This is a genomic window from Brevibacillus schisleri (genome assembly GCF_055685845.1).
Genome location: NZ_JBVNDM010000001.1, coordinates 6,030,172 through 6,145,514, shown reverse-complemented (window position 1 = coordinate 6,145,514; position 115,343 = coordinate 6,030,172). Strand labels below are relative to the sequence as shown.

117 protein-coding genes, 1 pseudogene and 1 riboswitch (1 of these 119 running past the window's edge) are annotated in these 115,343 nt (G+C 44.9%); of the genes and pseudogenes, 106 read left to right on the top strand and 12 right to left on the bottom strand.

The genetic code is table 11. From position 1 onward, the window contains the following. Positions 1–5 precede the first annotated feature (5 nt). From atpG to ACUUHJ_RS29010, 30 genes are all read left to right on the top strand, one after another. Complete coding sequence (gene atpG, locus ACUUHJ_RS29155) at positions 6–869, top strand: ATP synthase F1 subunit gamma (protein WP_173610471.1); 864 nt, start codon at positions 6–8, stop codon at positions 867–869. Between the two features lie 48 nt (positions 870–917). Continuing rightward, positions 918–2,327 carry a F0F1 ATP synthase subunit beta gene (gene atpD, locus ACUUHJ_RS29150; protein WP_289674931.1) on the top strand — a complete coding sequence of 470 codons (1,410 nt, stop codon included), beginning with the start codon at positions 918–920 and terminating at the stop codon, positions 2,325–2,327. Positions 2,328–2,354: 27 nt separating this feature from the next. After that, positions 2,355–2,753, top strand: coding sequence for a F0F1 ATP synthase subunit epsilon (locus ACUUHJ_RS29145; RefSeq protein ID WP_016740192.1), 399 nt, complete (start codon positions 2,355–2,357; stop codon positions 2,751–2,753). A 221-nt stretch (positions 2,754–2,974) separates the two neighbouring features. Continuing rightward, complete coding sequence (locus tag ACUUHJ_RS29140; RefSeq protein WP_472300743.1) at positions 2,975–3,715, top strand: DUF6042 family protein; 741 nt, start codon at positions 2,975–2,977, stop codon at positions 3,713–3,715. A 484-nt stretch (positions 3,716–4,199) separates the two neighbouring features. After that, the gene (locus ACUUHJ_RS29135; protein ID WP_015893615.1) at positions 4,200–4,571 is read left to right on the top strand and encodes an NADH-quinone oxidoreductase subunit A; all 372 of its coding nucleotides are present in this window, start codon (positions 4,200–4,202) and stop codon (positions 4,569–4,571) included. Next, positions 4,562–5,080: a NuoB/complex I 20 kDa subunit family protein gene (locus tag ACUUHJ_RS29130; RefSeq protein ID WP_007725455.1), complete on the top strand. Its 519-nt coding sequence runs from the start codon at positions 4,562–4,564 to the stop codon at positions 5,078–5,080. Before ACUUHJ_RS29135 ends, ACUUHJ_RS29130 begins: the two co-directional genes overlap by 10 nt. Then, on the top strand, positions 5,077–6,357 hold the full coding sequence (locus tag ACUUHJ_RS29125; RefSeq protein WP_472300742.1) for an NADH-quinone oxidoreductase subunit C: 1,281 nt from the start codon (positions 5,077–5,079) through the stop codon (positions 6,355–6,357). Before ACUUHJ_RS29130 ends, ACUUHJ_RS29125 begins: the two co-directional genes overlap by 4 nt. A gap of 3 nt (positions 6,358–6,360) precedes the next feature. Further along, positions 6,361–7,509 carry an NADH-quinone oxidoreductase subunit D gene (locus ACUUHJ_RS29120; protein WP_016740195.1) on the top strand — a complete coding sequence of 383 codons (1,149 nt, stop codon included), beginning with the start codon at positions 6,361–6,363 and terminating at the stop codon, positions 7,507–7,509. Then, the gene (nuoH, locus tag ACUUHJ_RS29115) at positions 7,506–8,516 is read left to right on the top strand and encodes an NADH-quinone oxidoreductase subunit NuoH (RefSeq protein ID WP_289674928.1); all 1,011 of its coding nucleotides are present in this window, start codon (positions 7,506–7,508) and stop codon (positions 8,514–8,516) included. The genes ACUUHJ_RS29120 and nuoH overlap by 4 nt, the downstream gene beginning before the upstream one ends. Positions 8,517–8,651: 135 nt before the next feature. Continuing rightward, positions 8,652–9,065: an NADH-quinone oxidoreductase subunit NuoI gene (nuoI, locus tag ACUUHJ_RS29110; RefSeq protein WP_007722093.1), complete on the top strand. Its 414-nt coding sequence runs from the start codon at positions 8,652–8,654 to the stop codon at positions 9,063–9,065. A gap of 1 nt (position 9,066) precedes the next feature. Beyond that, positions 9,067–9,576 (top strand): NADH-quinone oxidoreductase subunit J, encoded by a 510-nt coding sequence (locus tag ACUUHJ_RS29105; protein ID WP_289674926.1) that lies wholly within the window; start codon positions 9,067–9,069, stop codon positions 9,574–9,576. Then, positions 9,573–9,884, top strand: coding sequence for an NADH-quinone oxidoreductase subunit NuoK (gene nuoK / locus ACUUHJ_RS29100; protein WP_007722089.1), 312 nt, complete (start codon positions 9,573–9,575; stop codon positions 9,882–9,884). Before ACUUHJ_RS29105 ends, nuoK begins: the two co-directional genes overlap by 4 nt. Positions 9,885–9,911: 27 nt before the next feature. Continuing rightward, positions 9,912–11,825, top strand: a complete 1,914-nt coding sequence (nuoL, locus tag ACUUHJ_RS29095; RefSeq protein WP_472300741.1) for an NADH-quinone oxidoreductase subunit L — start codon at positions 9,912–9,914, stop codon at positions 11,823–11,825. Next, positions 11,818–13,350 carry a complex I subunit 4 family protein gene (locus ACUUHJ_RS29090; RefSeq protein ID WP_087341726.1) on the top strand — a complete coding sequence of 511 codons (1,533 nt, stop codon included), beginning with the start codon at positions 11,818–11,820 and terminating at the stop codon, positions 13,348–13,350. Before nuoL ends, ACUUHJ_RS29090 begins: the two co-directional genes overlap by 8 nt. 3 nt (positions 13,351–13,353) lie before the next feature. Then, on the top strand, positions 13,354–14,886 hold the full coding sequence (gene nuoN, locus ACUUHJ_RS29085) for an NADH-quinone oxidoreductase subunit NuoN (protein ID WP_472300740.1): 1,533 nt from the start codon (positions 13,354–13,356) through the stop codon (positions 14,884–14,886). Positions 14,887–14,989: 103 nt separating this feature from the next. Further along, a complete protein-coding gene (locus ACUUHJ_RS29080; protein ID WP_015893606.1) occupies positions 14,990–15,220 on the top strand; it encodes a DUF1146 family protein in 231 nt (76 codons plus the stop codon). Positions 15,221–15,317: 97 nt separating this feature from the next. Beyond that, positions 15,318–16,061, top strand: coding sequence for a YwmB family TATA-box binding protein (locus ACUUHJ_RS29075; RefSeq protein ID WP_472300739.1), 744 nt, complete (start codon positions 15,318–15,320; stop codon positions 16,059–16,061). A gap of 18 nt (positions 16,062–16,079) precedes the next feature. Then, the gene (gene murA / locus ACUUHJ_RS29070; RefSeq protein ID WP_289674919.1) at positions 16,080–17,396 is read left to right on the top strand and encodes a UDP-N-acetylglucosamine 1-carboxyvinyltransferase; all 1,317 of its coding nucleotides are present in this window, start codon (positions 16,080–16,082) and stop codon (positions 17,394–17,396) included. Positions 17,397–17,570: 174 nt separating this feature from the next. Beyond that, positions 17,571–18,587, top strand: coding sequence for a stage II sporulation protein D (gene spoIID / locus ACUUHJ_RS29065; RefSeq protein ID WP_472300738.1), 1,017 nt, complete (start codon positions 17,571–17,573; stop codon positions 18,585–18,587). 87 nt (positions 18,588–18,674) lie between these two features. Then, entirely contained in the window at positions 18,675–19,409 is a 735-nt protein-coding gene (locus ACUUHJ_RS29060) for a peptidoglycan DD-metalloendopeptidase family protein (protein ID WP_472300737.1), read from the top strand. Positions 19,410–19,589: 180 nt separating this feature from the next. Then, positions 19,590–19,874, top strand: coding sequence for a sporulation transcriptional regulator SpoIIID (spoIIID, locus tag ACUUHJ_RS29055; protein ID WP_003388385.1), 285 nt, complete (start codon positions 19,590–19,592; stop codon positions 19,872–19,874). Positions 19,875–19,955: 81 nt separating this feature from the next. Beyond that, positions 19,956–20,972, top strand: a complete 1,017-nt coding sequence (mreB, locus tag ACUUHJ_RS29050) for a rod shape-determining protein (RefSeq protein WP_289674915.1) — start codon at positions 19,956–19,958, stop codon at positions 20,970–20,972. Between the two features lie 7 nt (positions 20,973–20,979). Beyond that, on the top strand, positions 20,980–21,975 hold the full coding sequence (locus ACUUHJ_RS29045; RefSeq protein ID WP_289674913.1) for a flagellar hook-basal body protein: 996 nt from the start codon (positions 20,980–20,982) through the stop codon (positions 21,973–21,975). A 14-nt stretch (positions 21,976–21,989) separates the two neighbouring features. Continuing rightward, positions 21,990–22,823 (top strand): flagellar hook-basal body protein, encoded by an 834-nt coding sequence (locus ACUUHJ_RS29040; RefSeq protein ID WP_289674912.1) that lies wholly within the window; start codon positions 21,990–21,992, stop codon positions 22,821–22,823. A 35-nt stretch (positions 22,824–22,858) separates the two neighbouring features. Further along, positions 22,859–23,113: a DNA-directed RNA polymerase subunit beta gene (locus tag ACUUHJ_RS29035; RefSeq protein ID WP_015893597.1), complete on the top strand. Its 255-nt coding sequence runs from the start codon at positions 22,859–22,861 to the stop codon at positions 23,111–23,113. Positions 23,114–23,246: 133 nt separating this feature from the next. Further along, positions 23,247–23,768 (top strand): CDP-alcohol phosphatidyltransferase family protein, encoded by a 522-nt coding sequence (locus ACUUHJ_RS29030; RefSeq protein ID WP_015893596.1) that lies wholly within the window; start codon positions 23,247–23,249, stop codon positions 23,766–23,768. A 172-nt stretch (positions 23,769–23,940) separates the two neighbouring features. Next, positions 23,941–24,399, top strand: coding sequence for a 3-hydroxyacyl-ACP dehydratase FabZ (fabZ, locus tag ACUUHJ_RS29025; protein ID WP_173605649.1), 459 nt, complete (start codon positions 23,941–23,943; stop codon positions 24,397–24,399). Between the two features lie 70 nt (positions 24,400–24,469). Then, positions 24,470–25,207 (top strand): WecB/TagA/CpsF family glycosyltransferase, encoded by a 738-nt coding sequence (locus ACUUHJ_RS29020; RefSeq protein ID WP_472300736.1) that lies wholly within the window; start codon positions 24,470–24,472, stop codon positions 25,205–25,207. 27 nt (positions 25,208–25,234) lie between these two features. Further along, complete coding sequence (locus tag ACUUHJ_RS29015; RefSeq protein WP_064200423.1) at positions 25,235–26,335, top strand: glycosyltransferase family 4 protein; 1,101 nt, start codon at positions 25,235–25,237, stop codon at positions 26,333–26,335. Positions 26,336–26,508: 173 nt separating this feature from the next. Continuing rightward, entirely contained in the window at positions 26,509–31,029 is a 4,521-nt protein-coding gene (locus ACUUHJ_RS29010; protein ID WP_472300735.1) for an S-layer homology domain-containing protein, read from the top strand. Positions 31,030–31,105: 76 nt separating this feature from the next. Here the strand turns inward: ACUUHJ_RS29010 and ACUUHJ_RS29005 are convergent, their stop codons facing one another. Further along, the gene (locus tag ACUUHJ_RS29005; RefSeq protein ID WP_289674908.1) at positions 31,106–31,765 is read right to left on the bottom strand and encodes a YigZ family protein; all 660 of its coding nucleotides are present in this window, start codon (positions 31,763–31,765) and stop codon (positions 31,106–31,108) included. Positions 31,766–32,037: 272 nt separating this feature from the next. Here ACUUHJ_RS29005 and ACUUHJ_RS29000 point away from each other — a divergent pair, with 272 nt between their 5' ends. The 3 genes from ACUUHJ_RS29000 (at position 32,038) to ACUUHJ_RS28990 (ending at position 39,859) form a co-directional block, all read left to right on the top strand. Next, entirely contained in the window at positions 32,038–33,246 is a 1,209-nt protein-coding gene (locus ACUUHJ_RS29000) for a TolC family protein (protein WP_289674907.1), read from the top strand. A gap of 450 nt (positions 33,247–33,696) precedes the next feature. Then, positions 33,697–36,864: an S-layer homology domain-containing protein gene (locus tag ACUUHJ_RS28995; protein ID WP_472301254.1), complete on the top strand. Its 3,168-nt coding sequence runs from the start codon at positions 33,697–33,699 to the stop codon at positions 36,862–36,864. Between the two features lie 118 nt (positions 36,865–36,982). Beyond that, positions 36,983–39,859: a beta strand repeat-containing protein gene (locus ACUUHJ_RS28990; RefSeq protein WP_472300734.1), complete on the top strand. Its 2,877-nt coding sequence runs from the start codon at positions 36,983–36,985 to the stop codon at positions 39,857–39,859. A gap of 752 nt (positions 39,860–40,611) precedes the next feature. On the opposite strand, the gene ACUUHJ_RS28985 is transcribed toward ACUUHJ_RS28990, so the two are convergent. From ACUUHJ_RS28985 to istA, 5 genes are all read right to left on the bottom strand, one after another. After that, the gene (locus tag ACUUHJ_RS28985) at positions 40,612–41,421 is read right to left on the bottom strand and encodes a hypothetical protein (RefSeq protein ID WP_472300733.1); all 810 of its coding nucleotides are present in this window, start codon (positions 41,419–41,421) and stop codon (positions 40,612–40,614) included. 56 nt (positions 41,422–41,477) lie between these two features. Continuing rightward, positions 41,478–42,341 carry a tyrosine-type recombinase/integrase gene (locus tag ACUUHJ_RS28980; protein WP_472301253.1) on the bottom strand — a complete coding sequence of 288 codons (864 nt, stop codon included), beginning with the start codon at positions 42,339–42,341 and terminating at the stop codon, positions 41,478–41,480. 330 nt (positions 42,342–42,671) lie between these two features. After that, positions 42,672–44,477 (bottom strand): Ig-like domain-containing domain, encoded by a 1,806-nt coding sequence (locus tag ACUUHJ_RS28975; protein WP_472300731.1) that lies wholly within the window; start codon positions 44,475–44,477, stop codon positions 42,672–42,674. A gap of 569 nt (positions 44,478–45,046) precedes the next feature. Continuing rightward, entirely contained in the window at positions 45,047–45,766 is a 720-nt protein-coding gene (istB, locus tag ACUUHJ_RS28970) for an IS21-like element helper ATPase IstB (protein WP_092272886.1), read from the bottom strand. Beyond that, positions 45,763–47,265: an IS21 family transposase gene (istA, locus tag ACUUHJ_RS28965; RefSeq protein WP_472298126.1), complete on the bottom strand. Its 1,503-nt coding sequence runs from the start codon at positions 47,263–47,265 to the stop codon at positions 45,763–45,765. Before istA ends, istB begins: the two co-directional genes overlap by 4 nt. 649 nt (positions 47,266–47,914) lie before the next feature. On the opposite strand from istA, the gene ACUUHJ_RS28960 reads away from it, so the two are divergent. The 10 genes from ACUUHJ_RS28960 (at position 47,915) to ACUUHJ_RS28915 (ending at position 59,796) form a co-directional block, all read left to right on the top strand. Further along, positions 47,915–48,862, top strand: coding sequence for an accessory Sec system S-layer assembly protein (locus tag ACUUHJ_RS28960; RefSeq protein ID WP_472300730.1), 948 nt, complete (start codon positions 47,915–47,917; stop codon positions 48,860–48,862). A gap of 91 nt (positions 48,863–48,953) precedes the next feature. Then, entirely contained in the window at positions 48,954–49,901 is a 948-nt protein-coding gene (locus ACUUHJ_RS28955; RefSeq protein ID WP_472300728.1) for an SLAP domain-containing protein, read from the top strand. Between the two features lie 40 nt (positions 49,902–49,941). Continuing rightward, positions 49,942–50,937 (top strand): SLAP domain-containing protein, encoded by a 996-nt coding sequence (locus ACUUHJ_RS28950; RefSeq protein WP_289674896.1) that lies wholly within the window; start codon positions 49,942–49,944, stop codon positions 50,935–50,937. 179 nt (positions 50,938–51,116) lie between these two features. After that, complete coding sequence (locus ACUUHJ_RS28945; RefSeq protein WP_472300727.1) at positions 51,117–53,693, top strand: S8 family peptidase; 2,577 nt, start codon at positions 51,117–51,119, stop codon at positions 53,691–53,693. Between the two features lie 61 nt (positions 53,694–53,754). Beyond that, positions 53,755–53,856, top strand: a riboswitch (SAM riboswitch). A 133-nt stretch (positions 53,857–53,989) separates the two neighbouring features. Beyond that, positions 53,990–55,195, top strand: coding sequence for a methionine adenosyltransferase (gene metK, locus ACUUHJ_RS28940; RefSeq protein ID WP_015893578.1), 1,206 nt, complete (start codon positions 53,990–53,992; stop codon positions 55,193–55,195). A gap of 148 nt (positions 55,196–55,343) precedes the next feature. Beyond that, a complete protein-coding gene (locus ACUUHJ_RS28935; protein ID WP_289674894.1) occupies positions 55,344–56,360 on the top strand; it encodes a polysaccharide deacetylase family protein in 1,017 nt (338 codons plus the stop codon). Beyond that, on the top strand, positions 56,357–57,499 hold the full coding sequence (locus ACUUHJ_RS28930; protein WP_289674892.1) for a sensor histidine kinase: 1,143 nt from the start codon (positions 56,357–56,359) through the stop codon (positions 57,497–57,499). The genes ACUUHJ_RS28935 and ACUUHJ_RS28930 overlap by 4 nt, the downstream gene beginning before the upstream one ends. A gap of 33 nt (positions 57,500–57,532) precedes the next feature. Beyond that, a complete protein-coding gene (locus tag ACUUHJ_RS28925; RefSeq protein ID WP_015893575.1) occupies positions 57,533–58,240 on the top strand; it encodes a response regulator in 708 nt (235 codons plus the stop codon). A 70-nt stretch (positions 58,241–58,310) separates the two neighbouring features. After that, a complete protein-coding gene (locus ACUUHJ_RS28920; protein WP_289678164.1) occupies positions 58,311–58,676 on the top strand; it encodes a glycosyltransferase family A protein in 366 nt (121 codons plus the stop codon). Positions 58,677–58,824: 148 nt separating this feature from the next. Next, positions 58,825–59,796 (top strand): competence protein ComFA, encoded by a 972-nt coding sequence (locus tag ACUUHJ_RS28915; RefSeq protein ID WP_472300726.1) that lies wholly within the window; start codon positions 58,825–58,827, stop codon positions 59,794–59,796. 17 nt (positions 59,797–59,813) lie between these two features. Here the strand turns inward: ACUUHJ_RS28915 and ACUUHJ_RS28910 are convergent, their stop codons facing one another. Then, positions 59,814–61,157: a recombinase family protein gene (locus ACUUHJ_RS28910; protein ID WP_472300725.1), complete on the bottom strand. Its 1,344-nt coding sequence runs from the start codon at positions 61,155–61,157 to the stop codon at positions 59,814–59,816. Positions 61,158–61,398: 241 nt separating this feature from the next. Then, positions 61,399–61,779 (bottom strand): helix-turn-helix domain-containing protein, encoded by a 381-nt coding sequence (locus tag ACUUHJ_RS28905; protein WP_472300724.1) that lies wholly within the window; start codon positions 61,777–61,779, stop codon positions 61,399–61,401. Positions 61,780–61,988: 209 nt separating this feature from the next. On the opposite strand from ACUUHJ_RS28905, the gene ACUUHJ_RS28900 reads away from it, so the two are divergent. From ACUUHJ_RS28900 to ACUUHJ_RS28680, 45 genes and pseudogenes are all read left to right on the top strand, one after another. After that, complete coding sequence (locus tag ACUUHJ_RS28900; RefSeq protein ID WP_472300722.1) at positions 61,989–62,207, top strand: helix-turn-helix domain-containing protein; 219 nt, start codon at positions 61,989–61,991, stop codon at positions 62,205–62,207. Next, on the top strand, positions 62,191–62,391 hold the full coding sequence (locus tag ACUUHJ_RS28895) for a hypothetical protein (protein ID WP_016740233.1): 201 nt from the start codon (positions 62,191–62,193) through the stop codon (positions 62,389–62,391). The genes ACUUHJ_RS28900 and ACUUHJ_RS28895 overlap by 17 nt, the downstream gene beginning before the upstream one ends. 8 nt (positions 62,392–62,399) lie before the next feature. After that, positions 62,400–62,654, top strand: a complete 255-nt coding sequence (locus ACUUHJ_RS28890) for a helix-turn-helix domain-containing protein (RefSeq protein WP_472300719.1) — start codon at positions 62,400–62,402, stop codon at positions 62,652–62,654. Positions 62,655–62,677: 23 nt separating this feature from the next. Next, positions 62,678–62,818 (top strand): hypothetical protein, encoded by a 141-nt coding sequence (locus ACUUHJ_RS28885; protein WP_472300718.1) that lies wholly within the window; start codon positions 62,678–62,680, stop codon positions 62,816–62,818. Positions 62,819–62,977: 159 nt separating this feature from the next. Beyond that, on the top strand, positions 62,978–63,262 hold the full coding sequence (locus ACUUHJ_RS28880; RefSeq protein WP_472300716.1) for a hypothetical protein: 285 nt from the start codon (positions 62,978–62,980) through the stop codon (positions 63,260–63,262). Further along, entirely contained in the window at positions 63,255–63,536 is a 282-nt protein-coding gene (locus ACUUHJ_RS28875) for a hypothetical protein (protein WP_472300715.1), read from the top strand. Before ACUUHJ_RS28880 ends, ACUUHJ_RS28875 begins: the two co-directional genes overlap by 8 nt. Further along, a complete protein-coding gene (locus ACUUHJ_RS28870) occupies positions 63,533–63,778 on the top strand; it encodes a hypothetical protein (RefSeq protein ID WP_472300714.1) in 246 nt (81 codons plus the stop codon). Before ACUUHJ_RS28875 ends, ACUUHJ_RS28870 begins: the two co-directional genes overlap by 4 nt. A gap of 29 nt (positions 63,779–63,807) precedes the next feature. After that, on the top strand, positions 63,808–64,794 hold the full coding sequence (locus ACUUHJ_RS28865; RefSeq protein WP_472300713.1) for a DnaD domain-containing protein: 987 nt from the start codon (positions 63,808–63,810) through the stop codon (positions 64,792–64,794). 2 nt (positions 64,795–64,796) lie between these two features. Further along, positions 64,797–65,714, top strand: coding sequence for a primosomal protein DnaI (dnaI, locus tag ACUUHJ_RS28860; RefSeq protein WP_472300712.1), 918 nt, complete (start codon positions 64,797–64,799; stop codon positions 65,712–65,714). A gap of 108 nt (positions 65,715–65,822) precedes the next feature. Then, the gene (locus tag ACUUHJ_RS28855) at positions 65,823–66,464 is read left to right on the top strand and encodes a hypothetical protein (RefSeq protein ID WP_472300710.1); all 642 of its coding nucleotides are present in this window, start codon (positions 65,823–65,825) and stop codon (positions 66,462–66,464) included. Next, positions 66,461–67,180 (top strand): ORF6C domain-containing protein, encoded by a 720-nt coding sequence (locus ACUUHJ_RS28850; RefSeq protein ID WP_472300709.1) that lies wholly within the window; start codon positions 66,461–66,463, stop codon positions 67,178–67,180. The genes ACUUHJ_RS28855 and ACUUHJ_RS28850 overlap by 4 nt, the downstream gene beginning before the upstream one ends. A 14-nt stretch (positions 67,181–67,194) precedes the next feature. Next, positions 67,195–67,359, top strand: coding sequence for a hypothetical protein (locus ACUUHJ_RS28845; RefSeq protein ID WP_472300708.1), 165 nt, complete (start codon positions 67,195–67,197; stop codon positions 67,357–67,359). Between the two features lie 123 nt (positions 67,360–67,482). Next, positions 67,483–68,124: a hypothetical protein gene (locus ACUUHJ_RS28840; RefSeq protein WP_472300707.1), complete on the top strand. Its 642-nt coding sequence runs from the start codon at positions 67,483–67,485 to the stop codon at positions 68,122–68,124. Positions 68,125–68,189: 65 nt separating this feature from the next. Continuing rightward, a complete protein-coding gene (locus ACUUHJ_RS28835; protein WP_472300706.1) occupies positions 68,190–68,834 on the top strand; it encodes a hypothetical protein in 645 nt (214 codons plus the stop codon). 289 nt (positions 68,835–69,123) lie between these two features. Further along, positions 69,124–69,540 (top strand): annotated as a pseudogene (locus ACUUHJ_RS28830) (DUF4280 domain-containing protein); the annotation flags it as partial. An 898-nt stretch (positions 69,541–70,438) separates the two neighbouring features. Continuing rightward, entirely contained in the window at positions 70,439–70,801 is a 363-nt protein-coding gene (locus ACUUHJ_RS28825; protein ID WP_472300705.1) for a hypothetical protein, read from the top strand. Between the two features lie 703 nt (positions 70,802–71,504). Next, complete coding sequence (locus ACUUHJ_RS28820; protein WP_142497615.1) at positions 71,505–71,858, top strand: P27 family phage terminase small subunit; 354 nt, start codon at positions 71,505–71,507, stop codon at positions 71,856–71,858. A gap of 22 nt (positions 71,859–71,880) precedes the next feature. After that, on the top strand, positions 71,881–73,575 hold the full coding sequence (locus tag ACUUHJ_RS28815; RefSeq protein WP_472301252.1) for a terminase large subunit: 1,695 nt from the start codon (positions 71,881–71,883) through the stop codon (positions 73,573–73,575). 5 nt (positions 73,576–73,580) lie between these two features. Then, positions 73,581–74,801: a phage portal protein gene (locus ACUUHJ_RS28810; RefSeq protein ID WP_472300703.1), complete on the top strand. Its 1,221-nt coding sequence runs from the start codon at positions 73,581–73,583 to the stop codon at positions 74,799–74,801. After that, positions 74,788–75,378: an HK97 family phage prohead protease gene (locus tag ACUUHJ_RS28805; RefSeq protein WP_396476358.1), complete on the top strand. Its 591-nt coding sequence runs from the start codon at positions 74,788–74,790 to the stop codon at positions 75,376–75,378. The genes ACUUHJ_RS28810 and ACUUHJ_RS28805 overlap by 14 nt, the downstream gene beginning before the upstream one ends. Then, on the top strand, positions 75,368–76,642 hold the full coding sequence (locus ACUUHJ_RS28800) for a phage major capsid protein (protein ID WP_472300702.1): 1,275 nt from the start codon (positions 75,368–75,370) through the stop codon (positions 76,640–76,642). Before ACUUHJ_RS28805 ends, ACUUHJ_RS28800 begins: the two co-directional genes overlap by 11 nt. A gap of 148 nt (positions 76,643–76,790) precedes the next feature. Next, a complete protein-coding gene (locus ACUUHJ_RS28795) occupies positions 76,791–77,066 on the top strand; it encodes a hypothetical protein (protein ID WP_372681196.1) in 276 nt (91 codons plus the stop codon). Continuing rightward, entirely contained in the window at positions 77,063–77,680 is a 618-nt protein-coding gene (locus ACUUHJ_RS28790; RefSeq protein WP_472300701.1) for a phage head closure protein, read from the top strand. The genes ACUUHJ_RS28795 and ACUUHJ_RS28790 overlap by 4 nt, the downstream gene beginning before the upstream one ends. Further along, positions 77,677–78,120 (top strand): phage tail terminator family protein, encoded by a 444-nt coding sequence (locus ACUUHJ_RS28785; protein WP_472300700.1) that lies wholly within the window; start codon positions 77,677–77,679, stop codon positions 78,118–78,120. Before ACUUHJ_RS28790 ends, ACUUHJ_RS28785 begins: the two co-directional genes overlap by 4 nt. Continuing rightward, a complete protein-coding gene (locus ACUUHJ_RS28780) occupies positions 78,113–78,544 on the top strand; it encodes an HK97 gp10 family phage protein (RefSeq protein WP_396471825.1) in 432 nt (143 codons plus the stop codon). The genes ACUUHJ_RS28785 and ACUUHJ_RS28780 overlap by 8 nt, the downstream gene beginning before the upstream one ends. Positions 78,545–78,556: 12 nt before the next feature. Continuing rightward, a complete protein-coding gene (locus ACUUHJ_RS28775) occupies positions 78,557–79,615 on the top strand; it encodes a phage tail sheath subtilisin-like domain-containing protein (protein ID WP_472300699.1) in 1,059 nt (352 codons plus the stop codon). 19 nt (positions 79,616–79,634) lie between these two features. Further along, positions 79,635–80,069, top strand: coding sequence for a phage tail tube protein (locus ACUUHJ_RS28770; RefSeq protein ID WP_472300697.1), 435 nt, complete (start codon positions 79,635–79,637; stop codon positions 80,067–80,069). A gap of 24 nt (positions 80,070–80,093) precedes the next feature. Next, the gene (locus ACUUHJ_RS28765; RefSeq protein ID WP_472300696.1) at positions 80,094–80,477 is read left to right on the top strand and encodes a phage tail assembly chaperone; all 384 of its coding nucleotides are present in this window, start codon (positions 80,094–80,096) and stop codon (positions 80,475–80,477) included. Between the two features lie 301 nt (positions 80,478–80,778). Next, entirely contained in the window at positions 80,779–82,488 is a 1,710-nt protein-coding gene (locus ACUUHJ_RS28760) for a tape measure protein (protein WP_472300695.1), read from the top strand. Positions 82,489–82,508: 20 nt separating this feature from the next. Continuing rightward, entirely contained in the window at positions 82,509–82,922 is a 414-nt protein-coding gene (locus tag ACUUHJ_RS28755; protein ID WP_015891222.1) for a hypothetical protein, read from the top strand. Positions 82,923–82,926: 4 nt separating this feature from the next. Beyond that, complete coding sequence (locus ACUUHJ_RS28750; protein ID WP_472300693.1) at positions 82,927–83,943, top strand: XkdQ/YqbQ family protein; 1,017 nt, start codon at positions 82,927–82,929, stop codon at positions 83,941–83,943. 11 nt (positions 83,944–83,954) lie between these two features. Further along, complete coding sequence (locus tag ACUUHJ_RS28745) at positions 83,955–84,419, top strand: DUF2577 domain-containing protein (RefSeq protein WP_472300692.1); 465 nt, start codon at positions 83,955–83,957, stop codon at positions 84,417–84,419. Next, positions 84,416–84,853 carry a DUF2634 domain-containing protein gene (locus tag ACUUHJ_RS28740; protein ID WP_472300691.1) on the top strand — a complete coding sequence of 146 codons (438 nt, stop codon included), beginning with the start codon at positions 84,416–84,418 and terminating at the stop codon, positions 84,851–84,853. Before ACUUHJ_RS28745 ends, ACUUHJ_RS28740 begins: the two co-directional genes overlap by 4 nt. Further along, the gene (locus ACUUHJ_RS28735) at positions 84,853–85,911 is read left to right on the top strand and encodes a baseplate J/gp47 family protein (RefSeq protein ID WP_472300690.1); all 1,059 of its coding nucleotides are present in this window, start codon (positions 84,853–84,855) and stop codon (positions 85,909–85,911) included. The genes ACUUHJ_RS28740 and ACUUHJ_RS28735 overlap by 1 nt, the downstream gene beginning before the upstream one ends. Continuing rightward, the gene (locus tag ACUUHJ_RS28730; protein ID WP_472300689.1) at positions 85,904–86,506 is read left to right on the top strand and encodes a putative phage tail protein; all 603 of its coding nucleotides are present in this window, start codon (positions 85,904–85,906) and stop codon (positions 86,504–86,506) included. The genes ACUUHJ_RS28735 and ACUUHJ_RS28730 overlap by 8 nt, the downstream gene beginning before the upstream one ends. A 12-nt stretch (positions 86,507–86,518) precedes the next feature. Further along, positions 86,519–86,878, top strand: coding sequence for a hypothetical protein (locus ACUUHJ_RS28725; protein ID WP_472300688.1), 360 nt, complete (start codon positions 86,519–86,521; stop codon positions 86,876–86,878). 4 nt (positions 86,879–86,882) lie between these two features. Next, positions 86,883–87,203, top strand: a complete 321-nt coding sequence (locus ACUUHJ_RS28720; RefSeq protein ID WP_472300687.1) for a hypothetical protein — start codon at positions 86,883–86,885, stop codon at positions 87,201–87,203. A 1-nt stretch (position 87,204) separates the two neighbouring features. Then, positions 87,205–87,759, top strand: a complete 555-nt coding sequence (locus ACUUHJ_RS28715; RefSeq protein ID WP_472300686.1) for a hypothetical protein — start codon at positions 87,205–87,207, stop codon at positions 87,757–87,759. Between the two features lie 16 nt (positions 87,760–87,775). Beyond that, positions 87,776–89,449: a hypothetical protein gene (locus ACUUHJ_RS28710; protein ID WP_472300685.1), complete on the top strand. Its 1,674-nt coding sequence runs from the start codon at positions 87,776–87,778 to the stop codon at positions 89,447–89,449. Then, positions 89,446–89,622 (top strand): hypothetical protein, encoded by a 177-nt coding sequence (locus ACUUHJ_RS28705; RefSeq protein ID WP_372681905.1) that lies wholly within the window; start codon positions 89,446–89,448, stop codon positions 89,620–89,622. Before ACUUHJ_RS28710 ends, ACUUHJ_RS28705 begins: the two co-directional genes overlap by 4 nt. Continuing rightward, positions 89,609–90,784, top strand: coding sequence for a polysaccharide deacetylase family protein (locus tag ACUUHJ_RS28700; protein ID WP_472300683.1), 1,176 nt, complete (start codon positions 89,609–89,611; stop codon positions 90,782–90,784). The genes ACUUHJ_RS28705 and ACUUHJ_RS28700 overlap by 14 nt, the downstream gene beginning before the upstream one ends. A gap of 77 nt (positions 90,785–90,861) precedes the next feature. Beyond that, the gene (locus ACUUHJ_RS28695; RefSeq protein ID WP_015891234.1) at positions 90,862–91,119 is read left to right on the top strand and encodes a hemolysin XhlA family protein; all 258 of its coding nucleotides are present in this window, start codon (positions 90,862–90,864) and stop codon (positions 91,117–91,119) included. Further along, positions 91,120–91,407: a phage holin family protein gene (locus ACUUHJ_RS28690; RefSeq protein WP_015891235.1), complete on the top strand. Its 288-nt coding sequence runs from the start codon at positions 91,120–91,122 to the stop codon at positions 91,405–91,407. Continuing rightward, positions 91,407–92,081, top strand: a complete 675-nt coding sequence (locus ACUUHJ_RS28685; protein ID WP_472300682.1) for a glycoside hydrolase family 73 protein — start codon at positions 91,407–91,409, stop codon at positions 92,079–92,081. The genes ACUUHJ_RS28690 and ACUUHJ_RS28685 overlap by 1 nt, the downstream gene beginning before the upstream one ends. Before the next feature lie 445 nt (positions 92,082–92,526). After that, on the top strand, positions 92,527–93,360 hold the full coding sequence (locus tag ACUUHJ_RS28680; RefSeq protein ID WP_472300681.1) for an exosporium leader peptide: 834 nt from the start codon (positions 92,527–92,529) through the stop codon (positions 93,358–93,360). Between the two features lie 310 nt (positions 93,361–93,670). Here the strand turns inward: ACUUHJ_RS28680 and ACUUHJ_RS28675 are convergent, their stop codons facing one another. From ACUUHJ_RS28675 to ACUUHJ_RS28660, 4 genes are all read right to left on the bottom strand, one after another. After that, a complete protein-coding gene (locus ACUUHJ_RS28675; protein WP_472300680.1) occupies positions 93,671–94,135 on the bottom strand; it encodes an SMI1/KNR4 family protein in 465 nt (154 codons plus the stop codon). A gap of 31 nt (positions 94,136–94,166) precedes the next feature. Beyond that, complete coding sequence (locus ACUUHJ_RS28670) at positions 94,167–95,231, bottom strand: HNH endonuclease signature motif containing protein (RefSeq protein ID WP_472300679.1); 1,065 nt, start codon at positions 95,229–95,231, stop codon at positions 94,167–94,169. Between the two features lie 358 nt (positions 95,232–95,589). Continuing rightward, complete coding sequence (locus ACUUHJ_RS28665) at positions 95,590–95,733, bottom strand: aspartyl-phosphate phosphatase Spo0E family protein (RefSeq protein ID WP_472300678.1); 144 nt, start codon at positions 95,731–95,733, stop codon at positions 95,590–95,592. A gap of 489 nt (positions 95,734–96,222) precedes the next feature. After that, positions 96,223–97,587, bottom strand: a complete 1,365-nt coding sequence (locus tag ACUUHJ_RS28660) for a helix-turn-helix domain-containing protein (RefSeq protein ID WP_472300677.1) — start codon at positions 97,585–97,587, stop codon at positions 96,223–96,225. A 323-nt stretch (positions 97,588–97,910) separates the two neighbouring features. Between ACUUHJ_RS28660 and ACUUHJ_RS28655 the strand changes: the two genes are divergently transcribed. The 18 genes from ACUUHJ_RS28655 to ACUUHJ_RS28570 all read left to right on the top strand — a co-directional run. After that, positions 97,911–98,933 (top strand): helicase-related protein, encoded by a 1,023-nt coding sequence (locus ACUUHJ_RS28655; RefSeq protein WP_472300675.1) that lies wholly within the window; start codon positions 97,911–97,913, stop codon positions 98,931–98,933. Then, entirely contained in the window at positions 98,930–99,709 is a 780-nt protein-coding gene (locus tag ACUUHJ_RS28650) for a ComF family protein (RefSeq protein WP_472300674.1), read from the top strand. Before ACUUHJ_RS28655 ends, ACUUHJ_RS28650 begins: the two co-directional genes overlap by 4 nt. 87 nt (positions 99,710–99,796) lie before the next feature. Next, a complete protein-coding gene (locus ACUUHJ_RS28645; protein ID WP_472300673.1) occupies positions 99,797–100,225 on the top strand; it encodes a TIGR03826 family flagellar region protein in 429 nt (142 codons plus the stop codon). Between the two features lie 110 nt (positions 100,226–100,335). Beyond that, positions 100,336–100,611, top strand: coding sequence for a flagellar biosynthesis anti-sigma factor FlgM (gene flgM / locus ACUUHJ_RS28640; protein ID WP_106838057.1), 276 nt, complete (start codon positions 100,336–100,338; stop codon positions 100,609–100,611). A 72-nt stretch (positions 100,612–100,683) separates the two neighbouring features. Then, positions 100,684–101,175: a flagellar protein FlgN gene (locus tag ACUUHJ_RS28635; protein WP_472300672.1), complete on the top strand. Its 492-nt coding sequence runs from the start codon at positions 100,684–100,686 to the stop codon at positions 101,173–101,175. 12 nt (positions 101,176–101,187) lie between these two features. Beyond that, positions 101,188–102,660, top strand: coding sequence for a flagellar hook-associated protein FlgK (gene flgK, locus ACUUHJ_RS28630; protein ID WP_472300670.1), 1,473 nt, complete (start codon positions 101,188–101,190; stop codon positions 102,658–102,660). A gap of 21 nt (positions 102,661–102,681) precedes the next feature. After that, a complete protein-coding gene (gene flgL / locus ACUUHJ_RS28625; RefSeq protein WP_472300668.1) occupies positions 102,682–103,569 on the top strand; it encodes a flagellar hook-associated protein FlgL in 888 nt (295 codons plus the stop codon). A 22-nt stretch (positions 103,570–103,591) separates the two neighbouring features. Continuing rightward, a complete protein-coding gene (locus ACUUHJ_RS28620; RefSeq protein WP_472300667.1) occupies positions 103,592–104,164 on the top strand; it encodes a DUF6470 family protein in 573 nt (190 codons plus the stop codon). Positions 104,165–104,178: 14 nt separating this feature from the next. Beyond that, positions 104,179–104,601 (top strand): flagellar assembly protein FliW, encoded by a 423-nt coding sequence (fliW, locus tag ACUUHJ_RS28615; RefSeq protein ID WP_472300666.1) that lies wholly within the window; start codon positions 104,179–104,181, stop codon positions 104,599–104,601. 4 nt (positions 104,602–104,605) lie between these two features. Continuing rightward, positions 104,606–104,845, top strand: a complete 240-nt coding sequence (gene csrA / locus ACUUHJ_RS28610) for a carbon storage regulator CsrA (protein ID WP_088909702.1) — start codon at positions 104,606–104,608, stop codon at positions 104,843–104,845. 169 nt (positions 104,846–105,014) lie between these two features. Further along, the gene (locus ACUUHJ_RS28605) at positions 105,015–105,833 is read left to right on the top strand and encodes a flagellin N-terminal helical domain-containing protein (protein WP_472300665.1); all 819 of its coding nucleotides are present in this window, start codon (positions 105,015–105,017) and stop codon (positions 105,831–105,833) included. A 69-nt stretch (positions 105,834–105,902) separates the two neighbouring features. Beyond that, positions 105,903–107,825, top strand: a complete 1,923-nt coding sequence (locus ACUUHJ_RS28600) for a glycosyltransferase (RefSeq protein ID WP_472300664.1) — start codon at positions 105,903–105,905, stop codon at positions 107,823–107,825. 34 nt (positions 107,826–107,859) lie between these two features. After that, a complete protein-coding gene (locus tag ACUUHJ_RS28595; protein WP_472300663.1) occupies positions 107,860–108,933 on the top strand; it encodes a glycosyltransferase family 2 protein in 1,074 nt (357 codons plus the stop codon). 82 nt (positions 108,934–109,015) lie between these two features. Beyond that, a complete protein-coding gene (locus ACUUHJ_RS28590) occupies positions 109,016–109,354 on the top strand; it encodes a flagellar protein FlaG (RefSeq protein ID WP_472300661.1) in 339 nt (112 codons plus the stop codon). Between the two features lie 11 nt (positions 109,355–109,365). After that, positions 109,366–110,850: a flagellar filament capping protein FliD gene (gene fliD, locus ACUUHJ_RS28585; RefSeq protein WP_472300660.1), complete on the top strand. Its 1,485-nt coding sequence runs from the start codon at positions 109,366–109,368 to the stop codon at positions 110,848–110,850. A 12-nt stretch (positions 110,851–110,862) separates the two neighbouring features. After that, on the top strand, positions 110,863–111,240 hold the full coding sequence (fliS, locus tag ACUUHJ_RS28580) for a flagellar export chaperone FliS (RefSeq protein WP_472300659.1): 378 nt from the start codon (positions 110,863–110,865) through the stop codon (positions 111,238–111,240). 3 nt (positions 111,241–111,243) lie between these two features. Further along, a complete protein-coding gene (locus ACUUHJ_RS28575; RefSeq protein WP_472300658.1) occupies positions 111,244–111,615 on the top strand; it encodes a hypothetical protein in 372 nt (123 codons plus the stop codon). Between the two features lie 264 nt (positions 111,616–111,879). Next, positions 111,880–115,343 carry the 5' portion of an IPT/TIG domain-containing protein gene (locus ACUUHJ_RS28570; protein WP_472300657.1) on the top strand. 4 nt of this gene lie beyond the right edge of the window, so the window shows 3,464 of its 3,468 coding nt (coding positions 1–3,464); it begins with the start codon at positions 111,880–111,882; its stop codon lies off the right edge, out of view.

Sequence of the window (115,343 nt, the reverse complement as noted above, 5' to 3'; positions counted from 1 at the left end):
AACGAGTGGCTAAAGGAATACGTGAGATTCGACGCAGTATCAAAAGTAAAAAAGATATGCGCCAAATCACGAAAGCGATGAAAATGGTGGCGGCTGCAAAGCTTCGCCGTAACCAGGATAAAGCTGAGGCGGCACGCCCGTATGCTGACAAGATCCAAGAAGTGATCGCAAGCATCGCGAGTGGGACTTCTGGTTCCAAGCATCCAATGTTGCAAAATCGTCCGGTGAAAAAGACTGGTTATATTGTCATCACTTCCGACCGTGGACTTGCTGGGGGTTACAATGCCAACATTCTCCGTAAAGTGGTAAATACCATTAACGAGAAGCACAAGTCCAAGGATGAGTACGGTATTTTTGTGATTGGCCGCAAAGGTCGTGACTTCTTCAGCAAACGGAACTACCCGCTTTTGGAGGAAGTGACAGGTCTGCCAACCAGCCCAGCCTTTGCTGATATCAAGAAAATTGCCGGTGCAGCAGTCCAAATGTTCGAGAATGAGCAGATTGACGAACTGTACCTGTGCTACAACAAGTTCCAAAGTGCAATTTCGCAAATACCTACCGTAAAACAATTGCTGCCATTGGAAGCTCCCGAGAGCAACAATGCGCGCGCAATCAATTACGAGTATGAGCCGTCCTCGGAAGAAGTATTGGCGGACCTGTTGCCGAAATATGCGGAAACACTGGTTTACAGTGCACTTCTCGAAGCAAAAGCTTCTGAAGAAGGTTCCCGTATGACTGCAATGGGCAACGCGACAGACAATGCTACGGATATGATCAACCGTTTAACGTTGAGCTACAACCGTGCTCGTCAGGCAGCCATTACACAAGAGATTTCCGAGATCGTTGCAGGTGCAAACGCACAGGCTTAGTGGCAGCGAATAGCTCCCAATTTAGCTTTACAGGAGGGAAGAAGTAAGATGGCGAATGGACGTGTGGTTCAGGTAATGGGTCCGGTTGTTGACGTCGAGTTCGACCGCGGACACCTGCCTGCCATTTACAATGCGATCAAGATTCAACATAAAGCACAAAGTGCCGGTGAGCGCGACATCGACTTGACTGTTGAGGTTGCTACTCATTTGGGCGATAACTTGGTTCGTACCGTTGCAATGTCTTCCACTGACGGTTTGGTTCGTGGTATGGCAGCAGTTGATACCGGTGCAGCTATCTCCGTTCCAGTGGGTGCAATCACCCTCGGACGCGTATTTAACGTATTGGGTGAGCCGATCGACCTGCAAGAACTCGGTCAAGTAGATCGTCGTGACCCAATTCACCGTAAAGCTCCTGAGTTCGTAGACCAAGCAACGACTGTTGAGATCCTGGAAACAGGTATCAAAGTTATTGACCTCTTGGCTCCGTACATCAAGGGTGGTAAGATCGGTCTGTTTGGTGGTGCGGGTGTAGGTAAAACCGTTACTATTCAAGAGCTGATCAACAACATCGCGCAAGAGCACGGTGGTATTTCCGTATTCGCTGGTGTAGGTGAGCGTACCCGTGAAGGTAACGACCTGTACCACGAAATGAAAGACGCAGGCGTACTGCCGAAAACCGCGATGGTATTCGGTCAGATGAACGAACCGCCTGGTGCACGTCTTCGTGTAGCGTTGACTGGTCTGACTATGGCGGAATACTTCCGTGATGAAGAAGGCCGCGACGTTCTTCTCTTTGTTGATAACATCTTCCGCTTTACACAAGCGGGTTCCGAAGTTTCTGCTCTCTTGGGCCGTATGCCATCTGCGGTAGGTTACCAACCAACATTGGCTACCGAAATGGGTCAGCTGCAAGAGCGTATTACTTCCACGAAAAAAGGTTCCGTAACGTCCATTCAAGCGATCTACGTACCAGCGGATGACTACACTGACCCGGCTCCTGCTACTACGTTTGCTCACTTGGACGCTACAACGAACTTGGAGCGTTCCATCGCTGAGTTGGGTATCTTCCCTGCGGTAGACCCACTCGCATCCACTTCCCGTGCTCTGGCTCCTGATATTGTAGGACAAGAACACTATGATGTGGCTCGTAGCGTTCAAAAAATCCTGCAACGTTACAAAGAACTGCAAGATATCATCGCGATTCTCGGTATGGACGAGTTGAGCGACGACGACAAGCAAGTAGTTGGACGCGCACGTCGCATTCAACGTTTCTTGTCCCAGTCCTTCCACGTTGCCGAGCAGTTCACTGGTAACCCAGGCCAATACGTGCCATTGAAGGAAACTGTTCGCAGCTTCAAGGAAATCCTCGAAGGTAAGCATGACCACCTGCCAGAGGGCGCGTTCCTGTACGTAGGTACAATTGAAGAAGCGGTAGAAAAAGCGAAGAAAATGGCGTAAGACACCCTGGAAAGGGGAGACGAGTAAGTGAGTAAGATGACAGTTGAAGTCGTAACTCCTGAACGGGTTGTCTACAGCGGTCAGGCTGAAATGGTGATTGCTCGCGGCTTGCAAGGGGAAATTGGTATTATGCCAAACCACATGCCGTTGGTAACCCCGCTGAAAACAGCGCCAGTTCGGATTAAGACAGAAGGCGATAAAGAAGTAAAGATGGCTGTAAGCGGCGGCTTCATGGAAGTGCGCGGCGATAAAGTGACCATCCTTGCTGAAACGGCTGAATTGCCGGGAGACATCGATGTTGAACGCGCGAAGGCAGCGAAAGAGCGTGCTGAAAAGCGTTTGACTGAGAAATATGCCGAGCTCGACGTCAAGCGTGCAGAACGCGCGCTGCAACGTGCGATGGCACGTCTCGACGTATCGAAGTAAAGCGTAAGCTTGATATCCCCGCGCCCATGTGGCAGCGGGGATTTTTCGGTTATAGGGTAATGAATGATGAGCCATGGAAATCGGGCATGATATTTCCAGTTGGTAATTGCCTAATGTTTCTGTGTATAATAGACCTAATGCCCTGCCGACGAGCTACGTTATCATGATAAACAGCGGGAAAAAGCGGCATTGGCTATTGGGATTAAAGGAGAGTGTAATTGATGCAAACCGTTCGCGATATCCGCCACAATCAAGATGGCGTAGTGATTCCTAGCAGCTTTGCGGCTAATGGCTGGACAAGCGTGCTATCTCATGAAATGAATGTTCTTTTCCAAGCAATGTGCTATGTGGTAACGAAGCATGAGTCTAAAGAAGAGATGAGAAAAGCTCTGGACGAGTTCGATGCATTGAAAGGCACATTCACTGAGCCTGTTCAAGAAGGCTTTAAGTCTGAAGAGGATTTTAAAGGCTATGTAAACCTGTTGAACAGATTCAAAGCATTCATGAGTCGTTCCGAATATGCATATCCGACATCTCTTGACGAAGCGATTGAGCTTTTCGTGAAGTGGGGCCTGGTAATCGATAATGCAGATGCTTGGGATGTACCGGTTTATCCGTTCCCAGATGCATCTGAGTTGTTCAAGCTGAGTGAAGCAGAATCTCTTGCATTGGCTCATATCAAACTGGAAGCATTGGTTCATCCGATGTTTAGCCGCCTTGTGATGAAGCTGCACGAGCAAGAAGAAAATACGTTCAGCATGTCCAAAGCAGAAATGAAGCAATTGCTGAACACCAATGACCAAATGCTGGCAGAGGTTCTGATCAAGCTGACTCCATATATGGAAGAAGCAATTGAAAATATGCTGGAAATCCCAGAAGACGAGAAGATGAACTTCACGATTGTATGGGAGCGCATTTACGAGGATTTCCTCGGACAGCAATTTTCTAACAATGTTCAATAATTAAGAGAATAGCAGGGCCAGACGGGCATATTCGTTTGGTCATCATACTATGCTGGAAAAACTCAGGGAGAAATCTCTGAGTTTTTTCCCTTTATATGGCACAAAAGGAAGGCTTTCGTTAGACACCCTATTGGCAATTTGCTATAATGATAAAGGTATTTTTTTCTAGCAACACTGGTTCAAAAGACGTCTTTTCAGCATCGAGAAAGTGGCGAGAACCTGAAGATGGAGGAGCGGAGTGTAGGGGACCTACATGAGCACCGGACTTCGAAGGTGAGCGCCAGTTTCGATGTCGAATCAGCTTTCAGGACTACTTCGTGATCAAAAGCCGACTTTTGAACAACCCCTAGCAGTATCATTTAGCGACAGCGTTCATACCTACACCTTTGATGCTGCGAGCAGTACCCTTTTGAGGGAGTCTCGACTTCTTCTGGAGGACAGCGCAAGACGATTCATACCTTTCTCAAGAGCGGAGGGAACGTGGGTGAGTGACATCTATACCAACAATTATGTGATTGTCGCGATCTTTTTGATTCTCGGTGTGCTGTTGCCCGTGGCTACAGTCAGTTTTGTTGGTCCATTACTTCGTCCAAAGAAACCGACACGGGAGAAGCAAACGACTTATGAAAGCGGTAACATTCCTGTTGGTGACAGTTGGGTGCGTTTCAACGTGAAGTATTACATCTTTGCCCTCATGTTTGTCATCTTTGATGTAGAAACACTCTTTCTGTATCCGTGGGCCGTCGCTTACAAAGAACTGGGGCTCTTTGCCTTAGTCGAGATGGTCATCTTTATATCCTTGCTCGTCGTAGGATTGATTTACGCGTGGAGAAAGAAGGTGCTGGAATGGAACTAGACCTGACAAGCATTGCGCCTGAATTGCAAGAGGAATTGAATCGCAACGTCATGTTCACGACATTGGAAACAGTGAAGGGATGGGTTCGCAGTAACTCGTTGTGGCCATTAACTTTTGGCTTGGCCTGTTGCGCAATCGAGATGATGGGAACGGGTGGGGCGCGTTATGACCTCGACCGGTTTGGCGTTATTTTTCGAGCATCCCCAAGACAATCTGATGTCATGATCGTAGCTGGAACCGTCACGAAAAAGATGGCACCACTACTGCGCAGGCTGTATGATCAAATGCCTGAACCAAAGTGGGTGATTGCTATGGGCTCCTGTGCGACAGCGGGAGGTCCGTACGTGCGCTCGTACAGCGTTGTAAAAGGTGTAGACCAGATTGTTCCTGTCGACGTATATATTCCGGGTTGTCCGCCTAACCCTGCCGCTTTGATCTACGGAATTAATAAGCTCCAAGAAAAAATCCGTTACGAAGCGAAGACTGGGAAGCAGGTGACCAATCTATGAGCGACGAGAAACGCAAGCCGACGCCGGAGGAAAAGGCAGCGGCAGCGGCTGAAGCCCGTGCCAAGGCAGAAGCTTTGCGAAAATTAAGAGAACAGGAAGCCCAGGCTTCCCAAGAGGCGAGCCAAGTGGAGGCACCCCAAGAGCCCCAAGAGGAAGTCTCTGCTCCGGAACCGAAACCAAAACCTGTGTCGGAAATGACACCTGAGGAAAAAGCCGCAGCCAAGAAAGCCGCAGCAGCTGAAGCAATCGCCAAGGCAAAAGCGGCGAAGGAACAGGCGGAAGCTGCGCCACCGCCAGCAAAGTCTGTATCGGAAATGACGCCTGAGGAAAAAGCAGCAGCCAAGAAAGCCGCAGCGGCTGAAGCGATTGCCAAGGCAAAAGCAGCGAAGGAACAGGCGGAAGTTACGCCACCGCCAGCAAAGCCAGTGTCGGAAATGACGCCTGAGGAAAAAGCCGCAGCCAAGAAAGCCGCTGCCGCAGAAGCACTAGCCAAGGCAAAAGCAGCGAAGGAAGCAAAAGAAGCCGCGGAAAATGGAGCAGATACAGCTGATTCCGCTCCAGATGCGGATGCCAAGGCGAAGGCCGCCGCTGCCGCAAAAGCCAAGGCTGCCGCAGCAGCTGCTGCTAAGGCAAAAGCCGCTCGTGAAGCAGGCGGCGATGAATCCGGTGATGACGATGCCAAGGCGAAGGCCGCCGCTGCCGCAAAAGCCAAAGCAGCCGCCGCAGCAGCAGCGAAGGCAAAAGCAACGCAAGCAACTGGGGATGAGACCTCGGCAGAGGAAGCGCCGAAAGCGCCTTCCAAAAACCAGCCCTATCTTGATAAATACGTTTCACGAATTTCCGAAGCATTTGGACAGGAAGTCATCGAGGCTTCGTATATTAACGAGCTAGGTAAGGAAGTTCCAACTCTCACCATTCAAAATGAACATTGGCATCAAGTTGCCCAATTTTTAAGAGATGATGAGCAATTGAGTTTTGAGTACCTGTCCGATCTTCACGGTGTCGATTACGAGGATCGCCTGGAGGTATACTACCACTTTTATTCCTACAAAAATCGTCAAAGCTTGGCAGTAAAGGTCAAAACGAGCAGAGAAGAGTCAAAAGTTGCTTCTGTAATGGACCTCTGGCATGGCGCAAATTGGAATGAAAGAGAGACTTTTGACCTTTTGGGTATTCATTTCCCGGGACATAAGGATTTACGTCGAATCCTGTTGCCGGATGATTGGGTAGGGTATCCGCTGCGCAAAGATTATGTGCAATACGACGAGGAGGTTTAGCAGATGAACCATAACATCCTCACGACTCATGTTGATACCTCTTCTGAAACAGGACTTCGTACGGAAGAGATGTTATTAAACGTAGGTCCACAGCATCCGAGTACACATGGAGTATTTCGTTTGGTAGTAAAAATCGATGGGGAAACCATTAAAGAAGCGATTCCGGTGATGGGCTACCTGCATCGAGGTACAGAGAAACTGGCAGAAAACTTGACCTATACGCAAATTATCCCTTATACAGACCGTATGGACTACGTGTCCGCCATGACCAACAACTACGTTCTCTGTCACGCAGTAGAAACGATGATGGGGTTGGAGATTCCAGAACGAGCTCAGTTTTTGCGATTGATCGCAATGGAGTTGAACCGGGTGGCGAGCCATTTGGTTTGGTGGGGAACGTTTCTTTTGGATATTGGTGCGATGGGTCCCTTCCTATATGCATTCCGTGATCGGGAGACGATTCTCGATTTGTTTAATGAACTGTGCGGGGCGCGGATGACCTTTAACTACATGCGCGTAGGCGGGGTGAAATGGGATGCACCTCCAGGCTGGACAGACAAAGCCAAAGAATTTGTCCAATATATGAAGAAGGAATTGAATAACTACCATCAGCTGGTGACGGGTAACGAGATTTTTATTAACCGTCTCAATGGAATCGGCAAGTTCGATACAAAAACGGCGTTGGATTACTCCCTATCAGGTGTCATGCTCCGCTCGACAGGTGTCAAGTGGGACCTGCGCAAAGACGAACCGTATTGCATTTATGATCGTTTTGAATTTGATGTGCCAACAGCGACTGAGGGAGATTGCATGGCGCGCTACCATTTGCGCATGGCTGAAATTGAACAATCTCTGCGAATTCTTGAGCAGGCATTGGAGCAATTTCCGAGTGAAGGCGAAGTCATGGGCAAAGTACCACGTGTGATTCGCCCGCCTGCTGGGGAGACATATGTGCGCATCGAGTCACCGCGGGGAGAAATTGGTTGTTACATTGCCAGTCAAGGTAAGGATAAACCGTGGAGATTGAAGTTCAGACGGCCTTCGTTTACCAATCTGCAAATTCTGCCTAAGCTGTTGCAGGGGGAAAACCTCTCGAACATGGTTGCCATCCTGGGCAGTATCGACATCGTGCTCGGGGAGGTTGACTGTTGATGAATACTCTCTTGCAGCAAGCCCCCTCATGGGGGACCACGCTTTGGTTTATCGTAGCGGCCGTTTTACTGCTTGCCGTCGTGTTGGGATTCGTTACGTACGCTATTTACTTCGAGCGTAAAGTGATTGGGTGGATGCAGCTGCGCATCGGGCCGAATCGAGTAGGACCATTGGGACTTCTTCAGACGGTTGCGGATGTTGCCAAGCTGCTATTAAAGGAAGATATTCGTCCGCAACACGCTGATAAAGCGTTGTTCACTCTAGCACCAATATTGGCCTATGCCCCTGCTTTTGCCGTATTGGCGGTCATGCCTTTTACGGACAGCATTCGGTTCGCTGATCTGGGAATAGGGCTGTTGTACTACATCGCCTTGTCTGGGATCACCGTCTTAGGCGTGATCACGGCTGGCTGGGCCTCGAATAATAAGTACTCGCTGATCGGGGGTCTCCGCTCCGCTGCGCAGATGATCAGCTATGAAGTTCCGCTGGTCATGTCCGTGGTGGGTGTCGTTCTATTGACGGGCAGCATGAATCTCAAAGATATTGTCAACGCCCAGCAGGATGTCTGGAATATTGTTCCGCAGTTTATCGGATTTGTTGTATTTATCATTGCTGCTCAGGCCGAACTGAATCGTACGCCGTTTGACTTGCCGGAAGCAGAGTCGGAGCTCGTTGGCGGTTACCACGTCGAGTACTCCGGTTTCCGTTTTGCGATGTTCATGCTGGCGGAGTATGTGTACATGTTCGGGATGGGTGCCTTGATCACGATTCTCTTTTTTGGTGGATGGTTGCCGATTCATCCATCGCTGGACTTCATTCCAGGAATCGTTTGGTTTATCCTTAAATTTTCTGTTTACGTCTTCCTCCAGTTTTGGATTCGCGCCACGATGCCGCGCTTACGTGTCGATCAACTGATGTCGTTTGCTTGGAAAGTGCTGTTGCCCGTGGCATTGTTCAACATCCTGCTCACAGCCGTAGTGGTTTCTTACCAAAATGGCATGTTCTAGTAGCGACTTGATCGAAAACGACTACGTCCCACTGTTTTCATAGCGCAGGCTTCGCCATAGGCTTACTTCGTCAAAAGCTAGCTTTCGTCAAAAACGTGGTGCAGCCAAGTTCTCAAATCCTGAGGGGTGACACACATGCTAGGACTGGCCAAAGGCCTGGGGTATACATTTAAAAAGCTCACGGAGAAAAAAGTAACCCATTTCTATCCGGATGTGCCCTTTCCAATGCCGCCTCGTTTTCGCGGTATTCAGCACTTTTCTCCTGAAAAATGCATCGTCTGCAACCAATGCGCACGCATTTGTCCGACGGAGTGCATTCAACTGACAGGGAAGCCCCATCCTGATCCGGAGAAAAAGGGAAAGATTATCGATACGTACGATATCAATTTTGAGTTGTGCATTTTATGCGATCTGTGTACAGAGGTTTGTCCCACTGAAGCGATTGTAATGACAAACAACTTCGAGCTGGCTGCCTATAGCCGGGACGAATTGTACAAAAACTTGAAATGGCTTGACGACAATAATACGAACGTCAGGGAGGAGAATTAGCATGACAGGCGAATATGTTGCCTTTTTTATCCTGTCCCTTCTGACGATCGGTGGCGCGGTGTTCATGATCAGCTTTACGCGCGTCGTTCACATGGTCATCTCATTGGGTGTTACGTTTATCAGCATTGCAGGTCTGTTTGTTTTGCTGGGAGCGGAGTTCGTCGGGGTCGCACAAATTCTGGTTTATTCAGGGGCTATCTCCATTTTGATGCTCTTTGGAATCATGCTGACCAAGCACGATGCGAACGATGAGGGAACAGGTCGGACATGGAAAAACCGTTTTATCTTGCTCTTCGTAATCGTTCTGTTCGGATTATTGTTCTGGGGTGTGCAAAATACACCATGGCCTGCGCCACCACCACCTGCAAATGCTCCTGTAAACAATGCAAAAGAAATCGGTATCGAAGTATTCACCAAATTCGTCATACCATTTGAGCTGTTGTCTGTTCTGTTGTTGGTCGCGTTGGTTGGTGCGATCATCATGGCGAAAAAGGAGGGGGATAACGAATGACAGTAAGCATTTCCTCCTACTTAATGGTCGCTCTGATTCTCTTTTGTGTAGGCCTGTACGGCGCATTGACGAAGCGAAATGCAGTCGTCGTCCTGTTATCAATCGAGCTGATGCTGAATGCTGTAAATATTAACCTGGTTGCCTTTTCCAAGTTCGGACTGTATCCATCTGTGACGGGACAAATCTTTACCTTATTCACGATGACGGTTGCAGCTGCCGAGGTTGCCGTAGGGCTGGCGATTCTGATTGCGCTGTACCGCAACAAGGAGACCGTGAATGTAGACGAAATGGACCAAATGAAACGATAAGAGGGAAACCTGAAAAGGAGGACAAAGATGGATACTCTAATGCACTATGCCTGGCTGATCCCTCTGTTTCCGCTTCTTGCTTTCATCGTGATCGTCTCATTTGGTCGCCAATTGAAAGAAGGAGCGGCCATAGTGGGCATTACCCTGACGGCTGTTTCTTTTGGAATCGCAGTGCTCATCTTCTGGGAGAGATTCCAGGGGGGGGGAACTGATTACAATTATGTGATTGATTGGCTGCATATCGGCGATATCGTGATCAACATGGGATTTGAAGTGAATCCGCTGAATGCCATGATGCTCGTCATTGTGACATTGGTCAGTCTGTTGGTCCAAATCTATTCCAAAGGCTACATGCATGGGGATGAACGCTTTCCAGTGTTTTATCAATACCTGGCGCTGTTCACGTTCTCTATGCTGGGATTAGTCATCTCGCCAAATTTGTTGCAAGTATATATTTTCTGGGAGCTGGTCGGGGTATGCTCCTTCCTGCTCGTTGGCTACTACTACTTCAAGAATGAGGCAAAATCAGCTGCCAAAAAGGCTTTTATCGTTACACGCATCGGGGATCTGGGTCTGTTTATCGGGATATGTCTGTTGTTCTGGTGGACCGGAAGCTTCGAGTACGGGGCGATTTTTGAAAGTATCGCACTCGGACGATTGGAACCATGGATGATTACACTAGCGGCGATCCTCATTTTCATTGGGGCCATGGGGAAATCAGGTCAATTTCCACTTCATACGTGGTTGCCTGATGCCATGGAAGGTCCAACACCTGTGTCTGCATTAATTCACGCGGCAACGATGGTCGCGGCTGGTGTTTATTTGGTCGCTGCTACCTATCCGCTGTTTATCGCATCCGATACGGCTTTGACAGTTGTGGCCTATGTAGGAGGATTCACCGCCATATTTGCAGCTTCAATCGGCCTGACCCAACGAGATATCAAGCGTGTCTTGGCTTATTCCACAGTTAGTCAGCTCGGATACATGATGCTGGCATTGGGTGTAGCTGGTGCTGCTGGTTATGTAGCAGGTTCCTTCCATTTGATGACGCACGCGTTTTTCAAAGCATTACTCTTCCTTGGAGCAGGTAGTGTCATCCATGCCGTACATACGCAGAATGTATTCGAAATGGGTGGCTTGTGGAAAAAGATGCCGATTACCGCTTTGACTTTCTTGATCGGTTGCTTGGCGATTGCGGGGATCTTTCCGTTCGCTGGTTTCTGGTCGAAAGAAGCGATTCTGGGGGCTGTTTACGGAGCGCATCGCTACGATTTGCTGTTCATCGCGCTGCTCGCAGCATTCTTTACCGCATTCTATATGTTCCGTCTGTTCTTCCTGACATTTGCAGGGAAGGCACGTGGCAAGCACGAAGCGCACGAATCTCCAGGTGTCATGACAGGCCCGCTCTTGGTCTTGGCATTGCTTGCGGTTGTTGCGGGCTTTGTAAATACACCGTACGCGCCATTACTCTCTGATTGGTTGTTGGCAACGAAAACAGGGACGGCGATCACGAGCATATTTGGGGAAGGCAGTGAGCACGCAGCAGCTTGGTTGCAGATTGTGGCACTGTTGATCTCTATTCTCGGAGTCGTGTTGGCTTACCTGATGTACGGCAAGAAATCCATCTCCTCGGATACGATTCCAGAAACAATGCCGTGGCTCTATCAGCTCTCATACAAGAAGTACTACATCGATGAGCTGTATCACAACGTCATTGTTCGTCCACTTGGCTGGATTGGATTCGTCCTGGATGTATTTGATAAGTACATTGTGGATGGTTTGGTTGGATTGACAGCAAAAATTACCCAAGGAATCGGATCTTTGCACGCAAGAGTACAAAGTGGGCAGATTCAGTCCTATGGGGCAATGGTCATATTCGGTCTGTTACTATTGATCATCGCCATCAGTTTGACGGCCAAGGGAGGTGGACTCTTTGGGTAATATCCTTTTGTCATCACTGGTGTTCTCTCCGCTGCTGGCGATTATCGTCATGGCTTTTATCCCCAGTCGACATGCAGGTGTGATCAAGCAGGTCGGGATTTATGGAACGTTGCCGGCACTTATCTTGGCAGGTTGGATGTTCGGCATGTTTAATTACGAGACAGCCAATCTGCAGTTCGTAGAAAAGCACAGTTGGATTTCGATTCCGATTGGAATGGCTCAGGCAGGTACAGTCTTTGCTTTTGAGATCAACTATGAACTCGGTATAGATGGTATTTCGATGCCATTGATTTTGCTGACGGCGATTATCGGTACTCTCGCAGCAATTGCCTCGTGGCAGATCAAGAAGAGGCAGAAGGAGTATTTTATCCTGTTTCACCTGCTGTTGATCGGTATGTTGGGAGTCTTTGCTGCAGACAATCTGTTTCTGTTCTTCATTTTCTTTGAGCTGACACTCGTACCGATGTACTTCCTCATCGGGATTTGGGGATATGGGGAGCGCGAACAAGCAGCGAACAAATTTCTGTTGTATAACGGAATCGGTTCAGGGATCATGCTTCTGGCTTTCATCGTGATCTTTGTCATCATGCGTACGCTCAATATCGATGAAATTACGGCGATTCTGACGACACCAGGGCATCCGATAACCGAAATCCTTACGCCGGAAATGCGTTTTGGCATCTTCCTAGTGCTATTTATCGCTTTTGCGATCAAGCTGCCAGTATTCCCGTTCCACACGTGGATGCTACGCGTTCACGTACAGGCTCCACCTTCTATCGTCATGATTCACTCCGGTATTTTGCTGAAGATGGGGGCGTACGGTCTTTTGCGGATGGGAATCGGTTTTTTCCCAGAGCAGGCCTATGACTTCTCTACGTGGATAGCCGTTTTGGGCATTATCAACATTTTGTATGGGGCTGTGTTGGCCTTCGTACAAAAGGATTTAAAAATGGTGCTGGCTTACTCCAGTATCAGCCATATGGGTATCGTCTTGCTCGGTTTCGCATCGATGAACACGATCGGGTTTCAGGGCGCGATGTTCCAGGTGGTATCGCACGGCTTTATCTCAGCACTGCTCTTCTTCTTGATCGGTGTCATTTGGGATCGGACGCAGACATCGATGCTCGACGATTTGGGCGGTTTAGCCAAGTCCATGCCGTTTGTCAGCGGCGTGTTGTTGGCAGGCGGGATGGCTTCACTCGGACTTCCGGGCATGTCCGGATTCATCAGTGAGTTCTTTGCCTTCCTCGGTCTGTTTGGTCGTTTGCCAGTAATGGCAGCAGTGGGAGCGATCGGGATTGTCCTCACCGCGGTGTATTTACTCAGAGCGATCTTGAAAACGACTTTTGGCCCTACTCCGGGTAGATGTACAGGACTTGCTGATGCACAGCCGATGGAGGTCATTCCGATGGTAGTCCTATTGGGATGTATTATTCTCATCGGGGTTTATCCGGCAGTTCTGGGGAATCCGATGCAGCAGGCGCTGAAAACGATCGTACCTATCGTAACGGGAATAGGAGGGTAATCCATGGAGGTTAAAGATATTTTCTCATATGACTGGAGCTACCTTCTGCCCGAGTTTATCATTCTTGGCTTTGCTACCTTTTTATCACTGCTGGATCTTTTTGCGGGCAAGCGCCTTGGCAAGCAGGTCATCGGTTGGCTATCCTTCCTGGGAACGGCCATAGCGGCGATCTTTGTGATCATCAATATGAATGCTCTCGATAAGCCATACAGCTACATGATCGACATGATCCGGATCGATGATTACGGTAATGCGTTCAAGCTGATTTTCCTGGCAGGGACAGCTTTTGCCATTCTCATCTCGCTGTCCTATCTGAAAGCAGGAGAAGTCCAACACAGAGGCGAGTACTACTATTTACTGCTGACCGGGCTTCTCGGGGCTATGGTCATGGCTTCATCGGCTGACTTGATTACCTTGTTCGTGGGACTGGAGCTATTGTCTCTCTCGTCCTATGTACTGGTCGGATTGCGAAAAAAATCGCGGCTTTCCAACGAGTCGGCGTTCAAATACGTCGTTTCGGGAAGTATTGCCACGGCTGTGCTCCTGTTTGGGATGTCGTACGTATACGGACTCGCGGGAACCACACATATTTATGAAATCTCATTCCGGTTGGCTGAAGCGGGAATGGCGGGCTATCAGTTCCTCGTCTATACGGCGTTTGCGTTTCTCGCAGTAGGTCTTGCATTCAAAATATCTGCAGCGCCTAACCACATGTGGGCGCCAGATGTCTATCAGGGTGCTCCTACCCCGGTCACTGCTTTCCTGGCAGTTGTGTCAAAAGCAGCAGGTTTCGCGCTGATGTTTCGCGTGATGATGATCTCGTTTTTCAACGTTTCCGATGGAACGGGATCAGGACGGTTCTTTTTCGAAGAGGGAAGCCTCTATTTGGGGCTGATGGCAGCCGCCTCGATGATTATCGGGAACACGATGGCGCTCAGGCAGACAAACGTCAAGCGTATGATGGCTTATTCAGGTATTGCGCAAGCGGGCTATTTGCTCGTGCCGTTTGTACCGCCGACTTCTCTCTTTTTCAGCGAGGTAATCTTCTATCTGTTCGGTTACTTGCTGGTCAGCTTTGGTGCTTTCGCTGTGATTATGGTTGTATCTCGTGAGCAAGAGACAGAGGATTTGAAAGGATTCGCCGGATTGTATCATCGCTCACCAGTGATGGCCATTGCGATGAGCATCTTCCTCTTGTCCTTGGCAGGTATCCCGATTACGGTTGGCTTCTTCGGGAAGTTCTATCTGTTCATGGGTACATTAGTGGTAGAAAACTACTGGCTGGCGGCAATTATGATCATCACCAGCGTCATTTCCTACTACTACTACTTTGGGATTATTCGTCAAATGTACATGCGTCCTGGGACAACCGAAGCACCAATGGTTGTGCCAAAGGGGATTTGGACGTTTATTCTCATCATGGCAATCGCTACCGTATTCTTCGGTGCTTTTCCGGGTCTGGTCACCGACTATATCCAGATTCATTTCAATCCGTCCTTTGATTTTGGGAACATGCTCTCTCCCAGCTCTCAGTGATACTCGTAACTGAATAGCACTTCAGGTACAATAGAAGGGATGGCTCGTAATCGGGCCGTCCTTTTTCTATTATTCTCGGTTGGGCAATGAGGAGGTAACGAGCATGTCACAAGAAGTATATGGCTTGTTGAGCATCATTTTATCGATTGCGTTTATTGGGCTCGCTTGGTGGGCGTTGCAATCCTTTCGCTTTGATAAGATTTTGAAAAAACCAAATGGTGCTCAGGCGAAGCTGTTGCAAATTATTCTTTCCATTGTGATTGGATATGAACTGTCCCGCTTTTTCCTTGATTACTTGGGCTGGTCCCTGACATTCGGGAATTTGTTCAACTAAAAACCCAAAGACGACGATTCGCTGGTATATCCACCCAGCTACATGTACAAAATGAGAAGTACAAAGAGATACATGTAAGCACAGGGAGAGGATATCAATGGGGAAATGGTCTGGTTGGTGCGTGCTGGCTCTATTGCTCGTGATGGGGGCCGTGTATTGGATGCCTGCAGAAGCAAAGGAAGAAAAGCCGGTTGTGACAGAAATGATGAAAGTACTAGAAGAGTCGGGCGCAACGGGTGTATCGGTTCAGGTACGCATGCGTACGGCGATGGGAGAAAGCCTGCTTCCTGAACAAGTAAAAGAGTTGGCGACGAAATGGGCACAACAACTTGAGATTCCGTTTTCCCCAAGCGAGCAATCGCGTAAACACAACATACTCGCATATAGGACTACATACACACAAAACGGCGTGGATCTGAGCTACGAGGTGACAGGAGTGCCTAAAAATGGAGCATTTTCTGTATATCTAGTACTTCAGTTATCTGGAAACCGTGATTCGCTACTATATATTGGACAAGTACAGGAAACCTTCACGAATGCCCTGCAAAGCGCCGACTTTATTCCGCAAATTAGCACTTGTATTCGCGGATTGTACAATGTTAAGATGGGTGTTGACCAACAGGAGGGTAAAATATTGTCGATTTTTGGTACTCTCCAGGCAACAGAATTAGAACGTTTGCAAGATGAGACGGTTGTCAGCATTTCAGGGTATACCCCTATGTGGGAATCATTCATCGCGTTAAACGGTCAAAAGATGAATCTACAGGTGGCTACGCATCGTGATAGCCATTCTGGAACATGGATTACGGTAGGTACACCAATCATCACTGTGGAATATTAGCACGCGGAGGGGTACACATTGGATAAAATTATTGTCCGTGGTGGTAAGGCATTGGCTGGAAATGTAAAAGTATCTGGCGCCAAAAATGCCGTACTCCCTATTATTGCAGCATCTATCTTGGCAGAAGAAGGGACTTGCGTCATCTCAGACGTACCAGGCCTCGACGATGTCCGGACGATATGCGACCTTTTGAAATCGATGGGAATCTCCCTTACATATGATCATGAAGTGCTGACGATCGATGCTTCCAAGCTTACGAGTGTAGAAGCGTCCTATGAACTGGTCCGCAAAATGCGCGCATCTTTCCTCGTGATGGGGCCGCTTTTAGCCAGAAAAGGACAAGCTCGTGTCGCTCTTCCGGGTGGATGTGCTATTGGTACACGCCCGATCGACCAGCACCTAAAAGGGTTTGAGGCTATGGGAGCCAAAATCGAAATCGGACAAGGGTTTATTGAAGCGACGGTAGAAGGACGATTGAAGGGTGCGAAAATCTACCTGGATATCGCTAGCGTCGGTGCAACAGAAAATATTATGATGGCCGCTGCTTTGGCAGAGGGAACCACATTGATCGAAAATGCGGCAGAAGAGCCGGAGATCGTTGATTTGGCGAACTTCCTGAACAGAATGGGAGCAAAAATCCGCGGTGCGGGCACAGGTTCGATCCGTATCGAAGGCGTGGAAAAGATGCAGGGCTGCACACATTGTGTCATTCCTGACCGCATTGAAGCAGGTACTTTCATGGTGGCTGCAGCGATTACTGGTGGGGATGTCTTTGTGGAAGGTGCGATTTGCGATCATCTCAAATCCGTGACCGCCAAGCTTCGTGAAATGGGCGTGGACATTGAGGAGCAAGAAAACGGCATTCGTGTACGCCGCACAGGCCCACTGAAAGCAGTTGACCTCAAAACGCTGCCATACCCTGGCTTCCCGACGGATATGCAGTCGCAAATGATGGCGCTTTTGCTTGTTTCAGAAGGAACGAGCATTGTGACCGAAACAGTATTTGAGAACCGCTTCATGCACGTGGAAGAGTTCCGTCGCATGAATGCAAACATCAAGATCGAAGGCCGCAGTGCCATCGTCGAAGGCGGTTCCAAGCTGACAGGCAGCAAGGTAGCAGCAACTGACTTGCGTGCGGGTGCAGCACTTGTACTGGCTGGGCTTGTTTCTGAGGGAGAGACTGAGGTTTCTGCCCTGCACCATATTGACCGTGGCTACGTGAACTTTACGGAAAAGCTGCTGGCTTTGGGAGCAGATGTAGAACGCGTGGTTCCAGCTCGTGAAAAAGCAGTTTCCGAAACCATCAAAGTAAGCTTCTCTCCTAATTTTGCTTGATAAATGCGTCAACCATATGGCAAAAACGAAAGATTCTCTGCGTATGCAGGGGGTCTTTTTTTCGTTCTCTCGACTCTCTCATTCTCTCGTTCTACCGCTCTGTTGCAGGACATAGACTTTAGTAGGTTATTTAAGACCTTTCGTGTCTAGTACGTAACGGGGAGGATCTCTTGCATGAAACGCTATCTACTCATGTGGTTTATCGCTTTGCCGATCTTGCTCGTCCTGATGCCTGCTGCTCTGGTCTTTTGGTTTTCACCAGAAATAAGCTCTGTCAGTCAGCCTACTGTGGCCGTCCCGGAGCCTGCCATACCGGCGATGAAGGAATCCGCATCCTCTCTGCCGGTTAAGGTGTACCGTACAGAAAAGAAGGCCGTGGAAACATTGCCGCTAGAAACGTATATTACGGGAGTCGTAGCGGCGGAAATGCCAGCCGAGTTCGAGCTGGAGGCTTTAAAAGCACAGGCGTTGGCGGCCAGGACCTATATCGTGCGCCGTTTAAAAGAGGGCAAGTTTGATGATGTGCCATCAGGCGGTCAGGTCTTGGATACGGTGCAGCATCAAGTCTATATGGATGAAAAGCAACGGCGTGAACGTTGGGGAGACCAGTACGAATGGAAAAACAAACGCATCCAGCAAGCCGTTATGGCAACAGCAGGGGTGATCTTGACCTATCAGAACGAGCCCATTGACGCGACGTTTTTTTCCACCAGTAATGGTTTTACAGAGAACTCGGATGAATATTGGGAAAAGCCCATTCCTTATTTGAAGAGCGTTGCGAGTCCTTGGGATATTCAGTCTCCTCGTTATGAGGAAACGGTCGTCCTGTCCACAGTGGAGCTAGAAAAGAATTTGGGCGTCAAGCTCACTCAGGAGGCTTCTACCAGTGGTTCCTGGTATCGGATCGAATCGCATACAACTGGAAACCGCGTAGGAACCATCAGCATTGGCGGCAAAGAATTTACTGGACGAGAGTTTCGTGAAAAGCTGAATTTGAATTCTTCCTCTTTTACGTTGGACTTGCGTGGCAATCAGGTCTTCATTACGACCAAAGGGTACGGTCATGGTGTCGGGATGAGCCAGTGGGGAGCAAATGGAATGGCCAAAAGCGGCAAAAGTGCGGAGCAAATCGTCAAACACTTCTATCAAGGAATTAGTCTGCAAGAGTATAAAAGAGTGATCTCAGCTTAAAAGAAAAGCAAATTTTTACTTTTCCCTACTCTCTCAGGTTTATACGCCAAAATTCTGGCGATACTGAGGGATGAGGTGATGAATAAAATGGAAGATCAAAAAAATCAAAATCAACCGATTCCATTCAAGAAGGCAAGTTCTTGGAAAAAAGTTTTGGGCAAGAAATGGGCGTTTCCTGCAATCTACATCGGCACCGCAGCAATCATTCTCGCTTTTGTGATGTGGTATCAGGGCAATGTCATGGACACGGTATCCAAAATGACGAATGGCACAGATGGCGTGGCAGTGACAACTCCTACAGCTCCTGAGACGACTACACCGCAAAACGAAGAAGCGGTACCTGCTACAAGTGGCGTACAACCACTCGCTTGGCCAGTAGGAAAAGGCGTACAGTACAATGTGGGCATGAACTACTATGATGAGAAAGCCTCCAAGGAAAATCAGCAAAAAGCATTGGTGAGCTTCGACAACACCTTCTATCCGCACACAGGGATTGACCTCGTATCCACGGATGGAAAGGGCTTTGATGTCATCGCAGCTCTTGCGGGTAAAGTAGTAAAAGTGGTGAACGATCCACTTGTCGGCAACGAGATTGAGATTGAGCACGCTGGCAAAATGATTACGGTATATCAAAGTATGGAAAGCGTTACAGTCAAACCAGGAGATGAAGTGACACAAGGTCAAGTAATCGGGTCTGCTGGACGCAACACCCTTGAAAAAGACGCTGGCGCACATCTTCACTTTGAAGTTCGCATCGATAACAAGCCTGTCAATCCAGAGCAATACTTGATTCAGGCTGATACGGAAGGAAAAAATCAATAACCAATGAATGTAGAAAAACACCTGCAAACAACAACAATTGCAGGTGTTTTTTTGCATGTAGTACAAACTGTTGAAAAAAGATGCGGCCGTGCTGGCTTGTCAGGCTTGGAAACGTAGAATATGTGTCCCTACGCACCCATATATTGTATCAGACAATGTAGATACGAGGAGGCGAGTAATGTGCACGACTACATCAAAGAGCGGACCATCAAAATCGGCCGATATATTGTAGAGACAAGAAATACGGTTCGGATGATCGCCAAAGAGTTCGGTGTTTCGAAAAGTACTGTGCACAAGGACTTGACTGAGCGGCTGCCTGAGATAAATCCAGAGTTGGCGAACCAGGTTAAGGAAATTTTGGAATACCACAAAGCCATCAGACATCTTCGGGGGGGCGAAGCGACCAAAATTAAGTACAAACGACGTAGTAAAAAAGTACGAGTAGAACAGGAGGAGAGTGTGTAAGAAAGAATTTCCTTGTCCTCTCACGTAGAAGAGCCTATGATATTAGGTAGAAATGTAACTGGTAATCAGGGAGGACCTTTCATGTTTGGCAAAGATATCGGAATCGACTTGGGCACGGCCAATGTCTTGGTTTTTGTAAAAGGCAAGGGAATTGTCCTAGACGAACCATCTGTCGTGGCAATAGACAGTAAAACCAGAAAAGTTTTGGCCGTAGGAAATGAAGCCTATCGCATGGTAGGCCGCACCCCGGGAAATATCGTAGCGATCCGACCTTTGCGAGAAGGGGTTATCGCGGATTTTGAAATCACAGAGGCAATGCTGAAGCATTTCTTAAACAAAATTGGTGGAAAGAGCATGTTTGCCCGTCCGCGCATTTTGATTTGCTGCCCGACCAACATCACCTCTGTTGAGCAAAAGGCAATTCGCGAAGCGGCTGAGCGCAGCGGTGGAGCAAGAGAAGTATTTATCGAAGAAGAACCGAAAGTTGCCGCAGTTGGGGCAGGTATGGACATTTTTCAGCCGTCCGGTAATATGGTAGTGGATATCGGTGGGGGAACGACCGATGTAGCGGTATTGTCGATGGGCGATATTGTCACGTCTTCCTCCATTAAAATAGCAGGCGATACATTCGATGTGGCTATTATGCGTTACATAAAAAATAAATACAAATTGCTAATTGGAGAGCGTACGGCTGAAGATATCAAGGTTCAGATTGGAACCGTATCCGGCGGACGCCAGGACGAAATGGACATTCGGGGTCGAGACATGGTAAGCGGCTTGCCGCAAACGATTACCATTCGCTCCAATGAAGTCCAGGAAGCCCTGGCTGAGTCGGTGAGTGCGATTGTACAAGCTTCAAAATCTGTTTTAGAACGAACGCCTCCGGAGCTTTCTGCCGATATAATTGATAAGGGTGTTTTCCTGACCGGTGGCGGCGCATTATTGCACGGTATTGACGAGATTCTGGCAGAGGAGCTGAAGGTTCCTGTGCTGGTAGCGGACGAGCCAATGATGTGCGTTGCAAAAGGAACAGGAATGATGCTGGACTATTTGGACAAGGTGCCGGCTCACTCGAATAAGCGATTATTCAGGGGGTAAGATTTACGTGATCAGAGGCTTGTATACGTCTGCATCTGGCATGCTGGCTTTGCAAAACAGGCAAGAATCGCTGGCGAACAATTTAGCAAATATCAATACACCCGGGTTCAAACAGGACGTGGGTGTCATGCGTGCATTTCCGGAGCAATTGCTCTCACGCATGAATGATCATGAGGGACTGGATGTTCCGGGCATCCCTACTATGCCTGGACAGCCTGCCATTATCGGGCGTTTGCACACAGGGGTATACATGTCGGAGGCGCTACCGAATTTTGCGCAGGGGGATATTGAAGAGACACGCAATCCGTATGACCTTGCGTTGATGGACAATATTCAGCCAGATCAGAATGGCAATGAGCGGCGGTTGTTTTACAGTGTGGCGCGGATTGAACAAGCAAACTTGGCACAGCCAGTGCAAGAAGAGGATATTCGCTACACACGGAATGGCAACTGGAGCGTGAATAACGCTGGTTATCTGGTGACAGCGGAAGGGTATTATGTTCTGGATAATCGGAATCAGGCGATTCGAATCAATAAGAACGACGCAAGTAATGCACAGCCTAACGAAAATGCCGGCAAGAATGTAAAGATTGATGAAAAAGGCAAGTTGTGGAATGAGTACTTTAACAGTGGAACGGGCGAAACAGTACTCGATGATATGAACATTGAGCTTGGATTGAATGTTATTACGGATCCTTCTAAGCTGATGCGGGAAGGCAATAACGTCTTTCGCTACCAAGGCGATTTTGCCATTCAGGGAATACAGGCAGCAGAACAAGATGATCAGGATGCACTTACTAGAGGAGACTACGATGTTTCAAAAGTCAAGGGACGCTATGGAACGCAACAGGGATGGCGGGAACGCTCAAATGTAGACCCAGCCCAAACAATGACGAGCATGATGAGTGTCTTGCGAGCCTATGAAGCTAATCAAAAAGTAATTACTACGATCGATGGTACGTTGGAAAAGGCTGTTAATGAAATTGGTCGAGTAAACGGATAATAGGAGGGGAAAGGATGCAATCACTAAATATCTCTACATCAGCAATGCGCGGGATTCAGCAAGCATTGGACAATACGGCCAATAATCTCGCGAATATAGATTCTGCTGGTTATCAGCGCCGAGTCGCATCGTTCTCTGAACTACTTTCCGATTCAATGAACGAGCAGCCAGCAGAAGACATCGTGAATCGAAATTCCCCAAAGGGGATTCGAATCGGCAGCGGTGCTCGCCTTGGCTTGTCCAAGTTGGATCTCTCGCCAGGAACTGTCAAGGTTACTGATGTGCCAACGGACTTAATGATTGAGGGAGACGGATATTTTGCTGTGAGTCGTCGAACCATGATAAATGGAAACCTTCAAGAAAAGTTCTATTTTACTCGCGACGGCAATTTTAAAGTAAGTCAGTATGGTACTAATAATGAATTTGTTTTAACCAATTCTAATGGGGATTTTCTCATTGGAGATAATGGCGAACCTATTACGATCCCGGATCCAACAAAGCCTTTTACCATTAATTCTGATGGTGGCATTGTAGTCGGTGATGATCCGAATCCGATCAATACGATTCGGGTTTGGAAAGTAAATAATCCAGATCAGTTGGAGCAAGTAGGTAAAAATTTATTTGATGCTGAGCTTGACTCGGTTAAGCAACCATCTGATAAATATGTCAATGCCATCGATGAAGGTATCGCTAAAGTTCGCCAAGGCGCACTGGAAGGTTCCAATGTTAGCATGACAGAGGAAATGTCCCAACTGGTGAACATTCAACGTGCGTATCAATTGAACTCACGTGCAATCGGCATCAGTGATCAAATGATGGGCATTGCCAACCAACTGAGAAGCAGATAAACCCATATCATTTCAACATGACGGAGGAGAGGAGCATGGAACAAGGGAAGAGCAAACGTTTCCCGCGTCAGACCGAAGAGGTTAAGTCAAAAGCAAGAGAGCGGGAACGGAGCGGCAAAAATTGGCGGCTGAGAGTTGCCAAGATGGTGCTGGTCCCACTCCTGCTGTTTTTCTCACTGGTCATTGGTCTGATGATCGGTTACGGTGGGGTTGGCAAGAAGCCAATGTCTGATGTATTCGATCCAGGAACCTACAAACATATGTGGGATTTAATGTTTGAAGATACGTAAAAACGAAGCTGGACAAGCCCGAACCTATGGTTGGGGCTCCTATTTTTTCGAGGACTTGTTGTGGTGTTTGTCCACGGAGTATAATAGGTCGAGTGGTTGAAAAAGGAAGTGACGATTTGAATACGGAGGGATGATGTCCGTGAATCTTCCTAATTTGCTTACGATCTTTCGCATCGTGCTCATCCCTTTGTACCTGTATGTCTTTTTTTCGGAGTTTCCGTATCATGTTGAAATCGCTTTAGGCATTTTGATTTTGGCGGGAGTGACCGATGTTGCGGACGGGTACATCGCGCGGAAGCATAAGCTTGTGACCACCATCGGAATGATGTTAGATCCTCTGGCAGATAAATTAATGATGCTGGCGGTCATCGCCTCATTATTTTTGACGGATCGAATCAGTGTATGGGCCGCCCTATTTTTCTTTGTGCGCGATCTGGCCATGATAGTAACAGGAGCTGTTTACCATTTCCGTGGCAAAAAAACTGTCCCGGCAAATGCCTATGGCAAGCTGACAACCGTTCTTTTGTATCTGGTCATTCCGCTCGTTATGTACCGTTATGAGTACAGTGAAGCGATACTTTGGTCGGTTATAGCGTTCTCCTTTATTGCGAGTGCGATTTATCTGGCAAAGGCTCGACTATTGAACCGCGTGTAAGGGTTCCTACACGTTGAAAAAGAGCACTTCCGCTTTTGGGAGGAAGTGCCCCTTTTATCTTAATCCCGCTTGTCCGTTTAACTGGGGCGGGAGTTATGTATATTGTTTCGTTGGTCAAAGGGTATTCATGCATAGACAAGTCTAGTTAAGTATGGAAATGGAGCGATACATAATGGAAATCAAAGCGCCTTTGGATATTATGCAAATTCAGGAAATCATCCCGCACCGTTACCCGTTTTTGTTGATAGACAAAATTGAAGAGCTGGAGTTAGGAAAAAGAGCAGTTGGAATTAAAAATGTCACGGTAAATGAACCGTTTTTCCAAGGTCATTTTCCTGGTTATCCAGTCATGCCTGGCGTCCTTATTGTGGAAGCGTTAGCACAGGTTGGAGCAGTAGCGATGCTCAGCATGGAGGAACATCAAGGAAAAATCGGGCTGTTTGCAGGTATTGATGAATTCCGTTTCAAAGATCAGGTGAAGCCGGGAGATACACTGGTACTAGAGGTTGAGCTTACTCGTGTACGTGGTACCGTCGGCAAAGGGCATGGAAGAGCACTGGTAAATGGGAAAGTAGTAGCAGAGGGTGGATTAATGTTTGCCCTGACGGCAGGAAATAAGGCACATTCATGATCATCTTGAATGTGCCTTTCTTTTCGGGTAGAATGGCTAATGGGCAACTCCATGCATTGAAGGTGAAGAAATGACCAAACAGGTCGCAACCATATTAGATGTGCCATTTACGACTCGCGGTTTTCGTGAGACTGTCGATCATATAACGGAGCGCATACAAGGCGGTCAAAAGACTCACGTGGTGACAGCCAATCCGGAAATCGTCATGGTAGCGAGAGAGAATCGCGCTTTCCGTTCTATTGTAGAACAAGCCTATGTCGTTCCAGACGGAATTGGAATCGTGTACGCTGCTAAATGGACGAATCAGCCGATTTATGAGCGCGTTACCGGTGTGGAGCTTCTGGAAGCGCTCATGGCGAAAGCCGATCAGCATCAGTGGGGCGTTTATTTACTCGGCGCCAAGCCAGATGTCATTCATTTGGCAAAAGACAAACTGAGTGCTCGTTACCCGAACGCCCGAATCGTCGGATGTCGGGATGGCTATTTTCGCCCAGAGGAAGAAAGTCAAATTGTACAGGAAATTGCCGAAGCGAAACCGCAGCTCCTGTTCGTCGCGCTGGGTGCACCCAGACAAGACGAATGGATGGCGAAGTATCGCGATCAGTTAAATGCCTCCCTGATGATGGGGGTAGGCGGAAGCTTTGACGTCATTTCCGGGAAAGTGAAGCGCGCTCCCGAGATTTGGCAAAAACTGCATTTGGAATGGTTTTATCGACTTGCTTCTGAGCCTTCCCGCTGGAAGCGTCAACTGGCTATTCCTCGGTTTGTTCTAACCGTACTGAAAGAAAAATGGAGTAGCCGTTCCTAGATGCATCCGTAGAGAGGAGAACAGTCGATGTCTACACTAATCCTCGGATTTCTGACTTCGCTGATCATATCATTTATTGCAACACCGTATGTAAAAAACCTAGCTGTAAAAGTAGGAGCAGTGGATGCTCCGAACCAGCGCAAGGTACACACGCGAATCATGCCACGTATGGGTGGCTTGGCAATTTATATCGGTTATCTGGTTGCGTTCTTCCTATTTGTCCCGCATACAAGCATGTCGGAAATGCTGGGAATTTTCATCGGAAGTACGATTGTTATGGTCGTCGGCATGCTCGATGACAAATACCAGCTCTCGCCAAAATGGAAGCTGCTCGGACAGCTAGTCGCAACAGCGATTGTCGTCATACCTTTTGGCTTGAAGATCGGCGTCGTGAATCTGCCGTATAGCGGAAGCATTGATTTTAGCAGTGGCTGGCTTGTCTGGCTCGCGATTCCGATCACGATGTTTTGGATTGTCGGTGTAACCAACGCAGTGAACCTGATTGACGGTCTCGATGGCTTGTCGGCAGGTGTGTCAGCAATTGCTGCAGGGACAATGGGTGTCATGGCCTTGTTGATGGATGATTACAAGGTATCGGCCTACTGTTTCGTGCTCCTTGGAGCGATCCTGGGCTTTCTCTACTTTAACTTTCATCCGGCTCGTCTGTTCATGGGCGACACCGGTTCGCTTTTCTTAGGCTTCAACCTGGCTGCACTATCCATCATGGGCTTTAAAGAAGCGTTGTTCGTTTCCTTTATCATTCCAATCGTCGTGCTGGGTGTACCGCTCTGGGATACGTTCTTCGCCATCGTGCGCAGGATCGTGAACAAAAAGCCGATTTCGAGCCCAGACAAAGGGCATTTGCATCACTGTTTGCTGAACATGGGTCTGTCGCACCGCTCGACTGTACTCACGATTTACTCGATCAGCATTTTCTTCGGGACGATGGCGATTCTGCTGACGAAGACGACAAAGTGGACTACGATTATTGTCATGGTCGCGCTGCTGATAGTTATTCATCTCGGAACAGAGATCGTTGGACTCGTTAGCCGCCGTCACCGTCCACTGATTAATGCGTATCGACGGATCAAAATTAAACAGACAGAGCAACAGCGTCGGACGAACTAAAAACAAACAGAACCCTAGCATCTAATGGTGCTAGGGCTTTTTTTCGCCAAAATTTAAGGGGAAACACTTAAGTGCAGAAGGGAATTGTCCGATAAAGATAGGGAGATTTACATTGTCTCATTACTAGTGTGGGACACATAAGAGGTTTCATAAATAAACGGAGAGGTGAAAATATGAACAAGTCCTATCAACAATTCCGTCGTTGGCTGGTCATGTGCCTGACGATGATGTTAATTGTTACAGGTATGTTGCCAGCAATGCCAGCTTCTGCGGCGCTGGGTTCCAACTGGTCAGGTTTCCAGACACTACCTGACTATGTTGTGACACCGACACCACCTGCTACTAATGGCGATGGTAAAAGTTATAGCACACCGATCAAGACCCTAAGCAAACTGATCCATGGAGTCGAACTTACTTACACCGATAGCACCAAAAATGGTCAAGGCGTAGACGTACTGATTGATAATGTTCTACTTGCGAATAATCAACTATTCGATAACAGCAAAATTAAACTGCCAGATTTTTATTTGAACAGCAGTGGAGCAGTCACAAAAGTTACAGTGAGGCCAAAAGTAACGGTTGATGCAACGAAAGATACAGCAGAGATTTTCTTCCAGTACTCACCAAACCCTTCTGCTCCAGGTGTAGGTCCGCTAAAATTTGATAATGGCGGAGATGGTAAACATCAAAGTGCCCCTATAAAGGTAACAAATCGAACAGTAACGGATTTGAAATACGAATATACTGTTTCAGACAAATTGGATAAAACACGGGCTGTAGAGGTTCAAGTAAACGGCATAACCGTTAGAACTGTAACCGGTTCTTCTCGAGGTATCTTGCCAGATATCGATCTATCTCCTGGACTGAATGCAATTCAGTTGTTTGCGCCGAATACAGGAGAGCGCGCTATTGTCTATTACGAGTACAACTCGCAGAACAGCCCAATTTCCATTACCAACTTCTCTGGAGGAACGACAGCCTATACCCCAGTGATTTATGGAGACTCTACGATAACCTTAGTTGGTACGTATGGCAGTGGAGTAACAGGAAGCAGCTTGCGACTGAAGCTGATCACGAACAACGGCACTTCCATTCAAGACTTGGCCAATACTGCGCCAGCGATTAATGGCAGCAACTTTACATTTAGCAACATTGGCTTGAAGCCTGGTCTGAATCAGATCGCTTTCTATGAAAAAGTAGGAAACGTAACAAAAGAGCACTACCAGTTCTATGTTCAATACAACAACACACCACTTGTCAGTGACTTGAAAGTAAATGACACACCGCTGAACGATCCGAATGTCAACACTAGTCCAACTTATATCACGGTTCCATCACTCAACCGTCTGAATTTGAATCTGGACGGGAAAGCGCTCAATGCAGATACCGTTGAAGTGAAAAACCTGCGTACAGGTGATGTAGTTAAAACACAGGTGAACCGAACTGGTTCATTTGGATTGAGTGTACCATCCCAGCTTGGTGAAAATACTTTGGAAATCAGAGTCTTTAACCAAAATAAAGAGGTAGGTACCTTTGTCCGTAAGCTGTTGGTCACCACTACATCCTCTGGAAGCTCAGATCAATTTTATAAAGTAATGTTGGGGGCAATACCACTTTTGCCTAACCAGCAAGCGACGATATCAGGTCCTTCTTCTTCTTCTGCTATGGAGTTGAATGGCGCCGCACTGTTAAAATTTGTAGACATTGCTGGTGAGCAACAGTTCCAGGAATTTAAAATTACCATCTCCGAGGGTGCGACGAAAAAAGAATACAAGAATGCAGACGGGGTAACCTTTACTCCGATTGGCAACCCACAAAGCGGATTTACGGAATATGCAGTAAAAATGTCGGTGCCAGCGGATAGCTTCGTAGATGGTAAAACGTACAAAGTATCTTTGAGCTATCAATACCTGACAAAGGCTTCGGATAATACTGTAACGTCTCCATCGGGTTTCATTAATGTTGCGAATTACGAGTACGAATTCAAATACTTGGATAGCTCTAAACCGAGCATTTCACAAGTGATTAATTTGGCAAACGCACAAGTATTGTCTCCGACGGCTACGAATATTATTGTTGCTTCACCGTTGGAATTGAAGGCAGTTACAAAAAATATTACAACTCCTACTAATGCAAAAATTACGTATAACGGCCAAGCATTGACTTCTGCCGACTATGTAATTACGCCAGCAACATCGCCAGCGAAAGATGAATTTACACTTACCCTGAAAAAGCTGCCACAGGGTCAAGGGAAACTGGTCATTGACTATGTAGAAAATTCAAATTCGCTATCTGTTGCTTATACGCTGGATATTCGCATTACTCCATTTGCCCAAATCACTTATGTAGATGCAACTGGACAGGTACGCAGTTTTGAAGACGGATATCAAGTAAAGAGTGAGAATGACATTCGAAATCTCGACGGGAAAGTGTACAACTATGTTTTGAAGAATGATAACATTGAGGCAACGTTAAACGGTGCATCTATCGAGATTTCAGATATTATTACTGACAAGGGCACATTCCTTATTAAGAAAGGCGTGCTTAAATACAAAAAAGGCAACAACGTCCTGAAAATCACCTTGAAAGACGATCCAAAAACAGTATTCACCTATAACGTTTCTTACAACTCATCCAAGACGCCATCTGTCGAGGATGTGAAGCTTGAAATTATATCCAATGGTGAAAGTGAAGAACTGACCAAGAAAGCTGGAGATGCATCTTATAAGACAGGTGCCAACTTCCTGACTAACTTGAGCTTTACAGTAAATGATGCAACACATGTCTACATTGAAAAGAACGGGAAGCGTATCAATGATTTCCGCTACAAGAGTGGAGATTGGGACCAAGATACGACGAACCAAGAGTACGTAAAAGCACGCCTCGAAGCAGCGTTGAATAACGATTTGGAAGAATTGTATGATGATCACAACATTGATTCACAATCTCGCACCCGTTTTGAAGGGAAGATGAGCACGAAGAAATATGGCGATCTTGTAGAAGAAGTACAAGATGCTGTGACAAATGCCAAAGATCAGGAACAGAAACTGGCCCTCTTCCCACTGACGCTGAAAAAGGGTGGCACGACAGTCTACACAATCGTAGCAGAAGATGACAATGGAACTGTCATTCGCTATGACATCAATATCGATCAGAAGTATTCCAGCTGGGAAGTTTTGTCCCCGGTAAAAGCAAAAGAATCCGATCCGCACATTATCGTGAATAGCAACAGTGCAGTGGTGAAAGTGTTTGCTGAAAATGCGGACAAAGTACTGTTCGGCAAAACAGAAGCAAAAGTAACCAATACAAGCAACCCTGACTTCTATTACGATGACAAACAGGGCAAGACCATACCAGAGACTTATTATGTGTTTACGTCAACTGTTCCACTTAAAAAAGGTCTAAACACGATTAAGTTCTCGGTTGTGGTAGGCGGTAGCACCTATAAAGACGAAATCAAAATTTACAATGCGAGCTCGACTGTAAATGGTGCAGAATATCGTGATGTATTAGGAAAGAAAACCACATTCAGTGTATTTGACAAGCAGTTTGAGCTGAAGTTCCCGAAAGGTACCGTCTTGCTGTCGCCGGATGATAGCCGTGCTGGCCAAGAAGTGAAGAATCCAAACGGAGATATTTTTGTTGATGTACCTCTATACTTCGGTATGGCAGACCGGACAACAGGACAAATAAACATCGACGAGGATAATCTGGAAGAACGACTGGTACTAGAAGCAAACTTCAACTATGCAAGTCCCCTGTACTATGTAGATGCAGGTGATACAGAAGCTCCGGGTGGTCGTGATCCATACTTCGATGAAGGCGATGCGGAAGACTTCAAGAGTCGTTGGCAAGACAATCTGGTTCCTAGCCTTCGCGGTACAATTACCATCAAATACGATCCATCCATTGTAAACGCAGCGAATAACATCCTGACCGTTTTCTACCACAATGGGGATGAATGGAAAAATATTGGTGGCGTAGTGAGTACAAGCAAAAAGACTGTTACCGTGCCGTTTGCTGGTTTTGGTTATTACATGGTCATGAAGACGAGAGAAACATACGATGATGTCATCGGACATGATTTCGCTCGTGATGCAATTGAGACGCTGTACGCTAAAGGAATCATGCCAGCATACAGTGGAAGCAGCTTCGGCGCTAACCGTGACATGACTCGTGGCGAATTTGCAACGATGCTAGTCAAAGCGATGGATCTCCCAATTAACGCTGGACCATATCGGGATAGCAACGAGCGTGATCCGTTAGAACCGACCTTTACCGATGTTCGTCCGAATCGCAATTCGTGGGATTATGAGTACAAATATATCGAGACAGCTGCTCGTGCTGGGATTATCCGTGGAAAACAACCCGGCTACTTCCGTCCAGATGAAAATCTTACTCGCGAAGAAGCTGCAATCATGATCTCACGTGCGCTTAATCTCAAATTGGGCACACTCGATGCTTCCAAACTGGCTTTGAACAAAATGTTCACAGATGCCAAAGACGTTAGCTACTATGCAGCTCCATCCGTACTTGCTGTCAGCAAGGCGAAACTGATGAACGGCGAAATAGATAATCCAGGTGAGAAAAAGTCAACCTACAGCTTCAAACCAACAAACAACCTGACTCGTGCTGAGATGGCTGTCATCACTATTCGTGTCATGGTCCAACTCAAAAAACTGCCTAAGCAGTAAGCCGAGATATTTCGCCATATATAATAGAAGAAAAGCTGAAGAGGTCATCGCCTCTTCAGCTTTTTTCATGGAGAAACTACTCTTCTTCAACATCGCCAACCGCGTCTACAGGAACCTCCACATATTCCTTTTCTCCCAGCACGATCTGAGCTTGTCCATTCGTCAAATCAACCATCCGTGCGACAAACTCATCCTGGTCCCCCTCAGGGATCAACACATGCGCAGTCACCTTGTCTGTAAAATCCGTACCACTCACGCGATGTTCGCCCAGACGCAGTTCGTTCTCGACCTTGCCCCACCATGTATAGTCCACGCTGATAGAGATCGTCTGATGCAGCGTGTGCACCACGATCTTTGCAGCCTTCAATGCAGTGACGGTTCCAGCTGTATAAGCCCGAACGAGTCCACCGGCCCCAAGCTTGATTCCGCCGAAATAGCGAGTGACGACTACGACCGTATCCTTCACGCCATTTTTCTTGATGCATTCTAGGATCGGCTTGCCTGCCGTGCCGCTAGGCTCTCCATCATCGCTCGAGCGCTGAATCTGATCGTTTTCGCCGATGACAAAAGCAGAACAGTTATGAGTAGCGTCCCAGTGCTTCTTTTTGATCATCGCGATAAATGCTGTCGCTTCTTCCTCGGTGGTAACTCGCTGGGCATATCCGATAAAACGGGAGCGCTCAATGACGATATAGTCCTCACCGTAGCCAGCGATGGTTTTGTATTGGGTAAGCATCGTACAATCACCTCAAGAAAAGGATAGCATGCCAAAGAAATGTTGGCGAACACTGAAATGTTTTTGACACATAATCGTAGTACTCTATGTGGTGCTTGTGGAATAAAAAAGGAAAGGGAGGAGTTCCTTATGATTCCCTTATGAAAATGCTGGTATGGCATAATTTTGCGTGTGAGAAGGATAACTCTGTGATATAGTGATCTTGGGACAAACCACATATTTAATGTGGTTAATAATTTTATGCTCAATATAAAATGAAGGAGTGGAAGTCAGTGAATTTTCCATATTCGAAAAAGAAATGGATGTCTATCAGTTTGGCGGCATTATTAACAACAGCCCTTGGCGCAGGAACTTTGACAGCATCTGCGAATACAGGCTCCGATCAAGCAAAGGCACCTACGACTGTACAAGCGTCTACCGATAAAGTAGCAGCTGAGGCAGGCAAAACGAATACGACAACGACTGATACTGCCGCAACAGATGAGTTGACGCTGGAAAAAGCGATTGAACAAGCCTTGAAAAGCAACGTCACATTACAAAATGCTCGTTTGGATGCGAAAAATGCAGATATTAACGACTCGATCATCTATAGAAGCACGGCACAAATGACAGCAGATATGCTGGATTCCTTAGATGCTGCGCAAGCAAAGTATGTGAGAAGCGCCCAAAGTGAAATGACCAAGAAGCTGAATGCCCTCGCTGTTAAGTCTACAGAAGGAAAAACCAAGTTAGGCGCACAAGATGTCTATTACAAACTGATTTTTGCTCAGGATGACGTGAACCTAAAAAAACAAAGCTTAGACCGTGCTGAAGCACAACTGAAAGTAGCCAAGGCTGCATTTGATGTTGGGACGAACGCGAAAACAGACGTCCTTGAAGCGGAAATGGGCGTAGCTGGTGCAAAAGCTGAGTTGACGAACGCGGAAAATAACCTGGAAATTGCCGTGATGAATCTGAATGATTTCCTCGGCGTTGATCTTCAAAAAGAATGGAAAATCGTCTCTGCCAATAAAAAAATGGCTCCAATCTCGATCACCATGAAAGATGCCGAGAAGGAGGCCCTCTCTAAACGCTTGGAGATTACGAAAGCAGAAGAAGAGCTCAAGCTGGCAGAATTGAATGTGAAGCTGATCGCAGAGTATACGGCGGCTTCAACTCTTTCTGGTCAAGAAGCTCGCAACAACGTTGAGAAATCGAAGATTGCCATTGATGAGGCAAAACGTACCGTTTCGAAGGACGTTGCACAGGCATACCTCAACCTAAACGCAGCTCGCGAGGCGATTGACTTCCAAAAAGCAGCAAAAGATTCCGCAGCTGAGAGCTATCGCTTGAAAAATTTGCGTTATGAAAATGGACTTGCGACGACTTTAGAGGTTATTCAATCGGAAGAAGCATTGTCTACTCGTGAGAATGCGTACCAAAAAGCTATCCTGTCTTACAACTTGGCTGTTGTAAACTTTGAAAATGCATTAGGAAATTAACCTAATTCAAGCAAAATTATGAGGTTTTGAACCAAATTGGAAAAAGGTTCAGTCGTGACAGCTCGCCATATGTCCCCTATAATACGGATTGTGGCGGATGTCACTTCGTACATAATGGACAGGTGAATAACGAACCACGAAAAAAACTTTAAATTTTTTTCGAAGGCGCCGCAACTTTTGATTCGCTCAGGCGTTTAATAGGATGTCACACGAAAAACGGGGAATTGTGTAAAAAAGATTCACGAATTCTAGCAGTTGTGTTACACTAGTGATTGTTGCATTTTACACAATACTGAATATACTAGAGATTTTTAACACAAAAAGCGAGGCTTTCCTGCGAAAGGAGGTGACACGCGCTTGCAGGATTCGGGCTTTAAAAAGAAAGATAGATTAACAACAAATATTCCCCAAGAACAATTTGTTTATACTAGAGGAGGAGAACACAAGGTTATGAAAAAGGTCGTTAACAGTGTATTGGCTAGTGCACTCGCACTTACTGTTGCTCCAATGGCTTTCGCAGCAGAAGAAGCAGCAACTACTACAGCTCCAAAAATGGACGCTGATATGGAAAAAACCGTAAAACGTCTGGAAGCTCTTGGCCTGGTAGCAGGTTATGGCAACGGCGAATACGGTGTAGACAAAACTATCACTCGTGCAGAGTTCGCTACTCTGGTTGTTCGCGCTCGCGGACTGGAGCAAGGTGCGAAATTGGCACAATTCAGCAATACTTACACAGATGTGAAATCTACTGATTGGTTTGCTGGTTTCGTAAACGTAGCTTCCGGCGAAGAAATCGTAAAAGGTTTCCCGGACAAATCTTTCAAACCACAAAACCAAGTTACTTATGCTGAAGCTGTAACTATGATCGTTCGTGCACTGGGTTATGAGCCATCCGTTAAGGGTGTATGGCCTAACAGCATGATCTCCAAAGCTTCCGAGCTGAACATTGCTAGAAGCATCACTACTCCTAACAATGCAGCAACTCGTGGCGACATCTTCAAAATGATCGACAACGCTCTTCGCGTAGACCTGATGGAGCAAGTTGAATTCGGTACTGACATTCGTCATGAAATCACGAAAGAAACTCTCCTGACTAAATACCTGAAAGTTACTGTTCGTGACATGGAATGGGCTCAAGAAGCTGGCAACGACAGCGAAGACCTGCCATTGGTAACTAACGTACCAGCTATCGGTCTGGGCAAAATCAAAGCTAACGAAGTTACTTTGAACGGTAAAGACGCTGGTATCGGCAACACTACTTACAAAGTAGCTGACGGTATCAACGCTAACGATTTCGATGGTCAACACGTACAAGTGTGGATCAAAGACGACCGTGAAGACGTAATCGTTTGGATGGAAGGTTCCACAGACCAAGAAGTTATCATGGACCGCGTTGGCGAGTTCACTCTGAAAGGTAAAACTTTCGAAGATCCAAAAGATCTGAGCAACTCTGATCTGGCTGATCTGAAATTGGAGCTGGATGCTAGCGAAAAAAGCTACCGCTTCAACAAAAACACTAAAGTAACTTACAACTTCACTCGCTTCAACGATCCAGTTGATGGTTTGAAAGAAATCATCAAGGACAACGCTGATGGCGGATTCACTTTCGGTGCAAAAGTTGTTCTGGACAACAATAACGAGATTGCTTACATCCACGTTATTGACGACCAATCCATGAACAAAGAAGACGAAGGCGTTAAATACGGTTCCGAAGTTATCTCCAAAATCGATGCTGATAAAAAGAAAATCACGAACCGTGATAACGACAAGTTCAACGACCTGGAAGACAAAGAAGAAGGTAAAGACTTCTTGGTATTCCTCAACGGTAAACCAGCTAAATTCAGCGATCTGAAAGAAGGCATGGTTTACAGCGTATACTACGCTGATGGCGACGAAGACAAATTGCTGGTATTCGCTACTGACACAGTAGTAGAAGGTAAAGTAGACAAAGTTGTTAGCCGTAACAACAACGACTACCGCCTGACTATCGGCGACAAAACATACCGCGTTTACGAAGGTGCTACTTTCTCCGATGACGGTAACAAAGATGTTCAAGACATCGACAAAGACCACTGGGATCTGGTTGACAGCTTGGACGACGAAACAGTAAAACTGTACCTGGATGCTTCTGGTCGTGTTCGTCACATCGAAACTAAGGATGCTATCGACGATCGCAAACAAAAAGCAATCGTTACTCGTTCAGCTGTTTTCAACTCCAGCAAAGACACTTGGGATTTCCGTGTGTTGACTCAAAAAGGTAAGGAAATTACTGTTTCCCTCGAACCTAAAGATATCTATGACTTCGATGGTAAAAACTTCTCCAGAGACAACAAGAATGAAGATGATCTGGAAGACATCCTGGTACCTAGCAAAGACAAAGACACTCTGCTCTTAGAAGTAACTCTTGATGCAGATGGCAAACCAGGTAAAGTTGAATTCCTGAAACCTGTAAAAGTTGAACAAGAATCCGGTAAAGCTTGGGATGACCTCGCTGATGAAGACGACGACATGGTTGGCGACTACGAAGTTACTGACAAAACAGCTGTCTTCAACATGACTGGTAAATTGGAAGAGAGCAGCAAACGTAAAGAACTGAAAAACGCTAAAACTGCGAAGTTCAAAGACGTTGCTGACGAAAACGACCTGTCTGTAATCTACACTGTAAACGATAAAGACGAAGTAGAAGCAATCTTCGTTGTTGAAGGTGATGGTTTGACTGGTGATGCTCACTACGGTCAAGTGATCGACTTTGGTCGCAAAGGCGGTAAAGACACCATCAGAGTATGGGAAAAAGAGAAAGATAGCAACAAAATCGTTGAGAAAGAATACAAACTGGATGGCGATCAAGACGATCTGAAAGATGAGGACATCCGTCGTAACGACTTCATCGCATTCACAGTGGATTCCAACGACGAAGTTGTTGTTGACGATGTAGTTGAAGTAGTTAACAAAAATGCTAAAGACATGCTCGCAGAAGTAACTGACGAAAAAGGCATGAAAGATGCAAACATCGACAAAATGGTCGTTGGTTTGGTTTCTGATGTAAGCAAAGACACCATCACTTACAAAGATGCTGACGACAACAAGAAGAAAGCTAGCATCAAATCTGCTACAGTTTACTTCGATCTGTACGATGACTTCGGTGAAGCAGATGGCGTTAACGAAGGCGACTACGTTGTAATGATCGACAGCGGTGACATCTCCGGTACTAAATACGACTACGTTCTGATCGTTTCCGACGAGAAGACAGTTCGTAAAGACAAACTGGAAGATGATGCTGAAGCATTCTTGAAGCAAGAGCCTTCTGAGCCAACAAATCCAGATAAATGGGATGCAATTCCATCTAGCTTCACTGGTAAAGCAGTAAGCAGCGCTGGTCTGTATCAAGTAGTTGTTGAACTGAACAATGGCGTTACTCGTTCCGATGTTAAAGACTTCGCTCTCTACATCGAAGGCAAAAAAGTAGACAAATCTACTTACGACATGATCGAAGACGGTAACGGTTGGAAAGTTCAATACTACGTTCAAGACGATTCTAAAGTAACTAAAGGCGAAGTCAAAGTTACTAACGCTAAAGGTGAAACCGATACAGCTTCTGTTAAATTCGAAGAAGCTTAAGAGTAACACTTTTATCAAAGAAATATAGCAATGGGAGCATAGAGGGGGGATATCCCCTCTATGTTCTAAATGCCCTATAAAAATAGAACTTCCTATCAAACTTACGGAGGGGTAGTACGTGAATAAAAAAGTAGTCCTTTCAGTTCTCTCGACTGCAGTAGTAGCTAGCATGGCGGCTTCCGCTTTTGCAGCACCTAAAGCGGGTATTTACATGGGCGGAAACGTCAAAAAATACTATTCTACTGATGTAGTATTGAACATGACCAAAGAAGCTAGAAAATCTTACTTGGAAAATGTTCGCCTTGCTGGTCCAAACGCGGTTGTACAAGTTGACAACCAAGGCCGCGGTGCTTTCCTTCAAGAGATTCTTGATGAAGGTCGCGCAAAAGCTTATGAAGAAAAGCTGGTAAAAGAAGATTTCATTGACCTGTACGATGTAGTAACTCTCAACGGTACTACTTCCGGTACAGAAGATGCAAAATCTAAAGTTGACCCAGCTCCTACAGGTGACCTGAAAGTTGAATCTGTAAGTGCTATTAACTTGAAACAAATTGTTGTAGCTTTCGATAAAGAATTGGATCAAGATTCTGCGACAACTTTGACTAACTATACTTTCACTGGTGGAACAGGTGTACTTGGCGGTACTCCAGTATTGTCCGCAGATAAAAAATCTGTAACGTTGACACTGACAACCGCTGCTACAAACCAAGATACTGCTACTTTGGTTGTTAAAGGTGTTAAATCCGTTAGTGGGGCTACAGTAGCTGATACTTCCAAGTCTATTTCTTTCTTGGATACCACTCTTCCATCCGTAGTATCTGCAAAACTGACTGCACCAACAAAAGTTCAGATTAAGTTCTCTGAACCAGTAACTGCAACAACTCTTGCAAATGCTGCTTTCTCTATCGACAACAACACTTACTCTCTTGGTGCTGCACCAATCTTGGTACTTGGAACTCTTGATACTGTTGAGATCACTCTGGGTTCTGTATTACCAAATGGTCAACACACAATTAAAGTTAACCCGGCTGGCACAGCATCTGGTAACCAAATCAAGGACTTTGCTGGATTTGCTGTACCAACGACAGATGTCAGCTTTAATTATGTAGCTGATGCTGTAGCACCTGTTGCTACACTCAAATCTGTTACTCAAACTTCTGCAGAAATCACCTTTGACAAAGCTGTATCTTTTGCTGGCGCTGGTGTGCTGAACACAGATTTCACTGTATTCCATACCATTAATAATCAGCCTAGCTACAAAGGAAATGCCTCTATCGCTGCAGATGGTAAGACTCTTACAGTTAGCTTCACAACTCCACTTCCTGCTGGAAGCGTAAGTATTTACCTAAACAACACAACAGACGCAACGAAGCAGTTGCAAGATGCGTTTGGAAACAAAGTTGCTAATAGCACTTTGACTGCTACAATTACTAACGATACAACCCCGCCAACTGTGACTGCAGTTAAAGCAGTAGACAGCACGCATGTAGATGTAACTTTCAGTGAAGCAGTTACTAATGTTGATCCTTCTGATTTCACTTTGAAAGATTCTACTAACGCCCCTGTATCGGTAACACAAGCACTACAACAAGGTACTACTAACACTTACCGTCTGACTACTGGTACTTTGAATGGTGATACTTATACCTTGAGCATTAAAGCAGAATCTATCACTGATACTGCTCTTGTACCAAATAAAATTGCTGCATACACTACTACCTTCACTGTTGCTGATACAGCTGCTCCAACAGTAACTGGAACTGGCTCATACTCAGCTGATCTGAAGAAAGTATTTGTAAGCTTTAGCGAAAAAATGGCAACATCCGGTGCTGGTTCAGTACTTGACGTGAACAACTATCGTTTGGCTTCTAGCACAGGTACTAACCCATCTGCTCTTCCAGCTGGTACTACAATTAGCATCGGTGCTGATGCTAAGAGCGTAGTAATTAATTTCCCAGCTCCAGTAGCTAATTTGGGAACCGGCAACTTGGCAGGTGTGCTTGTAGGTCAAGTTCGTGACCTGGCTGGTAACCCAACCGCTAGCTTGTCCAACATCGTTACTATTGGTACAGCTGATCTGACTGATGCTAGTATCGTTGCTGATTCTGTAAAAGCAATTAGCAAAAATACTATTCAGTTCAAAGTGAATACAACCCTGAACGCTATTGATGTTAATAAATTTAGCATTGATGGTGTAGCAGCAACAGGTGCAACTTATGTAAATGGTGCCGGTGAATCTACAGTAACTGTAACAGCTCCTGCTAATCAATGGAAAACAGATCTGTCTGATTTGGCTGGAAGTGCAATCCAAATCGCACAAAATGGTCTTACTAATGATCAAAACGTATCTAACGGTAGCACTATCACTATTGCAAATGGAGCGGTTGCAGATTATGTTGCTCCAACCATTGCAAGCCGTGAGATTGCTGATACAGGTGCAAACGGTAAGTACGACACTGTAACAGTTACATTCTCCGAAGCTCTGCAAGCTAGTTCCGTTGCATTTGATGCATTCACAGTTGAGGGTTACACTGTACTCGACGTTAATGTAGCCGGAGATAAAGCTACAATTAAATTGAAAGAACTTACTTCTAATGATGTAGGATCTTCTGTTAAAGTACAACTTGTTAAACCCGTACGTGATGCTTCCGCACAACGTAACGAAATCGCTGCAGAAACCTCCGGAACAGTTGCGACTGACGTAACTCCAGCGCCAAACAATGCTCCAACGGTAGTAAATGCACTGAATGATACAACAGGCACAGTTGCTGGTGGTGTAGTAACAGTTGACGCTTCTAACACTTTTGCTGATGCAGATAGCGATGCTCTGACTCTGACTGCAGCATCCAGCGATAACGCAATTGCAACAGTTACTGTAAACGGAATGAACGTAGAAGTTACTCCAGTTGCTGCAGGTACTGCAACGATCACTGTAACTGCTAACGATGGTAAAGGTGGCACTGTCACTGAAACCTTCGACATCACAATCTCTTAAAAAAATCACGAAACGTTACTTCATAAACTTATTTGAGTGAAAGAAGTGGAGAACGGCCCCTAGACAACTTTCAAAGCGGTCTAGGGGCTTTCTCTAATTGTCCTGTAAAATATACTGGTGTAATCTCAATCCATGAGAATAGCCTAACCCCTCATGTACCTAATCCTCCTTCACGAAAAGCAGTCCTATACCAACTCCCCTCATGAATTCAGGTGAAGTCGTACTTGCTGAGATGCAAGGGGGCTCTTTAAAAGTTGACTATGGTCAGGGACAGAATCCATGGTGATTCAAAACTAGATAGCTGTTGTTAGGTAATTAAGCGCTAGGGGTTTAACAACAGGCGATGCACCCCAGATCGTGCAGACGAAACAGGAACAATTCAGGCTGTTAAACCTGTTTTTCTCGGATTGTATAGTGGGGACCTAAGACCAGCAAACTAGAGATAGACAAGGTGGACCGTTTGAAGTCTTATCTGAAAAAGTGGTTCACACCGGTGAGGTTGATAAGATGGCAGCGGGTTCATAGTAGTATGGATGGCATGCCATTTGTACCTGTAGTGGAAACACAGGCATGGAGAGGAAAACTGGCGGAGAGCGATCGCATCCATTGAAGATGCGCCGTGGACAAAGCCATTCCAGAACATTGTAGACCTAATATCTTTACATATAAAAAACCTCCCAAACCTGATGCAAGCCGCTGGTTCAGGAGGCGATGTTCAACCAATATGTTGATCACTTATACGAAGAGAATACTTACACTTTACCAATTAAGGTACTGATCTCTCTCTCATACCCATACCGCTTGAAAAACTCAATCAAAGCCACAGCAAAAATATCTCGCTGGCTAATGTTTTTCTCTTTGCTATATTCCCGCACTAGTTGGTCTAGTGTATTTGTCATATGGACGGACTTCGTAACGAAAACGCCAGGCACCGCATATCGCGGAACTTTACCTGATTCCGAGCCAGGCACAATGAGATCGATTAGACGGCCTCTGTTGCGCTCTAGCATCTCGAGTAGGGAAAGATACTGATCAAGCTGATTCGAAGGCGTATGACCTACTCTATTCGTTATAGAAGGCCCTTCTTGTTCTTCCAGAGAGTGCTCCATAACTTTCATTTCTGACTCGCTATATTTCCTTTCCTGTTCCTCAAGTTTCCCATATTCCTTCACATAGTTCTTCGTATCAGAACACCACTTGTATCCTTTTGCCCTCATATATGTTGCCAGCTCCCGATGATCCTGAAAGCCCATACGTTTGGCAATCGTCTTCGCATCTGCTCCTTCTTTCTGAAAGAGAGAGAGAATCGTCGACTCCATCGAAGACTTCATTAAATCCTTGCTTGGATCCCACTTCTCAGTACTTGTATGTATAGGTACATAGGCTTGTTTATAACGATCCCACATAAAGTTCTTGCGACGCATGTATATATCTAACGTCTTGTAATTCTTATGTCCCAATTCCTTCGCTAGCTCATCTCGCGTTTTTCCCTCAACCATGCCGCGCAATATCTCATTGACACGCTCATCATAGATTGGTTTTTTCTCTGTACGTATATCCACTCTCTACACTCCTATATATCTCTCTTTTAAAGTGTTTGGATATTTTATACACTCACCTACAAGTGGTTGATCGCATCTCGCAGCTGATCTAAATTGGTGTGTGTATAAACACTGGTTACGTTCAAAGATGAATGTCCTAGAAGTTTTTGTATTTGAACCAGATTAACATCCTTTTTTACTAGTTGACTTGCAAAGCTGTGGCGGAGGATATGAGCTGTCACTTTCTTGCTCCACCCTAATCGTTTGACGGCTTCCGTAATTTCTCGATTTACGTATACCGGAGAAAGTTTACCTGTTTTTTTTGTACAAAAAAAACGATTGTAATCAGAATTAGGTCGATGATGAAGTACATATTCTTTCAACACCGGTAGTAAACGAGGGGAGATGGGAATAAACCGATCCTTGTTTCCCTTACCCGCCACTACATGAATTACTTGTTGATCCCATTTCACTTCATCGACTTTCAGGTTGAGACATTCTGAAATTCGCATACCAGTCATGTATAGAACCATGACGACGAGTCTAATGAGTGGGTGATGAATTTCATTAACCAACTCGTCTACCTCTGCTTCTTCCAAATATGTTCTTTCTTTTTGCTGTACCTTTATTTTCTCAACGGACAATGCAATATTCCGGGGGACCCATTCTTTTTTCTGAGCATAAGCAAAAAATGAACGGAAAGTATGAAGGTTTCGTTGTCTACTGACAGGAGCATAGGCTCGTTCTGTTTTAAGATATAGAAGAAAATCTTCAATATCCGTTACCAATACTTCGTCGATGTATGGTTCGCAGTTGTATTTGCCTTCCAGGAAACGGGTGAAGTATGACAAATCCTTTTTATACCCCGTAATCGTTTGTTCACTCCGGCCAATTGAAGACAGGTATTGCAAGAAAATATTTATCGCTTGAGTTAAGACCATTTGTCTCAAAACACCACCATAAATGCCAGTGTACTCAAGTAAAAAGAGTACCTGTAAGGTAAGGGCAATACTTTAAGTATAACCGTTTTTTGGATATTTAAATACAATAAAACAAAGTGTTTTGTCATTGAAAATATTATAACTTTTCAGCTACATTCAATCGAAAAATGGAAGGGGCTAGTGCATGACTACGTTAGTCCCTTCCAGCATTTGCAACGGATTACAAATATTTTTATAACGGTCAAAAAAAGACCCCGTACACATTTCTGCGTATGGGGTCTTTTTCAACTTCCCTTGCTCTTTTGATAGAGCTTATGAAGTAATATTTCTTTACTGAGTAACAACAATGTTAGCTGGAACGGACAAAACGTTTCCTGCAGCATCTTTCACATCGATCGAAGTCAATGCTTTCAGAGAGATACCTTTTTTGATTTTGTCTGCATCAACTTCTGCAATTGTTACTTTAGCAGTATTTGTTGCAGTTGCATCAACAGCAGCATCTACATTCTCAGCTGTAGCTTGAGATTTACCTTCAATCAATACTTCGAAATCAACTTCTGCTCCACCCAGAACAGCTTCAGAGAATGTCAAAGTGATTTCTTTTGTTCCAGTCAACTTAGCAGAAGTTACAACTGGAGCAACGTTCTCTTTCAGTTCGACTGTGTTAATGTGGAATGGCTCCATCACTTTAGTAGAACCAAGAGCTTTCACATCAGAGATGTTGATGTTGCGAGTACCAGTGAATTCGTTAGAACCAGCTTTCAGGTTCAGAACAGCAACTTGAGTAGTTGCTCCATTTGCAGTTACTGCTGGCAGCAATGTTACAGATTCAACAACAGCGCCGTCAATTTTGTAGTTAGCTGCATTCGTAGCAGATGCTCCGTCTACTGCTTGGTCAAAAGTAACTTTTACTTTGTTGTTATCAGTACCTTGCTCAACAGCAGTTACTTTCACAACTGCATCACTAGCTGGCACACCATCTTTACCGCGGGTAAATGTCGCTTTAGCATCTTCTACAGCTACATCTGCAGCGCTAGTTACACCAGTGAACTTCAGGTCGAGGTTGTATGTAGCACCCTCAACATCAGTAGCTACGTCACCCAAGAGAGCATCGAGGTTTACGCGAACTACTTTCTTGTTAGTTGCATCTTGTTTAACATCTGTTTCAGTTGCAGTGATTGTGTTCGTGATATGGTCTTTTACGAAAGTACCAGTACCATTTACTTTACCAGTAGCAACTTTAACATCTTTATCAAATGTCAGTTCAAGATATTGCTTGCTATCAGTAGCGTCAACCACTACATTAGAAGAAGCAACTTTCGGAGCTGTTGCATCTTTTGTGAACACTACAACTTTGCTAGTGTCTGCACCAACTTCACCGCTGAGGTCATTGAATTTTTTTACAGTGACTGTTTTAGCACCATCAAGTACAGCTGGAGCAGTTACAGTGTAGAGAGTAGCATCTGTTGCGTCTTTAACCACGTTAGCTGCATCAACGTCTGTTCCCTCGATGGAGATTGTTGGGTTTGCAGCAAGTTGCTCGGAGAACTTAACAGTGAAAGTAGTTGCTCCTGTTTGCGTGATTGCAGAAACTGTTGGAGCTACTCCGTCCAAAGCACCTTTAACCATAGTTACAGTTGCAGGGTTTGGAGTGAGCAGGTTGCCCGCAGTGTCTTGCGCACCAATGATTGTCGCAACTACTGTTTTGCCAGCTGCGATATCAGAAGTCATAGTGAAAGTCACTTTATCAGCACCAGCGACATGATTGTTGGAAACACCAGCTGCAACTGGAGTACCGTCAGCATATTTGTATGTTACAGTACCGATTTGTTTAAGTGGCTCAGAGAATGTAACAGTGAAAGTGCTAGCAGAATCTTTTACAGTGGAAACGATAGCTGGAGCAGTAGTGTCAGCAGCGAATGTTACAACTTCATCGTATTTAGCGAAAGCAGAGCCATCTTTAGCTTTGATGCCATCGATAACTACGTTGTAACGCTTAGAAACTGCATTTGCTGTAGTTACAGTCAAAGTTTTGCCGTCTTCGCTCAGTTTACCGGACAGAGCACCAGCGTCAACGCTATCAATTGTTTTCATTGCTACAACATTAGCGAGCAAAGCACCGTTTGCATCAAACAAAGATGTTCCATCAACTTCTTTGTTGAATTTAACTTCAACAGTTGTACCGTTAATAGCACTAACCCTTACTATATTTTATAATTGTTCACCAATTCCAGCAAATCACGTCCTACCAATATTTTCATAGTATCCATGTTACCCATCATTTGTAGAAAAAAGGAATATGGAAGTAGATAATTGCTAAGTAATGGAAATCCCCACAATATGGAAGTGTATTTTTGCCTTTGAAAGTTGATGTTTTGAAAAAATAGCAAAATAAAACTGGTAAAAATAAAAAGGGCCATTCTATTAACGAATAGTTCTCTAAACTAGTAGTAAAAGCTTATCCTTGGGTAGGATAAGCTTTTTGTTTTTGTTGGTACGAAAAATACATATACAAAAAGGTATGGGTGGGGGCAATAAACCATCCAAGAATTTGCAGGCGGAAGAGTCAGGAAGAATAGATCTCGGAAATTAGCTTACTTATAAGAAAGAGCCTGTCTCGTTCGGGATAGGTGTATTTGGCAAGTAAAAAGTGCAGAGTTCGGCAGCCATTTTGTGCATAGCCTTGCCAGGCTAAATTTTTATTATTAACGGTGGGAAAGAGCATGCCGAAGGCGATAACTCTCTCCTGTGAAAGCTACGATGTGAGCATGATGCACAAGACGGTCAATCAAGGCAGCGGTTAAACGGTTATCTCCGAAAACCGTATTCCATTGGCTGAATTCCAAATTCGAGGTAACAATGACACTGATTCGCTCATAACATTCTGAGATTAGATGGAAAAGTAGGTCAGCACCATCCTTGTGAAACGGAACAAATCCTAACTCATCTAAGATTAGTAAATCAGCATCCATTAATTCCTTCTGAAATCTCGGTAGATTGCCAGCATGAAACTTGGTTTGCAAAATGGAAACCAACTCTGCAACCCGATAAAACCTCACATTTTTCCCCTGTTTACACGCCTCTACACCAATTGCCGTGGCCAGATGCGTCTTTCCTGTGCCTACGGCACCCAGCAAAATAACATTTTCCTTTCGTTCTACAAACGAGCCTCTCTTCAATTCCTCAATCGTTACACTCTCAGGTAGCGAAACCGACTCGAAAGAGTACCCTTCAAAAGTCTTTATTTGCGTAAATCTTGCTTTCTGTAACAATCGTCGGATTTTTCCCTGCTCACGGGAACTTCGTTCCGCTGATAGAACCGCATGAAGAAACTGAGTTGGGTGTTCAAACGGTACTTGATCATAGATATTCATGACATGTGCTAATCTCATCTGCTTGCATAGTTGACGTAATTCTTCTCTCATTTTCGTACCTCCGTCCGTTGAAGTTGATCATATCTCGAAAGATCTGGCTGATACCCAACGAAAACAGACGGTGTTCGATTGTCTTTCATAGGTGTTGGGATTATCTCTGGATGACGTAAACGGTACAGAACATGCTCCAATCGACTCACATCATCCTGCTTTTCTTGCGTAAGGCATCTTTCGATCTCCTCAATTTGGTATGTTCTTAGCATTCGAATGATCCAGCCGATTCTTGCTTTGCGACTTTTTCCTTCCACAGATTGAAGAAAAGCTTTTGTTTGGCTGGGAAGCAAAGCAAGGACAGAACTGTAATCGAGAGCCTTCGGCCTATTATAAAGTGGCTCCAACAGCGTTTGCAGATCAATTGGGATCGGCTCGTCTATATATCCCCTTGGTAGTGAAATGAGGACTTCATAGCTGTCATTTAGTACGTCTACTTTGTTCCACCAATACTTCAGCCATACTCGTTCGTGAGAACGGATAGATGGAACCTTTAACGTTTTTTGATCAACGAGAACTTCACCGTATCCATTGGCTTTTACGGATTCTAAACGGAAAGCCTCGTAAGGTACGAGAGGAAGTTCCAAAAGCTTGATTTTCTCTCGCTCCCAAAGCTCTTGCTGTAAGACTCCCTTCGCATAATGGAGTCTTTTCAAATCCTCAAAGGCTTGCTGATTGATAACATACTGTAGTTGTTCCAAATCATTGGCTACAGGTAATGGAACACACCAATTTCTTCGTGCATAACCAACTTTATTCTCAACATGTCCTTTTTCGTTTCCCTGAGCTGGATTACAAAATACAGGCTGGAAGCGATAGTGAAGAGCAAATCGTTGAAATTCGTCTGTAAGCTTTCTCTTTCCATCGGTTCCTACAGATACAACTGCCGCTGAAAGATTGTCAAACCAGATTCGATTAGGCACTCCGCCGCTCATCTCAAATAACCGCCGTAACCCTTCCAAGAAACACTCGGTGTTCTCCTTCGGAGTAACAAAAACAAATGCCGCGTTGCTGTAAGGGTAGGAGAGGATCAACATTTTCCGCTCTACCAGTTCACCGCCAATAATTGCTTGAAATGTTCCAAAGTCCGCCTGAGCTTCTCCACCTGGATGTTTTAAACGAATATAAGGTTCCGATTTTTCGATTTGCAGTTCTAACTTCCGCTTGGCAACATAGTACCGTACGGTACGATCTGATCCTGCAAAGCCAAATTCGGAAACAAGGCGATCATAGATACGTTTTGCCGTGTGCCTCTGCTTTTTGGGGCGGGTTTGATCTTCCATAAGCCAAGTATCCACTTGCTCACGATAAGCTTCCATAATAGGGAATTTTCCTCGAAGAGGACACTCTTCTTTGTTCCAGTCCGAACAATCTGCATATTTCTTTGCTGTTCTCCAGTTAACACCAGTTTGTTCTGCTATCTGGGAGATCGATTGATCTTTTACGTCCCGCAAGTATTTGATATAGTATTGTTGAGCCATTGCCAGCATTCCTTTCATCCCTCTCCTATCTGTTCCGCAAATAGAAGAGTAGGGGGTTGTTTAGTTAGCTGGCAAGGCTTTTTTCATGTTCGGAAATGGTCTGCACTTTTCGGTTGCCAAAGTGTGTACTTTTATTTTGCCAAACACAGGGATAGGCTCTTTCCTGTATTCACATAAAAAAGAACCAACTGCACAAGACAGTTGGCCAAAAAGAAATTCCCCAAGTTATTTGTTTAGACCCTTACATTTTATCAATAATAAACAACGTTGTAAACTTTAACTCATTATGGAAATGTTATACACAAAATCTCTGGCATCTCGATAGCATGAAAATTTTTTCTTCATTAGATATGCAACGAAGACAAGGTGAGCGCCCAAAGGCGTTGGCACAGTATAGACGGACTAAGAAACGCTCCTAGAGGCTGTGAGCAAACCAGGCTCTCCGTTTTTGTCCCACCGCCCATCCTTCCATTCCTTGACATCGCATGCTACGTACGGGTATCCTAACATAACTAACAGTACGAATTGCACTGTGAAAAGGTTGCAAAAACCGTTTGTTTTCAGCTTGGAATGCCAAGTTTTCTATGTTGCAAAAGGATGTCACTATGCTATAGTGGATGACGAATGTTACTATATATAGATGTAGAGAAAAGTTGGGAGCGACGATATGTTATCCTTCTTGAAGAATTTAATGGGGAATAAACCAACAACTAATGAGGTGCGGGAGCAGGTTCAGGAGGAATCGATTCTTTCCGCTGCTGATACCGAACAGTCTCATCAGGAAGCGCAACAGGTACATGAGGATTCAACTGGCGTCATCACCACACTCTCGCTGCATGAATTGTGGGAGAAGCAGTTGGGGGCGCAAGAGAAATACTCGCTCTCCTTTATGGCTCAGGAACTGGAACCGTTGCAACCAGGGAATATTTCCTTGGCAGGGACTTCACTCGTTCCGCATGACGATGGGATTGAAGTGGTAGCATTCGTCCGGAACAGCACGGACCGTCCAATCAGCCTGAATGAGATGACGCTGGTGGTACTGTTTGGGGATCAGGAGCTGTTTACCCGCCAATCTTTTGATTTGAGTGAGCTCGGAGAAATTCCGCCGCGTTCTGCAAGACCGTGGTCGTTTGTATTTGCGAGAGAGCACTTTTTACAGGTTGAAGTTCTTCTCGTGAACTGGAAGATCGCTTTTGAAATGGCGGAGAAGAAAATGGTTCTTCCACAGCAGCTGGAACTGGAGGAATCCTGGATTAAGGCGCTGACTGATGAGCAAAAAACGTCCTTAATTGAACTAGCGAAGAAACTCCCTGCTCTAAATGAGGGAGAAGTAAATATACAGAGCGTGCAGATTCGTCGAACAGAAAATGGTGCCCTGAATGCGATGCTTTTAATTCGGAATGGCTCTACTCAGTCACTGTCCATCGAAAAGTTGCCGCTGGCGCTCTATGACGCAAGTGGGGATAAAGTGGCAGAAGGTCTGTTTGAACTAGGAAGCCTGACTGTAAATGCAAATACGAGCAAGCCGTGGCTGTTTATTTTCCCACCTGAGAGCATTCAAAAGGAAGAGCTTGACTTGTCCCGTTGGAAAGTGAGCGTTCCCCAAGGAGCTTAATGCAAGAGAGCAAATTTGCATGGGCTAGTCAAAAAAGTTTATCATGATAAGAGAAGCTTCGTTCGTGTCCGGACGTTTGAGGAGGTAGCCTATGTTTTCCTTTATGAAGAATTTTTTAGGTAAGGATCAACAGGATCTGAAAAAAGATATTCAAGAAGAGTCTGCTATCGATGTCGCTGAATTGAAAAACACCGAGGTCGAAATGGAAAGCAGCGAGCAACAGGAAGAGTCTGTAGGTGGAGTTGAAAAAATTCGTACGGAATTGTCCCTGAGCCCGATTTGGGAGAGCGAGCTGGATTCCGAGAAAAAGTATACGCTTCGCTTTTTGCAAGAAGAATTGCCAGAGATGCGTAAAGGCATGATTAGCGTAACGGGTTTCAGTATGATTCCCCAGCCAAATGGCATGACTGTAGCGATGTTCTTCCGTAACTCGACAAATAAGCCAGTGCGGATCAAAAACGTTGGGTTAGCGATTTATCTTGATGATAATGCGTTTGCAAGGATCAAGGTGGATTTGTCAGATATGGGCGCAATTCCACCGCATACCAGCCGTCCATGGGAGGTATTGTTCCCGGAAGAGAGCTATCTGCATGAAAACTTCACCTTTAACCGCTGGAAAGTGGTTATGAAGGCTGGTAGAAATTCGCATGTATGGCCGCGTAATCTGGAGCTCGATCCTGAAATGGAAAGCCGCATGACCGATCGCCAAAAGGATCGTTTAGAAGCGTTGACGCAGTCTTTGCCAATGATTCCGATTAATACCGTACAGGTTACAGGCTTCGACATCGGAATGACAAAGGAAGGACATTTGGTAGCAGCGATGCTCTTCCGCAATGGGATGGCCCATGATTACCGTCCAGATGAAATAAAACTGACGATTGCTGATGCTAATGGTGATCTGGTAGCAACAGGTGTACTCGACGCAAGCAGCATTAATGTGAAGCCGGGTTACAGCCGTCCGTGGATGATTGTATTCCCGCCAAATTTAGTGAAAAAGCCTGATGCCGACCTGAAAAGATGGACGCTTGAGGTAGAATAGGGCGCAATACTTTTGAGGTTGGGAAAGAGGAGGTTGACTTATGAGTTGGTTATTGGAAAATTGGTTTGGTTCCAAGGAGAGCTTGGAGCAAGTACGCGAAGATATTCATGAGAATCTTCATAGAGAGTTTTATTTGGGTGTATCCGGATTAGAGAATCCGCAGCAATCTGCGAACCGTGTGGAATCCAAGGAATTGTTTTTGGTGCTGAACGGTCCGTGGGATGATCAATTGGACGAAGCCGAGCATGAGCTCTTGCAATACGCGCATGATGAAATGCCTCCGGTTGTTCGTAACGAAGTAGGTATCATTCCTTTCTTTACGCAGGTTACCAATGATGGTTTCTTGGTTCTTACCTACGTTCGCAATGCGACTGACCGCAGTATTTTGCTGCAAAAGCTTCCGTTGTCTTTGGTGACGGAGGATGGAGAGGAAGTCGCGAGAAAGACTTTTGATCTGATTACATCTGGTCCAGTGATGGAAATGTCCAGCCGTCCGATGGAATTCATGTTCCGCTGGGATGAGTTCGACCGTATTCCTGAACAAGAGGTTCCATTGAAGCTGGCCTTTATCAAGCCGGAAAAGCACGAAGTCGAAGAGAATCAAAACTTTAATCTGGGTCTGAGTGCAGATGAATCCAAGCAATACATGCAGCAGGCAGCAGAAAAGGCTCCGATTGTAGAGGGAGAAGTAGACTTGCAAGTCCTCGACATCAAGCCAGGTGAAGATAACGGCCTGAAAGTCATCGTTGCTTTCCGTAACGGTCTGGCAAAACGTCTGGAGTTTACTGAAGTGCCGATTATCGTTCATGATAAGGATGGCGATACCGTAGCACGTGTACACTTTACCCTGGAAAACATGAAGGTAGAAGCAAATAGCCATCGTATATGGGCATTTGATATTCCGTTCTCCTCCATTAAAAAGGAAGAGGTAAATCTGGCGGAAGTTACTGCTTTTATTCCAAAAGCTCAGCAAAGAAAAAAAGAAAAAGCTCAGGTAGCACCTGAAGTGGAAGACAATAAAGGTTTGTTACAGTAAGGAGAAAACCCTTTTTGCCCATGGTGAAAAGGGTTTTGTACTTTTCTAACGTTCCAAATATTGGCTAATCAGGGTTGCATGTCTCCCTTTTCATCCGCTATGCTAGGACGAGAAGATAAATACCTGAATTCCTTTTAGACTGCTGATTTTGCAGGGGAGAGAAGGAAGGACTGTTTTACATGAAAAAATCAGTGAACATGTCAGTAGCGACTGCGATAAGTGTCGCACTACTGATGGCAAACAACCAAACAATCTACGCTGCAGCACCACCAGCATCGAATGACTACTATTTAAGTAACCAGCTTCATTTGAGTCAGATTAGAGCTCACCAGGCCTGGTCAGTCGTAAATAGTAATGAACAGATTATCATCGCGGTCCTAGACTCTGGTGCGGATTATAAGCATCCTGACTTGAAGGACAATCTTCTGCCGGGTGTGAATCTGGTCAATCCCGGGAGATCTGCCCAGGACGATAACGGACATGGAACAGAAGTAACTGGTGTACTGGCTGCTAGCGGGAATAACAGTATTGGTGTATCCGGTGTTTTGTGGAATGCCAAGATTTTGCCGATTAAAGTTTTGGCCAAAAATGGAGATACTACGGTGCAGACTCTTGCTAAGGGTATCAATACTGCCTTGGATCGTGGTGCCAAAGTCATTGTGATGTCTCTCAGCAGTATGTCCTACTCCAAAGAACTGGCGAATGCTGTGCAACGAGCGGAAAGAAGCGGAGCGGTTCTGATTGCAGCGAGTGGCAATGAGAGTAGCCGAGTGGCCTATCCGGCAGCTTATCCCACGGTGGTAGCAGTAGGGGCTGTAAGGAGTAACAATGAAGTGCTGTATCAAAGCAATACGGGACCTGAGCTTAACCTGGTAGCGCCAGGTTTCAATGTTTATACGACCAAGCTAGGGGGGAAATACGGTTCCTTTAGCGGTACTTCAGCAGCCGCACCACAAGTAGCGGGTGCAGCGGCTCTCATACTAGCTCGTCATCCCAAACTAAGTCCATTTGATGTAAGACAATTGCTTTATCAAACGGCTACGGACTTAGGGGAAAAGGGATGGGACCGGAAAACGGGCTACGGGTTGTTAAATGTCGACAAGGCAGTTCGGACGTCCTTATCCTATGACTTTTTGGAACCGAATAATCAGACGTACTCAGCAAAGGCGTTTCCGATCGAGTCTCAGATACGTGGAAATTTGGGACCAAAAGATACGATAGACTGGCTAAAGATGGACATCCCTTACGATGGGAAGGTCAGTTTTACAGCGTCAGTGACATCCGGTATTTCTTCCGCGATGGCAGCTACCTTTTACCCAGAGAATCGTCCGCCGATTACACAGTACTTCGGAAATGGGGATACGATAACTGTCCCGGTCAAAGCGGGGAAAATGAATATCCGGTTAATGCGTAACGGAGGGGTCAACAACGCTTTTACCTACGTGCTGACGAGTAAGTTTACCATCAATCCGGACCGTAACGAACCGAACGATACGCAAGAGACGGCAAGGCCGCTCGTAGGCAACGAAATCAGTGTAACAGGCAATTTTCACGATGAAGGGGATCAGGATTGGTTCTCCTACTATGTTCGTGAATATGGACATTTGGATGTCACTGTTAGTCCTGATAACAAGCGTGTCGATCTATTGCTGAGTATCGGTAAACAAGAGCTCGGTAAAAAGATGGTTGTCTGGGACCCTACTTACGATAATGGAACAAAAGACAATCCGACAGAGCGCGTCCAAAAAGAAGTGTCACCAGGCAAGTATTACATCCGTGTGAGTGAGTACAATCGCAATGCGGTGAATGGCGAGTATCAGTTAGATCTGGGATACACACCAGTAAAAAAAGATTTTAATGAGCCGAATGACACCTATCAAACAGCGTCTCCGTTAAGCGGTGGGACAGTGATGTCAGGCACGATACCGACAGCTACCGATTCCGATTGGTTCCAATTTACTGTGAATAGTGAATCGTATGTGACGTTCCGAGCGCCGTACATTCCTGTCGATAGCGGCTTTCGTTTCGCGCTCTACAGCGATCGAAACATGAACTATGCGCTTGCTTCGACGAATGAGGTAGCGGAGCTGTCTAAGCGAGGAAACGATATTATGGGTTTGCGTTTGCAGCCAGGAAAATATTATGTTCGCCTTAATAGTGGTACTTCGTTCAAATATGAATCGTACCGGCTCACGGTGACGCAGCAGAAATTGATAGCGGGTTATCGCGATATTTCGGACCACTGGGCGCGCTCAGAGATCGTCAGACTTAGCTCTCGCGATATTGTAAATGGGTTTAATGATGCGTCGTTCAAGCCGAACCAGGCAGTGACCCGTGCGGAGTTTGCGACGATGCTGCTTAAATCGATGCGTGCGACCGGTTCTAAGGTAGCGACTACCTACACAGGAAAAACGACCTTCCGGGATATGCCAAAGCGGCACTGGGCGTATCACAACCTAGGTGTAGCTTATCAATTGGGAATTTTGAAAGGGTACCCGAAGAATGAAATGAAGCCGGATCAGCCGATATCGCGTGCAGAGATGGCGGTAATGATCGCCCGGGCACGTAATGTGTTGATGTATAATCACAGTACCTCGAATTATCGGGATGTGCCAACGAGTCACTGGGCTTCTCCTGCCATCGAGGCTTTGACATCGAGAAATTGGGTTAATGGGTACGGTTCTTCCTTTAAACCGAATGGAAGAGCAACTCGCGCCGAGGTAGTGGTGGTACTTTCCAAAGCCTATCAATTATAAGTAAAATTTTTCCTATTGACATCTCTGAAAAAAACAATTATTCTATTATCCGTAATGGATACTCTTATCCAGAGCAGGCGGAGGGACTGGCCCTATGAAGCCCGGCAACCGAGCTAGAGCGGTGCTAACCAGCAGAACGGACATCTGTTCTGGCCGATAAGAGGATGAAGGAAGCAAAAAACGCTCAAACCTTTTCCTCCTAAAAATTGGAAAAGGTTTTTTATTTGCGTTTACGTAGATAAAATCCTAACTCGGCTACCACACTATTTGTATGAGGTCAAAGGAGGTATTTTCTCATGGCTTTGCAAAAAGGTCGTCGTCTGTTTACATCCGAATCTGTAACTGAAGGACATCCGGATAAAATTTGTGACCAAATTTCCGACTCCATCTTGGATGCGATCCTGTCCAAAGATCCAAACGCTCGCGTAGCTTGCGAAACTTCCGTAACTACTGGTTTGGTTCTCGTAGCAGGTGAAATCACTACAAACACTTATGTGGATATCCAAAAGCTCGTTCGTGAAACCATTCGTGAAATCGGCTATGACCGTGCGAAATTCGGTTTTGACGCTGACACTTGCGGTGTTATTACTGCAATTGGCGAGCAGTCCGCTGACATTGCACTTGGTGTAGACCAAGCATTGGAAGCGCGCGAAGGCAAAATGACTGATGCTGAGATCGAAGCAATTGGTGCTGGTGACCAAGGTTTGATGTTTGGTTTTGCTTGCAATGAAACACCTGAACTGATGCCACTTCCAATCAGCATGTCTCACCAATTGGCTCGTCGTCTGACTGAAGTACGTAAAAACGGAACACTTGCTTACCTCCGTCCTGACGGAAAAACACAAGTAACTGTTGAGTACGATGGCGACAAACCAGTTCGTATCGATACAATCGTTATTTCTACCCAACATGCTCCTGAAACAACTTTGGAGCAAATCAAGCAAGATCTGGTTGAACACGTAATCAAACCAGTTGTTCCAGCTGAACTGTTGGACGCTGAAACCAAATACTTCATCAACCCAACTGGCCGTTTCGTAATTGGCGGACCACAAGGGGATGCTGGCTTGACTGGCCGCAAAATCATCGTAGATACTTACGGCGGTTATGCTCGTCATGGCGGTGGTGCGTTCTCCGGTAAAGATCCGACGAAAGTTGACCGTTCCGGTGCTTACGCGGCTCGTTATGTAGCGAAAAACATCGTGGCTGCTGGCCTCGCAGACAAATGCGAAGTACAAGTTGCTTACGCAATTGGTGTAGCACAACCAGTTTCCATCGCAGTAGATACATTCGGCACAGGTACCATTTCCGAAGAAGCTCTGGTGAAATTGGTTCGCAAACACTTCGACCTGCGTCCTGCTGGTATCATCAAGCAGCTCGACCTGCGTCGTCCTATCTACAAACAAACAGCTGCATATGGCCACTTCGGACGCAATGACCTGAATGTTCCTTGGGAGCAAACAGACAAAGCAGAAGTTCTGAAGCAAGAGGCTGCTCAACTCTAATAATCGAAAGACATAAAAAGAGCCTGGTGTTGCTACTGGGCTCTTTTTCTTTTAGGAGCAGAGTCATCCAATTATTGGGTCAATTGTTGCACAGGAATTTGTATGACTGTGTCGAATCTCCTAGTGAGGAAGTAGAGGAGGGGTTTTTTTGCCGAACAGAAGGCTCTTCCTGATCGTGTTTCTTACTTTTTTGTTTTTTATAGTGGCTATTGGGTTCTTAGGCGAATCTTTTCTGGAAAAAAAGAATAAACAAGAAGTGCAACCTTTTCCCCAAGTGGATACGTCTATAAGCATAAGTGAGACAAAAAATGCTGAGCCAAACGTCACACCAACAGAAGAAGCAGTGGTTCAAACGAAAAAGTGGTATAACAATCAGGTTGTTGTTTTGACGTACCATCATGTCACGGATCAATCGAATCAGCGGTATGTCATAGCTCCTGATCAATTTGCCCGACACATGAAATTTTTGCATGATAATGACCTGAATCCGATTTCGCTGGAGGAGTTCCTGCGATTTATGGAGACGGGTACCTTACCGACTGAGAATGCTGTTTTGATTACGTTTGACGATGGGTATGAGAGTTACTACAAAGAAGCATTTCCGATCTTACGTACATACGGCTACCCTTCAGTGAACTTCGCGATTGCGGGGCGCTTAAGAGATGTAGCTGACCGAAAACGGGAGAATATGACGCCACCACTTACGCGTCAACAAGTTAACGAAATGATTCAATCGGGACTGGTTACAATCGGGTCCCATACGTACAGTCTGCATGAAGAGGAAGAAAGAAATGAGTGGGGCGATCTTGGCCCAGAAACAGCTCCGGTCTATCTGAAGGACTTGCATCGTTTAGAGGACGAAAAAGAGTACAGGGACCGCCTCTTTGTGGATTTTCGTATATCTCGCGTCAGCTTAAGCGATTGGATGAAGCAAGAGATCGAAGTCATCTCGTTGCCGTTTGGATACACAAGTCCAATTGTACTGGAGACAGCTCGTGAAGCTGGCTACCGCTATGTGTTTACATCTAATCGTGGATTCGTAAAACAGGGAACAGATCCGTTTGCTATTCCACGCAATGACATGGGACTGCGAGACGTAGAAGAAGAGCACCTCCAACAGTTGTTCACGAAGGCTAAAAATGAGTTTGAAGGAGAGCAATCATGAACAAAGCGATAGACATCAGCGTGCTGGACGGGGTGATCAAGCGAACGATTGAAACCGTAGAAACGAGTAAAACCCAAATATTTGATATAGCTGAAAACGCCAGACAGCAAGGTAACTCATTGAAGTTTGATTTACATGAACTTCGACAAGAGATTTCCAAAGTGATTCAAAAAGTCGATGCGCTTGAACTCGCGTATCGCAAATCGCGCAACAAGCTCGTCTTGGTCAGTCGTAATTTTCATATGTACACGGAGGAAGACATTCGGGTTGCGTATGAAGAGGCGAGCCGTATTCAGGTAGAACTGTCCATTTACCGTGAGCGGGAAAACAATTTGAAGCGCAGAAGAAATGATTTGGAGCGTCAACTGCGTACCTTGGAAGAAACGATCGTCCGAGCAGAAAAGCTGGTTTCTCAAATGGGCGTCGTGCTTGGTTACTTGACGGGTGACTTAAGCAAGATAGGCGAGGCACTGGAATCGGCTAAGCAGCATCAGTTGATGGGCTTAAAGGTAATCCAGGCTCAGGAAGAAGAGCGCAAGCGTGTCGCGCGCGAGATTCACGATGGGCCAGCTCAATCGATGGCGAATGTCGTACTGCGTTCGGAAATAGTAGAACGCATGCTGAAGAACGAACGCATTTTGGAAGCGCAAATGGAACTCCACGAGCTGAAGGAAATGGTACGCTTGAGCTTGGCGGATGTTCGACGTATTATTTTTGATTTGCGTCCGATGGCATTAGATGACTTAGGGCTAGTACCTACCTTGCAAAAATATATTCAAACATGCGAAGACCGTATTCAGTCTTCCATCGATCTGGTAGTATTCGGTGTGGAGCCTCCTTTGCGCAGTTCTGTAAAGGCGGCAATCTTCCGTTTGGTTCAGGAATGTCTGAACAATGTGGAGAAGCACGCAGGCGCTACGACCGTACAAGTGAAGCTGGAATTTGTACAAGATTCGTTAAGCCTTGTCGTCAAAGACGATGGGGTCGGATTCGATCTGGAAAAACGCATGGCGAATGGCAACTCTTTTGGACTCTTGGGAATGCGTGAGCGTGTACAGCTCTTAGAGGGCAGTGTCGAGCTGCAATCCGCTCCGGGAGAGGGAACCAAGGTTATATTCCAAATACCGATAAAATTGTGACGTGATACGTAAATAAGTACTGGGGGATGAACCATGGATAAGAGACAGCAAGAACTCCGCATTGTGATTGTGGATGACCATCAATTATTTCGCGAAGGCGTAAAGCGAATATTGGAAATGGAAGAAGATTTCAAGGTCGTCGGGGAAGGTGCGGACGGAGGAGAAGCCACAGTATTGGCGGAAGAGCACAAGCCGGATGTCTTGTTGATGGATATTAACATGCCAAACATAAATGGCGTTTCTGCTGCAGAAAATGTGATTTCGGTAAGCCCTTCTACTCGTGTGATTATGCTCTCGATTCATGATGATGAGGGATATGTGTATCGTACACTCCGAGCTGGAGCGTCTGGCTACTTGCTGAAGGAAATGGGAACGTCGGACCTCGTTGACGCTGTGCGTGTAGTGGCGAGTGGTGGTGCATACATACATCCGAAGGTGACGGGCAAGCTGATTGAAGAATTCCGTCGTCTGAGCGAGCAGGAAGGGACGGCAGAGCGTAGCTTCTCTGTAGATGAATCGCAAGCCATCGATCCAAAAGTGATCGAATCGCTTACCCGTCGTGAGCGGGAAGTATTGCAGCTGATGGCAGAAGGGAAAAGCAATCGTGCCATTGGGGAATTCCTGTTTATTAGTGAAAAGACGGTTAAAAATCACGTCAGCAGCATTTTGCAAAAACTCAATGTTCAAGACCGGACACAAGCTGTTGTCATCTCCATTAAAAACGGCTGGGTGAAATTGTAGGAAGCGCTTCCGATCTGCACTCTGTTCAAGCCGTGCGGCATACCTTGGTATAGGAGGAGGTATGACCGTGATGGAAGAGCTGATTGTATGGCTTTTGGCAGCATTTGGCTGCTCCTCTTTGTTGGTAATGATCGCGGAGCGCTGGACCAATCGGACGGATACCGCGAACGAGCTCCCGCATGAGCATTATCGGTTGCTGGTGCGCAATTCGGAACAGGTGCTAGAACGTGTAGTGAGGAGTCTGCTGTTTCGATCGTATTGGAGTGGCAGACCAATCCGAATTACCTTGATAGATGATGGGTCTGACGATGATACGAAACAGATGACAGCCGTCTTGAAACGTTATCCGTACGGATATTGTTTGGGTGACGTACAAGAGGAGATGGCGGCTGGAACCATCGTCATTGATCTGCGGGAGAATAAAGAGGGAGCATAAAAATTTGGTGAGCGTAAATATTACGAGCTGTCGAAAATAGATCGGCAGCTTTTTTATTTTTCTAGGTCCTGATTCTGGTTCGAAATTTATTTGCTGGACCAGTCTGTCTTTTTGCACACTAAGAGCAAGAAGGCGGAGGAGTGAGCGTATGCGTGAGTATTTGCTGTATATCAAAGCTTGCGGCGGATCAATACCACAGGTGCAGACTTATGTTACGCCCAGCTTTTCTGTAGATCGTTCTTTTTGGCAGGAAAGAGAAGGATGTGTCCTGCATGTCATTGGGAAGACGTCTTCGCTTGCTTTGGCTTTTTCCTTGCGTGCGAAGGTAAACGGGTATTTGATGGATCAAGACAGACAGGTACTGACTGATGGATATGTAAAAGAGTTGAGGGCGATAGCGGTAAGTAGTGTGTGCGAAGCAAGTAGCTTATATGGGCGGGAAGTAATGCGTGTACAGGACCGCCGAAAGCACGGGTGGTTTTCTTGGGAGTCAGTTGAGGAGAGTGTGAAAGTTCCATATCAAGGTGGCAAAGAATCGGGGGAAATGCCGGATGATCGGTTGAGCTATTCGAGTGGTCGCGAGCTTCTTCGAAGGAGCTCATCGCACGAGAATTCACAAGACGCTATTTTAAGCGAGATTTTGGATGGTCGTGCTCTCCTATGGGATGAAGTGGAGTCCTTGCTGAAAAAGCGAGGGGTGGAGGTGCATGATTTGTCCGCCATTTTGCATTCATTCGTGCTTGCAAACAAAGCGGAGTGGCGACCTGGCATTCGTTTTTCGGTCACAAAAGGATGGCGGCGCAATAGGCTGGAGTTGGTATGTGAACGCTGCGGAAGTGCTGGAGCGAAGGTGGAGTTTACTTACTGTCATACGTGTGAGCAAGGTTGCGCTTATTGCACAGCTTGCTTAGGGATGGGCAGGAGTAAGTGTTGCACACCGTATTTTTTAATGGATGTAGGTTCATACCTTTTCCGTAGCGCAGAACATTTGCAGAACGTGGCGAGATTGGAGTGGGCGGGGAAGTATTCGGTCGATCAATCACGGGCAGCTGAGCGAGCGCGTTGCTTTGTAGCGAATCCGAGACCAGGGCTGTCGGAATATTTGATTTGGGCTGTTTGAATAGCCCACCATGAATACTAAAAATTCCACTCAATCTCTAACCTGTCTTTATGAATTGCAAGACGGCGAATTAGTTTTTGAACGATGGCCTGCCGATCAGGGAAAGCAGCCGATTCAAGAACAATTGCATAATCTTGCAGTTGCTTCCGATTAACGCTCCGTGCAGTTCGTTTCGTCTGAGCGGCCTGTTGTTCTGCGATATCACGCTTTTCGTTGTTCAGTTTAGTGACTTGTTTGTCTAACACACTTTTATCTATGCTTCCGTCAGTATAAAGGTCAACTAGTCGCTCAAGTTTTTGGTCAATCTTCTTCAATTGCGACCCATAATCTATTGCAACAACTTCACGTTCGGATGCTTCCTTTTCATCTGCGATCATATAAAGGGCATCTTGTATAAATTTCTCTATTGCTTCTGAACGCCAATTTTTGTTATGGCATTTCTCTGGGTATTCTGAGGGAAAGCGTCTTGCCCGACATGAGTAATAGCGATAGTGTTTGCCTTTGGCGCGGCAATGGTAAGACACATAAGACTCGCCACACTCACCACAAACGGCAAGTCCGGTTAGTAGTGCTTCTTTTGCTTTAAAAGCGTTGCGTCCTTTGTGTCGTGATAGGAGTACTTGTACACGGTCAAATTGTTCTTCTGATATGATCGATTCGTGTTGACCTTTATAATGTTTGTCCGCAAATTGGACATATCCACAATAGAGCTTATTAGATAGAATGTCTCGATATCTGCGGAACCGCCAGACTGGATAATTAAGCTCTTTAAGGCGTTTTTGAACTTTTGTAATGGAAAGATACTGCTCGTACAGATTAAAGGCTTCCTGGATGTGCTGAGCCTCTTCTGGCACGAGTACAAGACGCCCATCCTGTCTTTTATACCCAGCAGGGTCGTAGTCTCCTCCCATTCCTCGTAATCCTTCTTCTGCACGTTTTATATGTCCAAGTCTCATGCGCTCCGCAATTGTTTCGCGCTCCAGTTGAGCAAACACAGCTAAAATGCCGATCATAGCTTTTCCAAAAGGTGTTGATGTGTCGAGTGCCTCGGTTAGTGATACGAAATCGACTTTGTTTTTCAAGAAGTGATCCTCAATTAGTGTCAATGTGTCACGTTGGGATCGGGATAGCCTGTCCAGTTTATATACGGCAACCACATCCACCTTATCTAGCTCCATTAGTAGACGCTGTAAACCTGGTCTATCGATATTTGAGCCAGTAAAGCCGGCATCTATGTAAACATCATAAATCGTCCAACCTTTAGCTTTACAGAAAGCCTCCAGCCGTTCACGCTGGGCCTCGATGGAGTAATTATCAACTTGTTCTTGGGTACTAACTCGTATATATATGGCAACTTTCATGTTACTCTCTCCTTCAAGTACAAGATTTTTTTACTTTCGACATAATTCGACAACATCATACATGATACTTGTACTAAAATATAAAACAACGAGAATGTTTGTTCGCAAAAATGGATAGGGAGAGTGTGCGTTATGGAGAGATTTATGCTGGATGGGCAAACTGTAGATTTAGAAAAACTGCTAAAGTACCTAAACCATATTGGTGTGGATACAAGGGAGTTAGACAGCTATCTTGAAGGCATTAAGACTTCCAGCGTTTTAACGTCATCTCCATAAGTTTGATCAAGTCTTCTGATTCCTCTTTAGATAATACAGTCCCTTTGTATGAGAGTTTGAAACCGTTTAGTTTCTCAATCGGTATCTCAGATAACTCCGATTCTGCATGTGAGTCGGTGTTTTTGCTTATATGTTCATATAAATTTTCATCAGTTTTTCCAAGAAGATAATCAGTAGTCACCTTTAGGATATCTGACAGATTCCCAGCGATCTCCGCACTAAGTCCTCGTTTGTTTCTCTCAATGTCATATAGGTACTGTGTTGAAATACCTAGCCTTGCAGCGACTTCTGGACCAGACATTTTTAATGCCTTTCTTACCTCTCTAATCCTATTTTGAGTACTCATATTTCCTCCTAAATAAAGCTATTTGCTGTATACAGATTATCACTGTGCTATAGATAATACAACACGCAAATAGCTGTAAAAATGAGCAAAATAAAGCTTTTTGCGTGATTGAGTGAGATTATCGGCAATAATCACGCGATTTGCTTGATTTTACGCATTGTTATATAAAGCTAATAGCTTGATAATGTGATCAAGGAGGTGAACACAACTTGAATTTTACAAAAGTTGTCTTAAACGCATTAGAAAAAACCAACATGAAAAAAACGGAGCTTGCACGGGCTACGGGATATAGCAATCAATACATTTACGATCTGCTTTCAGGTAAGCGTCGGTGGAATGAAGAAAGCATTAATAAAGTTTGTGGTGCACTTGGGTTCGAAATAGTAATCGAGAGGGAAGAGGACAAAGCCGATGATGCCACAGTTTAAGCTTACAAAGCTAAAAATTGATGGGCTTGAGGTAGACGCGCCAGTTGGGTTGTCCGAATTGCTAAATAAGGCTGGTGCTTGGGGGCCTAGAGGGAATGTTGATCATTTAAATCAAAAGACAGAACGGCGAAATGGTCGACTGGTGACAACATTTTTCTTAAGGAGTAAAGAAGAAAAGAGGTGAGTTGAAGTATGTATCAACTTTCATTGCGAGAGGCCCGTTTAAACTGCCGACTGGAGCTAAAAGAAGTTTCCGAGAAAACTGGGATCCCCGTTCGTACTCTTAAACGCTGGGAAATTGATAGCGGGAGAGCAAACCTTGTGTCGGTTTATAAACTCTTAGCCATGTATGGTTTCGCATCGTTGAATCATATCCATTTCGGTTCAGCATCAGAACTACATGCACAAAGGCAAGCGGCACTGATGAATAATCAGGAACTAGCCTAAATTTGAAAGGGGGTGTAAAGAGGATGGAGAACCTGGCTACTCCAGCAGAAATGGTTTCGGATATTATGACTAATCCGGAGTTGCAGAATCGGATCAGTGCAGATGCATTTGCAGGGTTACTGATTATGGCTGACATGCAAGAAAACGAAAAAACCACCTGCTGAGAACAGGTGGAGCAACACTGTCATTTCCATTCATCTTGGCGGATAGAGGAAATGACAACCGAATCAACGGAGGACAAGCCTCGCTATTAATTATTATAGCGAATGTTGCAAATATGTATACATAAAAGTTTGTCCTCCTACAAAAAGGGAGGGAATAGGGTGGAAACGATATTTCAAGAGGCAGCTACGTCGATCCTTGAATTGTCAAAAGGGGTTGGAGTGGATGTTACAGCATTTATTGTTCCAGACAAAGGCTTTTCAATCATAGAGTGGTGGGAAAAAGTTGTGTCGTGCATGACGCTGGCTGAATTAGAGGAATACATTGTTTCTGCTCCTCAAGGTTCAAGCAATAGTGATCTAGTGCCTATGCTCAAAAATATAGCTATCAAACAGCGTGATCTTCTTCGCCAAGAACAAGGAAAAGGAGTGGAGCTTTATGCATAATCCGAGCAATGTGTCGGTTGACGCCATTAAGCTACTCGGCTTGATGGATGAAGTGTGCGAAAAGCTGGGTTTGAGGTTGCGGGACTACACCACTCCAGAAGATTTGTTCGAAGCCGTGTTCAGTAGAACATCCATTAAGATTCTCGGAAAGCTGGATGAAAAGATGGGTGACGAATACTTGCAGGACGATTTGCTTGGTATCATGCATCGAGCAGTACGCGCACGTATCAGGAAGGTATCTCCTGAAACTGTAGAAAGCGGGCGATCTTCATGAGTAAGACAACAGCGCTTAGCCTATGTGAACGATATGCAGACATCTGCCGTAGAGCTGCAGACGGTGATCCATCTGCACGCGCGATCAAAATAATTACCGAGGCTGTTATAGAAGACAAAATTCACATCGATCAGTTACGGATGATTAGCGATGTAAACAAGAAAGACGGTCCAATAGCAGCATATGAACTGTTCTTAAAGTTTTATAAACACTCACAACAAGAGGATGCTGCCGCTATTTAAGCATTTTCAGGCGGAAGGGAGCGCGCAAGATGGCAACCTATAGACAAGTACAGACAAGCTTTTGGCAAGATGGATTTGTTCTCGATCTGACACCAGAAGAAAAGTATTTCTTCCTGTACCTCATGACAAACAGCAAAACAACTCAGTGCGGCATCTATGAGCTGCCCAAGAGAATCATCGAGACAGAGACGGGATATCACCGCGAGACGGTGGACAAGCTGCTCAATCGTTTTATCGAGTATGGGAAGGTTGCTTACAACGAGGAAACCAAGGAAATCATGATGTTGAACTGGTTGAAGCATAACCGGATCAACAGCCCCAAGGTGAAATCCTGCATCACAAAAGAGTTGAAAGGCGTAAAACACAAGCCGTTCGTTGGGGTATTTCAGGCTCTTTGCAAAGAGTATGGATACCATATCGATACCGTATCCATAGACTATGGGGAAGAAAAAGAAAAAGAAAAAGAAAAAGAAAAAGAACAAGAAGAAGAACAAGAACAAGAAGAACAAAAAGTAGGAGCAGGAACAGGAACAGACAGTTGGTTGGAAGACCTACCAGATAAGATCGTTCCCCAAAAGCCTGATCCTGTCACTTTCTATACTCAAAACATCACAACGGCTATACCGCCAATCATTGTACAGGACATTGATCAATGGATTGCTAAAGGTCACTTTGACGAGCCAGAAGAGATCATTATTGAGGCCCTCAGAGAAACGATCTTGAATGGCACGAAGAGTTGGAAGTATACGACAAAAATCCTCATTGGATGGGCTGATCAAGGATTACGTACGCTCCAGCAAGTCCAAGCTGCTATTGCTGAACATGCTAGGAGCAAGACATCAAATAAAGGCAAATACAGTCGCGGTCAATCAACGGGAATGTCAGAAGCCGACAAAGCGTATTTGGACAACCTTCGAGGAGGACAAGCACCGCAGGATGATCCAAGCTATGATCCGGCACAAGATCAAGAGTTGCAAAAGCTGATGGGCCAGCTCCAAGGCAAGGAGACTGAGTAAACATGAAGTCAATTGGAGACGTGCTTTCAAACGATGAAAGATGGCAGCGGCTCATGGAGAAGTCAAAGCAATCAGAAGACCTTCTGTACAAACATGAGCTTATTCAAGGGCTTATGAACCGATTTCCAGATCAGAAATTCACTTTGACAGAGCTTTACGAATATCGAGACACGAACATGCATTGCGCCGGATGCAAGGGTTTAGAAACGTGCCAGAATTTCTTCAACGGGCACCGAAGTACCGTTTTCAAAGTATCAGGGAGAGCGGAGCTACGCTTCTCACCTTGCGATCATCAACAAAGCCATGATCACCAGCGCAAGTTAAAATCCCTGGTCAAAAGCCATTTCGTCCCTGATCACATCATGAATACGACTTTTGAAGCTTTGGAGAAAGATGCAGGAAGGATCGAAGCCATAAAAGCAGCCATTAACTTTTGCGTCAGCTATGAGCGCGGGAAGACAACAAGAGGACTCTACATATACGGACCGTTCGGGGTAGGCAAAAGCGCAATAGCAGGCGCTATGACTCAGGAGCTGGCAAAGCGCGGCGTGGACGTTTTGATGTTGTATGTACCGGATTATCTGATGGAGATTAAAGCATCGATTGAGACAGGTGGAATGGAGCAAAAGCTTGAGGCTCTGAAAAATGTATCGGTTCTTATCTTGGATGACATAGGAGCAGAAGCGATCACGGCATGGACGCGTGACGAAGTGTTGGGGCCAATCCTTCAACGGCGAATGGAGAAGCTACCCACCATTTACACGTCCAATCTAAAACTCGATGAATTGGAGCAGCATTTTGCCAAGGCGAAGAACAGCGAGCCGAACTACAGGAGCGCAGCGCGGATCATGGAGCGGATTGAGCCATTTGTGGATTATTGCGAAGTGAAAGGTCGTAACAGGCGGCGCGAGCGGAAGTGATGGGCGGAGCTGGTTGTAAAATATTCAGGATTTAGGCGAATTGGTTGTAATGACCTTTGTCAATATCCACTTAAATTATTCTAAAAACGATTCCTGGGAGGGACCTTGATGCAAGTAGGGCATAGGTCAAATAAGAAAAACACTGATAAACTCGGTCTTTATCTCAATGCACTGATCGCCGCTTTGCCTGATGCAATGCATGATGATAAAGCATTGGAGCGTACAATCTTTTATGGCGTAAAGTACCTTGGACGATCAGAAGAAAATACAACGCTCGAAGATATGGAACGGCGCTTCCAAATTACAGAAGCGATCATGGCGTATATCTCCTTGGTCACCCCAAGAAAGTTTGTCGAAATCTTCCCTATCAGCAAGGAATATGACGGAAAGCGCTGGGGCACAAAAGATTATTTTTACACCGTTGATAAAATCGCGGAAATTGGATGGGACAAGCCAATTGGCGAGACAACTGAAACGGTATTTGCCTTCCTCTGGGATTACCATAACTGGGACATATCTTTTTTCCTTGTTGGATTCACGAGCCTGATGAGCGATCTGAGACGAGCGCAAGGACATCCGGGGATCATGGAGCAATGGGCTGCCGAAAACGGAATCCAAACATATACGCTCCATACCACACCCGATGGCGACCAATTCGTTATGGATAGCAAGGGAAGGACAAGGCCTGTTCGAGAAAAACGGCCGAAGCATTTGAAACTGGTGGTTCCGAAAAGGGGGAAGGGGAAGTGAGTAACTTACAGGTGTTTGACTATGAGGGCCAAAGGGTATTGACTACAGCTCAGTTGGCTGAGTCATACAGAACGACATCAGACAAAATCAGCTACAACTTCAACTACAACGAACGGCGGTATCAGAAAGGGAAACACTTTTTTCTTCTGTTAGGAGAAGATTTAAAGACATTCAAGGAAGCGAATCGTGAATTTCAAGGTTCGATTAATAGGCTTTACCTCTGGACTGAAAAAGGTGCATGGTTGCACGCGAAGTCTCTGAACACAGATGAAGCATGGGAAGCCTACGAAATGCTCGTGGACGATTACTATCGCGTAATCGAGAAGCCTAGCACATATACCAACTTGAGTCCCGAAGTAAAAGCGATCTTCTTCCTGGATCAGAAGCAACAAGAGATCGAAAGTCGCGTTGAGAGGCTAGAGGAAAGCAAGACAATTGACTACGGTCAGCAGCTCTTACTTCAAAATGCAGCCAGACAGCAAGCAGTACAGGTCCTTGGCGGCAAAGATGGACAAGCTTACCAAGACAGTAGCTTGCGCGGAAAAGTTTTCTCGTCAATTTGGCGGGATTTCAAGGGATACTTTAACGTTGACTCATACCGAAATACTCGGGTACTTGATTTGGAAAAGGCGAAGGAATACATCAACGAATGGCGACCACAGGGAAAACTTCTTCGAGAAATTGAAGATGCCAATAGACAGTTGGCGTTTTCGTAGGGGAGGAAGATACCATGCAATGTGCATTTTGCGACGAAGAGATCGTGGGGGACAAGCCTGAGTGGATTTTGGTAAGCAAAAAACCCTCAGTTGATCACTTTTGCTGCTTGGGATGCCTAGCAGGGCACGTTGATGAAATGGCAATCGAGGCAGAAGAGAAAAGCGGATTGATTAATTAAATTGATTACGTGTATCCAGCGGCGCGGATCGAAAGCGCCTGGGTACACAAGAGAAATTAAGTGAACACTTTGATAATCTAATATTAATGCCAGATAAATTTAAAAAGAAAGGGAAGAATGGAATTGGAAAAAACAAACGAACGAATTACGAAAATGATGGGTGAGATTTTACGTGTCAATGAGTCTACGAGGAAGAGCCGCGAACTGCTTGAGCCTGAATATGCTTCGAAAGTAGAGCGAACGAATCTAGATAGAAGAAAATTTATGGAGGATACTTCTACTGAAAGTGAACTCCAAATAATTCTGCGGGGACATATCTACATTGAAAAAGAGATGTTCGATCTTATCAGGCTGTATTTAAAAGTACCGAACGAGATATTAAGAAATATGGGAGATATGACCTTTTCAAACAAATTAAGCTTAGCTGTAGCCATAGGTGCAATTAATAAAGAAGACAAATCGCCTTTTAATAAACTAAATAGTCTCAGAAATAATTATGCTCACAGTTTGAATGTACAAATATCTGATGCAGATTTCGATGATTTTCTGAGTACATTCAGCAAAAAGCAAAAACAGGATTTCATTATGACGTTTAGCGATATTTATGAGTCGAAGCCGACCATTCAAAAGTTTAGATTGGCGATAGTATCTCTTTGGCTGCAACTTAGATCGTATGTCGACAATTTTGAATTAGATGAACGGTTAAAACACCTTGAAATTAAAGAAACGATATTAAACGAACTATATAAAAGTTTGGATGTCTGATCTTAAGTGATTATTTACTGCTTGGTTTAACACAATATTTCACAAGAAAAGGGTAGGCGGTGTAGGTGAACGATAAGCTGATCGAAAGTGTTTGCGAAAAATGTCCCGCTACTCAATGGGGCAAGAAATCGATCTGTAGTGTCCACAACCTCCACGTTGGTAAAATCGAAACCTGCCCGGAGTGGGACAATTACATCATAGAGAATCAAGGGTTGCTTGTTCGGAGCGGGCAGCTCGGCTATATCAATCTTGAGCCAGCTCTTGAAGTCGTACAAAAGGTAGAGGAAGAAATTAAGGATTACCATTGGATGGTGAAAGAGGTTGAGCGTCTGAGGAAGGAAATAGACAAGGCGATATCTTCGAATCCGTTGATACAGGAGAAATTGGTCGCTACCTATGGCGATGCAGCAGGTATGCCGAGCGGGAAAGGATTACGCCTCTCCACCTTAACCATTCCGGAAGAGCGGTACGAAAAACGGATTGAGAGAATGAAAAGCCTTGAAGACAAGGTGAGGCAAATCAATGATTTCGCTATCGGTCTGAGCGATAGCAAGTACCGAACAGTCCTGGAATGCATGATGGATGGAATGCGAATGAATAGCATTGCTAGGCACGTAGGAGTTTCCCGGCAACGATTGAATGAAATCAAACGGGACATCGTAAATCGATTAGCGAGGGAGCTGTACAGTGAGGAATTGTTAGGTTCCTGAAAGGTTGGCGGAATGACGTTTTTAAAGAAGAGCAGATGCATAAATACTCAGGCAATCCATGATGAAGAAGCCCTCGGGAATGATCCGAGTGGCTTTTTGTGGTTCTAAAAACCTATGGTCATAATGGTGCGTTTGTTACTTTGTATCTATTGTTAGTGTGCGTTCCACATCCGATACTTCATTACGTGGGCATTATTTCCTTTTTATATATAGATTGGATATCGGATGTATCGATCAACATGAGAATCTCCCATCTGTATAGAAACCTTTACAGAGAGGAGGAGACTGTTTGCCCAATATTGAAGGTATCAATATCCAGCAGTCAAGTGCTGAACGCAAGAGCTACGTGGTTGTGGGAGCCATTTTATCATGCAGCAGCGGAAGTAAACAGAGTCGGCTGAAAATGCCGTTCAGCCATGGTGTTTTTGTAAAAGGAAAACCGCAAATGAACATCATGGATTTCGTTCCCAACGTAAATATCATGCCATTCGGAAAGTGCAGCAGCTTAAAAAATCCCACAGTCGCTTCTGCCACAGCAGCCAACAATGGTGTACTTAAACCAATGCCGTGCACACCTCTAACAACAATGCCATGGATAGATGGGAAAGCGGACAAAATGGTCGGTGGTCATCCGGCATTGCTTAATAAATCAACAAATATGTGTTTCTATTGTGGGCAGATCAAGATTGAAGATGACGGGCAGGATTTGGGTGGTGTGACGATAGGAAATCAGTCGTCAGCAAATAGCGGGCCGTCAGCTGCCGGCTTTGGACAAGGACCAGCTTGCGAAAAGCCGCAGGAAAAACCAAGCATGTTGGATGACTTCATCAAAGGAATCTCGATGCTGGGAGACGTTCCTGCTGCGATGCAAAAAGCGGCAAGTGAGTTGCCAAGCGCTTTGGAGAAAGCCGCAAATGATTTGCCAAAAGGTTTGCAGAAGGCGGCAGAGGATTTGCCTAAGGGTGTTAGTGCGTTTGTAAATGAAGGCTTTATTGAGCCAATGAAAGAAGACTTGGATACGTTGCGGGATGATAAAGTAGATCTCGCGGATGGAATTGCAATCGGTGGGCTTGCCTTAGGTGTACTTAGTCTGGGGGGAAGTAAAAGAATTAAGGGTTTATTGGATGCGGCAAGGAAGGGAAAGAAGGGGACAGGTAATGTTGCACCAAGTGTACATCCTGGTAAAATAGCAGCAGAATCATCAGAAGTATCTTACGAAAGTATTATAAGAGGCCTCAGGCAGAACGGTTCAAGGGATGCTTATGCAACACTTGCATTACTAAAGCGTGGAAAAGTAGACTTTACAATAAAAGAAAAAGGGCCACCTAATGTTGGCGGACAATATTTCTTTAATTCAAGAAAGGTGGAAATTTACACTAAATATGCTACAACTCCAGAAAGAGCTGCCGGAATTACAGCTCATGAAGTGAAACATTGGATGCAAAAGCTTAATGTTAGGAACTATACCAAACAATCTGAATTTGAAGCATTTATCGCCCAGAGGAATGTTGATAAGACATGGTTTCTAAGAACAGAGGGAGAGATTTGGAATTTTATTAATTCTCACCCAGCGTATAAGAAATTAAAGTGATAGAGGTGAATTTATGACAAATGATGAAAACAAGTTTGAGCTTGAATTAATAAAAAAAGAGGGTACACTTTTCACGTATCGTAATCCTCTCACAAATGAAGTAGTTGAAGCAGTATCAGATTATTTCCCTCAAGGTGTTGATGGTGTCAAATATTATCAAGTGAATATAGTGTGGAATCAGGATGTATCATTGGTCAAACAGTTGGCAATACTTAAAAGAATATATCCGCCATTAGGGAAGGTAACAAATGCCCAATTATTAAATAAATTAAAGAATACTAAGGAATGGGTGCTAGACGGGCTTTTAGCCGAAGAAGCAGAAGTGTTAGTAACTAAAGCTAAGGAAAATGGAATAGAAATAAAGTTAAAGAAATAAGATTGTAACATTTTAAGGGCTTTGTTCGGTTTGTTCCCAATTCGTGGGGGCTACCCAGTGCGAATCACTCTACCCCATCATCACCAACATAGCCTTTGTTCGACCTGAGGAAGTTTTAGAATGTCTGAAAAAGGTACACTTAACTATGATTTGAAGGTTGACATATCTGACACATCTGACGCTTTTGACGTTTTTTGCAAACAAATCAAAAATCGCTCTATACTAAGTGTACGCACGATGAATAAGCCGCTCAGGGGAATATACCTGGGCGGTTTTGTTTTGGTCTGACAAATTAGAAAGGGGGAAGAGCATTGAGCCAGTCGGTGTACAAGTCACGACGTTGGAAGCGGAAGCGGGAAGCTATCTTACGAAGAGATAAATACATGTGTCAGGAGAGTAAGCGGTACGGTAAGACTGAACCAGCTACTACGGTACATCATATTTACCCTCTGGAGTTTTACCCTGAACTAGCGTTCGTGGACTGGAACCTTATTTCTCTCAGTGACAAGCAGCACAACGCTATGCATGACAGGGTGACTCACGAGCTAACAGCATTAGGACTAGCTTGGCAGGAAAGAGTTCGTTCAAAGTTTGAGGAAAAATATCCCCCCACATTTTAAAATTTTAAATTTTTTTTCGGTGGACCGACTCGGCCAGCCGTTTCCAATAGCGCGAGTTCTGGGAAAAATTTTTTCGGGAGGTGATGGCGGTGGCTAAAGTGACGAAAGCGGCGGTGAAACGCACGACCATTCGTGATATGAAAAGCTTGGGAACGTACAAAAAAGAGTACGATCGTATCATCGAAATTTATGCAGAACTGGTGGAGCAATACGCTATTTTGAATGAGCGCTTTGCTTCGGAGGGGTACCAATACGAAGTTTCAACAGCGGATGGTAGTACGAAAAAAGCGCCTATCGTCGCTACACTCGAATCCCTCCGAAAAGATATCCTGGCGTACACGGATCGCTTGTGCTTGAATCCGAAAACCATCGACGGAATCAAGATTGAGAAGAAAAAGACGTCCGCGCTGGCTGCAGCGCTAAGTGGACTTGAGTGAGGCAAAGAACCTTGACGTTGTGATGGAGTACGCCAAGAGCATCGTCGAGGGTAGGAAGATCGCTGGCAGAGAGTTAGTTCAAGCGTGCCGACGATTCCTTAGAGACTTAAAAAAACCGGAGTATGATTTTCGCACGAAAGATGCGGAGTTCGTTATCGGCATTATCGAGCGAACCTTTGTTCATGATAAGGGCGAAGCGCTGGACGGTACGCCATTACGTGGGAAGCCGTTTCTCCTTGAACCGTGGCAAAAATTTATCATTTACAACCTGCTTGGATTTTTCAAAGCAGGCACTGAGGAACGCCGATACAAAGAGGCGTTTATTTTTATTCCTCGGAAAAACGGTAAGACTCGGCTCGTTGCCGCGCTTGCTTGGGCGCTTGCGTTGCTTAGTCGAAGATCAGGGGCGACTATCTACATCACGGCCCACGCTTTGAAGCAGTCGAAACAGGCATTCGAGTTCATTCTATTTAACATTAAGAGGATGGGCGAAGAAGAAAGCTTTCGCATCCTGAACAATAACCAGGAACACAGCATCACCGGAGAAATGGGCGATGGATCAATCTACATTGAAGCGTTGGCAGCGAACCCGGATCGCCAGGACTCGCTGAACTGTAACATCGCCATTGCGGATGAGTTGCACGCCTACACAAAGCCAAAGCAATACAACATCATCAAAGAAGCTATGAAGGCATTTACAAACAAGTTGATGATCGGGATTACGACTGCTGGCGATGATATGAGCAGCTTTTGCTACCAGCGGCTCCAGTATTGCAAAAAAATCCTTGATGGCACAGCCCCTGATGAGGCTTATTTTGTGTTCATCGCCAAAGCTGACCAGGATGAGCGCGGGAATGTAGATTACACGGACCCAGTACAGCATGAAAAAGCGAATCCGAACTACGGTGTGACGATCCGGCCGGAAGATATCCTCAATGATGCACTGCAAGCACAGAACGATCCGCAGCAACGTAAGGATTTTCTGGCGAAATCGCTCAATATTTACACTTCCGCGATGCTTGCTTACTTCGATATCCACGAGTTCCGTGCTAGTGACCGCGAACACAAGTGGTCTCTTAAAGAGTTGACCAGCCTTCCGATCATTTGGTATGGCGGAGCGGACATGGCGAAGATGCATGACCTGACCGCAGCAGCGTTGTATGGAGAATACCAAGATATCGCTGTTGTCATCACGCACGCGTGGTTCCCTATTGTCGCGGCGGCGGCGAAGGCGGACGAGGACGGCATCCCTCTGTTTGGTTGGCAAGATGATGGATGGTTGACGATGACGAACACGCCCGTTACAAACCATGCAGAAGTGGTCAATTGGTTCGTGGAAATGCGACGGAGCGGGTTCAAAATCAAGCAAATCGGATTTGACCGAAAGTTTTCCGCTGAGTTCTTTCGAGACGCAAAAAATGCAGGTTTTAGGCTGATAGATGAACCGCAATTTTTTTGGCGCAAGTCGCAAGGGTTCCGCCGAATTGAACAAAAAGCCAAGTCTGGCAAGCTGTATTACCTGCATAGTGAAGCGTATGAATACTGTGTGCAAAACGTACGTGGCGTAGAGAAGACAGATGACATGATCCAGTATGAAAAAGTCGATGAGAAGAAGCGTATCGACCTTTTTGACGCGTCTGTTTTTGCGTGCGTGCGGTTTATTGAGGATACGGACAAAGGCAAGTCCACCAACGAATGGCTCAAAGGAGGTGAGTAGGTATCATGGGCAAAAGACGGAAACGAACAGGTGCACAATCAAGGTCGGAATCTCAGTCTCCAGTGGGAATTTTCATGGCTGGTGGGGATACATCGATCCTTGTACCGGACGGCTATGTGCGGCTATCAGATAATCCCGAAGTACGAATGGCCATTGGTCGCATTGCGGACCTGATCAGCAGCATGACTGTTCATTTGATGCAGAATGTCGCAGATGGGGATATCCGTGTAAGAAATGCCCTGGCGCGTAAAATCGATATCGACCCTTACAGCCCCATGACGCGTAAGGATTGGATGTATTTCATAGTCCATACGATGCTGCTGGAGGGAGACGGGAATTGCATCGTGTTCCCAACAACGCGTGACGGGTTGATTGATGAGTTGATTCCGTTGCCATCAAGTATAGTTGGGTTCCCGTCATCGACTCAGAACAGTCTTGGACTTCCAACGGGCTATCAGGTATCGATTCAGGGGCGTATATACGAACACGATGAGGTCCTGCACTTCAAGATCAACCCCGACCCCGAAAGACCTTGGATTGGCCGTGGCTATCGTCTAATCTTGCGGGATGTTATTGGCAATCTAAAACAAGCAGCAGCAACAAAGAAAGCTTTCATGGGGGATAAGTGGCGCCCTTCCATCATCGTCAGTGTTGATGCGGATACTTCGCAGTTCACTAGTCAGGAAGAGCGCGACAAAATTATTGAGCGGTACATTGGTGATGGAAAGAGTGGCAAGCCATGGATCATCCCGGAATCGATCATCAAGATTGAACAGGTCCGACCACTCAGCTTGCAAGATATTGCCATTCATGAATCAGTCCAAATCGATAAAAGGACGGTAGCCGCGATGCTGGGCGTACCGCCTTTTTTTGTTGGTGTTGGTGACTTCAAAAAGGATGAATACAACGCCTTTATCCAAACTCGAATCCTGCCATTAGCGAAAGGAATTGAGCAAGAGCTTACGCGCAAATTGCTTTTCGCACCTGATTTATACTTCAAGTTTAATCCGAGGTCGCTTTACGCCTACGACACGAAGGAACTTGCAGAGGTGGGCAGCAATCTCTACGTCCGTGGCTTGATGTTAGGCAACGAGGTCCGGGATTGGTTGGGCCAATCGCCTCTCGAGGGCTTGAACGAGCGGGTCATCCTGGAAAACTACATTCCTGCTGGCATGATTGGCGATCAGAAGAAGCTGAACAAAGGGGGAGGTGATGGAAGTGAGTAGAGATTCAAGGCAAACACGCAGCTTGCAGACTGAGCTAAAAACGAGAGAAGAGTCAGAAGGTCAAGACATGATCGTTGAAGGCTACTTTGCCGTGTTCAATCGGCAAACGGAGTTGTGGCCAGGAGCCTTCGAGGAAATCGAGTCTGGCGCTTTTGACAAAACGCTGGGCAATGACATTCGGGCGCTGATCAACCATGACACGATGTTTGTCCTTGGTCGGAATAAGCCCGGTACTCTCGAGCTCAGGGTAGACAGCCACGGTCTATGGGGCCGAGTCAAGATCAACCCGAACGACAGCGACGCAGTGAACCTATACGAGCGGGTGAAGCGTGGGGATGTGGACCAGTGTAGCTTTGGCTTCAACATCGTACGAGAGGAAGCGGACTGGCGGGATGACGGAACGGTGAAGTGGACAATCAAAGAGATCGATCTTCATGAGGTTTCCGTTTGTACATTTCCGGCTTATGAGGATACGGGCGTGCAGGCACGAAAGGCAGAGGTCACACAACATCGAGAACGGCAGATGCAGCAGCGCAAACACCAATTGAAAGAGAGGTTGAAAGGACATGGCTCTTAGACAACTGATGCTAGGGAAAAAAATCGAACAGCGGAAGGCGGCACTGGCCGAAGTGCTTTCACAGGAAGAAGCCTTTAATACGCGGTCCGCTGAGCTGGAGGCTGCAATTGATGAGGCGAACACAGATGAAGAGATCGCAGCAGTCGAAGAAGAGGTCAGCAAACTGGATGCTGAGAAGGCAGACCTAGCAGAAAAGAAATCAAAGCTAGAGGGCGAGATTTCCGAACTGGAAGGCGAACTGGAGCAGTTGAACAATAAGGTCCCATCTAATCAATCACGCAGTAAGCACATTGAAAACGAAAGAGGTGTAGAAGGGATGAACAAATTGCAAGTTAGAGAGATGCTGAAAACTGGCGAATACTACAAACGAAGTGAGGTCACTGAGTTTTACGAACAGTTCAAAAACCTTCGAGCTGTTTCTGGTGGAGAGCTGACAATTCCGGAAGTAGTAGTTAACAGAATCATGGACATTATGGGCGACTTTACAACCCTGTATCCGCTGGTAGATAAAATCCAAGTGAAGGGCACGACTCGCATTCTGGTTGACGCTGATACAACAGCAGCAACTTGGATTGAACAAGCAGGGTCCTTACCAACAGGTGACGTTGGTACGATTACAAACGTTGATTTCGATGGTTTCAAAGTAGGAAAGGTGACGTTTGTAGATAACTATCTGCTACAGGACAGCATTATCAACTTAGATGCGTATGTAACGAAGAAAATTGCTCGAGCAATTGCAAAGGCTCTTGATTTGGCTATTGTAAAGGGCGAAGGGGCTACCAAGAAGCAACCGACTGGTGTTGTTCCTAGTCTCCCGGCAGCAAATAAGGTAAGTGTTACAGCAGATGCAAACTTGCTGAAAAACCTTGTCAAAAAAATCGGATTGATCGATACAGGCGTGGATAGCGTTGGTGAAATCGTTGCTGTTATGAAGCGATCCACTTATTACAATCGTTTAGTGGAGTACAGCATCCAAGTAGATTCTAACGGTAATGTTGTCGGTAAGCTTCCAAACTTGAAGAATCCTGACTTGGTTGGCCTCCGTGTTGTGTTTAATAACAACCTTGATGAAGATACCGTACTGTTTGGGGATTTCTCGCAATACACACTGGTAGAGCGGGAAAGTATCACGATTGATAACTCACCTCATGTTAAATTTACCGAAGACCAAACGGCATTCCGTGGTAAAGGTCGTTTCGATGGCAAGCCTGTCAAACCTGCAGCTTTCACACTTGTGACTATTCAGGCACCAACAAACCCGTAACAGCTTTCAGCAGCCCCGTGACGCAGCCTGACTTAGATGCCATGACCAAAAGCGAATTGCTACAGTTCTCTTCGGACCATGGTGTTGAGGGCGTGTCGTCTACTATGCTGAAAGCTGAAATAATCACGGCCATCAAGGGGGCGTTGGGATGGACGTAGAAACAGCCGTAGGGCTTGTGAAAGAGCGTCTAGGCATTCGAACTGCTGTCCGCGATTCTTACCTCACAGCGATTGTCAAAGGTGTCATTACAGAGCTAGAAGATGAAAAAGGAGTGGTGCTGGTCAGCACCAACTCCAATCATCTTCTTTTTGTTTGTGACTATGCCACATGGCGATATCAGAGCCGGGATAGCAAAGAGGCCATGCCAAGACATCTCCAGTTCAGGCTCCACAACTTGATGATTCATGCTGGAGGGAGCAAATGACGTGGGATGAACTTGTAGAGCTGATTACCGTCTTGCAATCGAATGGCGCGACCGCCAGTGTTTCCGAAACAATCCGTAGCGTGTATGCCAATCAAAAGTCTGTGTCACGAACCGAGTTCTATCAGGCCATTGCTAATAACCTCAAGCCAACAGTGGTATTTGAAGTCCATTCCTTTGAATACGAAAATGAGCAAAAGCTCAGACACAACGGAAAGGACTATCTGATCTTGAGGACATACAGCAAAGGAGACGAATTGATCGAATTGGTTTGCCAAGCCTATGACGATGTACAGACGAACTTGGCACGACTTCGAGACACGATTGAAATTTGGAAAAACACATTCGTTGAGAATAGCATGTACGAGCTAATTCCAAAGCCAGAGCTTCTGTATACCCTGCCTGCACAGGTCGAATTTAAAGGCGGTGCGGAGCGAAATGTCAGCAACACCATTGAGACATCAAACAATGCAACCGTCACGATTCAATATCGCCCAGGTATCACAGCGGATATGTTTGTGAAGATCGAGGGACAACGTTATGACATCCGTTTTATTGAGGACCCGTTCAACCGACATGAAACGCTTGTTTTACAGCTTGAAAGGGTGATTCCATGAGTAGGTTAACGCGAGCTCAGATAAACGGGGCGATCACGAATAAGATCAAGGCCGCATTCCCGAAGGTTAAAATCCACAGCACTGATGTAAAAGAGGGATTTTCCAGACCGTCATTTTTCACAATGCTGGAAACAGGGGTAAATGACTCGACGATGTTTTCCACCTATCGAGAGATGACATGTCGCATTCTCTTTTTCCCATCTGATCGTTACGTTTACAAGGAAGAGGCATATGACGTCCAAGACAAGTTGGATGTGTTGTTCGGGCTCAATTTCGCTGTTGAAGATAGGACGATTACGATAAGCAATGCAAGGTCAAATATCATTGATGGCGTATTGCATTTCGACTTTGATTTCTCTTTTCATGATGATGCTGCAGAAGATCCAATGGATGACGATAATACAGCGAAAATGCAGGAGTTGAGCATAAGTCATGAGTAGCAGCTTTGACGTTGATTGGACAGGACTGGATGACTTTCTCAGCAATATACGTGACCTGGAGCGTCACTTTCCCAACGATGCCAAGCGCATGATGCGAAATGCTGGTGGGGTTGCGCGGAAGATGGTACTCAAAAGGGCCAAGCAATCTGTAGTTGAAGATACTGGCGAATACTTTGCGTCCATAAAACGCGGAAAAGCGTGGGTGGACCGGACTACAGGCGAGTATAAGATCAGAGCGTACAGTAAGAGCAGACACGCCCACCTGATCGAGCATGGCCACAGGATGGTAGGTCCTGAACCAAATAAACAAGAAGTTGGTTTCGTACTCGGCTTTCATGTTTTTGACAAGGCGAGGCAAGAAATCAATCGAGTTTATCCATCTATATTGCAACAAGAATATCAGAAAATACTACAACGATTATAGGAGGTAGACGCCGTGGGGTTGCCAGAAATATCGATCATTTTTTCGTCACTGGCTGTTTCCGCAATTCAGCGAAGCCAGCGCGGTATCGTGTCACTCATACTGAAAGATGGGACAGGATCGTTTGATGCGATAGAGTACAAGAATATTTCCGATGTAAAGCCCAGCGATTGGACTGCAAAAAACTTACAATACATCAAGGATGCCTTTTTAGGCGCACCGTCGAAAGTAATCGTGGAACGGATTGCTGCTGCCGCGACCGACTACAACGATGCACTTAACCGTCTTGCAAGCAAACGGTGGAACTATCTAGCTATTCCTGATATTGCAGCAGCGGATTCAACTACCATAGCCACACAGATAAAAACGTGGCGCGACATTAACAAAAAAACGTTTAAAGCAGTGCTGCCAAACGTTGCTGCCGATCACGAAGGCATCATTAATTTCACAACCGAGGGTATCAAAGTTGGTTCAAATACGTACACGGCTTCTCAATACACAGCCCGCATCGCTGGGATTTTAGCCGGGTTGCCACTGACTCGGAGTTCTACCTTTTTCGTATTGCCGGAAGTCGAGGCAATCACCGAAAGTGAAACTCCTGACGAGGATATTGACAAAGGAAAGCTTATTCTGATCAATGATGGCGACAAAATTAAAATCGCCCGTGGAGTAAATTCCTTGACTACCCTTTCAACCGATAAAAAAGCGGATTTCAAAAAAATCAAGATCATTGAAGGTCACGATCTGGTCAAAGAGGACATTACACGCACCTTCAACGATGAATACGTCGGCAAAGTCAATAACAGTTACGATAACCAAGTGCTGTTTATCATCGCGATTAACTCATATCTTCGCGGGCTGAGAGGGACTATACTCGACCCTGCCGCAGACAATGCAGTTGGTGTCGATGTCGATGCACAGCGGCAAGCATGGGAAAGCATCGGGAAAGACACAAGCACCTGGGACGACCAAAAGGTCAAGGAGAGAACTTTTGAGTCAAAGGTGTTTCTGATGGGTGATAACGTGAAATTTGTGGATGCCGTAGAAGACCTGACGATGCGAATGGCTGTATAAGAAAGGAGGATGACACCATATGACGAGACCTGATCCAAGTCGTGTCATCAACGGAACGTATGGACGTGTATGGGTGGATGGCGAATTGTGGATGGAAGTGGACGAGTTTGAAGCAAAAGTAACAATCTCATACGATGACCTGAGCTTTGCCAACGAAGGCGGGACTTTTCAGAAAGCCATTGGTTGGGCTGGTGAAGGAAATATGAAGATTAAGAAGATTTATTCTCGTGTACAACGGAAAATGGCAGCAAATGTGAGAAAAGGCATCTACCCGAGGCTTAACATAGTAGGTAAAGTCGCTGATCCAGAAGCACACGGAGCTGAACGTGTTTCACTGAATGACGTAACTATCTCGGAGTTCGCGCTGCTTAAATTTGCACAAAAAACAACTGGCACCGAAGACATCCCCTTTAAATTCAGTGACTACGAAATGGTTGATATGATTCCAGGTTAATACCTGATAAAAATGGAGGATAAAATGGGAAAAACACTTACTGTAAAAGATTTACTTTCGCGCAAAGACCAGATTAAAAACCGCCAGTTAAAGACACTCAAACTTTATGTCGAATCGCTCGATGGGGATATTGTTATCCAAGAACCGACTAGCGAGATTGCCGTTGAAACGCTTGCGATGGCTCAAGAGGACACGATGAAAGCCGATCAGTTTGCAGTGTACCATTGTGTTATCACACCCGATCTAAAAGACCCCGTTTTACAGAAGGAGTACGGTTGTGTTGAGCCAACAGATATTGTTGAAATGCTTTTCCGCGCAGGCGAGATTGCAGCCATTAGCGGACAGGTTCTAAAACTGTCTGGATTCGCAGGAAGCGTGCGAATGGTGGACGATGAAATAAAAAACTAATTAGTAGTGGTGACGAAGATTTCTATTTTCTCCACCACTACTTGCAAAAAGGATTCACGCCCGAATATCTGCTTAACGTCGATTTTGTAACCAAAAGGTTGATGTTACAGTCTATGATCGTGGCAATGAAAGAAGAGAGTATGTAGATAGGCGCACGCTTGTGCGCCTTTTTTCGTTGAAAGCGGGTGGTAAAGTGTCAACAGGTAGTGTTAGCTTAATTTTGCGCCTCAGAGATGGAGTAACATCGATTCTGAACCGGATAGGATCAGGTACCGTCAGATACAGGCGAACACTTCGAGACTTGGAACGACAAGGTAAGCAGACGTGGGATTCGATTCAATCAGGCGCAAAAAATGCGGCTACCGTAGTTGGAATGGCAGCAGCGGCTATGGGTACAGCGGCTATCGGATTAGGGATCAAGGCAAATGCAGGAGCAGAAACCGCGGAGAAATCTTTTGATATCCTTCTCGGATCAGCAGCAGCAGCAAAAAATATGGTTCTTGATTTGAAGAAGCTCGCAGCAATATCACCGTTTAACTTTGCCGGGCTCCAGGACGCCGCCAAAATCATGCTAGGCATGGGGTTTGCAGGCGAGGGATTAATCCCCATTATGTATACGCTGGGTGATGCAGTAGCCGCAACAGGAGGTACGGTTGACGAATTCAAGGGGATCGCCTTAGCTATTGGTCAAATCCAATCAAAAGGCAAGGTAAGTGCGGAAGAGATAAACCAATTGGCCGAACGAGGTGTACCAGCCTGGCGCATATTAGCACAAGAGATGGGCAAATCAACTGCTGAGGTCATGAAGATGAGCGAGAGAGGAGAATTGTTTGCGGAAAAGGCAATTCCCCTCTTGTTCAAGGGCTTACAAGGACGATTCAAGGGCTCCATGCAGGAAATGTCGAGCACCTTCACCTATACACTGGAGAACATCAAGGAAACAGGTACACAGATGCTAGCAGACCTGACCAAGCCTTTGTTCCTTGCAATTAGGGAAGATTTGTATGGCATCCAAGCACTCATGGAAAAAGGCACCGAGGCCAAATGGGCGGACGAGTTCTCTGGAAGGTTATTGAAGGTCTACGAGGGTACGAAAAAGATAGCCAAGAACGTGTGGGATTTCTCGTCCTATGTGATTGATAACTGGTCAAAGATCGAACCAATTGTATTCGGTGTTGCATCCGCCTATGGTGCGCTCCATATCGCGATGGGCGTCCTGACCATAAAACAACTAGCTTTAAATGCAGCCATGTACGCCAACCCTATAGGGCTCATCATATTAGGTGTGGGTGTACTGGTCGGGTATTCCATTTGGCTGTGGAACAAGTGGGATGAACTTGGAGAAAAAGGGAAATGGCTGGCGGCTGTACTTGGCGGTCCTTTTGGGGTCTTAATAGGCATATCCAAAGAAGTAGTGAATAACTGGGACGTTATCAAGGAAACTTTGTCATCAACTTGGGATTACATTGTGATTAGAACTGAGGAAGGCACAAACGTTATGATAGGCACGGCGAACTACTTGATTAACGGATTTAACTTCGCATTCGAGGCGATCAAGTATGGAGCTGCTGTCATGTGGAATGGTCTAGTGACACTGACAGAAAATGGCGTAAGGGATATGCTTATCCCCTTGAATGCAATGCGAGAAATGGCAGGCATGGAAGCCATAGCTGTCAACTTCGGTGCGGTAAAATCATCTGCCGCAGCTCCAACGATGGGCGATACAGAGTATTTCTCGCCAGTTAAGTTCGCAGTAGAGAGGACAAAGCGAGACAAAAACTTTACAGGTATGCAAGACGACATAGCCAGCGCCCGGAAGGAACAACTGGACAAGCGCAAAGCGAGTAGCGAAAAAATGGAACGCGCATTGATGGCCAACACGAATGCGCTTGCTAATAACACCAAGGCAACAGACAAGAATACAAAGGCGACGTTACGTGATAATTTAAGTCCGATAGATTTAGCAGACAGCTTGCTGGGACGAATTGAGCGTCATATGTGGAGCACGTAGGGGGTGTTGACTTGATAAATGTGTTCTTGTCGATTAACACCAATGCAGAGGTCTTGCAACTGCCCGTGCCTCCATCTGAGTACAACGTACCGTCTCCTTGGGGTACGGAGCAGGTGGACGGGCTGCAACAGTCATTACTATTGATCGGGCTGGAAGGGCTTCAATCCGTAGATATCAAAAGCTTTTTCCCGATCCGAGACTATCCATTCTTGCAAAACCGCAGCATGTGGGGGATGGAGTATGTAAATACAATTAAGCGGTGGCGCAAGATGCGGATTCCGATACGACTGGTCATCGTTGACTCGCAGGGGGTTCAATCGTTGAACATGGCGGTTGCTATTACGAATTTTGAGCATGGTGTAGGTCGTAGCGGCGATATTGACTATACCTTGCAGATGATCGAATTCCCATTTGTGAGCACGGCAAGGAGCTGACGCGATGTTTCAAGTTCTACTAATCAAAAACGACGGTCAGAAAAGCCACGACCTCACGCCCTTGGTGGGCAGTATCTCATGGGACTCGAATCTGTCTATTATGTCCGCGATGAGTTTTGATGTGAACTGGTCGGATGCGAAATACTTCCCCGTCAATCCATGCGATCTTGGAGACGTTGTGTTGCTTCTCAAAGATGGTGAAGAAATAAACCGTGGTGTGGTCGTGAAAGAAGGGAGACAGGGGCGTAGCGCGATTACGTACACCGTATATGATTATGCCTGGTATCTTGGTAAGTCAAAGAGCGTGTATCAATTTAACAAAATCCCAGCATCACAAGCCATTACGAAGATTCTTAGCGATTTCGGTATGCTAATCGGCAATGTTCCAGACATGGCCACTCCAATCGACGACATTTTCTTGGAGAAAAGCCCGGGCGAAATTATTGAGACGATCTACAAGCTGCATGAGCGTCGAAGCGGGAAACGATACAATGTCGAGATGCGGCAAGGAAAAATCTATTTCGAGGAAATGAAAGATTTGCTCATCAAAGGCACCTTCAAGCTGGCTGAGAACATCGCACCCGTGGACGTCATGGCAAACCCATTAGGTGCGGATCGCACGAGATCCATTGAAGAAATGCGAAACCGCGTGAAAATCCTTATCGAGCGAAACGAGAAAGAAAAGTCAAAGCCCAAGTATGAGATCGTGGCGATGTCCCAGGACGAGGAACTGATTCGAAAATACGGTTTGCTAGAAGACGTGTATAAGATCGATGCAGAGGACGCGGCAAAGGCTCGGGAAGTCTCTCGAATTCTGTTGAAGCGCCTGGCACGAATCCATGAGACAAACAGTATCCAGCTAATGGGTGACGTTGCTTTTAAAGCTGGCCGTCTGCTCGATGTAACGGAGCCAGTCACTGGTATGCAAAATCGATTTATGATTACCAGCGCCAAGCATGAAGTAAGGAATCAAATTCATACGATGCAACTGGATTTGGCTTTACCCGAGGACGTGAAATAGGAGGCGAGAACTTGGATAGTATTGATCGTCTTGCAAAAAAGATTGCAGAGATGCAAAAGGAGAACCGCAACCCGCCGAGTACGGCTCCTCGAGTCGGGAAGGTTGTCTCAGTAACGCCTCTCAAAATTCAATACGGTGACAGTATTATCTTAGAGAGACGGCACCTGATTATAGGGGAAAGTCTCATGCCTGGTTACAAACGGACAGTTGAATTAATGGAGCTGCAGATGTCTGGGCTAGACGAGAAGTACCCAGCAAAGATTTCGTTTTATCGAAGCAGCGGGGATATACAGGAGCGCATCACAAAGTTGGCCATTCCTATTACCGATAATCCTGACAGTCCGGAAAATAAGATCAAGGCGACCATCACGTATACCGATGGGCTGAAAGTAGGCGACCAAGTTATTCTGCAGCCAGACGAATCACTAAAACTGTGGTTTGTCAAAGATCGTGTATGGAAGGAGCCGGATGAATGAGTTTACCTCAGATCACTCAACTGAAATTGCCAGAAACTCAAATCACCCAACAGACAAAGCCCAAGAACGTACACAAAACGTTCCTATGGGATTTCGATGCGGGTGATTTTGTTTTAAAAGACGGGAAACTGATCGAGGTAACGGGTCTGGAATACTTGAAGGTCTGGATAGAGAAAGCACTTCGAACCGTTAAGAACAGTTTGATCTACCAGGGAACAGGCTACGGCAGCGAGCATCATGTACTGATTGGCCAGAACTTCCATCCCGACTTTTCCAAGGCTGAGTATGAGCGAATGATACGAGAGGCGTTGTTACAAAATGATGCCATTACGCGGGTGGATGGCTTTTCGTTTTCGCACGAAGGCTCACGGTTAGTAATCGGTTTTGAAGTATCAAGCATTTACGGCACGCTAGAAAAGGCGGTGTTGATTTAGTGGCATCCAAAGATGAACATCTCGCCATGTTATTGGCAGCAGTACCGGACAAATATGACAAACTCCCCGGGAGCTTTATCTTTGATGCACTTGCCCCTGTAGCCGAAAAGATGGCCAAACAAGATGACAGGATTGAGGAAGTCGAAGACAAGCTTAGTATCGATAATTTGTCAGGAGCCGAATTGACACAACGGGTTAGGGAAAGGACGGGACAGGAACGTAGGGCGGGCACTCGCTCCAAAGGAAGTGTTACTGTTACAGGGACAGGTACGATCCGAATTGGAGACTTGTTCGAGACACCAAGTGGCACACAGTTTCGATCTACGGAATCAAAGGATATTACAAGTAGCGGGATGGTCATGATTGAAGCATTGGTAGAAGGGCCTGCTGGAAATGTACCTGCCAACACCATCACGTTGTTTCCGGTCACATTGTCTGGGTTTACTGCTGTCACAAATCCGAGTTCCACATCAGACGGTTTTGCAGAAGAATCAGACACAGACCTACGGAAAAGGTACTACGAGCACATCCGTACACCTGCATCGAGCGGGAACAAGGCTCATTTTCGCAATTGGGCAAAGGAAGTGGCGGGGGTCGGTGATGCACGAGTCATACCGTTGTGGGCAGGAAATAACACAGTGAAAGTGGTCATTATTGATAGTGACCGAAAACCTGCAAGCAATAATATCGTCGCTGCCGTGCAAAAGTACATCGACCCGGGCGCGAATGGAAAAGGAGAAGGAGCTGCTCCAATAGGAGCGTTTGCTACGGTGGCCAGCGCAACGGGTGTGACAATCGAAATACGAGTCACCGCTGTTTTAAATCCTGGATTCTCACAACAACAGGCTATAGACGGAATCACTTCAAAAATGACCCATTATTTAAGGGATGCTGCTTTTGTCGAGACGTTGGTTAGTTATGCAAAAGTAGGAGCCCTCATATTGGACACAGATGCCGTGGCGGACTATACGGGCCTCACCATCAACGGTGGAACGTCCAATATTCTTATCGGCAACACGGAAGTAGCGGTCTTAGGGACGGTGAGTGTAAATGTCTAAGGCAAATGAGATGTTGAAACGCCTACAACCTCATCAACGTAACTCTTCCACATTTCGGGTGATTTTCGAAGCAGACGCTACGCAATTAGACAAGCAGGAAGCAAAGATTATCGATCTACAACAACAGTTGTCAGTAGATACAGCAACCTGGGCACTCGACTATTACGAAAAGGAGCTCGGACTAGCCGCCAATAAACATAAACCAATTTCCGAACGCCGGGCTGCCATCAAGTCGAAAATGCGGAGCCAGGGCAAAGTATCCTTGGCACTCCTGCAAGCGATTCTTGATGCATATACGGATGGTCAAGGAACAGTCACCTATGACGGATCACTTCGGTTTATTATTCGAAAACTGGATGGCCTCAAACTTTCCGATATCCGAGCGGCCATCGAAGAAACAAAGCCAGCCTATATCGGTGCAGAATTCTTGCTCTCTCCAGAAGCTCCGACCATCTTTATAAAGCTGAGGAATGCTTCATTCCAAGTGGATTACTTTGTGTGCAATACTTTTTATCCAAATGAAATTGTGGTGAATGCCCCGACTTTGCCTGTCTTTGTTGTACCAGGAATGCCGATGTTTACAGCCACGGAATAAGGAGGGAATCAGATGCCTATTGGAACAAAACATATATTACGCGACGGCGGACTCCTACCAGTTCCGCAATACTTCAATGGAATGAAGGATGAATTTCAAGAGATTCAAGGTCGCAACGGTGCCATGTTCGTGCAACTACGTGGTTTATCGGCAAAAGAGCCTTTTAGTGGAGCTACTGATACCGCACAAATTTTCGATGAGCCCATGCATGGATTTGTCATTAAAAATGACGGAACGAGTGATCTGACATTCACGATTAACAACTACACCTTTACGGTCAAAGAAGGCGAAGTGTTTGAGGAGTTCTTTGAACCGTTTACACTGGTGACTATCAAAACAACTTCTCCATTTCGTGCATACGGACGGGGGTGATCAGATGGCGTTAAAAGTGGAACCAGCCTTTTTGGAATTCATCCGCAATGCGGTGAGTGCAAAAGTAGCCAATGCCATCATCACCGTCGATGGAAAATCGGATATTCGCCCGATTACACAAACGAAGCACCTTACCAGCGCACAGAAAACGGTTGTGCAGTTGTACGTCTATTTAGACGCGGTGGATGCAGCAGGGACCATCACAGAAGCAAAGTTAGTCGATGCAAGTGGAACGGCAATGATTACTTCCGACGCCAATATCACCTCTCATGAAACGGGCGTCTTACTACTGTTCGAAATACCGTTTGAAGTAGGAGTGGTGTAGGATGCCATACGAACGTCAATTTTGGGCTGATCGACTTGTTAATCCAGAAACAGGTGAAACGATTCAGGAGGGCACTCGTTACACAGCGAGGCGCATGAATCACATAGAGGAAGGCATTAAGGGTATCGACGACATCGTAATCAAGATGGAAAATCGAATTCTCCATTTGCACGCCAAGATCACAACAGGTGACAGGACCGCCGGAAATAATGGGATTTTCGTCGACACCTTTGACGGCATCCAGGATGCGGTCATTTCCTTGGATAGGACGAGAACAACCGTCCAGTCGATTTCCGGTACGAATGTTACCGTTGCATCGGTGGCAGGATTTGCAGTTGGGCAAGAGGTGACGTTAGCATCTGTCAACAATCAGGAGGAGCGTATCATCACCGCAATTAATGCGTTGACCCAAGTCATTACATTAAACGCGGCTCCCACAGCAACTTATTCTTCCAATGCCATCCTTGCAAGGTCAACCGTGGAGATTGATACGGTGGCAAAACGTATGAGGCGAGGGTCGATTGATACCTATAGCGTGAAAATTGCCGTAACGTAAGAAAGGAGGCGGTTAGATGGCTAGTAAATCAACCGTTGTTAGCATCCCTGAGTCTACATCGCAAAGCCGATCACAAAAGATAACTATTCCAAATCTAAAGCGCGTTGTGTCAGTTGCGGTCAATACGGGCAAAGTTACACACTCTGTCAATGGCAGCGAAGTGACGGTCAATGTCAGCGATGGTTCATATACCCGATATACCACATCCAGCACACCGAACACAAAAACCGTATCGGAGACTCGTACAAGCAGTACAGATAGTTTTCAGTCTTCGATCAGTTACAACGATGGAACTTATAGCGGCACCTTGTCTAAATCAGGCGGATCAACTCCTTACGTAGTTAGCGGTAGCCCTCCTGGTCAAAAATCAGTATCCGAATCTCGATCCTCGTGGTATGACCTCGGGACATCTTGTAGTGGGGCACAAAGCGGAGCATTGTCAGCGTTGCCATCGTCTATCTCTTATTCTGACGGTGAAGGGTACACCGGAACGTTGCAGCGTACTGGGGCGTCTGCGGGATCTTGTCAAAAATTAAGCGACGAGGGGGGCGGTGAACGCTGGTACGGTGCTTCCGCAACAGGCACCTATTCGGGTACGGTATCTAAACCTGATACGCGTAAATACAACTACTCCCAAAGCTATTCCGGCACTGTGTATGGACCATCTTCGGTATCTTATACCTACTACTACGCTTATACCGTAACCGTTACGTACGAGGACAACTTCGGTCAGACGCTCACGCTTACTGCTCCAGCAAGCGGGGTCAAGTTGTCTGTGGGCAATACTTATGCGGTCACGGGCACCACATTGGATACTGATCCTGGTGATATCGTATCCGTCTATGTACGTGTCAACAAAGGCACTCCCTATCGTATCCTGCAAGCATCAGCGGATGGCGTAAATCCGTTAGCTTTTAACAAGACATTGACGTTTACAGGTGGAGCATTGAAGGACGGTACCACAGCCGTTTCTGGGCTACTGGATGAGGGAGCAACCCATTTACTAGAAGTGTGGTCAGAGGACGGTAAGGGCGGTACTTCCATCATTGCAGAACGGACCTTTACCGTAGCTTTGAATCGCCCTCCGACACTTACTCATTCATTTGTCGCCAACAATGATAATCTGTCGGATGATTCGCCCATTACGATAAACGGTACGGTGTCCGATCCAGATGGACAAGCAGTAAACATGAAATATCGTCTAAACGGTGGTGCAGATGTACCCATATCAATCAGCGGTGGCGCGTGGTCGATCACTGTTACACCAAAGCAGATGGTTGCCGGAGCGAACAGTCTCGTCATAACAGCAGCAGACTCATTAGGAGCAACAACAGTCCTCACGTTTTCCTTGACCCGTTCAGTGACAAAAACACGCCTCAAAACAGCTCATGCACGCTACAAGCTATCTCCCCAATCCACGACAGCTAAAGAAGTGCTTGCTTGGTTCCAGCATGAAACAGGAGATTTGAATGTGGACGGAGCTCTTTCTATCGTGGCGGCTGGCGCTGCCGAATCCTATAAGGCCATGACAAAAACGACTGCCCCTGTTATCACAGGGATCGTGGAAACAGAGTTTATCGGGTCGTATGCAACGGGTAACGCTCAACTGCATTTGAAATTGACGTTGTCCAGTAATGACGCAAACTCAACAGCGGCGGCAACAAGTTTATCGGGGGCGATCAAAGCATGAGATACCGGAAGCGCAATCCTGATGGATCACTAGGTGATTGGGTATACACGCCAGCAGGGGAAGCGGAGAGAAAGCAGGATGAGGCTCTACAGAAAGAAATTGAAGCTTTACGAAAAGAGAATGCAAAATTGAAAAAAGCACAAAAGGGTGGCGGTGAAAATGGCGTGGTCTAGTCCTGCAACAGACAAGAAAAACAAAGACTTGATATTAGCTCAAGTCCGGGACTTCAAGAAAGGCAGACTTGTGGAGCCATTTAGTGATACAAATTCCTGGCTAAAAGCATACGGCGGCGGATCGGTGACATTTAACAATGGCAAGCTGCAAATCACTTCGACAGGCACATCGATTGCCGCACGCCGAAACGTCCTCTTAAACTTGTCAGGTGCAAAGACCTTGAAGATTAGATTCTATGTAGACAATTTGACCGACTTCTATGAGTTCCAGCTCTATTTGGCTCATGATACTGGCTATGCCGAATTTTTAGGGTATACTGTGCGGGCTTGGAGAATGGCGATTGGTTGGAATGAACATATCATCGATGTCAGCAAGCTGGAGCCCGTTGGAGCTGCAAGCCTTACCCGAGATATCGTTTCTATGCAAATCCGAGTGAAGTCCAATGAGAACACTACGGCATCGATCGTTTTTGACTCGATCATTAGAGATGAGTCGCAGCGGGGGAAGGTCATTTTTATGTTCGATGATGGTTGGTCTTCCCAATACAGCGAAGCATTTCGGTATATGGGAAAATACAATCTTCCAGGCGTCATTGCCGTCATTCCGTCGCACGTAGGGTGGTCTGGCTATTGCACGCTACAACAGCTAAAGGAAATGTACGATTATGGCTGGGACATGGCCAACCATACGATGAACCACGCGACGCTAAAAGACCTGAAAGATACAGCGGCAATCGAGAAAGAGGTAGCGGACGCTGAAAAATGGCTGAATGCAAACGGATTTCCTCGAGCATCGAATATTTTGGCGTATCCATATGGCGCGTATGATGCAAGGGTGTTGCAAGTGATGCAATCTCGGAGAGCGGGCCGCACTGTCCAAGAGGATACGGCGACCACACCGCCACCGGATAAGCGGACGATCAAGATTCGAAATGTGGAGCATACGATTACACCTGCCACACTAAAAGGACACATAGATGATGCGGCAAAGGTAGGGGGCGTGTGTTTGTTCATGTTCCACAAGATCGTTAGCGGCGAAGCCACGTCCAGCATCGAGTATAACGTAAGCAACTTCCAAGAGGTTGTTGATTACGCATATTCCCGGCGAGCTGACATCGATACAGTGACAATGAGCGATTGGATGGACAGTTGTGGGCTGTAAAACGAATAGAGTTTTTGGGGGAGCTGCAACAGCGGCTCCTTTTACTTTTGCCCCCAGGGGGTGAGGAGGATAATCTCATGTCAAACAATGAGATGCAGGTACTATCTGATATCAGAGAGCGGATTGTCCGAGTAGAGACAAAACTGGACTCTATGACTGATGTTCGTGTTACAGCGGAAGAGGCGAAAGAGAAAGCGAATGAAGCACTACAATACGGGAAATCAGCACATCATCGATTGAATGAAGTTGCTGATAATCAAAAATGGCTCTGGCGTACGGTAATTGGTGCGCTGATTGCTGGAGCAATAGCATTGCTGTGGAAGGGGATGAACTAAATGAAAGAAACGGACCTGTTGGCATTGGTCAGCCAATACCTACTGGATGAAATTCTGATTGTTGTAGTCGCACTGTTGTTGATTGGAACGATGCTCAAGAAAACGCCACGGGTAGCTGACTGGTTAATTCCTTGGCTTTTGACTGTAAGCGGTGTTGGACTAGCTTGGGGAGTGATGGGAGCAATAAGTGTGCAAGCGACGATTCAGGGCATTCTTGCTGCTGGGATCGCAACGCTGGGGCACCAGTTGTGGAAGCAGACATTTGTAAAAAGGGAAGGTGATCAGTAATGACCCAGCAAGAGTTTATCGCAAAGATCGCACCTGCAGCCGTAGCGGATATGAAAAAGACTCGAGTACCTGCTTCGCTGACCATTGCACAAGCAATCCTTGAAAGCAATTGGGGAAAGAGCGGGCTGACGGAAAAGGCAAATAACCTGTTCGGTATCAAGGGGGCCGGGCCTGCTGGTGTCTGCCCGATGCCGACAAAGGAGTGTTATAACGGTGAGTGGGTAACGGTGTCAGCTAATTTCCGGGCCTACAACAACTGGGCAGAATCGATTGCCGATCACTCGAATCTAATTTTAAATGGCACGCGGGACAAGCCGACGCGTTACCATGGTGTCCTTGGAACTGACTATAAAACGGCTGCTCATAAGATTAGGGAAGGCGGGTATGCGACCGATCCGGCGTACCCTCAAAAGTTGATTAGTCTGATTGAGAAATACGAGCTGCACCAATACGATGTTGATAAGTCTGACAACTCTGTGGATAAAGAACAGCCTGAATTAAGGCTGGAACAGTGGGAGCGCGAAGCAGGCTTGAAGGCAATTGACAGCCTTGCAGCCAAAGGTTTCCTGAATGACCCGGACGTTTGGAAAAAGCGATTGACAGAAAATCCGGTAGCTGTGCTGAATGAACTACCTTGGCTCATGTTTACAATGCTAGACCGGGTGACAGAATGACCATGTAATAACCAAAGCCCTCCTTCCGGTAAAACGGGGGAGGGCCTTTTATCAATAAATAATGTTAATAACTTAGTATGAAGCATAATCAGGTTAGGGGAATTTCCTGATTTTTACACATCGCATACTGGCTTGCATAGTATAGTGTCGATGTGAAGTCATTATGATTAGGAGGTTTAATACTCTGATGAACAATAACTGCTGGCGACCTCCACCAAGCGGTTGTCAATCTATTTTTCCCCCAAGATGCACTTGTCCCCCTGGTCCCCCTGGTCCTCCTGGTCCCCCAGGCGCCCCTGGTCCACAAGGTGCTACTGGCCCCCCTGGTCCAGGGTGTATAGATCCGCCACCAGTAGCAACTCAGATTGTTTACGTAAATAAGGGCGGGAATGATACAACTGGTGATGGTACAGAATGCAACCCCTTTTTAACTGTCACAAGGGCGATGGCGTTCATTGTAGATGCTTCACCGACAAAACGATATGCAATTTCTATCGGACCAGGAACCTTCACAGAACCACTTATTCACTTAAAGGCAAACGTCCAATTAATTGGAGCAAGTACATTATTAACTAGACTCGCTATCCCATTCGATATTAATGATCCATCCTGGAATGGAAACCTAAATGTTGATAATCGTTCTGGCTTTGTGGATTTATCGTTATTGACAGCGCCTCTTGATTTTAACTTTACAACCAATGCAATTACCCCTTCTACGGGTCGATTGTTCTTTGTAAGTATCAATTTTACTCCAACACCAGTATTTACTGGGAATAGCACTTTTCTTAGTCAGATTAATATCCGTGACTCCCAGTTATTTGGTGGCTATACGCAGAATGGTGCAAATGTCACCATGTTTGCTTCATATGTTGGAGGCGTTCCTCTACCGTTACCCCAACCCGTCATCACTATAAATTCTATCGTTCCTTACGATACTCAAGTACATCTAATTGGTGGAGGGACAGATGGCGATGTAGTAGTGAATGTGGCAAATGGAACCGTTCCAATCGATCCATTCGACCTCTTAAGTTTCGCTATAAAAGGCAGTTTGATTGTGAATGGTGTAGCAGGTGTCGTAACTAGAATTAGGGCCACTGTTGACTCGATTCCGATTAGAAGCAGAGTGACTTTAATAGGAAATTCAGCGATAGAAAAATTGGATGATGCTGCTGGCTTAGGTTACACCCCTGCCAATCCCGCTGATTGGTCATTGGGACCTGTTCCGACAACAGTTCAAGAAGCATTGGATAGGATTGCTGCCAAGATAGCCCCAGTGTGAATTTAGCTGATGAAAGAGAAAATAAATACTAAAATTAAATCCTCCCTTAGAGAAATTTGCAGGAGGATTTTTTTATTTACATGCTCGCCCATGTTCACAGGCTACGAATGGCCATTAATCCATAAGTAAGAAGGGAGCCCTCCTTCGGAATAACAATCCGGGGAGGGCTTTTTTACGTTATGCGTTCAATTTAGGGGTACAGCCGAGATACGTGTATTATCTTAACTAGTCAGAATGAGTGATTTTACAGTATTCAATGTAGAGTTATGATCCTGCTAATACAAAATAGAGAGCCATAACTGCTTCCTTTTTAAAGATTATTTTCCCTTTCCTTCAACTCATCCTGTAAAAACATCACTAAGTTATCAGCAATCTTTTCTGCGTACTCACTGACTTGCTGTTTACTCATTATCTCATAGTCTTCTTCATGATCGAACATGACAATGGGGGTGTTATCTAACGTGTATTCTATCCCTTCTTTGCTCAGGTCAAAGCAGTAGGCATCTCCCCCTAAGTTAGTAGCAAAAACAATATACCCGTATTTGGATACATCTCTTCCAGGAACCAATTCATTGTTTTCCACCAGTACGTTGGCAATTGAGCATAGCCTTAAATCCCCTAGGTCAAACTTTTTAGTCCCATTATATGATAAAAAAAAGTTAGTGAAATCTTCAGGCAAATTGAGTGACTCTAATTTTGCAATCTCTTCTTTTGAGGCTTGTACAAATTGCATACCTGTTATATGGCTAATTGCTGTCATGAGCTCCTTCAACATCTGAATTGCCCCTCCTCCTTGACTACATTAATCAATCAATTATTTCATCAGTACACGGGTTGTCTCCTGCACCATATCCCGTAAACCATGGTGACACCGTACTTCTATGAAATGATTCTGGTAGAGGTATCAAGTTTATCGGATCATTAGATCCACCATAAGCCCTTGGTCTTATATGATGAATTTCATATCCAACAAAATCAAAGTTGGTTTTATATTGCTTTCGATACCAATCCTTATATTCTTCTCGCTCTTTGTTGGTCCAAGGCACCCTATAGTCTGAATGGACTTTAGTCCAAGTTGTAGTCTCGGGTTCAGGCATTATCTGCTGAGAGATAGGATCTTTATAGTAGGGATAGCCATAAGCTTTACGATTTAACAAAATTTTATCTGGCGCAAAAACAGTAAGACTGCCACCAGCAGGGACTTTTCCAAAATAAGGTGTCATTCTAGCAACTGATTGCCAAAATCGGGCGTCTTTAAGGTAATATGTGACCCAATTTGTGTAAGAACCAACAATAGGATTATCCCATTTAATATCCTCTCTCTTTTCTACTATATAGCTCCCATTTCTTTCTGTAGCAGCACTTAAAGCCAAATCAGCATTCCACCAATCTGGTTTCTTTGCTCCCCGAGGGATTATCAGCGAAACCAGTTTTACTCTAGTCTTTACTTGTCTATATAATACATCATTGTCTAGCTCAAGATAAAATACTGCTCCGCCATCAGCTAACTGCGCCTTCTCCTTATCTTCTTCCCCTAATTCTGCATTTGATTGGTTTTTTTCTTCTTTAGGAAGTTTAAATTTGGCAACGATAATGCCGGGTTTAGCATTTACCTCACCATCCATAATTTCCTCAGATATTTGCTTATCTTGAATGACAGTTACATCATTACTTTCGAGAACTCTTGGATCTTCAAGATATATAGCCAGATCTTCTAAAGTAATATCATCTGTCATTTCGATATGAAGATCATTAGAGGTAGCAGAGGTAGCATTTGTATTATTCTCGGCAGAAGCGAAAGTAGGAATAACTGTAACTAACAAAAGTAATAGGATCAAAAGAAGAGAGGTCTTTCTTTTGTAGAAAAACATAACTTCAGCTCCATTCAACTAAATAGTTTAATCTCGCCTATTATTAGTATCGCCAGCATTTTGATGACCTTAAACTAACAGGGATTATGACTGAGGGGAGTCAGTTGTGAACTCAGCTGTTGGCTAAACTACCCGTTTTGTCATCAATTGCACTTCCTGTTCTAATCGCGGCATGATGCACTTGCTTGCTTACTGAAGTTGCAACTGCATCTACAGTGGAGGGCCTTGCTGAACCTGTCGAGGGAATAGAACAGCCTTTTCAGATGGAACTAGCGTCCCCAAGCGACAGCTCTTGCGTGTGCAACGTTCGCCGCTGATGGCATAGTAGATACAATGTTTCTTTATGTTATCGATACCATCAATTCATCATTTTTGATTGAATTGCTAAAATGTACTGATCCAATTGCTGGCTTAATTCCACGACGTCATCATGCAACAAATCATTCTTCTCTAAAAACAATTGCACCAGTTGTTCTCGCAATTGTTCCACAATGTTATTCAAATGCTCTATATCCTGATAATTTCCTCCTTCCCGATCTAAAGGTAGCGTGGTACATTTACTTATAGGAGCTGTAACCGCTCCTCGTGTGGGCGTTCCTGTTACCTGGCAAAGGGGTGGAGCGCCCTTTTTATGTGCAATAGCTCCTATGGTATTCACCTCCCTTTTTCTTACAAATAAAACTATACAATAGTTTCCCAAAAAATGACTTTTTAGAAAAATAGGGAAACTTAAAAATACCTCCCAAATGGGAACCCTGCAAAAGACGACGCTTTTCAGAACTACAAAACAGCTAAAGAAAAACGAGCCTATAGATGCTTCTAAGGCTCGTTTCGAGTTTAAAGGTAATGACTTTTTTGGTTTAACCCATCCCATGAGTATAGGTCGTCACATTTGGACTGCTCATTGCATTAGAGGATGATGTTTCACTGTTTACAATGCCGATGCAAAGGCTAAAAAATAGTGCAAATGATAACGAAAACATCTTCAGTTTCATTCTTCGAACCTCCCTATAATTTCTTGAAAAACTCGTTCATGTTGCTCTGAGGCATGTTGACGATGTTCCCAAAATAATGATGTACAGCGTTTAAATGCTTCGTGATCCTTTAATTGATCAGCTAAGTCAAGACAGCATAAGATTTCTTCGAGTGCATTTGGAATGCGTCCTTTTTTCAGCTCGTATACAATTTTATGATACCGAAAATTATAGTGTCTGCCAATATTTACCGGATTATTGTATTCAGAAAAGCGATCTATTTCTCCGGCATACTGTTCCAAAATATCATCGATAGCAATGTCGTATTTACTGGCGGCTTCCATGATTGTCAAGAGTCCGGCTGGTATTTCTTCCGGATACTTGGATAAGAAATTCAGATAATCGGGCAATAGATCGGTTTTCCCCATCAGCAAATCATACGTATACAAATTGGCTGTTGCCCAAACCTTGTATTCCTCAACTACTTTACGACCAGTATCATCTAGAAGTTCAAACCAACCAAGGTCTGCATAGCCTTGGACACATTTTTTCGCTTCTTCATACAAGCCTTGCATTTGTAGTGCGACACCTTTAGCAAGAAATCCTTGTCCATAGTACGCAACTAAATGGCGTTCTGTTCTTAACGGCTCAAGGGTCTTTCCACTTTTCTTTTTGCGTAACTCATTTTGATAAACCTTCATAGCAAGCGAGCGTAATTCATTGGCGTAACTTTCCACTTCCTTCCACTTCCGTAACATAAAGCACGCATTCGCCAAATGAATTAGACCATCCAATTGGTAATTTTCCGGCAATCGTGTTCGGTAAAGTTCAAACCGAATAACCGCTTTCCAGTTTTCTTCTGAATCTGCCCCTTGAGATGCTCGAAACAATTTATACTGACTTATTGCAAATCGGTCTGAATGGCTGTCCTTCTCATTTTCAATCACGAGCTTGTAAAACGGAACAGACTCCTTTCTCTTCCCATTTTCAAAAAGCTGCTCTGCCACTGAAAAGAGGATATCCAAATTTTTTCGATCATCCAGCAATCTAGAAACTACCTGTTGAATGCAATCTTGAAGACCAATTTCGGCGCACCGGATTAGGTATGGGATTGCACGCGGCCGAGATATCCTGTCTTTAGCGAAACACTCTTCCGGGTACAATTCATACAGCCATCCAGCAGCAAATCCAAAAGCAGTAGCCATAGCATCCAATTGCCCCACAGTTATGGAACGCTGTGGATTGCCATTTAACATCTCACTCAAATGTCCCGTACTAATACCACTCAATTCACTTAGTTTGCTAAGTGTAAATCCATTCACTTTTATGTTTTTTTGTATCTCAGATCGTAGTGTTAATTGAACTACCTTGCTTTCCACCATATTAAATCTACTCCTCCTTAACACAAGAAACCGTCAAACTTCCTTTATTTTACAGAAAGAATATTTGAATGTAAATATTTGGTAACTAGGACTATCGTCCTGCATGATTTTTTCATTTAGAGTACACCCTGTATCAACAATGGTTGGAAGTCCAAAAAACGATGTACCAGATTTTCACCAAGGAAGAACGGCAAAATACATTGAAAAATTTGTGAAGGCGGAGTAAGGATTACAGAAAGGCAACGAGTTCCTTCATTAAATATGCAATAAATGCCTCGATTGATATGACCGAGGCATATTTATGATAATTTTAGTATTCATGATTGGTTAATTGTGGAGCAGGCAAAACAGAGCTGTTATTCCCTTCGGTTACAGAGGCACTTGCTGCTGGTGGTCGTGTTTTGATTGCGACACCGCGAAAAGACGTCGTGCTGGAGCTGGCTCCGAGGATTCAGCGGGTTTTTCCAGGGGCTAAAGTGATTGCCGTCCACGGTTCGAGCTCGGAAAAGTGGGAAGAGAGTGACATCACGATTGCGACTACGCACCAGGTTATGCGCTTCCATCGGCGTTTTTTACTGGTCATTCTCGACGAAGCTGACGCGTTCCCATATCATAATGATCCTATTTTGTATCGCGCTCTATCCAGAGCGGTGAAAAAGAATGGGAAGCTGCTTTATTTAAGTGCGACACCTCCGGGATATTTGCAAAAGCGGCTCGTTAGAAAAGGACGCTCAACCCTAGGCTCGTCTGGGGCGATACCGCTTTTCTCTGATACGCATGTTCTGTTGCCTGGGCGCTATCATGGTGCTGCGCTTCCTGTCCCCAAGATTCTCACGGTACAAGGCTTACATAAGCGCGTTCAGACGAATCGAATCGTGGCGCCATTTATTGATGCGGTGCGTACATCTCTGAATAAAGACCGACAAGTTTTTGTTTTTGTACCGCGGGTTGATGAAATTGACAGGGTGCTATCATACCTTCGCAAGTGGCTTCCTGCTCATGTGGGGGAGATGGCTGGTGTTCATGCGGCAGACCCTATGCGGGAGGAGAAGGTACTCGCCTTTCGGGAAAAACGTTATACCGTCATGGTGACGACAACGATTCTGGAGCGGGGTGTGACCATACCAAAGAGTGACGTAGTAGTGGTAGGTGCGGAGGCGCCAGTATTTGACGAGGCGTCATTGGTTCAGATAGCAGGGCGAGTTGGGCGGTCAGTCGATGATACGACAGGTAGCGTTCTATTTTTACAAGCAGAACGATCTACTTCTCCAAAGCGGGCTGTCAGGCAGATTTCACAGATGAACAGTTTGGCTCAAAGGCTGGCGGAGCAAAGGGGGCATTCATGACCAGTGGGGTGTGTGTCCGTTGTGGTGGGCGTATCCTAGCATTTCAAAAGGAATCGGTCGCTCGAGAAAAAGCGCGGCAGCTATCGGATCAGGCGGGCTATCCGGTCACCTATCGCATGTTAAAACGGATTATGTTGTGTGGAGCTTGCCTTGATGCTTTACCGTTGATTGGGCATGATATTTGCCAACGGTGCGGGCGTGATAGGGAGTTGCAGGCTAGTATCGGCAATGAAGGGCTATGCAGGGATTGTGTTCATGGGGAAGATGGTCAAATATTGGTGGCAAATCGGAGTTTGCTTCGCTATGAAAAGGGAGAGAGGGATTTGCTCGGAGTGTTTAAATACCGCGGTGACGAACGGCTAGCTTCATTTTACGGTACGCTTCTCGCCATTACGGTTCAGCGTTATTACAGATCTATGGGGTTTACCTGTATCACGACGGTTCCCCTTCATCCACAGCGATTGAGGGAACGCGGCTTCAATCAGGTTGACTTGCTGGCTCGTCATTTAGGAGCAGTAATCAAAATTCCTGTCAAACCGTTGCTTCTCCGGGCGAAGGACACCCCAAAGCTAAGCAAGCAAAAAGGGAGGGCAGCACGTCACGAAAGCATGCGAGAAGCTTTTGTGTGGGATGGCCAGGAAATGCCTGCTGCTGCTAAAATCCTGCTCCTTGACGATATTTATACGACTGGTTCGACGTTGCGTTCTTGCGCGAGGACAATCAGAGAGTATTTGGGGCCAAGCTGTGATATGTACTCCTTGACAATATACCGATAGCCAGTTTGGGAAAATTAAGCTATGATGTAGGCATACAACAGATATGGAACCGTATGAACTTTTTGAACGGAAAAGGGGTTGTCCGATATGTCTATGGGCAAGTTGGCAAACTGCTCGCGGTGTGATGCTGTATTTGTACAAGCAGTCCGTGACATTTGCCCCAATTGCATTAAAGAAGTCGAACAAGAATATGAAGCATGCGCCCAGTTTTTGCGTAAGCGAGAAAATCGCGGATCGAATATTCACCAGGTGAGCGAAGCTACTGGTGTAACCGTGAGGCAAATTACGAAGTTTATCAAGGAAGGGCGCATTTCGGTTGCTGGTAATCCAAATCTTGGATACCCATGTGAGCGTTGCGGTTTCTTGATTCGAACAGGCAACATATGCGAAGCTTGTCTAAAAGGCTTGAAGCACGAAATCACGCAAGAAACCGAGGTAGAACAGAGGTTGGAAGAATTCCAACGAGCTCAACTAGCCCAAGCAGCTTATCGAAGAAAGCAGAATAGTGACGAATAGTTTTATGCAAAAAAACTAATCGTAGAGCATGAATTTGCCGATGATACTACTAAGAGTAATCATCGGTTTTTTCATTGAAAACACCGGTGGTTTGAGAGGATGGTAATCAGATGCGGATTAATGAACCTAACCGTGTCGGGATGATTAATGCTTACAACAAGACGGGCAACAACCAGGTAGGCAAAAGCGGCAAAATCCCGATGGGCAAGGATGAAGTGAACATTTCCACAGAAGCATTGGAAATGCAAAGGCAAGTAGAAGATGTCAATTCTCCACAACGTCGGGAAAAAGTGGAGCAGTTAAAAAAGCAAGTGGAGGAAGGAAAATATCACGTCTCAAGTGAGCGGATCGCTGATAAGCTCCTTTCTTTTTGGAAGAAGCTGTAACACAGATCAAATGAGGCTTTTTTGAATAAGCCTCTTTGAATAGTTTTCGATGGAAGATGAGGAGAAGCAAGGATGAATAGACTCTACGATCTGCTCGACAACTTGATCCAGTTGCACAAAGCCTTGTACACCTTAGCTATGCACAAGAAAGATGTGCTGGTAAAAGGGGATGTGGATGAACTAGTAGCCATAACACGACAGGAGCAAAAATTGATCAAGGGCGTCACAGAAGCTGAAGCAGCCCGCCAGCAAGTAGTAACAGAACTAACAGCACAGAAGGGCTTTGCGCTGCAAGAAGGCACACTGGCTGAATTGATCAAGTTGACGACCAGTGCGGAAGAGAAAATGCGCCTCACTTCCAGTCGTAATGAGCTAAGCCGGATTGTGACCGAACTGCGCGAGGCTAACGACCTGAATCAGCAGTTACTGGAGCAATCCCTTTCTTTTGTAAACATGACGCTTGATCTGATAACGGATACACCTGAGGACGACTTTATCTACGGAAGACCAACCTCGGATACATATCGTCAGCCAAATCGAACTTTTTTCAACAAAAAAGCATAAAGAGGTGTCGAAATGCGCTCTACTTTTCATGGATTAGAACTGGGAAAACGAGGCCTGTTTGCTCAACAATCTGCTTTAAATACAACTGGACACAACATTTCTAATGCGAATACAGAAGGCTATTCACGCCAACGGGTTAACATGGTAGCTACTCCTGGTCTTCCTTATGTGGGATTGAATATGAGTAGAGAAGCTGGCTTGCTTGGGACAGGTGTTATGGTAACTGATGTTCAGCGCATGCGTGAAGGATTTTTAGATACTCAATATCGGAATGAAGTTAAGTCACAAGGTTACTGGGACGAACGAGTGGATGTATTGCAGAAAATTGAGGCAATCTACCAAGAACCTTCTGAGACGGGGTTGCAAAAAGTGATGGATCAAATGTGGCAGGCATGGCAGGATCTATCCAAAGATCCTATTAACCCGTCTGCACGTGCAGTTGTTCGAGAGCGATCTGTAGCAGTTGCGGAAACATTCTCCAGTCTGTACAAGCAATTAGACGAAGTCCATAGTGATATGGATAAAATGGTTGGGACTAAAGCGTTCGAGCTTAATTCTCTCGCTTCGCAAATCGCCTCTGTCAACAAGATGATTAATGACGTTGTACCACATGGTTATGTCCCGAATGATCTGTACGATCAAAGAGACGTGCTAATCGACAAGGTGGCCAAGATGTTACCCGTTACGGTAACTAACGGAGATAACGGTATGGTCAATATCCAGGTAGATGGACGTGATCTGGTTACTGGAAGTACTGCGAGCCCCGTAACAGCTGTAAGAAACCCGGTAACTGGAGTAAACGATCTGACAATCAGTGGGGCTCAGTATATTCCAACCTCTGGTTCAATGGCTGCTATGCTTGAGGGTAGGGATGTGTTGGTTCCAAGCACTATGAAACGTCTCGATCTTTTGGCGATTAACCTGACGAAAGAGATCAATGATGTTCACCAATCAGGTTTGAGTATTAGCGATATCAAAAACGGTACGGCTCAACAAATACCATTCTTCGTTGATGGTACGAAAGGTGCACCGAATTATCCAACTAGAGCAACCAATATCAAAATTAACCCTGCCATTTTGAATAGCTTGGACGCTATTGCAGCAGCCAAACCAGAAGGTGGCGTTGGTAATACTGGTAACAATGAAAACGCTTTGGCTATGGCAGCGATTAAATTCAAGGTAATTTCGGCAGGAGTCGGCCCGAATGATTTTAAAGAGGCCACAACATTGGACGATTTTTACCGATATACCGTAGGCGAAACAGGCGTTATGGGACAAGAAGCAATTCGGAATCAAAAGAATGCTGAAAAGTTGGTTGGTATGGTAGAGGGTCAGCGCGAGTCCATTAAAGGCGTTTCTATTGACGAAGAGATGTCCAACCTTGTGAAATATCAACATGCTTATAACGCGGCAGCAAGATCAATTACTTCGGTTGACGAGATTCTGGATAAAATCATCAATGGCATGGGCCGTGTCGGTCTGTAAGCCAGTGGGGGAGTATAACAAATGGCAATGCGTGTAACACAGAACATGTTGAACAATAATATGCTCCGTAATTTGAATAACTCTATGGGGAGTATGGATAAGCTGCAAGAAATGCTTTCTTCGGGTAAAAAGGTTTCCAAACCCTCCGATGATCCAGTAGTAGTAGTAAGAGGAATGTTTTATCGTTCTTCACTCATGGAAAACGAGCAGTTTACAAAGAATACTTCTGAAGGGTTGAGTTGGCTAGATACTACGGATCAGGCATTAGATGAAGTCGGAAACGTCTTGAAACGGGTTCAAGAATTGCTTGTGCAATCAGGAAACGGGTCGATGTCCAAGGATGATTTGAAAATGATGGCTATGGAGATAAAAGAAATAAAGAATCACGTTGGTCATGTTTCAAATCAGACTGTAAATGGTCGTCATATTTTTGCAGGCTCGGATACGCAGAATCCTCCTTATGATGTGGCAACAGGTAAATTTATAAATACAAACAGTACCCCGGTCCGTTTAGAGGTTAGCGAAGATACATTTGTTCCTATCAATATTAATGCACAAAATGTGTTTAATAATCCTGCTACAAATAATGTATTTGATTTACTAGACAAGGTGATTGTTGAACTGGAAAATGGAAAGTCTGCAGCAGTTTATAGCGATGATGTCTCTCAACAAATGGATAACGTATTGACGGAACGTTCAACTTTAGGGGCACGGGTTAACCGTTTGGAATTAGTAGAAGATCGTCTTTCTAAAAGTGAGGTTTCCATTACTGGTCTAATGACTAAAAATGAAGATGCTGACGCTGCAGAAGTAATGACAGACCTTAAAGCGCAGGAAAATGTGCACCGTGCTGCACTCTCATCGGGTGCAAGAATCATTCAGCCTACATTAATAGATTTTCTTCGTTAGCCGGGAATAAGGGGATGAAGATATGGCCATTGCTAGTTTGAGGATGGAGAGCGCTTTTGCAAGAATAGGCTTAAATATTCAAAAGCCCGTACAAGAAATTGAACAACCAAAAGCAGATTTGAGCCTTAGTCAAAAACCGGCTATTATGGAAATAAAACAAGAGCCGGGTACTATGACAATTGATTCTAGTCGAGCACGTTATAACTCTGGTATTCCTACTGCTTCTGAAGTTAGTGACGACAATGCCGGGTTCGGCAAGCAGCAAGGATTTGAAGCTATTGCTCGAATTAGCGAAGAAGGAGATCAGCTTCGTGCGATCGAGAATAGACAAGATCCAATACCGCAACAAGCTGCTATGAAGATGGAATTACCCACGACCCCTTTAACCACTCCTTTGCTTCCGGACGAAGGAGTGAACGTATCTTATCAGAGAGGTAACTTGGACATTAAGGTACAGACGAGAGGATATCAAAACGAGACAAGAATTCAGTCACCAATACTGAAATACACCCCGGGAGATGTCCAGGTTTACATGCAGCAATACAACCGTTTGAATATTGAGGTGGTTGACCGCCAAGTCAATCGGCTGATTTAAGAAGGGGTAACGAAATGAAAAAGACTGCTAACCATGTGCCGGAAATAGGGAAAGTATATTTCGAAGAAGGAATTCCGGGTTTTTCCCATTTGCAATTTTTTCAACTTATGCAAGAGGAGGCCGGAACGCCCTTCTATTTATTACAATCGATGGAAGATAATTCAGTTGCTTTTTGGGTAGTGGAGCCATTCGAATTGTTTACAGATTATCAGTTTGAATTGAAAGCGCAAGTTACGAAAGACCTTCGACTAGCTGACGACACCTCATTAGTGGTTCTAAATATTGTAACCTCCAGACAAGGAAGTATAACTGCCAATCTGAAGGCACCGATTGTCATAAACATCGAGAATAGGATGGCTAAACAAGTCATTCTTGATGAAGATTTCGAAGTCCAGCATTCGTTCTTGAAGAAAAGTGCGAAGCCGGGGGGTGGATGATAGCATGCTTGTACTCTCCCGGAAAAAGAATGAGTCAATCATGATTGGTGATTCAATTGAGATCAAAATCCTTTCAATAGAAGGAGACTCGATTCGTTTAGGGATTGAGGCTCCAAAAGATGTAGCTGTGTATCGGAAAGAGATTTATATCGCAATCACAGAGGAAAATCTTCAAGCATCACGCAGAAATATAGATTGGAATGCCTTGAAAGATCTAATGGACCATGCAAAGGAAAATGATTAATAAAAAACTACTAATTTTTTCTCAAAAAGCAAAAAAGGTATAAAGTCTTGGTTCAATGCTTCCGATAATATAAATGTAAGGGTAAGAGAGCAAGCGCGCGATTGCTTTCATACCTGATATAATGTATAGCCACACGGATGTGGCTCTCGAAATCAAGGAGGAATAGAACATGATTATCAACCACAATATGTCTGCAATGAACACTCACCGTCAACTGGGTGTAAACACTGGTGCTCTCTCCAAAAACGTAGAGAAATTGTCTTCTGGCTACCGTATCAACCGTGCTGCTGACGATGCTGCTGGTCTCTCCATCTCTGAGCGTATGCGTTCCCAAATCCGCGGTATGGATCAAGCAGCTCGCAATGCGCAAGACGGTATCTCTCTGGTACAAACAGCTGAGGGTGCTCTGCAAACAGTTAACAACATCCTGGTTCGCGTAAAAGAACTGGCAACTCAAGCTGCTAACGGAACTTACGATAAAACTAACGACCTGGCTCGCATCAACGAAGAAATCGGTGAGCTGGCAAAAGAAGTAACAAACATTAAGGACAACACTAAATTCAACGGTATCAAACTGTTGGATGGTTCCCAAGATGTTACACTGCAAATCGGTATTGAATCTGCTCAAACGCTGACTTTGACTGCTGCTAGCTTCGACATTAGCGCAGTAGACACTGCTTTTGCTGGTTACCAATTTGCTGACCAAACTGCTGCAAATGGTAAATTGGCAGATATCGAAGATCAAATCAACAAAGTGAGCTCCGCACGTTCTTACTTGGGTGCTAACCAAAACCGTTTGGAGAACTCCATTAACAACCTGAATACAACTGCTGAAAACCTGCAAGCAGCTGAATCCCGTATCCGTGACTTGGATATGGCGAAAGAGCAAATGGCTTTCACTAAGAACAACATTCTTACTCAAGCTTCCCAAGCTATGCTTGCTCAAGCTAACCAACTGCCACAAGGTGTTCTGCAACTGTTGCGTTAATCATTTTAAAGAAAAAAGAGAGCAAGCAATCCTTGCTCTCTTTTTTTTCTATCTGAAAGGAAACTGATTATGAAAGTTTCTGCATGTGTTATTACTAAGAACGAAGAACAAAATCTGCCTGCTTGCTTGGAAAGTGTAAAAGGGATTGCTTCTGAAATTGTTGTTGTTGATACAGGGTCTACTGACGGTACGGTCGCGGTCGCTAAAAAGTATCAGGCATCGGTCTATCACTTTGATTGGATCGATGATTTTTCTGCGGCTCGTAACTTTGCTTTATCTAAGGCAAGTGGAAACTGGATCATTTTTTTGGACGCTGATGAGTTTCTTTCGCAGGATTCTATCAAACATATGATAAGCATGCTGAATAAAGCAGAGGAACAAAACAGAGATTTTATTTTAGGGATGATTGTTAATATAGATAAATCAGTCCAAAAGACGATTAATGCCTCTTTGCATATTAGAATTTTTCGCAACGATCCAAGTATTCGATATGTAGGTGCCATTCATGAAAGAGTGATGAAAAACGGTGGTCCTATGAAGATATTCGATGCAAAGGATCAACTATCCATAATTCACACCGGATATTCACAAGAGATCGTTCAGAGTAAGAATAAGAGCGAGAGAAACCTGCAGTTATTATTCAAAGAGTGGGATAATCATCCGAATCGGAGTGATTTGGCTTTTTATATCTCAGAATCATACATGATTAACCAGAGTTTTGAGGAAGCACTTACATATGCTCAAAAAGCATTGCAGTTTCAAAATGCAACACTGGTTGGGCTTTATGAGAAAAATTATGTCAATGTAATTAATTGTATGCTCAAATTGGAGTACCCTCAGAGTAAGATTACGGAGACCATTCATGCAGCTATCTCGAGTCATCCTGAGTATCCGGACTTTTATTTCTTCTTAGGTGATATATATCGGGCCTCCAATCGTACTCGTGATGCAATTGAGGCATTCAATGAGGGAATTGAGCGATCGACTAAGTTATCTATGGCTCAATCAAGTGCCTATTTCAATGCAACTAAAGTATTAACAATCATAGGACAGCTTTATCTTTCTTTAAACGATTTACCACAAAGTGTGGAGAGTTTTGTAAAAGCAATTCAACTCGATAAAGCGAACTATCGAAGCTTGACTGAAATGTTAAAAGTTTTCTCTCTCCATGAATCATGGGAAAATACCTTATCAGTTATCTCGAGTTTGTATGACGTTCGAGATGATCCTAGGGATATCCTGTTACTGTTGAATGCTTCTGTGGAAGTAGGAAATAAAGAATTAGCTAGCCACTTTTATGGACTTTTACATGATCCGACGACAATTGCGCAATCAAAGGTATATGCGCAATACCAAATGTTACAGGGAAAATATGTACAGGCAGCAGCACTGTTCCAAGATAGATTTCTTCAATCCAATCATATTGAAGACAGGGTAAACATGGTGGTTGCCGCATTCCTATCTGCGGATGTTACATATTTAGACAGTGTTTCCCAGCTCATGACACCTTCTCTACTCGCCCTTATTAATCGAGCGGAACAGGGGATTGACCCAGAAGAATTCTCCTACTTTATCCACGCACTAATTAGACTAAATTGTTGGGAGCAGCTATTAGAATACGCTGAGCTGATTGACCAGTATCAACAATTGTTGATTACGGCGGAGTGTTTCTACGAAAATCAGGCATATAACTTTGCCATAGAATTCTATCAGTTTTATTTGGAAAAAGAATCAGACACACTAACAAAATCAACTATAAGTGCCATATTGATCAAAATGGCCAAATGTTTGTATTTGCTTGGTGATTGGGAGCAAGCAATTTCTCTATTGAAAGAGGCACAGATGTTAAATCCTAATGAGTATGCTGTTTACGAATGGCAGCTCACGATCTTGATGAGGGTAAGAGATTTAGCTGGTGCAGCTCAAGTATCGCAAGCAGCTATGCAATATTACCCAGATTCACCTTATTTAAAATCTATTATTACTCATTAATTATTAACTGATCTTATGATTCGGAGGATTCTTTATGCCTACCGTTAGCCTTACTATGATCGTAAAGAATGAGGAAAAATATTTGGCTCGCTGCTTACAAAGTGTAGTCAATTTGGTTGATGAAATGATTATCGTTGATACAGGGTCAACAGACAAAACCAAGTTCATTGCCGAACAGTTCGGAGCAAAAATTTACGATTATCATTGGGATAACCATTTTGCAAATGCTCGCAATTTCGCTTTACAAAAAGCAAATAGTGACTGGAATCTTGTTTTAGACGCCGATGAATACCTTGTAGGTGAGGCTGAGAAGAGCTTGCGGTTCTTCATCGAAACGAAAAGAGCGATCGGACGTGTACTGATCGTTAGTAAATACTTAGATAATGGTGAAGTAAAGTACTCACGGCAGTTAGCGTCAAGACTGTTTCCAAAAGGGGTATATTACAAGGGACGTATCCATGAACAAGTTGTTTCGGATTTGCCACATTTCGCAACCTCTATTGAGTTACACCATTCTGGCTATTACGAGACAGATAAAACGAATAGAAACTTACCCTTGCTGCTGTTGGAATGCGAAGATCAGCCTGATAATCCATACATTTTGTATCATATAGCGATTAATGAGAAAAACCGAAAAAACTACAGTGCAGCAGACCAATATTATGAAAAAGCATACTCCTTACTGACTGGGGAAGAAGGCTATGCCCCAGTATTAGTAGTCGACTACTTATACAATATTATGGCAAATGGCAATCTAGATAAGGGAATTACTATTATTGACAAGGAAAAGAAGCGCCTCTCTCATTTTCCAGATTTTCATTTTGTTAAAGGCTTGTTTTTTATGGATTATGTCCAGAAAGATTTGGAAAACCGGCTCCACATGATTGATTGGATTGAAGAGTCGTATCTGACCTGCATTGAGTTAGGGGAAAGCAATCATAATGATAGCGTGGTTGGAGTAGGGAGTTTTCTTGCGGCATATAATCTTGGGGTGTTGTATGAATTATTTGGAATCATAAATAAGGCTGAGCATTACTATCGGGAGGCCTCAAACTGTGGCTATCAGCCAGCAGAAGAGAGATTGAATCAATTACAACTACTCATGTGACAAATATTTACGATAGATGTATCAAATTTTTATACTAGGGTGCCGATACTTACAGTAAAGGGATGAAATAGGGGAGATAAAGATGGAAATTAACTCGTTGAAATACCCGGGGAAATTGCCAGGGTTAGATCTTCAATCGGGGGAAGCTACTAAAAGCGTACGAGATATTCCAAAAGAACCGGTACCAGTAGCACAAGAGAGAGATAGAATTAAAAAAGAGCTAGATACCCTGAACAAATTTATGCAGAACAGTAGCACTCACTTGAAATTTACGATGCATGAAAAATTGAACGAATTTTATGTGCAAATTGTTGATGATCACACGAATGAAGTAGTACGAGAAGTACCATCAAGAAAAGTGTTAGACATGGTTGCTCAGTTTCATGAAATGATAGGGCTCCTTGTGGACAAAAAAGTTTAGGAGGTAATCAAATGGTTAGTCCGATTCGCATTGGTGGGATGGCTTCAGGCCTCGACACTGAAAAAATTGTAAAAGACTTAATGAAAGCTGAGAGAGAACCTCTCAACAAACTGCTTCGCAAAAAGCAGCAAGAGGAATGGAGAAGAGATAGTTATCGTGACATGAATAAATTATTGTACGATTTCCAAAGATCTTTGGATTCGTTACGTTTTGCTTCGAATATTACGAAGAAAAAAGCTACCTCTGATAATGAGTCAGCTGTCTCAGTGGTTACGAAAAGTACACCATCACTGAGTAACTATTCTATTAAAGTAAACAAGTTGGCTCAACCAGCGGTGCCGGCTTCAGCTCAATTACAAGTTGATCCTTCGATTTCTGGTTCTACATCCGCAATTGGCAGCAGCTTTGAATTTGAAATTGCAAGTAGTGGAGGTTCGGGGGCTTCAAAGATTACGGTTGATGCGAATGACACTATTGATAAAGTAATTTCGACAATTAACCAGTCAGGGTCCGGTGTTAGCGCAACCTATTTCAACAATAGCATTGTTTTAACTTCAAGTAATGGCTCAACTTTTGATGTGAAAGTGACAAATGGTGACGGAAGCAAGCTAGGGATGGGGAACCTCAACAATGTTACTAGCTCAAATGCGGGTACGCCAGGTGTTGGAGCAGAAGTTGAAATTAATGGAATTAAGCAAACTATTTCTGGCAATACGTTTATGTATGATGGTATTGAGATAACAGTAAAGCAAGTAACAACTACTCCATCAACCATCTCCGTAAAAACCGATGGAGATGCATTATTTGACACACTTAAAAACTTTGTGGATAAATATAATCAATTAATTGATACAGTAAATGGGAAAATTTCTGAGAAGAAGAATAAAGGCTATCAGCCGCTTCTTGACGAAGAAAAAGAAAGTCTTCCAGAGAAAACAGCGGAGAAATTGGAGAATATGGCGAAGAGCGGGATTCTTCAAAGGGATCCGATTTTGTCAAACGTGCTGGATTCAATGCGGATGGCTTTATCATCCAAATTGAATGGAGCAGATCCATTGTTTGATACGCTAAGCGAAATTGGAATCACAGGTGCACCGAATGGAAAGTATGCGTATCTTGAAAAAGGAAAGCTCTATATAAATGAGAATAAGTTACGTGAAGCTATAGAAAAAGATACAGATAAAGTTATTAACCTCTTTACTCAATATAACAAGAATGATATTGGAAAAACAGGTTTGGCTCAGAGATTATATGATAAAATAGATATTGCAGTGAAGCAGTTATCAGAGAAGGCCGGTAGCACGACAACTACAACTGATACAAGTGTACTTAGCCGAAACATAGAGACTCTTAATAAAGATATTAAACGTTGGGAAGATCGTTTGAAGGACATGGAAAATCGTTATTGGAAGAAATTTTCGGCGATGGAAAAGGCTATGGCGAAGACCCAGTCTCAAGGTACATGGTTTGCCAATATGCTTGGTGGATCACAATAAGGGGAGATGCTTGTGTTACAAAATGCTGCACAGTCCTATCAAACAAACCAGGCAACAACTGCAACGCCAGCGGAACTAACTTTTATGTTATACAATGGCGCCCTTAAATTTTTGAAGTTAGCAAAAGCAGGAATTCAAAAAAAAGATGTTGAGCTAATCAATAATTCTTGCCAAAGGGTACAAAGTATCATTAATGAATTGATTGTTACGCTAAATGATGAGTATCCAATATCCCAGCAGTTTCGAACGATGTACGACTATATGCTGAGAAGAACGATCGAAGCGAATGTACGCAAAGACATCGAAGCTATTGAAGAAGTAGAGGGCTTTTTTCTTCAGTTCAGAGATACGTGGAAGGAAGCTATGGTATTGGCGAAAAACAGGGGATAACACATGAGTATTAAACCTAGCGAACTACAGAGGTTAGCTTCGACAATTCTGCATATTACACGTGAGCTTGAAAAAAGTATTTTACTTGAAGAATCTGAGCCTGAGACGTGGAATAGCTTGTTAGAAGAGAGACAACAGGTGATGGACCAAATTGATTTGCTTCTTGAAAAGGGAGGCAATCTAGAGGCATCTGCTCTCCAGAATTTGCAAGAAGCATTTGGAATTGACCAAAAGCTGTATCCGTTAATGAACAAAGAAAGAAACTCCATCGAAGAAAAGATGAAGGAACTCAATCAGATAAAAGTGGCTTCAAACAGGTATAACAATTTATCTAATCTCTCAGGCTATGGAGCATTTTTTGATACCAAAAATTAAGGTCTATAATATTTCTGATAGAATCAACTGCCTCTGACCGAAGCAGTTGATTTTTTTATTTTTAGTTACATATTTATATATTTGTAAGGATTATTCTATTATTGCCTCTTAAGTTCCTAAAAAAAACAGATAAAAAAACCGATAATACAAACGAAGAAGATAGGCAAATTGTCATTGTGCACCAGTGATAAAAGTAGTAACTTCCAGAAAAAAACAGTGGCATATTTGCTATTGTTTTTTATAAACCAATTAGGAGGAGAAAGAATGGGTAATTTCAAGAAGAACATCATGATTATGCTTGCCTTGCTTCTTGGATTTGTTGGATTTCCAGCGTCAACAACTCATGCAGCCGTTAATGATTATTTGACGGTAGCAAAAAGAGTAAATCCAACATCCATAACTACTGAACAAGAAGCAGAGGTTAGTCTAAGCATTCAAGGCACACCGCCAGTGAATGTAGTACAGCCTAACGATGTTATCCTTATCATCGACAAATCAGGCAGTATGCGCCCAGAAAGCAATAACGGCGAAGACAAGATGGCAGCGGCTAAGGAAGCTGCAAAAGGCTTTATTGATCTAATGGATTTTACGAAACATCAAGTTGGTATTGTTGATTTCAGTTTTACTAATAGTATTGGTACCTTCGATCTGACAACGGATGCAGCAGCGGCAAAAAGCTATGTCGATTCCATTAATGCAAATGGAGGCACTGCTACCGGAGACGCAATTGATAAGGCTATTAACCTATTGCAGAATCACAGGCCGGAAGCGCATCCTGTCATTGTTATCATGACGGATGGGGACGCAACGGAACCAAGGAATAATGCATATAATTATGCCAAGGAAAAAGCACAAGCGGCAAAAGATGCAGGGATTGTTTTCTATACCATTGCATTATTGAAATCTACGGAGAACCCTGATATTAGCGGTCCTAACCTACTACTAAAAGAAATGGCAACGACATCTGCACATCACCATTTCGTTCTGGGTTCTACTGGTTTGAAAGAAATTTACGCAGCAATCGTTAAGGAAATTGGATTGGCTTCAGCATACGATGTGACTATTACTGATGTAGTAGGATCTGATTTTGAAATTGTTCCAGGTTCTTATGATAACAACATTCCAAAGCCAGAAGTAAATGGAAGTACTTTGACGTGGAAGATTGCGGAATTGAAGAACACGGAACTTACTTTTACTTATAAAGTTAAACCTAAAGATGTAAACAAAGCAGGCAATCTCCCATTAACACATTCAGATTCCAAGATTACTTATAAGGATTACGCAGGATCAAGTCGTAGCAAACTTATTCCAAGTCTTACACTCCAAGTAAAACTTCCTGCACCAATTATTACTTCAATTGCTCCCAATAAAGGGCCAGTTGCTGGTGGAGGAACAGTAACAATTCAAGGGGAAAAATTTGTAAGTGGTGCTAAAGTTCAATTTGGAAGTAATTTTGCAACTGAAGTTAAAGTTGTAAGTCCGAATGAAATTACTGCTATTGTTCCTGCTGGTGCTCAAGGAAAAGCTGCAGTAACTGTTACGAATCCTGACGGGCAAAAGGCGACAAGTGAGTACAACTACGAAGCAAATCCAGTTATTTCCACTATAGAACCGAATAGCGGTCCTTTAGTTGGTGGAAATGTTGTCAGTTTTAAAGGTAATAATTTTATGAACGGTGTGAAGGTTACATTCGGAGGAAAAGTCTCTGAACTTAACATGTACACATCTTCTAGCTATTTCAAGGTAACTGTGCCTGCAGGTGATAAGGCTGGAGCAGTAGATATTGTTCTTACGAATCCAGATGGTACGACAGTAACTCTACCAAACGGTTATACCTATGTTGAACCACCTGTAGAGAAATTGGAAATTACAAATGTGAATCCAAATACTGGTGAACTCATCGGTGGAGAGTCTGTTGTTATTGATGGAAAATTGATTGACCCGGCAGTGAAAATATTCTTTGGGGACAAAGAAGCAGAACTGCAGACTTACTATTCGAATTCTCGTATTAAAGTAAAAGTGCCGACTGGGGCAGTTGCTGGACCGGTAGATGTTAAGATAGTCAATCCGGATGGCAAGGAAGCAATTGTTAAAGCAGGTTATACTTATAAACCCGCTCCCATCATCCCTGCTCCAGAAATTACAACGATTTTGCCTGAAAGTGGATTGTTAAAAGGTGGAGAAACTATTGTAATTAACGGAAAAAATTTTAAAAGCGGTTTGAAAGTATTCTTTGGAAGTGTAGAAGCGAAGGTACAATCACTTTATACAGATACTAAGATTACGATTATTACTCCTGCGGGGACTGTTGCAGGAGGGGTAGATGTTAAAGTTGTAAATCCTGACCAGCAGCAAGCAGTCAAAATTAATGGTTATAATTACTTGGAAACACTGCCGGCAGTAGCACCAACGATTACAAACCTAACCCCTAACAGTGGTCCAACGGAAGGCGGCACCGTTGTATACATCGATGGTAAAGATTTTGTCGATGGTTTAAAAGTATACTTTGGTACTGTAGAAGCTCCTGTTGGCGCTTTCTATTCAAGTTCCCGGATTAAAGTAACTTCTCCAGTTTCCGCGGTTGATGGAGATGTAGATGTGAAAGTTATCAATCCTGATACTTTGGAAGGGGTCAGTCCTAAGGCATTTAAGTATATAGCTCCACCACCACCACAAGCACCTAGTATTGCGAAGGTTTCGCCAAACAGTGGTCTTGTGGCAGGAGGAACTGTCGTTTATATTGATGGAGCTAATTTTGTAAATGGATTAAAAGTATACTTTGGTGATCAAGAAGCACCAGTAAACACTTTCTATTCTAGTATTCGTCTCAAAGTAACAGCTCCAGCATCTGCCGTAGATGGGGCTGTCAATGTTAAAATCGTAAACCCTGATAAACTAGAAGGTGTACATGTTGGGGGATACACTTACATGCTCCCACCACCTGAACCAGTTACGATCACAAAGATCACACCGAATACGGGATTGACAGTCGGTGGTGAACTTGTCACCATCGATGGGGTTAATTTCAAACCAGGCGCCACTGTGAAATTTGGTGCGGAAGTTGCTCAGATTGACTACTTCTACGGTAGCAATAGAGTCCGTGTGAAAGCACCTGCTTCAAACGGTTACGAAGGCTCGGTTGATGTAACGCTAACTAACACAGATACACAGACTTTTACTTACACGAATGGTTATACTTACGCACAGCCTGTTCCAGAAATCACTAACATCTCCCCTAACCATGGCCCGATGGCAGGAGGAACAGTGGTATATGTTGACGGTAAGAACTTTGATCCGACTATGAATGTAACCATCGGCGGACAATCCGTTCCTATTACTACTTTTTACAGTAGCACGCGGATAAAAGTTACAACCCCGGCTAGTGGAGCACCTGGAGAAGTACCTGTAATTATTACACTGGCTACTGGAGCGACAGCTAAAGGCACATTTACTTATGACACACCACCGGTAGCGCCTCCACCAGCAATTACAAAGGTTAATCCGAATTATGGTCCTATTGCTGGAGGAACTATTATCTATGTGGATGGTACCGGCTTCCAGAATGGTATCCAAGTATTCTTTGATGGAGTACAAGGAGAGCTTGTAACGTATTACAGTAGCAATCGTTTGAAAATCAAATCCCCTGCAGGCTCTGGAGCGGGAACTGTTCAAATTAAGCTCATCAATCCTGATGGAAAAGAGAGCAATACATCTCCATTTGAGTACAG

Coding starts and splice junctions, on each gene's coding strand:
- atpD (WP_289674931.1), top strand. CDS start 918: ATGGCGAATGGACGTGTGGTTCAGGTAATGGGTCCGGTTGTTGACGTC.
- ACUUHJ_RS29140 (WP_472300743.1), top strand. CDS start 2,975: ATGCAAACCGTTCGCGATATCCGCCACAATCAAGATGGCGTAGTGATT.
- ACUUHJ_RS29130 (WP_007725455.1), top strand. CDS start 4,562: ATGGAACTAGACCTGACAAGCATTGCGCCTGAATTGCAAGAGGAATTG.
- ACUUHJ_RS29125 (WP_472300742.1), top strand. CDS start 5,077: ATGAGCGACGAGAAACGCAAGCCGACGCCGGAGGAAAAGGCAGCGGCA.
- ACUUHJ_RS29120 (WP_016740195.1), top strand. CDS start 6,361: ATGAACCATAACATCCTCACGACTCATGTTGATACCTCTTCTGAAACA.
- nuoI (WP_007722093.1), top strand. CDS start 8,652: ATGCTAGGACTGGCCAAAGGCCTGGGGTATACATTTAAAAAGCTCACG.
- ACUUHJ_RS29105 (WP_289674926.1), top strand. CDS start 9,067: ATGACAGGCGAATATGTTGCCTTTTTTATCCTGTCCCTTCTGACGATC.
- nuoK (WP_007722089.1), top strand. CDS start 9,573: ATGACAGTAAGCATTTCCTCCTACTTAATGGTCGCTCTGATTCTCTTT.
- nuoL (WP_472300741.1), top strand. CDS start 9,912: ATGGATACTCTAATGCACTATGCCTGGCTGATCCCTCTGTTTCCGCTT.
- nuoN (WP_472300740.1), top strand. CDS start 13,354: ATGGAGGTTAAAGATATTTTCTCATATGACTGGAGCTACCTTCTGCCC.
- ACUUHJ_RS29080 (WP_015893606.1), top strand. CDS start 14,990: ATGTCACAAGAAGTATATGGCTTGTTGAGCATCATTTTATCGATTGCG.
- ACUUHJ_RS29075 (WP_472300739.1), top strand. CDS start 15,318: ATGGGGAAATGGTCTGGTTGGTGCGTGCTGGCTCTATTGCTCGTGATG.
- spoIID (WP_472300738.1), top strand. CDS start 17,571: ATGAAACGCTATCTACTCATGTGGTTTATCGCTTTGCCGATCTTGCTC.
- ACUUHJ_RS29060 (WP_472300737.1), top strand. CDS start 18,675: ATGGAAGATCAAAAAAATCAAAATCAACCGATTCCATTCAAGAAGGCA.
- mreB (WP_289674915.1), top strand. CDS start 19,956: ATGTTTGGCAAAGATATCGGAATCGACTTGGGCACGGCCAATGTCTTG.
- ACUUHJ_RS29040 (WP_289674912.1), top strand. CDS start 21,990: ATGCAATCACTAAATATCTCTACATCAGCAATGCGCGGGATTCAGCAA.
- ACUUHJ_RS29035 (WP_015893597.1), top strand. CDS start 22,859: ATGGAACAAGGGAAGAGCAAACGTTTCCCGCGTCAGACCGAAGAGGTT.
- ACUUHJ_RS29030 (WP_015893596.1), top strand. CDS start 23,247: ATGTCCGTGAATCTTCCTAATTTGCTTACGATCTTTCGCATCGTGCTC.
- fabZ (WP_173605649.1), top strand. CDS start 23,941: ATGGAAATCAAAGCGCCTTTGGATATTATGCAAATTCAGGAAATCATC.
- ACUUHJ_RS29020 (WP_472300736.1), top strand. CDS start 24,470: ATGACCAAACAGGTCGCAACCATATTAGATGTGCCATTTACGACTCGC.
- ACUUHJ_RS29015 (WP_064200423.1), top strand. CDS start 25,235: ATGTCTACACTAATCCTCGGATTTCTGACTTCGCTGATCATATCATTT.
- ACUUHJ_RS29010 (WP_472300735.1), top strand. CDS start 26,509: ATGAACAAGTCCTATCAACAATTCCGTCGTTGGCTGGTCATGTGCCTG.
- ACUUHJ_RS29005 (WP_289674908.1), bottom strand. CDS start 31,765: ATGCTTACCCAATACAAAACCATCGCTGGCTACGGTGAGGACTATATC.
- ACUUHJ_RS28995 (WP_472301254.1), top strand. CDS start 33,697: ATGAAAAAGGTCGTTAACAGTGTATTGGCTAGTGCACTCGCACTTACT.
- ACUUHJ_RS28980 (WP_472301253.1), bottom strand. CDS start 42,341: ATGGTCTTAACTCAAGCGATAAATATTTTCTTGCAATACCTGTCTTCA.
- istB (WP_092272886.1), bottom strand. CDS start 45,766: ATGAGAGAAGAATTACGTCAACTATGCAAGCAGATGAGATTAGCACAT.
- istA (WP_472298126.1), bottom strand. CDS start 47,265: ATGAAAGGAATGCTGGCAATGGCTCAACAATACTATATCAAATACTTG.
- ACUUHJ_RS28960 (WP_472300730.1), top strand. CDS start 47,915: ATGTTATCCTTCTTGAAGAATTTAATGGGGAATAAACCAACAACTAAT.
- ACUUHJ_RS28955 (WP_472300728.1), top strand. CDS start 48,954: ATGTTTTCCTTTATGAAGAATTTTTTAGGTAAGGATCAACAGGATCTG.
- ACUUHJ_RS28950 (WP_289674896.1), top strand. CDS start 49,942: ATGAGTTGGTTATTGGAAAATTGGTTTGGTTCCAAGGAGAGCTTGGAG.
- ACUUHJ_RS28945 (WP_472300727.1), top strand. CDS start 51,117: ATGAAAAAATCAGTGAACATGTCAGTAGCGACTGCGATAAGTGTCGCA.
- metK (WP_015893578.1), top strand. CDS start 53,990: ATGGCTTTGCAAAAAGGTCGTCGTCTGTTTACATCCGAATCTGTAACT.
- ACUUHJ_RS28930 (WP_289674892.1), top strand. CDS start 56,357: ATGAACAAAGCGATAGACATCAGCGTGCTGGACGGGGTGATCAAGCGA.
- ACUUHJ_RS28925 (WP_015893575.1), top strand. CDS start 57,533: ATGGATAAGAGACAGCAAGAACTCCGCATTGTGATTGTGGATGACCAT.
- ACUUHJ_RS28920 (WP_289678164.1), top strand. CDS start 58,311: ATGGAAGAGCTGATTGTATGGCTTTTGGCAGCATTTGGCTGCTCCTCT.
- ACUUHJ_RS28915 (WP_472300726.1), top strand. CDS start 58,825: ATGCGTGAGTATTTGCTGTATATCAAAGCTTGCGGCGGATCAATACCA.
- ACUUHJ_RS28910 (WP_472300725.1), bottom strand. CDS start 61,157: ATGAAAGTTGCCATATATATACGAGTTAGTACCCAAGAACAAGTTGAT.
- ACUUHJ_RS28905 (WP_472300724.1), bottom strand. CDS start 61,779: ATGAGTACTCAAAATAGGATTAGAGAGGTAAGAAAGGCATTAAAAATG.
- ACUUHJ_RS28895 (WP_016740233.1), top strand. CDS start 62,191: ATGATGCCACAGTTTAAGCTTACAAAGCTAAAAATTGATGGGCTTGAG.
- ACUUHJ_RS28890 (WP_472300719.1), top strand. CDS start 62,400: ATGTATCAACTTTCATTGCGAGAGGCCCGTTTAAACTGCCGACTGGAG.
- ACUUHJ_RS28885 (WP_472300718.1), top strand. CDS start 62,678: ATGGAGAACCTGGCTACTCCAGCAGAAATGGTTTCGGATATTATGACT.
- ACUUHJ_RS28875 (WP_472300715.1), top strand. CDS start 63,255: ATGCATAATCCGAGCAATGTGTCGGTTGACGCCATTAAGCTACTCGGC.
- ACUUHJ_RS28870 (WP_472300714.1), top strand. CDS start 63,533: ATGAGTAAGACAACAGCGCTTAGCCTATGTGAACGATATGCAGACATC.
- ACUUHJ_RS28865 (WP_472300713.1), top strand. CDS start 63,808: ATGGCAACCTATAGACAAGTACAGACAAGCTTTTGGCAAGATGGATTT.
- dnaI (WP_472300712.1), top strand. CDS start 64,797: ATGAAGTCAATTGGAGACGTGCTTTCAAACGATGAAAGATGGCAGCGG.
- ACUUHJ_RS28855 (WP_472300710.1), top strand. CDS start 65,823: ATGCAAGTAGGGCATAGGTCAAATAAGAAAAACACTGATAAACTCGGT.
- ACUUHJ_RS28845 (WP_472300708.1), top strand. CDS start 67,195: ATGCAATGTGCATTTTGCGACGAAGAGATCGTGGGGGACAAGCCTGAG.
- ACUUHJ_RS28825 (WP_472300705.1), top strand. CDS start 70,439: ATGACAAATGATGAAAACAAGTTTGAGCTTGAATTAATAAAAAAAGAG.
- ACUUHJ_RS28820 (WP_142497615.1), top strand. CDS start 71,505: ATGGCGGTGGCTAAAGTGACGAAAGCGGCGGTGAAACGCACGACCATT.
- ACUUHJ_RS28815 (WP_472301252.1), top strand. CDS start 71,881: ATGGAGTACGCCAAGAGCATCGTCGAGGGTAGGAAGATCGCTGGCAGA.
- ACUUHJ_RS28810 (WP_472300703.1), top strand. CDS start 73,581: ATGGGCAAAAGACGGAAACGAACAGGTGCACAATCAAGGTCGGAATCT.
- ACUUHJ_RS28805 (WP_396476358.1), top strand. CDS start 74,788: ATGGAAGTGAGTAGAGATTCAAGGCAAACACGCAGCTTGCAGACTGAG.
- ACUUHJ_RS28800 (WP_472300702.1), top strand. CDS start 75,368: ATGGCTCTTAGACAACTGATGCTAGGGAAAAAAATCGAACAGCGGAAG.
- ACUUHJ_RS28795 (WP_372681196.1), top strand. CDS start 76,791: ATGGACGTAGAAACAGCCGTAGGGCTTGTGAAAGAGCGTCTAGGCATT.
- ACUUHJ_RS28790 (WP_472300701.1), top strand. CDS start 77,063: ATGACGTGGGATGAACTTGTAGAGCTGATTACCGTCTTGCAATCGAAT.
- ACUUHJ_RS28785 (WP_472300700.1), top strand. CDS start 77,677: ATGAGTAGGTTAACGCGAGCTCAGATAAACGGGGCGATCACGAATAAG.
- ACUUHJ_RS28780 (WP_396471825.1), top strand. CDS start 78,113: ATGAGTAGCAGCTTTGACGTTGATTGGACAGGACTGGATGACTTTCTC.
- ACUUHJ_RS28770 (WP_472300697.1), top strand. CDS start 79,635: ATGACGAGACCTGATCCAAGTCGTGTCATCAACGGAACGTATGGACGT.
- ACUUHJ_RS28765 (WP_472300696.1), top strand. CDS start 80,094: ATGGGAAAAACACTTACTGTAAAAGATTTACTTTCGCGCAAAGACCAG.
- ACUUHJ_RS28750 (WP_472300693.1), top strand. CDS start 82,927: ATGTTTCAAGTTCTACTAATCAAAAACGACGGTCAGAAAAGCCACGAC.
- ACUUHJ_RS28740 (WP_472300691.1), top strand. CDS start 84,416: ATGAGTTTACCTCAGATCACTCAACTGAAATTGCCAGAAACTCAAATC.
- ACUUHJ_RS28730 (WP_472300689.1), top strand. CDS start 85,904: ATGTCTAAGGCAAATGAGATGTTGAAACGCCTACAACCTCATCAACGT.
- ACUUHJ_RS28725 (WP_472300688.1), top strand. CDS start 86,519: ATGCCTATTGGAACAAAACATATATTACGCGACGGCGGACTCCTACCA.
- ACUUHJ_RS28720 (WP_472300687.1), top strand. CDS start 86,883: ATGGCGTTAAAAGTGGAACCAGCCTTTTTGGAATTCATCCGCAATGCG.
- ACUUHJ_RS28715 (WP_472300686.1), top strand. CDS start 87,205: ATGCCATACGAACGTCAATTTTGGGCTGATCGACTTGTTAATCCAGAA.
- ACUUHJ_RS28710 (WP_472300685.1), top strand. CDS start 87,776: ATGGCTAGTAAATCAACCGTTGTTAGCATCCCTGAGTCTACATCGCAA.
- ACUUHJ_RS28705 (WP_372681905.1), top strand. CDS start 89,446: ATGAGATACCGGAAGCGCAATCCTGATGGATCACTAGGTGATTGGGTA.
- ACUUHJ_RS28700 (WP_472300683.1), top strand. CDS start 89,609: ATGGCGTGGTCTAGTCCTGCAACAGACAAGAAAAACAAAGACTTGATA.
- ACUUHJ_RS28695 (WP_015891234.1), top strand. CDS start 90,862: ATGTCAAACAATGAGATGCAGGTACTATCTGATATCAGAGAGCGGATT.
- ACUUHJ_RS28690 (WP_015891235.1), top strand. CDS start 91,120: ATGAAAGAAACGGACCTGTTGGCATTGGTCAGCCAATACCTACTGGAT.
- ACUUHJ_RS28685 (WP_472300682.1), top strand. CDS start 91,407: ATGACCCAGCAAGAGTTTATCGCAAAGATCGCACCTGCAGCCGTAGCG.
- ACUUHJ_RS28680 (WP_472300681.1), top strand. CDS start 92,527: ATGGCGTTCATTGTAGATGCTTCACCGACAAAACGATATGCAATTTCT.
- ACUUHJ_RS28675 (WP_472300680.1), bottom strand. CDS start 94,135: ATGTTGAAGGAGCTCATGACAGCAATTAGCCATATAACAGGTATGCAA.
- ACUUHJ_RS28670 (WP_472300679.1), bottom strand. CDS start 95,231: ATGTTTTTCTACAAAAGAAAGACCTCTCTTCTTTTGATCCTATTACTT.
- ACUUHJ_RS28660 (WP_472300677.1), bottom strand. CDS start 97,587: ATGGTGGAAAGCAAGGTAGTTCAATTAACACTACGATCTGAGATACAA.
- ACUUHJ_RS28650 (WP_472300674.1), top strand. CDS start 98,930: ATGACCAGTGGGGTGTGTGTCCGTTGTGGTGGGCGTATCCTAGCATTT.
- ACUUHJ_RS28645 (WP_472300673.1), top strand. CDS start 99,797: ATGTCTATGGGCAAGTTGGCAAACTGCTCGCGGTGTGATGCTGTATTT.
- flgM (WP_106838057.1), top strand. CDS start 100,336: ATGCGGATTAATGAACCTAACCGTGTCGGGATGATTAATGCTTACAAC.
- ACUUHJ_RS28635 (WP_472300672.1), top strand. CDS start 100,684: ATGAATAGACTCTACGATCTGCTCGACAACTTGATCCAGTTGCACAAA.
- flgK (WP_472300670.1), top strand. CDS start 101,188: ATGCGCTCTACTTTTCATGGATTAGAACTGGGAAAACGAGGCCTGTTT.
- flgL (WP_472300668.1), top strand. CDS start 102,682: ATGGCAATGCGTGTAACACAGAACATGTTGAACAATAATATGCTCCGT.
- ACUUHJ_RS28620 (WP_472300667.1), top strand. CDS start 103,592: ATGGCCATTGCTAGTTTGAGGATGGAGAGCGCTTTTGCAAGAATAGGC.
- fliW (WP_472300666.1), top strand. CDS start 104,179: ATGAAAAAGACTGCTAACCATGTGCCGGAAATAGGGAAAGTATATTTC.
- csrA (WP_088909702.1), top strand. CDS start 104,606: ATGCTTGTACTCTCCCGGAAAAAGAATGAGTCAATCATGATTGGTGAT.
- ACUUHJ_RS28605 (WP_472300665.1), top strand. CDS start 105,015: ATGATTATCAACCACAATATGTCTGCAATGAACACTCACCGTCAACTG.
- ACUUHJ_RS28600 (WP_472300664.1), top strand. CDS start 105,903: ATGAAAGTTTCTGCATGTGTTATTACTAAGAACGAAGAACAAAATCTG.
- ACUUHJ_RS28595 (WP_472300663.1), top strand. CDS start 107,860: ATGCCTACCGTTAGCCTTACTATGATCGTAAAGAATGAGGAAAAATAT.
- ACUUHJ_RS28590 (WP_472300661.1), top strand. CDS start 109,016: ATGGAAATTAACTCGTTGAAATACCCGGGGAAATTGCCAGGGTTAGAT.
- fliD (WP_472300660.1), top strand. CDS start 109,366: ATGGTTAGTCCGATTCGCATTGGTGGGATGGCTTCAGGCCTCGACACT.
- ACUUHJ_RS28575 (WP_472300658.1), top strand. CDS start 111,244: ATGAGTATTAAACCTAGCGAACTACAGAGGTTAGCTTCGACAATTCTG.